Raw genomic sequence first — 101,926 nt, 5'->3', positions numbered from 1 at the left:
TTCACCTCCAAGTCACCAGCGAGGCCACCACAGCCAAGCTGGTTGCGCTTGCGCGCAACGCGCCATGCCTGGCGCACGTGCAAAAAAAACCGGCGCATTACGCGCCGGTTTCAAATTTAGAATGGATAAGGTTGGTTGGAGGGTTCAACCGTGACCCACTTGACCTCGGTAAACTCCTCGATGACTGCGCTGCCATCAAAGCGTCCATAGCCGCTCTTCTTCATTCCACCGTACGGGGCCTGCGGCTCGTTTTGCACGGTGGCGCCATTGATGTGTACGCAGCCGGCATCCAGTCGGCCAGCCAACTCCAATGCCCGTGTGACATCGCGACTGAATATGGATGACGAAAGGCCGTAGGCGGTGTCGTTGGCCACCTGCAGCGCCTGCTCGGCGCCTTTTACCCGGACGATCGTTGTCACCGGGCCAAAGGTCTCTTCGTCATAGATCGACATCTCACGGGTCACCCGATCGACCAGTGTCGGCCCCATCAAGGCATTTTCCGCCAAGCCGCCAGCCACGATATCAGCGCCTTTCCCGATGGCGTCGTCAAGCAAATGATTGATCCGTTGCACTGAACCCTGGCCGATCATTGGACCGATCACGCAGGCGGGTGTTGTCGCTGGCACGCCGACTTCCAGCGACCGTACGCGTTCCGCGAAACGGGAAACGAATTGGTCGGCAACCGCTTCATCGACTACAAAGCGCTCGGTCGACATGCAGATTTGTCCCTGGTAAAGAAATGCGCCGAAAACGGCAGCGTTGACTGCCCCGTCGATATCCGCGTCATCCAGTACGATGAAAGGGGCTTTGCCACCCAGTTCCAACAGGCACCGTTTGAGATGAGTGGCACAGGTCTGGGCAATCATGCGGCCGACCTTGGTCGAACCCGTAAAATTCACCCGACGCACCACGTCATGGGCGATCAACGCTTCAGTCACAGCAGACGCGTCCTCTGGCGCGCTGATCAGAAAGTTCAATACTCCCGCCGGCAAACCGGCATCGTAAAACGCTTCGGCCAGCAGCGCGTGCGTACGTGGGCTGCTTTCAGACCCCTTGAAGATCACCGTGTTGCCACATGCCAGAGGGTAGGCAATGGCGCGTGCGCCAAGAATGACCGGGCCATTCCAGGGCACGATGCTCAGCACTGCGCCCACCGGTTGGCGCAACGTCATCGACAGTGCGCCTGGCTTGTCAGTCGGAATGGTTTCACCTTTGATTTGCGTGGTCAGGGCCGCAGCTTCACGCAGCAGGTTCGCCGATGCGCCCACGTTGAATTGTGCCCACAGTTGCGAAGCGCCGATCTCTTCAGCCATGACCGAGCAGAACTGCGCCATTTTCGATTCAAGGGAGTCGGCTGCCGCCAGCAGAATCCGCCGACGCTCGGTTGGGCCGGTTTTGGACCACGTCCGGAAAGCGCGCTGGGAAGATTCGGCGGCGCGGATGGCATCCTCGACGCTGCAGGCTGCACCTACGCTCACAGTCGCGGAACTGAGCGGATCGACACGTTGAAAAGTCTTGCCAGTGGAGGCGGCAAGTTTTTGGTTGTCTATTACGAGTTGAACGGTCATTGCGGGTTCCTATAGAGATCGAAAAAGTCACACCGAAGCGGGGACTGGCATGCGCAGGATCGGCTTGATGGTGACACCGCGTTCGCTATCGGCCATCGCCTGGTTCACCTCATCAAACTCGTAAAACCTGCACAGCTTGTCGAAGGGGAATCGGCCCTGCAGATAGAGATCAACCAGCTTCGGGATGAAGGCATTGGCAACGACATCGCCTTGGACAATGCCCATGATCCGTTTTCCGGGAATCATCACGTCGTTGATATTAAATGCCACCTCGGTGCCAACTTTGGTAGCGCCTACGATGCCACAGGTGCCAAGCGTGGTAAGTGCGTCGATTGCCTGGCGAAGAACCTCGGAACGGCCGGAACATTCAAGGCTGTAATTGACGCCACCCTGGGTGATCGACTGAATGCGTTGAACCGGATCTTCTTCGCGGCTATTGATGACGTGGGTTGCGCCCAGTTCCAGTGCCAGTTCCAGCCGGCTCGGGGTGACGTCCACAGCGATGATGGTCGTAGCGCCGGCGACCTTCGCGGCCATTACCGCCGCCAGTCCGACTGCGCCCGCACCAAAGGCGGCGAAGCTCGATCCGGCTTCGACCTTGAGTGCATTGACAACCGATCCTGCGCCCGTCTGGATGCCACAACCCAGCGGCCCCAGCAATTCCAATGGCGCCTGTTTCGCGACCTTGACCACGTTGCGCTGATTGGCAATCGTGTAAGTGGAAAACGAGGATTGACCGAAGAAATGGTCGTGGATGGCGTGGTCGCTGCCACAGGCGCAAGCGGACGTACTGCCATCGAGTCGGCCGCCACCGAAGTTCAGCGGATGCATGTGCGTGCAATGTGCCGGGTGGCCGGTTTCGCAAGGCAGGCAGAGGCCGCAAGACATGTACGTCATGACCACGTGATCGCCCGGTTGAACCGTGGTGACAGCGGAACCGACTGCATCCACGACGCCCGCACCTTCATGACCGAGGATGATCGGCAGTGGCGTTGGGAACAGCTGATCTCGCACCACCATGTCAGTGTGGCAAACGCCTGTAGCGACTACACGGACGCGCACTTCTGTGGGCCGAGGCGCCTCGAGCAAGACATCCTCAATTTCTAATGCAGCCCCTGAGGCGCGCAGCACTGCGGCACGGACTCTCATCGATTGAGCAGCGGTCTGGGACATTGTTGTCTCCTTGGAGTAGTTCGTCGAAGTCGAGAAAACGTCGGTTTGTCAGGCAGACTGCAACGCTCGCGGGCGTTGGCTACGATGGATTGCTGCAACGCTCGCGGCCGGACGCAGGCTGAAATTGAACGTCATCTCGGCAAAGCGCCCCGTCACACCATTGGCAGCAGCCTGTTCCTCGTCGTCGACGAAAATGACTTCGCCAATCAGCCCGTCACGTGTTGCATACGCGAAGTCGTCCCACAGGTACTTGTCATTCGACAGGTTGATCTGCGTGGTCAAATGTTCGTGGCCTGGGGCGCAGATGAAGAAGTGGATATGCGCAGGTCGCTGCCCGTGACGGCCCAATTGATCCAGGCATTCCTGAGTGGGGCCGGTTGGATCTCAACCGTACCCCGAAGGCACGATGCTGCGAGCCCGGTAGCAACCATTGGCGTCCGTGAGAATCCGGCGCCGCAAGTTGAACGCCGTCTGGCTCTTATCGAAGTATGAGTAGTTGCCTTGGGTGTTGGCTTGCCACAAGTCCACAGTGGCTCCGGCGATAGGCTCACCGTTCAAGTCGGTTACGCGCCCTTCCAGAAACAACACCGTTGCTGTGCCATCCTCGCTTCCATCATCCATGCGAGTTTGGTACTCACACAGTGGCGCGCCTGCTACGTACAACGGACCTTCGATGGTCCGTGGCGTGCCTCCGGTCCGGCCCGCCTCTGCGTCCCTGGCATCCGCCAGCAGATCAAGGAAATGTTCGATGCCGAGTCCGGCGACCAGCAAACCTGCTTCGTTTTTGGCACCCAAGCGGTTGACATAGTCCACCGCCCCCCAGAATTCATCGTCGCTGATCTGCAAATCTTCAATTACTCGGGCGACTTCCTGCAGCAAACGCAAAACGATCTGCTTGCGGCGTGGATCGCCTTGGTTGTTATCCAGTCCCGAGGCTTGTCGGAAGAATTGCTGCAATTGCGGCAGTTGAGAAATTTTTACGATCATCTTGATTCACCTGATCTTATTGGTATCCACGAAGAGAGCCGCTGGACGCTCCCTCCCGTGCATTTCGGTCAAGTCGTTAAGCAGATGCTCGCCAACCTAACTGGGCACGCGCCTCTTGAAGGTCGGACTGCATATCGTGATTCCACAGCCAGTCGAAACGCTCGGCGAGGGTTTTGCCCAGCAGTTGTTCGTCATCGGCTACAACTGGATCACGCATTTCATAAAGCTCCCCGGCTTCCCATGAGGTGCGCTGCACACGGCAGGCACGTGGACGACGGATAGCGTCGTAAGCCGCCAGCACTGCTTGTGGCTGACTGTCCAGGACCTGCGGATCGGCGAGCAAGCGCGCCAGCAGCCAGGCGTCTTCCAGCCCCTGACCTGCACCAGCGCCCTGGTGGGGCAACATGGCGTGCGCAGCATCGCCTATCAGCCCCACGCGGCCATGCACGTAGCCCGGCAATTCATCGAGCTCATGCAGCGCCCAAAGAGTGGGTGCCGGAATGCATTCGAGCAGCACCTTTGCAGCGTCACCCCAATGATCGAAGGCGGACAGCATTTCTTCCTGGCTGGCATTGCGCACCCATGGCGCATCGCTTGGCCAGGTGGGATCAGGGCGACTGCGGTCGGAAATAAAGGCGACGACGTTGATCAACCGGCCTTGTTTAACGGGGAAGGTCAGAATGTGCGCGTCAAGTCCCAGGTACATCTGCGGCACGTCAATCAAATGCTCATCGACCCCCCGGGCCCGGTAGGCTGCGCGCAGCTGTTCACTGTCGATCATCCCGCGGTACGCGCAGGTACCACTGAAACGCGGCGCCACCAGGGGGTAGCCAAGACCGTTGAGCACATGATCACGAATTGAAGACTTGATACCGTCGGCAGCGATCAGCAGATCGCAGCGATGCTCAGTGCCATCGGTGAACACCACGCGAGCCTGTTCGCCATCCTGCTCTACGCTGACTGCACGTTTACCGAACTGGGCGATCCCTTCGGGCAACTGGCTGGCCAGGGCATCGAGAAAGTCAGCACGGTGTACCGATGACTGCCCTACCCCTTCGGCCAGGCTTGCGCCCAGATAACCGGCATCTTCACCGCGACGCCATTCGAACCAGATGTCCTGCCAGGGATCCTGAGTCTGGTCGGCAATCTTGCGGTAGGGTTCGGCAATACCCAGACCCGCGATGGCTCGAACGGCATTGGCGCCGAAAGAGACACCTGCTCCGACCTCGCCAAAGGCTGGTGCCGCTTCGAACAGCTGCACACTCAGGTGGGAATGACGGCACAGGTCAAGGGCCAGCCCCACGCCGGCAATACCACCGCCAACAATACCGATGTGCAATTTGGATTCAGAAGTACGCATAGCAAGTTACCCAGTAGGCTGATTGTTATTGGAGTCACCAAATCATCGCCACCTGAGCTCTATTGATAAATACCGTAAATCCCATACATGCCATCACGACTGTGAATATTACTCTTCAGGACGAGCATTAAACGATTCGCCAGCAGTTGCGAACAACCCTTCGGGCTCGCGGTGCTACCGACTCCGGTGGCGCTGCCCAACATCGAAATAAACCTGTTCTGGCACGCACGCTATTACAGGAGGCCGGCCGATCGAGAGCTTTGCCAGCTGATGTTTGAGTTGTTCTCAGAATAAGTCACCTGAGCGAGTACCGCTGAGGTGCTAAAGGAGGATTCTTCAACGCCTCGGCATGAATGTTCAATACTCAGGCCGCCTCTCACTCCATGCTCGAAGCTCAAAACAAAAAAAATAATGAGGAGATGGCAATGGCACACCCAGACATCCGAAATCTTGTAGCTTCAGACAGCCCTGCCGCGGCGCTCTACCAGCCCGGGCGGATCGGCTCACTGCAATTGCGCAACCGTTTTGTGCAGGCACCGATCTTCACTCAGTTCGCGAGCACCTTCGGTGAAGTTGACGATAAGCTCATCGAGTACCATCGGGCCCGCGCTCGTGGAGGAGTTGGTCTCATCATTACAGAGAACACCTCTATCGACTGGGAAGTCGGGCGCACAGCCGGCCACCCTATGCGAATTGACCACGACAGGTTCATTGGCGCACTCAGCAATCTGGTCGACGCTGTCCACGGTGAAGGGGCAAAAATCGCGGTACAGTTGCACCACACCGGGCGCCAGAACTCCCAAGGCAACACGGAACGTAACGAACCGCCTCTCGCGCCGACTGCAGGCATCACCAGCGCGTTCGGCACCCCGCCACGAGCCATCGAAGAACATGAAATTCCCGGGTTGATCGACAAGTACGTCCAGGGGGCCCGGCGCGCCATGGCTGCTGGCTTTGATGCCGTTGAACTGCACGGTGCACATGGCTATCTGCTCGGTCAGTTTCTCTCACCTTTTACAAATAAACGCACTGACCGCTGGGGCGGGTCCCTGGAGAACCGCGCCCGTTTTGCACTCGACGTCGTGCGCGGGATTCGCGCACAGGTCGGTGCGGATTTCCCGATCCTGTATCGCCTGAGCGTCATGGAGCCTTACGAGGGAGGCCTCTCATTGGAAGATGGCCTGGCCTTTTGCGAAATGCTCGAACCTTACGTCGACGCCCTGGATGTCAGTGCCGGGAACTACGACACGGCGATGACGTTGCTGCCTATGGTCGCGCCAGGATCGCTGGTGGATTACGCCAAGCTGGTAAAAAAGCGTGTTTCGATCCCGGTAATCGGCGTCGGTCGTCTCACCTGGCTGTTCGACGAGATGGCACAAGCGGTGTCTGACGGCGAGCTCGACTTCGTAGCCTTGGGTCGATCGGGTCTAGCGGACCCCGAAACGGTTAACAAGACACGGCGCGGGCAACCGCAGAGTGTCCGCCGCTGCCTTGCGGTGAATGAATGCATATCACGGTGGATGTTCAACGGTAAGGGTACCCAATGCGTGATAAACCCCACCCTCGGACAGGAGCGCCGGGCGAGTGATGCTCGTCGCCCTGCTCCCATACAGGAGCGGGTTCTGATCGTCGGTGGTGGGCCTGCCGGCTGTGAAGCCGCGATCCTGGCTGCCGAGCGCGGGCACAGTGTGCGCTTGGTTGAGAAATCAGATCGTATCGGCGGCCAGCTTCATGCCTGGGCCGCTGCGAGCCCGTTTCGCATGGAGGTCAGGAACATGATCCAGTTTTACGAGAGCGAACTCGAACGCGTGGCCGTCGACGTGCAACTCAATACCGATGCAACCGACATCGACTTGGCCCCATGGGACACCGTACTGCTCGCCACCGGGACCGTTGCGCAGAATCAGGGCGCGGATGTGGCCGACATGCTGGCAAACGGGGCTCTGCCCATGGCTGACGAAGTCACCGTATTTGGAGAAACAGAGACTGCAATGTTTGCCGCCCTATGGCTGGCCGAGCAAGGTAAAAAAGTCAGCCTCGTCTCCCCCGCAGATGGGGTAGGAATCGATACCAATGATATGCAGCGCGACCATCTGAGCGGGCTTCTCAACAGTCTCGACGTATCGATCAGAACGGCAGTCGCGGCGGCGGATGACGGTTACGTGGTGATGGCGACTGCGCGCAATGCCTCGACTGTCCTGGCGTCGGCCGTCGATGACATTCGCGTCCACAGCATCGGAACGAGGTTCCGTGGCGGTCGGATGTATGAGGCGACCCAGTCTGGCTTCTGGGCGGCAGCGAAAATAGGAGAGCTGTCATGAATGTTCGCGCGATCGAACACGTCGGCATTACGGTTCCCGATATGGAAGCGGCGACGCAGTTCTTCGTCGAGGCCTTCGGTGCCGAGAAACTTTACGACATGCTTGAAGCGCCCTTGGGGGGCCCTGAAGTGGAGGCGGGACTGGGGATCGCACCCGGAGCCGTGATTAGCGCAATTCGCATGCTGCGCCTTGGCAACGGTCCCAACCTGGAGCTATTTTCCTACACCGGGGTGCAGCAGTTGCAGCCAGTAGTTCCAAGCGACTTGGGTATTCAGCACATTTGCATCTACGTTGACGATATCGACGCTGCGGCCGAACAACTGGAGAAGGCCGGTGGAACTCTGCTCAGCCGTCCTGGTGAGCTCCCAGGCGGTGACGCCGGGAAAGGTAATCGTTACGTCTACACCCGCACGCCTTGGGGAAGCACGATTGAATTGGTGACTTACCCGTCGGCGCAGGCCTACGAGCGTCAGACTCATTTGCGCCGATGGCGACCGGAGTTGACCGAGCCCAGTGATCACGAAATCCAGGCGAAGTAAGAGAACGCTTGCCATTCGGTCGGGTGGAAATCCCCGATCGATGGCAAGCCAGTTTTTCGTACAAACTCTAAGGATGTGTTAGCTTTTTGAATGTCATGACACTGCGATCAACATTCTAAAACTGCCAAGTGCTGATAAAAAACTCCACTGCCATAAAAAGGGAGTTGTGATGAGTGCCATCCTCCTAACGCCAGAAACAATGCTGGACGTTATCCCCGGCGAAGTCACGATCAACGGTACCGTCGAGACTGCATCCGATAACGGCATGTCGATCCGGGGCTACCGCTTTGACAAAACCGAAGTCAGCATTCCGTGCATGCGCGATTACGAATTGGTGAGATGGAAATCGGGAACGTCCAATCTGGGTTTCCACGATGGCAAGCAATGGCAAAAATGGTCGGTTGGCGATAACGACGTGACCATTTTGACCCGAGGCGAATCGTCCAGGTGGTACTGGATGAATGATATCGAAGTCAGTCATATCTACATCTCGCAAACAATGATGGCCAAGGTTGCCAATGAAGTCTTTCAGCAGGATGTTGACCGTGTTTTTGTCGACCATTGCCCCATCGTCAACGACGCGACCCTATCCAGGCTCATGGCCTCCTATGAAATGGAATGCCTGAGTGGTGAACCCGGAAGCAGCCTCTTTGCCCAGACGCTGGAAATACAGATGTGCATTCATCTGCTGCGCCAGTATGTGCGCTGTGATCTGAGAGGCAACGATCAAGCGTCTCGCCTGACAAACCTTAAACGCGACCAGCTTCAGCAGTACATCGACTCACACCTGTCCTGCCCGATTTCGGTCAAGGACATGGCCGCAATAGTCGACCTGAGCCCGTCGTATTTTGTACGGGTGTTCGGGGCTGTGTATGGGGTGTCTCCCCATCAGTACGTTCAGTCGCGCCGCTTGAAAAAAGCTGAGCGAATCCTCTCTACGGTGCGTGATGTACCGTTGAAAGCTGTCGCCATGGATTGCGGGTTCTCGGACCAGAGCCACATGACCCGACTGTTCCAGGAAAAACTGTCCATGACGCCCAAGCAGTATCGCGATAAAAACGTTTCCAGGCTTTTTTGCTCCTCGGCCTTGCAGTAACGTGCAGCACCTTTCGGGCTGGTTGCGCGCCAAATCCTCAGGGAAGTTGTCTCCTACCCGCTTCAGCCTGCGGCACGCTTTTCCGGCCTACCGCTGAACATCTGGCTCAACTGCATTCACCGCATCCAGCTGAGCGCTCATGCGATGCAAGAAACCAATGAGCGTTTTAATTTCTTCTTTCTCAAGATTCGCCAGAAGCAGTCTCTCTCTCGAGGGCCGTCACCAGCACTTGATCATGCAGCTCCTGCTTATCACGTTCAGGAGCACGATCAGACCATCTGGATCTGGTTTGGTAGCACTGATCAACAGGAGCCCGCCAGTGAGCCTCCGGCATACGACATCCACACCAAGCCTCTCGATGATCAATCAAGAATCGTGCAGAAAAGCCACTGTTGAGCAGGTATCACATTGTCATGAACACAAACCAGCCCGGTGAACTTCGCCTACGGGCATCGAAGGACTTTATGGATCTCAGAAACCACCTGCATCGTTGCGTCTTCGATCGTTCCTTCATTACGGCATAACACCCAGCCGTGATCTGCAACCGCTCGCTCGAACGCCTGGGTACAAGCGACCTGTTCTTCCAGCTTGTGGATCACGGTACTGCTCAGCCCACGCCGGCGTGCCGCGGCCCTCGCCCATGAAACTTCAGGGGTGGTGACAACTCCGACGTGCAGGTCTGGCACTTGCACGTTTCGATCAATGTTCAACTGTAGAATTTCTGCAAACGGGACTATCCGGCGAAACGCAGCATCAGACGGGTACCAGCGATCGATCAGGATGATGCTGCCTGGTGGCTGTTTAGCCAGCACATGCCGGGAAATCCAGGTACGGCTATCAGCCAGGCGCTCACAAACTTCCAATTCCAGATCACGGGAGGGATGCCTGACGAGTTTGTTCACGAGGGCCATTGTTTCACCCCTGTAAGGATCGCTTTTTTTCTCGCAAAGCCGGATCACCATTTTGTTGTCGGCCCTGAGTGCTTTCGTAACGGCCTCCAACAATGTGGTTTTTCCGGCTCCCTTGGGCCCATCCAGAGAAACAAACAGCGGACGATTCATTCTTCAAACAACGATTGATGTACGGTTTTTTTGCCCGTTCCGTTCGCTGCAACCGCTTGGCGCGACTATGCGAATCGAGTGGAGGGTCCTTGAGAACGAACACTCTAACTTAGTTTTCGGCCGACAGAACTCAAAACCCAGGGAGACAGTTACCCACGAGCAGCGCTAAACCGAGACGTTAGATGTGTAGGCCGTTTGCCTGCAAAGAGGCTAGCTAATCACCGCCCCCGCACCCTACTGACAGAAAATCCCAGCGAGTACGAGGGGGAGGAAGACATGAGGGTACGTTCCAGCTGGAAGTCCTCTAAACCTGGCTCAGCGGCGCAGGAACCGACTCACCAGCAGCACCACTGCTGCACCTATCGCCAGTGCAGCAACCGGTTTTTCCTTAACAAACGTCGATACGTTGTCGAGCGTGTCGCCGTAGGTTTTGGTCAGTTGGCCAGCAACCTGGTGTCCAGCACCTTCAGCTTCAATCTTCGAATCACCCAACAACCTGCCGACCGCGCTCTGCGCCTTGCCCGCGAGTTTTTCTGCAACACCTTCGACCTGTTCACTCTTCATGATTCACCCAACCTTTACGTGTAAGTGGCCAGCTCAGGATCGACCCTGGCTAGAGGATATTTGCACAGCATTAGGGGGATGGGCGTAATGATAAGTTCAAAGTGGATGAGGCTCTGCAATGGCTCGCGCCTGATCAGGCCTGACTGGATGTCGGTATCGCAATACGGCTGCTGGCCTTGACCTCACGCAAAGCCAGACTGGACTGGATCGAGGCAATGCCCACCTGACGCCTGAGCACCTGCTCGATAAAGTCGCTGTAGCTATCGAGATCCTCTGCCAGCACTTGCAGCACGTAGTCGGCATCTCCGGTGATCTTGTGACAGGACAACACTTCGGGCAATTGCATGCAGGGGTGGTTCATATGGTTGGCCATTGCTTACCAGTTGACCCGCTCCTGGAAACCCAAGTCTGCGACTGCGGCGGCGAGTCAGTACAACTAGTGTCCTTGGGTCACACCCTACCGAGCGAACCAAGGACGACAAATCGTCAATCGAAACGAAACGAAACGAAACGAAACGAGGCACCATAAGCCGATGTTGGCAAATGGCTCGAACCGTCCGCCGTAAGCGCGGGCGATGACCGAGGGATCATGCACTCGGATGGGTGTGGTAAATCTTGCTGACGATCGTCCATCTGCCTTGTACCTTCAGCAGGTTGAAGAAGTCGGTGAAGCGAAAACCCGAAACGTTGTCGGTATCGACCCGGGCACTCGCGGCAGTGCCCACGATGTCGATGCGCACGATCGCGGCGTTGGCTTCAGGAGATGGGCGGAACGAGTTGTCGATGACGTCGTACAGGTTCTCAATGGCACCGCCAACAAGCTTGTCGCCGTCGACCCCAAACATGGTGGCCGACTCATTGAACGCGGGCTTCATCAAAGCGCTGTCAGCCTTGGCACCCCCTTCGTTGTATTGGTTAAGCACGTTGACGATCGCGTTGTATTCCTGGACGTAAGTTGGATTGCTCATGATGGACTCCTGATTGAAAGATTTTCCGAATGCCCATCAGGTCTGGATGGGCACAGCATCGCCACCGACCATCACCCACTCTGGTGTGTCGGCGAGATGGTCAGGTTGGAGTTGGCCGTTGGCCAATCGGTGTAGCCCTTGGCGCCTCCGCCGTAGTAGGCCTCACGCGGTGCGATAGTCAGTTCGGCACCAGTAAGCAGGCGCTCTACCAGGTCCGGATTGGCAATGAACAATCGGCCGAAGGCCACCGCGTCAATCCGCCCCTGCGCCCGGCGTTCCAGCGCCAGGTCCAGGTCATAGTTGTTATTACCAATGAATGGTCCTTCGAACTGCGCACTCAGCGCGTCCAGGTCCACACCTTCCGGAACGGTGCGGGAAGTGGCCGTTGTGCCTTCGACGAAGTGCAGATAGGCCAGGCTGAACCTGTTGAGCTGCTGGATCAGATAACCGTAGGTTGCCATGACGTTGCTGTCAGGGGGCGTGTTACCCGCATCAGGTGTCACTGGCGAAAGGCGGATACCAACCCGGTCACTGCCCCAGACCGAAACAACGGCTTGGGTGACTTCAAGCGTCAGTCGAGCCCGGTTCTCGATGGAACCGCCATAGCGGTCGGTGCGCTGGTTGGTGGAGTCGCGCAGGAACTGGTCGAGCAAATAGCTGTTGGCAGAATGAACTTCCACACCGTCAAAACCAGCGCGCTTGGCATTTTCTGCCGCATGCCGGTACTGCTCAATGATCCCGGGGATCTCAGCAGTTTCGAGCGCCCGGGGCATGGACACTTCGACCATGCCATTGTTGGTGTAGGTGGTACCTTCGGCCTTGATGGCCGAGGGCGCAACCGGCGCCTCGCCGTTTGGTTGCAACTCGACGCTGGAAAACCGGCCCACGTGCCAAAGCTGGTTGACGATTTTGCCGCCTGCTGCGTGAACCGCGTCGGTGACTTTTTTCCAGCCTGCCACCTGTTCTTCCGACCAGATACCTGGCGTCATGGCATAGCCGCGACCTTGAGCAGAAATATTGGTGGCCTCGGCGATGATCAACCCCGCGCCGGCACGCTGGGCGTAGTAAGTGGCATGCAGCTCGTTCGGCACGCCATCTTCCGCCATCCGGCTGCGTGTCACTGGGGCCATGACAATGCGGTTGGCCAGTTGCAAGGCGCCCATCCGAAGGGGCGAAAAAAGATCGGTGTTAAGTCTCATGTCAGTCAAACTCATTACCTCTAAATATTAGACCGGTCGTCTAGTAAAACAGAAAAGTACCCCTATGCCAGCAAGTTTTTCCCGGTTCCGACCTCTACTCGCTATGCTTTCTGCTCTAAAGGATTGGCTTGTGAAGGTTCAAGAGCCGCCCTCTCCCACTTGGCAATTACCAAGGGCGCGATGGCATTCCCCAACACATTTAATGTGGTCGTACCGCTATCGATGATTCTGAAAATACCCGCGATCAATGCCACCCCTTCCAGTGGAAGACCGGCAGAAGCCAATGTCGCGGACAGAATAATGATGGCGAATCCAGGTACTCCGGCAGCACCTTTGGAGGTCAGCACCATTGTGACCACCAGCAGAATCTGCTGAGAAAGCGAGAGATCGATACCATAGAGCTGGGCGACAAAAATCGTAGCCACCCCCAGGAAAATCGAGGCACCGTCCAGATTGAACGCATACCCCACCGGCACCACGAAACTGACGATGCGACGAGGGACGCCGTAGCTCTCCAGCTTGCTCATCAGCTGTGGCATAACGGCTGCCGATGCAGCACTCGAAAACGCAAGAATAAGCTCATTGCGAAAGTACTTGATCAGCTTGAAAATGTTCTCACCGACCAGATAGCAGATACCGCCAAGTACCACCAATGCAAAGACAATCAATGCCAGGTAAACCACACCAATCAGCTTGAGCAAGGGCAAGAGCGAGGCAAAACCAAAAGTCGCGACGGTAGCGCCGATCATGCCAAATACGCCTATTGGCGCGTAAGCCATGACGATTGAGACGACTTTGAACATCGCATCGGAAATACCCTGAATCACCGCAACCACGGGGGCGCTTTTATCCCTGGGCAGCGAGTTCAAGGCCATACCGAACAACACCGCGAAGAACAGTACCGACAGCAGCTTCGCTTCCGACATTGCAACGAAAACGTTGTCCGGGACAATGTTCTGCACGATGACGAGGGCTCCTTTGGCAGGCTCCATGGTTATAGCGGCAGCGCGATGGGTAATGCCCGAAATATCTGTTCCGGTACCTGGTTCGAAAATGTTCGCGAAACACAGCCCGATCACGATGGCCAGGCCCGTTATCGCAAAAAAGTACCCCAGCGATTTCATGCCCATCCGGCCAAATGACTTGTTATCTCCTCCGCCTGCGATGCCCAGGATCATGCAACAAAACACAATTGGAACAACAACCATCTTCATCATCTTGATAAAGATATCGCCAAGCGGCTTCAGAATTTCTGCGCTCACCCACGATTGATACTGCGGATGGGTATTGAAATACCAACCGACAAGCACGCCAAGCAGCAGCCCGGCAATGATTTGCCACACCAGGGGAATACGTTTCATGTCTAGCCTTCTTGTTGGAATGAAAGGACTGCGTAAATTCGCAGTTGCTAGATTCATGAGCTTCCAGCTCACTTGAGTTCAAATGGCACAACGCTGTTGTGCCAACACCTTTTCTATTTTGCGAAGAGCTGACTCATATCCTTGAACGCCTTGAATTCGAGAGCGTTACCGCAAGGGTCATACAAAAACATGGTGGCCTGCTCGCCGACCTGCCCTTTGAAACGAATGTAGGGTTCGATGACAAACTCCGTGCCAAAAGACTTCAGACGCTCGGCCAGTGCTTCCCATTCCGCCCAGCCCAAAATGATGCCGAAGTGCGGAACAGGTACGTCATGGCCGTCTACCGGGTTGCTATGGACGCTTTCCTGGGAAACAGTTTTCGGGTGTTCGTGAATCACCAGTTGGTGCCCATAAAAGTTGAAGTCGACCCATTGGTTGCTGGAACGGCCTTCTTCGAGGCCGAACACTTCGCCGTAAAATGTGCGTGCACCAGCGAGATCGTAAACCGGGATTGCGAGGTGGAAAGGCGAGAGGCTCATCAGAACTCCAATACAATTTTTGTTGGTGAAGGACAGAGCGTATGAACGCTGATCGTCGTTGTTTCGCGGCGCTTCACTGTTCGTCGTCCCCTGGGCATCGACTCGAAGGTTCAGGCAGTTGCCGGGGGATAGGCTCATCGTAGTCCGCCTGACGAAACAAAAAAATCAATATAAATTTCTCAGAAACACAATTAATATTTGTGAATGATTAAAGAACTCAAGACACTTATCGCCGTTGCTCGGGAAGGTACTTTTGCCGCTGCCGGGAATAAGATCGGCCTGACCCAGGCAGCGGTGAGCGCGCAGATTCACCGCCTGGAAGCCGAACTCGGCTTTGAGATATTCGACAGGAAGGGACGCTCGGCCCACCTCAACAGGATGGGCCACCAAATACTCCTGCAAGCGCAGGAGTTGCTGCGCCTTTACGACAATCTGGGTTCCACCACCGTCGGACTTCCTGCAAGCGTCCTGGTGAACATCGGTGCTATCGCTTCCGTGCAGCGATCCTTTTTACCGGACGCGTTAGCCGGGTTTCACCAACAGTGCCCGCAGTGCCGCACACGTGTAATCCCGGGACTATCGATGGAGTTGGTGAACCTCGTGGATGCCGGTGAGATCGACATGGCCGCAATCATTCGGCCACCCTTCTCGCTCCAGAGCGATCTGCGCTGGACAACGCTCGCTCTTGAACCTTACCGACTGATTGTCCCGCGCGATGTAACGGGAGAAGACTGGTCAGAACTACTGTCCAGCCAACCGTTCATTCGCTATGACCGATCGTCATTTGGGGGACGGCAGGTGGATCGATTCCTGCGTCAGATGCATTTCACTTTGCGGGAAGTTTGCGAACTGGATGAGCTCGAGGCGATCGTCAAGCTAGTGGAAAATGGCGTGGGTGTAGCGCTGGTGCCGCAGACGGCAAACCAACAGGAATGGCCCGCAGGTGTCCGAGCGCTCGATCTTGGACAGCTTACCTTCCACCGTGATATCGGGCTCGTGCACAGGTCTCGACAGTCTTTCACCGAACCGGTGCGGATACTGGCGCAACTGATTAGTGAGCAGGTCAAGACCGGCGTTGAATAAACTCCGAACGAAAAAAGGCTAGCCAGGGGCCTTTTTGTACTCAAACCAACGGCCGATATTCTTCCAGATATCCACGCCAGACCCAGCGATTGCGCACTCAACCAGGTCGTGAAATCCCATGCTGGCGCAGTTTGCGATACAGCGTATTGCGGCTAATCCCCAATCGGGCGGCAACACGAGCGACGTGCCAGTGTTCCGCCTCAATCAACGTCAGCAGTGTCTGCCGTTCCGACAGGCCCAGTGGGTTCTCGGCCAACACGGCAGGCGCTGCCGGCAGCAACTCCGCCACGTCTTCCAGAGTGACACGGCCCTCCAGCGCCAATGCGACCAGTGTGCGCAGGCACGTGCGCAGTTGACGGACATTGCCCGGCCAGGGATGCGTCAGCAAGCGTTCTCTCACACCTGTCTCCAGGCGAATCCTTGTACCTTTTGACTCTTCGCGCAGCAGCAGGTCGAGCAACCGGCCCTTGTCTGAACGCTCACGCAACGGCGGCAGCTGCACGGCGAAGCCGGCGACGCGATAAAACAGATCTTCGCGAAAACGCCCCTCGGCCACACAGGCTTGCAGATCCTGGTGGCTGGCACAGATGAGCCGTATGTCGAGCGCACGTGCCGTAGCGCCGCCCAGGGGCACCACCTGACGCTCCTCCAGCACACGCAGCAGCCGGGTCTGTAACGCGAGTGGCATATCGGCTATTTCATCAAGGAACAGAATGCCGCCATGGGCCTGCTCCAGCTTGCCGATCATCCCGTCCTTGCGTGCGCCGGTGAAGCTGCCACCGCGATAGCCGAACAGCTCGCTCTCGATCAGCGTTTCTGGAATGGCCGCACAATTGATCGCCACAAACGGTTGACTGGCTCTGGAACTGGCGCGATGCAGCGCTGCGGCAAAGGCTTCTTTGCCGGTACCGGTTTCGCCCTGTAGAAACACCGGTACGTCACGTTCCAGAACTCGTAATGCGCGAGCAAAGCCACGTTGCAGGCGCGGGTCTTCCAGGCACACGTGCACGTCGTTGATCGGGGCAGTTGCAGGAGTGACGAGAGGCGCATGGCGCAAGGGCTCTCGCAACTGTCCGTAGAACTGGCGTCCGTCCAGAAGGCGCATTGGCCAGCAGACACTCGGTTGCGAGCTGGCTTGACTCATCACCTGATCGATAGGCGTCTCCAGCAGCATCGTCAGCGATTGCCCCACCACCTGCTCACGGCTGAGGCCCAGCAGGTCCAGCGCAGCATGATTGACTGAACGGATACAGGCACTTTCGTCAAAGCTGAGCAGCCCTTCACCCAGCAGCCCGACGAAGCCTGCCTCAGGGTGAAAACGCAGCAAGTACCGTTGCGGATCATGCCCCAGGAAATAACAGCTCTCGATCAAGTTGGCTGTGAGGTTGGTCAACGCCACGGCTTTGAAGTGCTGCTGAAGACCCGGTTCCTCGCGCACGGATGAGAGGTTAAGAACGGCGAGCAACTCTCCGCTCGCATCGAATATGGGGCTGGCCGAACACGTCAAGCCGGCGTGCTTGCCACGGAAGTGCTGATCACGACGGATGGTGACGTGCTGTCGCTCGACCAGGCAGGTGCCGACACCGTTGGTGCCCTCGCAATCCTCGCTCCACACCGAACCAAGCCACAGTCCGGAACGCTGGAATTCGACTCGTTCGGATTCGTTGAACACGCTGTCAATCGCCACACCACGAGCATCGGTGAGTAGCACCACGTGGCCGTCACCCCCCAGTTGGTGGTGCAGGCTGGTCATCTGCCAGTGCGCTACGGAGATGATGTGTTCCAGGGGCGCGCGGTGATCCAGCAGGCGTGGGTGCTCAACTACATTCGGCGCGCGGCGGCTGGCGGGATCGAGCTGATGCTGATCCAGGCAACGACGCCATGACCGGGTAATAGCCAGGTCAGTCGTATGGCCATGGCTGGCAGGGAAGCCCTGTACAGCTTGCAGCACCTGTTGTGCATGGGCGTTGATAAAGGCCGGCTTCATTGTTCTTGTTCTCCGCTACGGTCAGGACACGGGGCTGTTGCCAGCTTATAGGAAAAGCCGACCGAGAGCGCCCCATGCACCGCGTGACACTCTGTCATCCACCATTCCCTAAATCGTGACATAGACCCGAGTCAAAGCCTGAGCCGCAGCGCTTCAGCCGCTCTGCAACGGGCCTCTCATAAAGGTGGCCCGAGCCTTGCTCCAAGGCAAGTTGTTACAAAAACAACAAAAACGGGAGAAGCCCATGAACATCGCTGTCGAAACACCCCTGCACACGCCCACTGCCCAGCTCGCGGCCTGGGTCGACACCCTCGGCGAGCGTCTCGCCCAACGCGACCTGGACGGCGCGCTGCAATTGTTTGCCGAAGAGTGTCACTGGCGTGACCTGCTGCTGTTCAGCTGGAACCTGGTGACCCTGGAAGGCAGGCCTGCCATCCGCGACATGCTCGAAACACGCCTTGATCAAACTCGGCCCGAGCAATGGACACTCGAAGGTGATGCCACGCTCAACAACGGTGTGCTCGAAGGTTGGATCAGCCTGGAGACCGCTACGGCGCGAGGTAAAGGCTATGTGCGGCTGAAGGATGGCCTGTGCTGGACGCTGCTGACCACCATGCGCGAGCTCAAAGGCTTTGAAGAACCCAGGGGCCGCCGTCGCCCGATGGGTGCCAATCATGGTCACGCCCATGCCGACAAACGCAACTGGCTGGAACGCCGTCGTGACGAAGAAGCATCACTGGGCATCACCACCCAGCCGTACTGCCTGATCGTGGGTGGCGGCCAGGGTGGGCTGGGGCTCGCCGCACGGCTCAAGCGAATGGGCGTGCCAACGCTGATCGTCGACAAGGCCGAGCGTCCTGGCGATCAGTGGCGCGGCCGTTACAAGTCGCTGTGCCTGCATGACCCGGTCTGGTACGACCATATGCCCTACCTGCCCTTCCCCGATCACTGGCCGGTCTTCACCCCAAAAGACCAGATCGGCGACTGGCTGGAGATGTACACCAAAGTCATGGAGCTCAATTATTGGCCGCGCACCGAGTGCGTGAGCGCCAGCTTTGACGAGCAAAGTGGCACCTGGACGGTGGACGTTCAACGCGATGGTGAGCGTGTGACGCTACAGCCTGCCCAGTTGATCCTCGCCACCGGCATGTCTGGCGTACCCAACGTTCCTGTTTATGCGGGTGCCGAGGTTTTCAACGGCCAGCAGCATCATTCCAGCCGCCATCCCGGCGGAGACGCCTGGCGCGGCAAGCGCGCGGTGGTCATCGGTGCCAACAATTCGGCTCACGATATCTGCGCCGACCTGGTGGAGAACGGCGCCGAGGTGACCATGGTGCAACGGTCCAGTACCCACATCGTGCGCTCCGATAGCTTGATGGATCTGGTCTTCGGTGGGCTCTACTCTGAAGACGCCCTGGAGTCAGGCCTGACCACGGACAAGGCCGACATGCTGTTCGCCTCGATCCCTTACAAGGTGATGCCAAGCTTTCATCAACCCGTATTTGCCGCGATCAAGGAGCGTGACAAAGACTTCTACGAGCGCTTGACCAACGCCGGTTTCATGCTCGATTTCGGTGACGACGAGTCTGGCCTTTTCATGAAATACGTACGCCGTGGTTCTGGTTACTACATCGACGTGGGCGCCTCGGAACTGATCGCTAACGGCACGATCAAGCTCAAGAGCGCGCCGGGCCTGGGTGTAGAACGCATCGAAGCAGATGCCGTCGTACTCAACGATGGCAGCCGACTACCGGCCGACCTGATTGTCTACGCCACGGGCTATGGCTCAATGAATGGCTGGGCGGCGAAGCTGATTTCCCAGGAAGTCGCGGACAAGGTCGGCCGCTGCTGGGGCTTGGGTTCAGGGACCACGAATGATCCTGGCCCGTATGAGGGCGAACTGCGCAACATGTGGAAGCCCACGCAGCAGCAAAACCTCTGGTTCCACGGTGGCAACCTGCATCAGTCACGGCATTATTCGCTGTACCTGGCGTTGCAGCTGAAGGCGCGTTTTGAAGGCATCGACACATCCGTCTACGGCCTGGCGAGCAGTCATCACACTGGATGAGTAAAATGGCGCCCGGCCGGGGTTGGGCGCTTCTCCATGAGCATCAGGCTGTCCGTCCTCCGGCCCATTAACGGGTCAGATTCAAACCTCCAGAAGCCGCTTCGTCATCGTCATCGACGTTTGCAAAGATTGCCCCGTGCGCTGCAGCTTGTTCAGCAAACTGGCACCCAACCAAAGTTGGTAGAGGGTTTCGGCCAGCTGACGAGCGTCGGCATCCGGAAGACTTTTATCCAGCTGGCCCTGTTCCAGGCAAGTCGTGATGCGCGCAACGATGCGCTCAGCGCCATCGCGTAGCGTGAGGCGCATCGATTCGGAAAGGTCGGCGACCTCTGCACTTAACTTCACCACCAGGCATTCGTCGCCATGGCCCTCCAGGGTGCAGCGGTTCTGCCAGCCCTGCCAGTAATCCATCAGCCGCTCGAAGGCATTGAGCCCGGGCAGTGTCAGACGTCTTTCCATGTCCGACAGGTAGCCGACAAAGTAATCCTCAAGCAGCGCCTGCCCGTAGAATTCCTTGGATTTGAAGTAGTGATAGAACGAGCCCTTGGGCACACCGGCAGTCTGCAGGATTTCGTTCAGGCCAACGCTGGTGAAGCCCTTTTCGGCCATCATTCGGTGGCCGGTATCGAGCAGGTGTTGGCGGGTATCGTCGTAGGTCGGTTTCATGGGGCGCAAAGTACCAAACAATAGACCAGTCGTATATTTCTGATGGGCAGGAGTTTGCCATAGAGTGCGGTCGGAAACACACCTGAAAGAATTTACTAGACGACTGGTCTAATTGGAAACTATGCTGTGCCCCTCACTCCTTCCCGGGTGTCGAAGGCGAACCCGTCCTCGGACACCCGACCAACACAGGGCGCCCTATGAAAATCTTGATGGTTCTGACTTCCCACGACCAACTTGGCAACACTGGCAAGAAAACCGGTTTCTGGCTCGAAGAGTTCGCGGCCCCCTACTATGCCTTCAAGGATGCAGGTGCAGAGATCACCCTGGTGTCGCCGGCAGGCGGCCAGCCACCGCTCGATCCAAAAAGCGATGAGCCCGGTGCGCAGACCGCCGAAACCGACCGGTTCCGTCAGGACCCTGCAGCGCAATTGGCACTGGCCCATACCGGGCGCCTGGCCGATGTCAGCGCTGACAATTTTGATGCCGTGTTTTACCCCGGTGGACATGGCCCGCTGTGGGATCTGGCTGAAGACAAACATTCCATCGCCTTGATCGAAGCCTTCGACCGCAGCCACAAGCCCCACGGCTTCGTCTGCCACGCGCCGGGCGTACTGCGTCACGTCCTCGCTGCTGATGGCAAGCCGTTGATTGAGGGTCGGGACGTGACCGGTTTCACCAATGCTGAAGAAGCGGCCGTGGGCCTGACGGACGTCGTGCCGTTCCTGATCGAAGACGAATTCCAGCGTCTGGGCGGGCGCTTTTCCAAGGTGGCCGACTGGCAGGTTCATGTCGTCGCTGACGGCCAGTTGGTAACGGGTCAGAACCCTGCCAGCTCGGCGGCCGTCGCCGAAAAACTGCTGAAAATGCTGGCCTGACGGATATCAACTCACTGCCCAGGCACCGTGCGCGTGTTTGCACACGGTGTTTTTTTCGTCCCATCTATAGTCGACTGGTCTAATACCCAGCGAACAGGTATCTCATGAAAAACAGCGCTTACTTCACACCCGTCACCCTCGGCCGGCATACCCTGAAGAACCGTATCGTTCTGCCCCCCCTCACCCGCCAGCGCAGCTCGCAGCCGGGCAATATCGCCAACCCGTTGATGGCCGAGTATTACCAGCAACGCGCCAGCGCCGGCCTACTGGTCACTGAGGGCACGCAGATCGAGCCTAGGGGTCAGGGATATGCCTGGACGCCCGGCATCCACACGCCTGAACAAATCGCCGGATGGCGCACGGTCACCGAGGCGGTTCATGCCAAAGACGGCGTGATCTTCGCTCAGCTCTGGCACGTCGGGCGGGTGTCTCACACCGCGTTGCAACCTGAGGGTGCGGCACCGGTGTCAGCTTCCGCGATCGCCACCGAGCGTGTCAGCGTATTTATTGAAACAGCGCCGGGTGCCGGTGCGCTTGTTGCGCCGTCCGCTCCGCGAGCGCTGAGCACGGATGAAGTCCAGGAACTGGTTCAGTTGTATATCCAGGCTGCGCGCAATGCGATGGACGCCGGCTTCGACGGCATCGAACTGCACTGTGCCAACGGCTATCTGGTAAACCAGTTCATCTCTGCTCACAGCAATGTGCGCACCGATCAGTACGGTGGCTCTCTGGGCAATCGCCTGCGTTTTCTGCGTGAAGTGGTGGCGGGCGTCGCCGAGTGCATCGGCCGGGAAAAGGTCGGCGTGCGTTTCGCGCCGCTGTTCACCACCACCGATGAAGCGCGGACCTATCTGGGGATGGTGGAGGAAGACCCGCACACGACCTACATCGAAGCGATCAAGGTGCTTGAAGATGTGGGCATTGCCTACCTGTCCATCGCCGAAGCCGACTGGGACGACGCGCCGATGATGCCGCACGCCTTTCGTCGTGCGGTGCGCGATACGTTCAGTGGCGCGATCATTTATGCCGGACGTTACAACGCCGAATCCGGCGCGCAATTGCTTGAGTCAGGCTTGGCAGACCTGGTCGCTTTCGGCCGCCCGTTCATGGCCAATCCGGATCTGCCAGCGCGGATCGTCCACGACTGGCCGCTCAACCCACTGAACCCGGCTACGGTCTACGGCGGTAATGCCGAAGGCTATGTGGATTACCCGACCTACGAGTAATCCCCTGGTTTAGCACCGCGCTCCCATTTCCCCGGGGGCGCGCATTTCCCCCTATCTCCCTTCCGTTGCCCTCCCGCGCTCTTGATCTGACGTTCTCGTTTCTACACAAAAAAATGGCTGACGCATTGTCAGGGGGTTTTTTTCAGCCTATCTTGATTAAAACCTATACAGATCAGTTACTATCGTACAACTATTAAAGAATGGACTAGGCAAGCCCGCGTTGACGATGCCTGCTCCATACGCCGCGTACGACGCTGCAGCCGGCAAGTTGCATTGCGCAAACACCGCGGCTTCATCTTTCGGCAGGTGCCAGAAACCTGTACACCACGAGGCACCTGTACAAGCATGTAAGGCAACAAAATTCACCCTCAGCACCTGCTCACCCAGGGAGAACGGCAATGACCCGACGTTTGGTTTTACTGGCTTTGGTACTCAGCATTGCGAGCTGTGGCAGCGTGGATGTCACCCACTATGCGGATCAGCAACCGGCATTAAATCTGGAGCGCTTTTTCAGCAAACCGGTCAAAGCCTGGGGGATGTTTCAGAAGCGTTCCGGTGAGGTGGCCAAGCGTTTCGAGGTCGACATCGTCAGCCGTCGTGAGGGCAACAACCTGATTCTCGATGAGCGCTTCCTGTACAGCGACGGCACCCGCCAACGCCGCGTCTGGACCCTGACGCCCGAGGGCCAGGGACGTTGGAGCGGTCGCGCCGATGACGTAGTGGGTGTCGCCAAAGGCGAAATCGCCGGCAATGCCTTGCGCTGGCGTTATCGCCTGAACCTGCCGGTTGACGGCACAACCTATGAAATGAGCATGGACGACTGGATGTACCTGATGGACGAGGACACGTTGATCAACCGCACCAGCATGTCCAAGCTGGGCGTCGAGGTTGGCCAGGTGACGTTGTTCTTCCGGCGCCAGGGTGCAGGAGAAACCCATTGAACGCGTTCACCATGAACTCCCTAGGCGACGGATATCGCGCCCTGGTGATCGGCGCGAGTGGTGCCCTGGGTACGGCTTTTTGCGAGCTGCTCGGCAAGGACCCTCGATGTGGCGGGGTTCGCCAGCTGGGGCGCAATACAGTGCCCGCACTGGATCTGGAGCAACCTGAAACCATCGCCAGCGCCGCCACTGAATTGGCAGCGCAAGCGCCCTACCAGTTGATCGTGCACGCCGCCGGCCTGCTCCATCGTGACCAGATCAAGCCGGAAAAAAGCTACAGCGCGATTGAGCATGAGGCGCTGCAGGCCGTGTTTCAAGTGAACGCGCTGGGGCCGGCGCTGGTGTTGCGGCACTTTTTGCCGTTGCTTGATGCCCGGGGCGCGATGGCGGTGCTCTCGGCGAAAGTCGGCAGCATCGGCGACAACCGTTTGGGTGGGTGGTACGCCTATCGCGCCTCCAAGGCCGCGCTGAATATGCTGATCAAGACCGCCGCCATCGAATTGGCCCGTACTCGTCCGCAGAGCCGACTGCTGAGTCTGCACCCAGGCACGGTCGTGTCGGGGTTGTCGCAACCATTTCGAGGGGCCACCAGCGCACGCCCGGCGGACGTTGCCGCAGCTGAACTCTTGAGCCTGATTGATCAGTTGACGCCGGCCGATAGCGGACATTTTTTTGCCTATAACGGAGAGCGCCTGCCCTGGTAGGCAGGGAACAAGCATGAATCTGCAGACGCTGGACTGAACAGATATGAACAAGCGCCATCGGTTGTGCCTGGTCCTGGGTGACCAGTTGTCATTTGACTTGGCTTCCTTGCAGAAACTTGATGCCCAGTGCGATACCGTGCTGCTGGTCGAGGTCATGGAAGAAGCCAGCCATGTCCCCCACCATCCGCAGAAAATCGCGCTGATTTTCAGTGCCATGCGCCATTTCGCCAAGGCCCTGCAAGAACAGGGTCTGCAAGTCGAGTACGTGACCCTGGATGACCCGCAAAACAGCGGTTCGGTGGCGAGTGAATTGCGACGCTGGCAACAGCTGTTGCAAGCAGAGGAAGTACACGTCACCGAGTGCGGGGACTGGCGGCTGGAACAGGCGCTCAAGGACTGTGGCCTGGCCATCCATTGGCACGCCGACACGCGCTTTGTGTGCAGTCGCGCTGAGTTCGGCACTTGGGCGCAAGGCAAAAAGCAGTTGCGCATGGAGTTCTTCTACCGCGAGATGCGGCGCAAGAGCGGGTTATTGCTCAATGGCGACGGCTCTCCAGTAGGCGGCGCGTGGAATTTCGATGCCGAGAACCGCAAGGCCCTGCCCAAAGGGGTGAAAGCGCCCTACCCGGTGCACTTCAGTAACGACGCCATCACCTGCGATGTGCTTGCGCTGGTCAGGGCGCGCTTCAACCATCACTACGGCGCACTCGACGACTTCGACTATCCGGTCACCCATGCCGACGCACAGGCGCTGTGGGCGCATTTTCTGGATTATGCCCTGGCAGGGTTCGGCGACTATCAGGACGCCATGGCCAGTGAGGAACCGTTTCTATTTCATGCGCGCATCAGTGCGGCACTCAATATTGGACTGCTGGACCTGCGTCAGTTGTGCAGCGACGTGGAAGCTGCATATTGGGCGCACCGGATTCCACTCAATGCCGCCGAAGGCTTCATCCGCCAGCTCATCGGCTGGCGCGAATATGTACGGGGCGTCTATTGGCTGAAAATGCCCGATTACGCCGATGGCAATCTGTTTGGCAACAGCCGGCCTCTTCCAGAGTTCTACTGGACGGGCGACACCCGAATGAACTGCATGGGACAGGCGATCGGCCAGAGCTTGAAACATGCCTATGCCCACCATATCCAGCGGCTGATGGTGACCGGCAACTTCGCACTGTTGGCCGGCATCGCGCCGAGCCAGATTTGCGAATGGTACCTGGCGATCTACATGGACGCCTTTGACTGGGTCGAACTGCCCAATACGCTGGGCATGGTCATGCACGCCGACGGCGGTTACCTGGGTTCCAAGCCTTATTGCGCCAGTGGTCAGTATATAAAGCGGATGTCTGACTACTGCCGTAACTGCGCCTACAAAGTCAGTGAGAGCACAACGGACGACGCCTGCCCTTTCAATTCACTCTACTGGCATTTCCTGATGCGTCATGGCGACCTGCTGCGCAGCAACCAGCGCATGAGCATGGTCTACAGAAACCTCGACCGCATGACCGAGCCCAAGCAGCAAGCGCTGTGGGAGCGGGGCCAGAAACTGCTCGCCAAACTGGATGCCGGGGAGTCGCTGTGAAAAAGAGTGAGCTCCCGGTCAAAGTTTGCGCGGTCTGCGGATTGCCCTTCGCCTGGCGCAAGAAATGGGCGCGATGCTGGAACGAAGTGCGTTATTGCTCGGAGCGTTGCCGGCGATTTAGGAGCTCCTGCCTTACTAACGCCGTTACGGCTCGTTCGGCATCAGCGATTCGTATCTGATTTCACAGGTTTCCGTACATCTGACATCGACCTGCATAGCTTTCCGTTGGCTTGAAGGAAATGCCAAGCAGCCTATATCCACTGAGGTATGCATGTTCAACTCGACAATCAAAAAAGAACTGGCCGTCAGCCAGCGGCGCTTGGCTGACAGTGAAGCCACCCTTGCAGCCTTAGGTGGCTCCATGGCCCTGATTGAGTTCCAGCCTGATGGCACGATCCTCAGTGCCAATCGCAACTTCCTGAAGGTAATGGGCTATAGCGTTGAAGAAATCCAATCCCGGCATCACCGCTTATTCTGTACGCCGAAATACGCCAACAGCGCTGCTTATCAAAGCTTTTGGTCACGCCTGGGTAATGGCGAGTTCATCAACGACCGCTTCCTGCGCCTGGACAAACAGGGGCGTGAGCTCTGGCTGGAGGCCAGCTATAACCCTGTTCGCGATACCACCGGACGGGTGATCAAGGTCGTCAAGATTGCGACGGATGTAACTGCCCAGGTTCAGAAGGAACAAGAGCAGGAGAGCCAGATCAAGGCGATTAACCGGTCCATGGCAACCATCGAGTTCAACCGGCAGGGAGAAGTCGTCAGCGCCAATGAAAACTTCCTTGCAGTGATGGGTTATCGCCTGGAAGAGATTGTTGGCAAGCACCACCGGCTGTTCTGTGAGCGTAGCGAAATCGAATCCCCCGATTACTGCCAGTTCTGGGAGCGCCTGAATCAGGGCGAGTTTTTCTCAGGCAGCTTCAAGCGCCTTAACAACCAGGGACGCGCAGTCTGGTTACGTGCCACTTACAATCCGGTGTTCGACGCCAACGGCGATCTTTACAAAATAGTCAAGTATGCCAGTGATATTACTGATCAGGTTCTACAGCAGGAAACCGAGTCACGAGCAGCGCGCATGGCTTATGAGACTTCACTGAAAACTGACGATACAGCCCACGAAGGAGCCCGTGTAGTGCAGGACACCGTGGATGTCATGCAAAGCCTGGCCGACGAATTGAATCACGCAGCCGAAGGTGTCAATGCCGTCAGTCAGCAGTCGGAGATAATCAGCAGTATCGTGCAGACCATCCGTGGGATTGCAGAGCAGACGAATCTTCTGGCGCTCAATGCGGCCATCGAAGCGGCTCGTGCCGGAGATCAGGGGCGAGGTTTTGCCGTGGTTGCTGACGAAGTGCGCAACTTGGCTGCACGTACTAGTCAAGCCACTGTGAAGATTGTCGAGGTGGTGCAGCACAATCGTGAGTTGGCCACGGGGGCAGTGGCCAGGATGGAGGCGAGTAAAGACAAGGCAGAACAAGGCGTCAAATTAGCCGGTGAGGCGGGTCAAGTGATTCTCGATATTCAGGACAGTGCTCGTCAGGTCGTACAGGCGATCAGCCATTTCGCCTCGACATTGGCACGCTGACACAGCCATCAGCAGAGCACTTTAATACAGCCTGAAACGCTGGGCAGCGTTGTGGCGCCCACCTCTACGACGGGGCCGCCCCCATTGATAATAACTGTCGCGACAAACAGGGGCGGAGCGTTGCCGGCGGTTCAGAGGCAACCCTCCCCTGAAACAGCCCTAACGGAAATCCAGCCAGTTTGAGACTCCCGAACTCAGCGAAAGGCAGCTCGCATAGCGCTTGCACGCCTTGACGCTGGTCGACTCCGCCGGCACCGACATCTTTACAACCAACACCAGGAGAAACACTACTAACAAAGGAAAGGTGTAGGCATTTTTTATTTTCATTTTGTATTCCCTCATTGCCTTCAAATCGGACCTGAGTCATCACCATGGACTCAAGGGTGGCTGTGTCCTTGGGAGCGGCGCCTTGGAGAGTATTCACTTGCTTCTCGAAGGCGCCCTGCTCCCTCTATCAGCGCTCGTCGACCGTTATGAACTCGCGACGCAGCGCCATTGACGCGGGCACGTCGTCCTCATTGGTGAAGAATTGCTCATACCACTCGCGCAACTGATAGACCGGCCCGTCGGTTTCTGCGAGCACCGGCTTGTCGATACGGATTTTGTGCTTCCAGATCACCACGTCCTGGTAGAACGAGTCCCGGTTTCCCTGGACATACGCCCTGGCCACTTCCTGGTTTTGCTCTTCCGTCCAGCCCGGTACGCGCTTGACCATGCAACCAAAGCGCAAGTCAAAACTGTTTGGCGTCACTGGCACATGGCTGTTGAGCAGAATGGCGTGGATCCGCGCATCGCCGAACATCGAACTGATATGGGTGAAGTGAGTGGCCGGACCGTAGTAGGCCGATGGTGCGATCAGGTCACCGCCCAGGCGCTCGGAGTCACCATGAAAAATCTGATGGCCGATATGCCCTTCGAAAATGTTGGCGAAATACTTGGTTGGCGTACCGTGCACCGGCCCGAAATGCTGGGCATCCACCAGGTTATCGACCAACTCCCGTGGGTTGGTTTCGATCAGCATGGTGTCGATGTTCCAGTTATGAATCCAGTCCGGGTCGTCCATCTCAGGGAGGTGCGGAATGATCACGCCCTCTTTGGGCGGACGGCCTTCGGGGTTGTTCCAGACGAACAACAGGTTGTTCTCCTCGCAGGTCAACCAACTGCGCGTCTTGGCCTTGGGAGGAATGCGCTTGCAGTAAGGGATCTCCACGCATTTGCCGCCGGTGTCGTACTTCCAGTGATGGAACGGGCATACCAGTCTGTCGTTCTCGATGGTGCCCTGTGACAGGTCGGCGCCCATGTGCGGACAGTAGGCATCGAGAATACTGATGACGCCCTGGCTATCGGCAAACGCCACCAGCCGAGTGCCGAAGATTTCCAGGGTATGAGGCTTGCCATCACGGTAATCGTTGGCATTGCCCAGGCAGTGCCAGCCGCGCGCGTAACGGTGGGTACGCTGGGCATTCTCGATGTTGATTTCAGCGAGTTTCGTCATTGTTATTATTCCTCAAATGCAGACTTCGGGGCAGGCGATGCCCCCAAGAAATACCGGGTAATCCCATGGCGGATATCATTGAGCAGTCGCGCAGCAAGATCATCGTGCAGTTGGACTAGATCAAATGAGAGCTACTCTCAAAGTGCGCCCCTGAAACAGCGGGCGCCCTGTTCCCTGCTTACTGGCCGAAGCGGCGAGCGGCTTCCGGGCCGAAGTCCCTGGGACTGAAACCGGGTTTGTTCAACAGGTAACCGTTGCGCTGCTCGTTGATCAGGTTGAACGCCAGGTAGCTGCCAGCATTGAGGTCGTAGTACAGGCCGACGCCCGCCTGCTGGGCCTGGCTCTCGTAGGCATAAAAGTAGTTGACCATCGAGGTGCGCCATAACTCGCCACGGTTGTCGTAGTTGTCGGCGAGCATCGGAAACCAGGTGTCTTCGTCGACATACAACTTGCGTTTGCCATACAGGTGGCGATAGCCAGGTTTGAGCGTGCCTTCCAGTTCCCAGACCCTGTGACGCTCATAACGCATGGCATCGGGATTGATGTGTCCGGGAGTCAACAGGCTGGCGTAGGTGAGCTTGGCGTCATGCAGACGATAGGTGTTGTACGGAATGTACATTTCCCGTTTGCCAACGATCTTCCAGTCGTAGCGCTGGCCGGACCCGTTGAACAGGCGCACTTCATCCACAGTGATCGAGCCGCCACTGCCGGGGAATGACATGTCGAAACCATAACCCGGCGATTGACGCACGCGCCGGGTGCCTGGATCGTAACGCCACGCCTGGCGCGGTTCGGTTTTGTCGTTCCAGAATTCGGTGCCGGTGTTGATCTCACCCTTGTCCCGTTGCGGTAGCAGAGTTTCGTTGAGATAGAACGACGAGTTGCCGTTGGTATCGCCGATCTTGCCGGGTTCCAATGATGGAGCCAGGTTGCGCGAATGCACCCTGCCCCAGTTGATATTGCCGTCCTTGAGCACGTAGGCGTTATCGGAGGTGTACTCTTCGGTCCAGGCCCGCAAGGTGAAGGTCGAGGCATTTTTCAACAGCTCCAGCCCGCTGCGCGGCACCGGGAATGGTGTGCCGCCGGTCTTGCCGACGACCCCTTCGCCGTCATCGACCAGACGCGCCACGCTGGCGTTTTCCCGAGTGGCCTGGCATACCGAGTCACTGACGCGAAAATCCCTGTGCGAGGGATACACCGGCATTTTGTAGGTGGCCGGGTACAATTTGAACAGGGCTTTTTGCCCGTCAGACAGGGAGTCACTGTATTGCGCGATGTTCTGCGCGGTGATCACAAACAACGGTTTTTCGTCCGGGTACGGATCCACGGGGTGGTGCCCCGTACCTTTGAAATCAACATGGGGCGGCGCGCCCAGCCACTTGCCACTGAACGCCGGGATACTGCCATCGGCATTGCCGGCCTGTTCCGCGCCCAGGCACGTCAAGTCTTTGCCAAGGCGCGGGATGTCCTCCGGTGCTGCGTTTGCGGTGCCGATGGCACAGCATCCAAATAACAACGTCAAGGCCCAGCCAGGGGACTTATTACTGCCGGTCATTTTTATTCTCCTTGGGTTCGACAACGGTTGCCCAGTATCGACAGGCAAGGAAACCGAGAGCATCGTCCGCACGGACTAACGCATTTTGGCCTGGCCCCAAGTCACAGCCGAGACCCGGCCGGCTGGGGCGCACCCAGCGCTACCACACTATTGAGCATGATCCGCACCAGCTCGGTCTGGCGTCGGACACCCGTCTTGGAAAATATCGAACGCAGGTGCGCGCGTGCGGTATTGCGCCGGATATTCAGAATTTCCGAGGCGTCCTCAAGCGACAGGCCGTTGGCCAATTCCAGGGCAAGCGCGGTTTCTGCCGGGGTCAGGTTGTACAGCTGCGAAGTCAGCACCGTGCTCACCAGCGATTTGCTCACCGCGTCCCGCACATACACCACCACTGTGGGTTTACCGTGGCCTTCGAGCAGTTCCCGTGAAGGAATCAGTTCCACCACTACGCCGAGGCTGACCTGTCCCGAAGGACGGGAAATCGACGTCGCCTCGGCCACCTGCACGCCCCTGGCGGCGCCTTGCCTGGCACGCTGGAAGGCGTTGCGCACCAGGCGCGCCAACTCCCGATTGTCACTGGGATAGGTAGCCTCCAGTCGACCTCCCACCACTTTAAGGCCGTCCTGACTGTCAAGGATTTCCCTGGCCACGGGGTTGAGTTGCACTACGCAGCCGTTCTCGTCGAGCACGAAGGTCGCCACTGCGAGGCGGCTGATCGTTTGCGAATACAGGCTGCCCAGAGACTCACTGCGGTCCAGCAGCGAATACATGTGCAAGGCCCGACGCAAATGGGGCAGCAACATGGCGCACAAGGCCCGCTCGGTCTCACTGAATTGCGGGTGGCCCTGTGGTCGATTGATCCGGAAACGCACGATGCCTCCATCCGGCATGCGTATATCCGCACCTAGCATGTGGTAACAATTGTAAGGTTGGCAGTACAGCAGGTAAAACGCCGAACTGGCCCATTCGGCATCGCTCATCAGCTCATCGATGGTGAATACCGTGTCGGTGGGCAAACCCTCGAACAGGGTAGATTTGGCGTAGTAGGCGTAATGGTTGATGCCGCCCTGGCCCAATTCGACATCACCGGCAACCACCATCGGTGACAGCAGCGGCTCATCCTGAACCCGCAGGATCAAGGTCACGAAATTAGCCTTGAACAGCGCGCGTATGTCGCGCAACGAGTCACTCAAGGAGGCCGTGTTCATCGACGAATCGTAGATGTTGCCAATGATCCGTTCGTACTCGGCCAACTCCAGGCCCATTTGCGCGAGGACCTGTGCATTGGGCATACAACTTTGCATATCCATTCCCCAGCAGCGGGCCCGACCTGCGGGCCCCCATGGCTTTAATCGAATGTGCGGCCGCGTCCCGCTCGCTTCACGGCAGTTCGAACAGGCCGGCGGCGCCCATTCCGCCACCGATGCACATGGCAATCACCACATAACGCGCACCGCGCCGCCGCCCTTCGAGCAAGGCATGGCCCACCATCCGCGCGCCGGACATACCGAATGGGTGACCGATGGCAATCGCCCCGCCGTTGACGTTCAGGCGCTCTGCCGGGATCTGCAGCGCGTCGCGACAATGCAACACCTGGCAGGCAAAAGCCTCGTTGATCTCCCAGAGGCCAATATCCCCCACCCCCAAGCCGAAACGCTTGAGCAGCTTGGGTATGGCGATCACCGGACCGATGCCCATTTCCTCGGGTGCGCATCCACCCACGGCAATGCCACGGTAGATGCCCAAAGGCGTCAATCCGCGACGCTTGGCCTCGGTACGACTCATCAACAGACTCGCCGCAGCACCGTCCGAGAACTGCGAGGCGTTGCCGGCGGTGACGAACGTCCCCTGCTCGATCCATTTACCGTCCTTCCACACCGGCTTCAGGTTTGCCAGGTCTTCAAGGCGCGTACTCGGTCGGTTGCACTCGTCACGCAGAACCTGCACGCGCTCATGACCATTGGGCTGGCCATCAGCGGCGAACAGCAGCTTGTCCACGCTCAGGCCGACGATTTCCTCATCAAAGAGCCCGTCCCGTTGAGCAGCAGCCGTGCGCAGCTGGCTTTGCAATGAATACTCATCCTGGGCGGCGCGACTGATGCCATAACGACGGGAGACGATCTCGGCGGTTTCAATCATCGGGATGTAGGCGCTGGGCATCACTTGCAGCACCGCTTCGGATTGGGCGCGGAAGCTGTTTTTGTGTTTGGTCTGGGTCAGCGACAAGGACTCTACGCCGCCGCCAATGGCAATGTTCATCTCGCCACTCATGATGCTCTTGGCAGCTACGCCGATACTCATCAGCCCCGAGGCGCACATGCGGTCCAGCGCCATCCCCGGCACACTGTCCGGCAAGCCACCGGTGTAGGCACAGAGCCGACCGATGTTATAGGCCTGGGTACCCTGTTGAACCGCCGCACCCATGATCACATCTTCTACGTCCCCAGGCTCAATGCCGGCACGTTCGACCACCGCGCGTACCACATGCCCACCCAGCACTGGCGCCTCGGTATCGTTGAACGATCCACGAAACGATTTGGCCAGCGCTGTACGGGCGGTGGCGACGATGACGACTTCATTCAGGTCCATGCAAACTCACTCGCAAATTGGGTTGAAGGTATAGCGGCTGATGGTGTCGATTACGCAGCCCGGGCGCGCCTGGCCTTCGACTTCCACGGTGATGCGCACCACCAGTTGCACGGCGTCGCCCACTGGCTCGGCGCGGATAATCTGGCCGCTGCCGCGCACCCGCGAGTCGACCTTGACCGGGGCCGGGAAGCGCACCCGATCGCTCCCGTAGTTGACGCCCATGGTCATGTTTGAAAGGGTCAACAACTGCGGCATGAACAGGTTGGCCAGGGACTGGGTCAGGTAGCCGTGGGCAATGCAGGTGCCGAACGGCCCGTTGGCGGCGCGTATCGGATCGACATGAATCCACTGGTGGTCCCCCGTGGCCTCGGCGAACAGATCGATGCGTTCCTGGTTGATGGTCAGCCAGGCGGTGTGGCCCAGGTCCAGGCCTTCGGCCGCAAGCAGAGCCTGGGCGCTGCTGAAAAGGTGACTCATGAGCGTGCCCTCAAGCTTGTTGTGAACTGACTGACAGCACTTCACCGACCATGTAGGAGGCGTAGTCGCTGGCCAGGAACATCATCACGTTGGCCACCTCCCATACTTCGGCGGCGCGACCGAACGCTTCGCGCCCTGCCAGGCTGGCGAGCAATTGTTCGCTGGAGGCTTTCTTGAGAAAATCGTGCAGGGCAATCGACGGCGATACCGCATTGATGCGCACGCCAAACTCAGCGGCTTCCAGGGCGCTGCAGCGGGTCAGGGCCATTACGCCGGCCTTGGCCGCAGCGTAATGGGCCTGTTCCTTTTGGGCCCGCCAACCGAGCACCGAGGCGTTATTGACGATGGCTCCTGCGCCGCGGCGCTGCATGTGCGGCAACATCGCCCGAGTCATGCGAAAGGTGCCCGTCAATGTCACGTCCAGCACCCGCAACCACTCTTCATCGCTCATCTCTACCACACGCTTCTGGCCACCCAGCCCCGCATTGTTGATCAGCACATCGACCCCGCCCAGAGCCTCTTCAGCCGCCGCCACCAAGGCCTGGACTTCGTCTTCTATCGTGACATTGCACAGCTGGCCGTAGATCGCCTGCAGGCCGGTCTCGCCCTTGAGGCGCGCTACCGCCTCTTCCAGGCGCCGCGGGTGAACGTCGGAAATCATCAGCGCCCGACAACCTTCCTCGGCACTGCGTCGGGCCGCTGAGTAACCGATACCGGCACCGGCCGCGGCGGTGATCAATACCGACTTGCCGGCCAGTAATTGATGACCGGGAACATAAGGGGGGGCTTGTTTCACAGCGTCTACCTCCGAAGAAATCAATACGCTGCAGTTTTACGGAGCGGGCCAGGCGGGCACATCGTCAAAATGGGGTATGAAGGTCGAGAACGTTGACGTAAACAAAGGGTCGGGGCTTCAGCTGCCCCAGACGTTCTGTGCCTTGGGCGCTTCAGCGAGAATCGAGTCCACGGCCGCACCAATCTCTTCGACTTGCCACAACGCGCCTTTATCGCGGGTGACGCCCGTGCGCCAGCCGTCTCCCAGGGAGATCCGCCCGCCCTGGCTTTCGAAGACCTGGCCGCTGACATGGGCCGACGCCGGGCTGCCAAGCCACACCACCAGCGGCGCGACATTTTCCGGCGCCCAGGCATCGAAGCTGTCGTCCTCAGGCTTTTTCACCACGTCGGGCATGGCACTCTCGGTCATCGAGGTACGTGCCGCCGGGGCCAACGCGTTGGCGGTGACACCGTAGCGCGCGAGCTCCGCCGCTTGCACCAGGGTCAGCGAAGCAATGCCGCCCTTGGCCGCCGAATAATTGGACTGTCCCACCGAGCCTTGCAGGCCGGCGCCGGAGCTGGTGTTGATGATCCGGGCGTCGACCGGGGTGCCGGCCTTGGCAAGGTCGCGCCAGCGCCGACCGAGAATGTTGGCCAGGCAGTAATGGCCCTTGAGGTGGACGCGCATGACCATGTCCCAGTCTTCTTCACTGAGGCTGATGAACATGCGGTCGCGCAAGACGCCAGCGTTATTGATCAGCACATGTACTTCACCAAACGCGGCCAACGCCGCATCGACGATGCGCTGCGCAGTGGCCAGCGTGGTGATGTCGTCGCTGCTGGCAATGGCCTGGCCGCCGCTCGCGCGAATTTCACCTGCCACATCTTCTGCGGCATCGGCGCGAATATCGTTGACCACGACATTGGCCCCTTGCGCGGCGAACGCCAGGGCATAGGCGCGACCGAGCCCGCCTCCGGCCCCGGTGATGATCACGGTGCGGTCTGCACAAATAGCCATGTTTAACTCCTCTGGATTTGGGTGGACACGCAGCCGAAGCGGCGGCCCACGTAAAAGAATTACAGCCGTTCGATGATGGTCACGTTGGCCTGGCCGCCGCCTTCACACATGGTTTGCAAGCCATAGCGCCCACCGCTGCATTCCAGTTCGTTGAGCAGCGTGGTCATCAGCCTTGCTCCGGTTGCGCCCAGCGGGTGCCCCAAGGCAATTGCCCCGCCATTGACATTGGTGCGTGCCGGGTCGTAATCCAGCTCTTTGGCCCAGGCCATGACCACAGAGGCAAAGGCCTCGTTGATCTCTACCCGGTCGATGTCAGCCATGCTCAGCCCGCTTTTGGCCAAAGCCCGGCGTGTCGCCGCAATCGGTGCGGTGAGATGCCAGATTGGATCGTCACCCAGCACCGTCAGGTGATGAATCCGCGCCCGTGGCGTCAAGTCGTAGCGTTTGAGCGCCGCCTCCGACACCACCAAAAGCGCAGCTGACGCGTCGCAGGTCTGGCTGGACACGGCGGCGGTGATCGATGGGTACTGAGGGTCCACCGGCTGCAGTTCAGCCATCTTTACCAGGCTGCTGTGCCGCGGGGTTTCATCCACCGCGAGGCCCTGGCAGGCGACGATTTCCCGAGCAAATCGCCCGTTGGCAATGGCCGCCAATGCGCGTTCGTGACTTTGCAGGGCAAAGGCTTCCATTTGCTCGCGACTGATCTGCCAATGATCGGCAATCCGTTGCGCGGCGTAGAACTGGTTCACCGGTTGCTGACCAAAGCGCGCACGCCAGCCAACGCTGCCAGAGAATGGATCGGCAAAGCCCAGGGGCTGGCCGGCCAGCATCGCGGAGGAAATCGGGATTTGGGTCATGGTTTGCACGCCGCCCACCGCGACCACATCCTGGGTGCCGCTCATCACCGCCTGCGCTGCAAAATGCAGCGCCTGTTGCGATGAACCGCATTGGCGATCCACGGTGGTGCCGGGGACCGTCATTGGCAGGCCTGCGGCCAGCCAGCTGGTGCGCGCTATATCGCCGGCCTGGGAGCCGATGGTGTCGACGCACCCGAATATCACGTCGTCGTAGTCTTGCCCGGGGATCACGTTACGCTCCACCAGTGCCTTGAGCACATGGGCGCCCAGGTCAATCGCGTGGATCTCGCTCAACGAGCCCTTGCGCTTGCCGGTGGGGCTGCGCAGTGCATCAACAATGTAAGCCTGTGCCATGACTCATTCCTCGAAAGTGTGTCCAGGCCCCAGGCCAGTAGTGTCGGCGAACAAGTAGTCGCTGACGCGGTTTTTGTGAAATCCGCGGTCGCCCCAGGATGCATCCAGGGCCCAGGCGCGCTTCATGAACATCTGCAAATCGACTTCCCAGGTGTATCCCATTGCGCCGTGAACCTGGATGCCTTTGCGGGCAGCGATCCAGCTCGCCTCATTCGCCGCGAGGCGGGCCTGGGAGACCCATACGCCCGCGTTGACGTCGCACCGGGCCAGGGCATGTGCGGCGCGGTACAGCACGGGTTTGGCCTGTTCGATGTAACGGGCGACATCGGCCAGGTGATGCTTGACAGCCTGGAAGCTGCCGATCGGCTTGCCGAACTGTTTACGCTGGGCCACGTAGTCCACGGACAGGTCCAGCATGCGTTGCGCCAATCCCAGCAGTTGCCCGGCCACCGACAGCGCGCCACGGTCCAGCAGACGGTCCTGCAAAGCACGCCCCTGCTCGCCACTGGCCACACAGGTCGCCGGCGTTGGGATCCACTTCACCTCACCCAGGCGGCGCGAAGCGTCGATGCTCGGATGGTTTTCTACCTCAACCTGAGAGCGAGGCACCACGTGGATCTCATCGCCATGGGTGAGCAGCAGTACTTCTGCCAATTGCGCATCGCTGACCAGCAAATTGACCGGATGACTGATCGCCATGCGCAAGCTCCCATCGGCGATCCGGGGCAGCAGTTCGGCGCGGGCCGGGTGGCCTGCGGGCAGGCCGGCAAGTAAGCCACTGGCAACATAAGCGGTGTCGGCCAATGAATCGGGAATGGCGTAGTAACCCAGTTCCTGGGTCATCAGTGCCCAGGTCACATCATCCATGCCCAGGCCGCCCTCGGCCTCGGGCACTGACAAGGCAGTCAGGCCCTGGCCGGCGATCTTGTTGCGCAGGTCCCGCGAGCGGCCGGCATCGGTTTCCCAGATTTCCCGAAGCATTTCCGGGGCGGCTTCGGTCATCAGGAAACGACTGATGGCCTCGTGAAACGCCAACTGGTCATCGTTAAAAGTGAAGTCCATGGCGGTTCCTTATTTCGGCAAGCCGAGCATGCGCTCGGCAATGATGTTGCGCTGGATTTCGTTGGTGCCGGCGTAGATCGGCCCCGACTGGGCGAACAGGAAACCCTCCAGCCAGCCGGCCGCATCGCCGGCCTGGGAGGCCTTGCCCACCAGCTCGCCGCGCCCACCGAGAATGCGCATGGCAGTCTCGTGCATCTTCAGATCCAGCTCTGACCAGATGATTTTGTTGATGCTCGACTCGGCGCCGATCTGCTCGCCTCGGCTCAGGCGGCCCACGGTGTGATAGGCCGACAGCGCGTAGGCTTCGGCGCCCATCCAGGTCTCCAGCACGGCATCGCGCAGGCTTGGGTCGCGGTCGGCGCTGGCGCGGTGTGCCTTGTACAGGGCCACGAGCTTGCGTGCCGTGGCCTGGAAGCGCGCCGGTGAACGCAGCAACAGGCCGCGCTCGAAACCGGCGGTGGCCATTGCCACGTGCCAGCCCTGCCCCTCGGTACCGATACGGTTAGCCACCGGCACCCGCACGTCATCGAAAAACACCTCGGCGAAGGCGTCCTTGCCGTTGAGCGCCTTGATCGGGCGAATGCTCACTCCCGGTGCGTCCAGCGGCACCATGATGAACGAAAGCCCGTGGTGCCGGCTCGATCCTGGCTCGCTGCGGAACAGCCCGAACAGCCAGTCGGCGTAGATCGCCCGGGTTGACCAGGTTTTCTGCCCATTGATCACGTAGTGGTCACCGTCGATCAGGGCCTTGCTGGTGATTGCCGCCATGTCGGACCCCGCGTTGGGTTCCGACCAGCCTTGCGCCCACATGTCCAGGCTGGCGGCCATACGCGGCAGGAAACGCTGCTTCTGCTCCGGCGTGCCGAATTCCATCAGGGTAGGCCCCAGCAACAGCTGGCCGTTCTGATTGACACGCATGGGGGCGCCGGCGCCGTAATACTCTTCCTCGAAGATCAGCCACTCGATCAGGTCGCTACCGCGTCCGCCCAGATTGGCTGGCCACATCACCATCGACCAGCGGCTCTCGAACAGCTTGGCCTCCCACGCGCGGTGCTGTTCAAAACCTTCGCGAGTGTCGTAGCTGGCCAGCGGCTCGCGTGGCAGGTTGGCTGCCAGCCAGGCCCGCACTTCGGCGCGGAAAGCGATTTGCTTGGGGGTGTAAGTCAGGTCCATGGCGTTTATCTCAGAACTTGGCGTCGCGTTTTTCAACGAAGGCCCGGCGCGTTTCCGCGGAGTCCGGGCTGCTATAGGCCTGCATGGTGAAGCCCTGTTCCCAGCGGTATTTGTCTTCCAGGTTGCCGTCTTCAATACCGTTCAAGGCTTCCTTGGCGATGCGGATCATGCCCGGGCTTTTTTCGGCAATTTTCGCCGCAATGCCCAGGGCGGTTTCGCGTAATTGATCCTTGCTGACAATCCGCTCGATGAAGCCGTATTGCAGCGCTTCGGGGGCGCTGATGCTGTCGCCGGTGAAAAACAGGTAACGGACTTTTTGCACCGGGAACAGGCGCTGCAGATGTGCACCGCCGCCCATGGCACCGCGGTCGACTTCCGGCAGGGCAAAGGTCGCGCAGTCGGAGGCGACAACAATGTCCGCCGCACCGGTGATACCAATGCCGCCGCCCAGGACAAAACCATGGACCGCGACAATCACCGGCACCGGGTTGCGATGCACGGCCTTGAAAGTGGCGTAGTTACCGGCATTGACCTCGACGATCCGTTCCGGGTACTTGTCCAGCTCCTTGATGTCGACTCCGGCGCAAAAGCCCCGGCCCTCTGCGCGAATCACGATCACCCGCACTTCGGGATTGGCCCCAAGGGCTTCGATCTGCTGCGCCAGGGCTTGCCACTCCTGGCTGTCGAGGGCGTTGACCGGGGGCTTGGCGATCACCAGTTCAGCGATGCCCTGATTGAGTTGTGTGGTAAATGCCTGGGTCACAGGTGTTCTCCGATACTGGCGGGACGATTCGATGGGAGGTGCTGGCTGCGTGCCAGGAGCGTATCCAGGCATTGCTGTGCCTCACCGGCGATGCCTTCGATCACCTCGCGACAACTGAGCAATTCACCAATCGCAGCGGCGACCTGGCCACTGGGCAGGATGCCCTCGTCCGGTGCGCCATCGACCATGGAGCGCTGCAACAGCACCGGCTGGTTGGCAGCCATCACCACCTGCGACAGCTGCGATGGGTCTTCGCGTAGTGCACGGACGAACACCGAGGCCATGTGCGCCAGGCTCATGCCGGTTTGCTGCTTCCACTGCCACGCACTGCCCAGGGCGATGCGCAGGCGACCGAAGGGGCCCGCTTGTTCGAGGTGATTGATGAAGCGGTTTTCGATCATTCGGTGGCGCATGCCATCGACCGCAGTGGTCACACGCACCTGCTGCGGATCCTTGACCTTCAGGTAGCGCTCAAGTGTCGCGGCCGGAGTCGGCGATTCGCGGGTCATGAGAAACCGTGTGCCCATGGCGATTCCCGCTCCACCGGCAGCCAGGACCGAAGCCAGGCCACGGCCAGTGGCGAACCCACCCGCCGCGATCACCGGCACCCTGACCGCCGCCAGTACCTGGGGCAGCAAGATCGAACTGGGTACGCCGCCGGTATGGCCGCCGCCCTCGCCGCCCTGGACAGTGATCAGGTCGGCCCCCAGTTCCACGGCCTTGAGCGCATGTTTCAGGGCGCCCACGGTGGGAATACACAGCACCTTGGCCGCCTTGAAGCGAGCGATGGTCTGTTTGTCCGGACCACGCCCGTAGCTCACGGCACGCAAGCGGTACTGAATCGCCAGGTCGACACACTGCGCAGCGTTGTCCTGGAACATATGGAAATTGAGCCCAAAATTGCTGCCGCCGGTGGCATCGATTACCTTGCGGATTTCGCCTTCCAGCTCATCAGCCGGGATGGTCGCCCCGGCCAGGAAACCGAAGCCCCCGGCCTGGGTCGTGGCGATCACCAGGTTGGCATCAGCGACCCAGCCCATGGCGGTCTGCACGATCGGGTAACGGCACCCGAGGGCTTCGGTCAGCGGTGTTTCCAACCAGCGGTTCATTGGTTTTCGTCCTCGGCCCGCTTGTTGGCGCGGGCCATCCCCTTGGCATCGAAACCGCCCAGTTTGTCGCCGGACAGCAACTCGTTATGGGCATGGGCAAAGTGGTGCCAGGCAAATACCGCATCCATCGCCGTGCGTTTACCTTGCAGGTCTTCGACGTGGTTGACCGCCTGTTTGGTCAGGGCCAGGCCCATGCGTGGCTGGCGGGCGATGCCTGCGGCCAGGGCGTAGGTCGCCTGTTCAAGCTCTTCACGCGGCACCAGGCGATTGACCATGCCCACTTGCCAGGCCCTTGTGGCGCTCATGCGGTCACCGGTGAAGAGGAATTCCTTGGCGATACGCGGATTCATTTCGTAGGGGTGAGCAAAATACTCCACCCCCGGAATGCCCATACGCACCACCGGGTCCTGGAAAAATGCGTCGTCGCTGGCAACGATCAAATCGCAGACCCAGGCCAGCATCAGCCCACCTGCTACGCACGCGCCCTGGACCATGGCGATGGTTGGCTTGGGCAGTTCGCGCCAGCGCCGGCACATGCCCAGGTACACTTCCTGCTCGCGGGCATACAGTTGCTCGCCACCGGGTTTGTTGGTGTGGTCCCACCACAGGTGCGCGCGCTCGAACGGTTTGTCGATATCCCGGCCGGGCGAGCCGATATCGTGGCCTGCGGAAAAGTGTTTGCCGTTGCCGCGCAGGACGATGACCTTGACGCTGTCGTCGTTCACCGCCTGGCGAAAGCAGGCATCCAGGGCATAAGTCATCTGCGAGTTTTGCGCGTTGTTGAAGGTCGGCCGGTTCAGCGTCAGCGTGGCGATACCCTCGGCCACGCTGTACAGCACCGGGGTGTCCGTCTCGTAGACGGCGTTGTCCTGGCGGACGATGAATTCACTGTCGCTGCTGTGCATGGTCGTGTCCTTGCCTCAGGCCGTACGGATGCCGGGCGGATTGCCCTTGATCGCCGTGGCGCGGTAATCGTGGGGGTCGAGTCGACGGATCACGGCCAACTGCTCAGGGGTGGGATGCACGGTTTCGTGCAACTGCGCCGACTTGAGCAACGGGAAGCCGGTGTTCTCCTGGACCTGATCGAAACTCACGCCGGGGTGCAGCGAGCGGACCTGCACTGCACGCTGCGGTCCATTGAAATCCAACACGCACAAGTCGCTGACTACGCAGTCAATGTCCATCAAGTCGCGACGCGCACCTTCGGGCCAGCGCTCGGCCTTGAAGCCCACGCCGGAGACCATGTCGACTTCGCCGCTGACGAACACCCGGGTGTTATGACTGGGTACGAAGAACGAATTCAGGTGGTTGATGCTGTTACCTGGCAAGCCGCGCACGCCGAGGATCGCGGTCTTGGGCTTTTGATAGTCGCCAACGCAGGACAGATTGGTCTGGCCCCAGCGGTCGATCTGGGTCGGCCCGATCATCGCGTGGCGGCGGCCACCCCACACGCATTCGAAAACCCGCTCGAACGACATGTAACCCGAGTACCGTGGCACGTAGTCACCTCGTGGGCCCAGCGGGATCGGTTCTTCTACCAGAAACGCCTCGCTGTCGGTCATCAGCAGCTCGGGGCTGTGAGTCAGTTTGGCCAGGCTCGCGCCCAGGCGCGGAATCACGCCAAGGCCAGAGGCAATCACCTCGCCATTACCGCGCCAGGCCTCGGAGGCCGCGACGATCATCAGTTCAGCGAGGGTAAAATCACAGGTTGCAGACATGGTCGCTAATCCTCAGAACACGGGAAGGGGCAAGACGCCCATGGAATCGGCACCGCCGTTCTGTGCCTGATAAGCCAGCTCGCCACCGGCAATGTAGGTCTGCACATAGTCCTGCCAGCCGTTCTCCGCCTGGCTGCTGGCGACATAACCCTTGAGGTGTTTGATGTCCCATCCGTAATCAGGTGCGCACAGCGTCGGGTGCGCACCCAGAGGTGCATGCACCACACCGCTCACCAGGTAACGTTCAAAGGTGTTAAAACGGGCTTGATCGGCGCTCAGCTCCAGGCGCTCTTCCAAGCGTTCGCACGACACGAAACACTGCTTGGCAGCGCGGGCGAACAGGTGATCGAAATACGGGTCCGGACCTGTCACCAGGCAGTTACCCAAGCGGTCGGCGACGTTGACGTGCAGGAACGCCACGTCGAGGTTGAGCGCCGGCATCGCCAGCAACACCTCGCCATCGGCATAGGGCGACTGGATCGTTTTAAGCTGCGAATTCAAGCGCGTGACATCGGTGGCCAGGCCGCAGCGGGTCGGCAGGAATGGCAAGCGCATGCCAGCGGCGCGCAGCCCCCACTGGAACATACCTTCGTCCAGCTCCATCAGTTCCAGCTCGCCAGCCTCGCGAGCTTTGCGGTAGTAGGGTTCCAGCGGAATGGCATCGAGGGTAGCGAAGCCGAACACCAGCTTCTTGACCTTGCCGGCAGCGCACAGCATGCCCACTTCCGGGCCGCCATAGGCAACCACAGTGAGATCCTTGACCGGTGAGCGCAGGATCTCGCGCACGATAGCCATCGGCTTGCGCCGCGGGCCCCAGCCACCGAAACCGATGGTCATGCCATCGCGTAATTGAGCGACCGCATCGGCCGCTGTCAGTTGTTTGTTCATCAGGATCATTCCTTACTGATGGCCGACCGAAAAGTCGTGCCCCCAAATGCTCACACGGGTGAACTCGAACGCCGAATGCTCGGCCCAGTCGACTTGCAAACCGCCAAAGCCGTACTCCAGATCAAAACCGGACGGCGTCTTCATGTAGAAACTGGTCATGCGATCGTTGAGGTGCTGACCTAGGGTCGCGGACAGGGACACGTCATGGGCGTGCAGACGATCGTGCGCCCGGCCGACCTCGGTCATCGAATCGACCTCGACCATCACATGCACGCAACCTGACGGCACCGGGTACTCGGCGAGTGCCAGGCTGTGGTGGCGGGCGTTTTGACAATGCAGAAAGTGAATGCGAACCGCCGGCACCGATGGGTCGGGACGAAAGTTGAAAATATCCGAGAGCTCAAAACCCAGCACATCCTTGGCGAACGCCAGGGTGGCGTCGAAGTTTGGTGCTGGCAGGACGGTATGACCCAGGCCCATGTCACCGGTGATGAACCGCGGCACCCCTTGGGGCGACACAAACGGCAGGCAATCGGAGCGATGACCCCAGCTCAGCTCATGACAGTTGCCCGATGGGTCGGTGACCTTGATCAGCGCCTGTACACCGCGCTGCTCGACCTCGATCGCAGAGCCCGGCTGCCATTCGATGCCGGCGGCGCTCAGGTGCTCGAGTGCAGACTTGAAGGCCGACTCGTTGGCCAACTCCCATCCGGAAGCCAGATAACGCGCCTCGCTCCCTTCGACGATCAGCATACGAAACGGACGCTCGTCCATCTTCACGTACAGGCCACCACCTGGGGCCGCCTGCACTTGCATGCCCAGCACGTCTTCGGCGTAACGCTGCCAATGACTGAGGTTTTCGATCTGCGAGACGAAATAGCTCAAACCGCGAATGTCGATCATGCCTTGGTCCTCGTTGGCTGAATGGGCTTTCGTGGTTGGCATTGTGCAAAGCGCCGCCCAAGGCTTCATCGTCCGTTGAGACTAAGCAGAGCTCGGCACAACGATGCGCAGCGGGTCAGTACTAGTCCGTTTTAGTGATTCGAACACCTCCCTCAACGCCACAGACTCGCGCATCCATTCGCATTGCAGAGACCGCCCCATGGAGTTCGCTTTTACCGAAGAACACCTGATGATTCGCGATAGCGCCGAGCGTTTCCTCGCCCAGGCCAGCGACTCGCATGCCGTGCGCGCCGCCATGAACCGGCCTGACGCTCATGATCCCGAGGTCTGGCAACGGATCGGCCAGGAACTGTACTGGCCGGCGCTGATGGTGCCGGAACGCTTTGGCGGCATGGGCCTGGGCTTTGTAGAGCTGGCCATTCTGCTGGAACAAAGCGGTCGCTATCTGCTGGGTTCGCCGCTGTTCGCCACTGCCTGCCTGGCCACCCCGGCACTGCTGCTGGGGCACAACGAACCCGTAAAGGAGCACTGGCTGGGGGCAATTGCCGCCGGTGACACACGTGCCACCGTGGCCTTCGCCAGCGTTCCAGGACTGGAGCCTGGCAGTGTGCAAGCCGTGGCCGCAACGCGCCCTGGAGGTTGGACCCTTGACGGCCACTACGCACAGGTCATCGACGGCGCCTGCGCCGACCTGCTGATCGTCGCCGCTCGCGCCCCAGGCACTCAGGGCGAACGAGGCATCAGCCTGTTCGTCTTGCCTGGCAATACGCCTGGCGTCGTACGTACCCCCCTGGCAACCCTGGACCAGACCCGTCGCCTTGCCCGCATTGAACTGCATCAAGTGCAGGTCAGCGAGTCACAACAACTGTGCGGTCCAGACCAAGGCTGGGCGGTGCTGCGTAGCACCCTGCTGATTGCCACTGCCGGCCTTGCCGCCGAACAAACCGGGGGCGCGCAGCAGGCCCTGGACCTGACCCTGGCCTACATTGCTGAACGCCGGCAATTCAAGCGCACTATCGCCAGCTTTCAGGCAATCAAGCACCGCTGTGCCGACATGATGCTGCAAGTCGAGTGCGCCCGGTCGGCAGCCTACTATGCCGCCTGCGTGGCCCAGGAATGCCTGGCCCCCCAAGGCGATGCCGCCGTGGCCCAGGAGCTTGAGCAGGCCGCCGCCACGGCAAAAATCCATGCCAGCGAGGCGTTTTTCAACTGCGCCGCCGAGTCGATCCAGCTGCATGGCGGCGTCGGGTTCACCTGGGAATACGACCCACACCTGTATTTCAAACGAGCCCGCGCCAGCGAGCACCTGCTAGGCAGCCCGGCGTTGCACCGCGAGCGCCTGGCCAAGCACCTGTTGGGAGAACAACCATGAGAATCGGATTCAGTCGTGCAGACGAAATGTTCCGTGAAGAAGTTTCCCGGTGGCTGGCCGAGCACCTGAGCGGGGAATTTGCCCCACTGCGCTTTCGCGGCGGTCCGGGGGATGAACACAGCTTTCCTGAGGAGCGCAAGGCCTGGGAGCGCCGGCTTGCCGCAGGTGCCTGGATCGGCGTCGGCTGGGCCAGGGAGCACGGCGGACGAGGATTTTCCATCAGCCAGCAGGTGATCTTCCATGAGGAGTATGCCCGCGCCGGTGGCCCCGGGCGCATGGGGCATATCGGCGAAGGCCTGGTCGGCCCGACACTCGCCGCCTTCGGTACCCCGGCGCAGCAACAGCGCTTGCTGCCCGGGATCCTCGAGGGCCGCCAATTCTGGTGCCAGGGCTATTCGGAACCCGGAGCCGGTTCGGACCTTGCCAACGTACAGACCCGGGCGAAACTGGATGCAACGGGTGAACACTGGCTGATCAGCGGGCAGAAGGTCTGGACCTCCCTGGCCCACGAAGCCGATTGGTGTTTCGTGCTGGCGCGCACCGAGGCCGGCAGCCAAGGGCATCACGGCTTGTCATTCCTGTTGGTGCCGATGGCCCAGCACAGCATCCGCGTACAACCGATCCAGCAACTGACCGGCACCAGTGAATTCAACGAGGTGTTCTTCGACCAGGCCATCACGAGTGCCGATAACCTGATCGGACAACCAGGCGATGGCTGGAAGATCGCCATGGCGCTCCTGGGTTTTGAGCGCGGCGTATCCACCCTGGGTCAGCAGATGCAGTTTCACAACGAACTCGATGAGATCATCCGCATCGCCCGCGCCAACGGCGCCGCACGCGACCCGCTGCTGCGTCAGCGCATCGCCCAGGCCTGGAGCGGGCTCAAAGTATTGCGCTACAACTCTTTGCGCATGCTCTCAGGCCCTCAAGACGGTAGCCTCAGTCGCGAAGCGATGATCTACAAACTGGCCTGGTCCACCTGGCACAGCGACCTGGGCAAACTGGCGATGGACGTACTGGGCGATGACGGGGAAATCCTCGACGGCGCGCCCTACCAGCTCAGTCGCCTGCAGTCGCTGTTCCTGTTTACCCGCTCCGACACCATCTATGGCGGCAGCAATGAGATTCAGCGCAACGTGATTGCCGAACGGGCATTGGGCATGCCACGTGAACCACGAGGCCCTCATTAACAACAGCGCCTGAAAAAATTGATGCTTGCGTGAGATGCAGACACAGCAAGGGGGAGCAAGCTCCCCCTTCTGATTTCACTGGTAACGCTCCATGCTCGGGAACGATCGGCCCTTCAGCGCACACGAATCCTGGGGTCATCGGCCCCGCGACGCAGCGCTGTGAGAAAGCCTTCCAGCGGAGCCGGCTCGGCGATCTGCGGCAAGGCGTCCTTGTCCGGGCGCTGTGTCCAGAAATCCTCCCAGGAAGGGAAAAGTTCGTGGAAGGAGCCGGCGTACGGTTCGCGCCCGGGCCAGCGCATTTTCAAACCGCCGATGGGTGGTTTGTTCAGGTCGGTCGCATACCAGTAGCATGGCAAGCGGCGACGGAAACACCAGCGCCCGTCGATTCGCTCATAGTCGTCCCAGTACAGCATCTGCATGATGACCCACTCGGGACCGGTCTCATGTTCGTTCTTCGAATACACCACGCCGGTGGCGTGATCGGCATCGCTGAACTCAATGATGTGTTGGCCCAAGTGATGTGAAGTGCCGTGAAATTGCTTGCGCATGGTTTCGTCCAGCCACACCTTCAGGTGCGCCCGGCCGCTCTTGTCGCGCCCCACGCGCACGTCCGGGGCGAAGCAGTTGGCCATGGCATCCATATCACGCATGTCCAGCGCCAGGGCATATTTGCCGGCCAGTTGGCGAATCGCGTCCAGCGACTCCAGTCGATCGATGCGCGCAAGCAATGCGCTCGAGTCCTGGCTCATCAGTCGAGCACCGTGTACAGGTCCGAACCGCGCCCGCCGTCGACCGCCAGGCTGGCGCCGGTGACGTACGAAGCCTCGTCGCTGGCCAGAAACAGAATCGCGTTGGCCAGCTCCACCGGCAGGCCGACCCGTTTCATCGGGATCACTTTTTCAGTGTTGGTACGGGTCTTGGCGTCACCCAGCATGCCGGCTGTGGCCGGGGTATCAACCACGCCCGGGATGATCACGTTGCAGCGAATGTTGTGCGGTGCGCCTTCGCTGGCCGCCGCACGGCTGAAGTTGATGACCGCCGCCTTGGCCGCGGAGTAGCCGGCCATCCAGGCGGTGCCGAACAGGCCGCAGATAGACGCGATATTGACGATCGAACCACCGCCCTGCTCTTTCATCAACTGCATCGCGGTACGGGTGCCCCAGAAGGTGCCGTCCACGGTGGTCGCAAAGTTGGCGTGCCAGTCTGCGGTGGTCATTGTGTCGATACCACCCCACGTGTAAGCCATGGCGTTGTTGACCAGAATGTCCAGACGCCCGTGCCGTTGTGCAGTCGCTTGAAGCGCGTCGACGTAGGCCTGCTCATTGCTGACATCGGCCACGGCGATGTCGGCCTGCCCACCCTGGGCCAGGATTTTCTCCTGCACACCTTGCAACGGTTCGATGCGACGACCGCACAACACCACAGTGGCGCCTTCTTCGGCGAATCGCAGCGCGGTGGCTTCGCCAATGCCGGAACCGGCGCCGGTAACGAAGGCGATTTTTCCTTGTAAACGCTTGCTCATGAGTGTCTCCCTAATTAGATAAAGGCCATGCCACCGTTGACGGCGATGTTCTGCCCGGTCATGAAGCTGGCGTCTTCGCTGGCCAGGAACACCGCGACCCTGGCGATCTCGTCGGTTTCGCACATGCGGCCCAAGGGCACGTTTTTCAGCAGCGCCTGCATGTAGTCATCGGGGATGCCCGCCATCATTGGGGTGTTGGTGGGGCCCGGCACCAGGGTGTTGACGCGTATGCCACTGGCTGCCAGTTCACGGGCAATTGAGCGGGTCAGGCCCATCACGCCGGCTTTCGAGGCACAGTAGTGGCTTGGGCCATCACCGGTCAGCGCGGCAGTGCTGGAGAGGTTGATGATTGCGCCCTTGCGGCCACCCTTGACCATCAGCTTGGCGCCTTCACGGCAGCACAGGAAGGTTCCACCCAGGTTGACCCCGATCACCCGCGCCCAGCTCTCGTCCGGGGTATCGAGGAAGCTGTCCAGCGCGCCCACGCCGGCGTTATTGACCAGGATGTCGAGGCCGCCAAAGTGCTGCTCCGCCTGGCCCATGGCGTCCGCCACGGACGCACCGTCACCGACGTTACAGGCCAGGGCCAGTACCTGGTCACCCAGATCCGCCAGGCTCTCGGCCAGGGCCGCCTGATTGAGGTCCACAGCCACCACCTTGGCGCCTTCGGCGACAAAACCACGCACGATGGCCTGGCCCATGCCCTGGGCGGCACCGGTCACGAACGCCACTTTGTTGAGTAACTTCATAGCAATCTCCGAATGTGCAAATACGCTGCGGCCCGCTGCCCTTGCAATGGAACCGTCCCCTGCATGATTAGCGGTAAGCGCCTGGGCACACATCGTCCGATGGGACTAGCGCCTGAGTGGTCTGAACGGACGATGTGTGCAGCGCTGTCAGCCCCCAGCATTAGCATTGCGCGCACCACGTCAGTCTTCGCGTCCCCCTTCAACTCGCTGCATTCAATCGGCTGCAGTGCCTGGCATGGCTGCGCGTCATGAATCCGCAGACAATGGAGAACCCCATGAACCAATCCGTAGACTTGCCCCTGCCCGTCGGCCATTACGCAAACCTGCCAAACGGCCTGTGTCTGCACTATCTGGATGAGGGAGCAGGCCCCGTGGTGCTGTGGCTGCACGGCAGCGGACCGGGCGCCAGTGGCTTCAGCAACTTCAAAGGCAACTACCCGCAATTGGCAGCCGCGGGCTATCGCAACATCGTGCTTGACCTCCCGGGTTTCGGCCGATCGGACAAGCCCGAGGACGTCCAGTACAACCTCGATTTTTTCGTCGACTGCGTGGCCGCGTTCCTGGAGTGCATCGGCGTGCGGCGTTGCACGCTGCTGGGTAATTCGTTGGGGGGCGCGATCGCCCTGGGCCTGGCCCTGCGCCTGCCGCAACTGCCACAGAGCCTGATCCTGCTGGCTCCGGGCGGTGTCGAAGAACGGGAGACCTACTTCAAGATGGAAGGCATCGTACGCATGGTCAGCCTGTTCAGCGCTGGCCCCATCGGAATGGAAGAGATGCGCAGCATGATGCGCCTGCAGCTGTTCGACGATTCGATTCTGCCGGAAAGCCTGCTACAGGAACGCGTAGCGGTGGCAGCGACCCAGCCCAAAAACCTGTTCAGCACCATGATGGTTCAGAACATGCAGGCGCGCCTGGGTGAGATCCAATGCCCGATCCTGGGCTTCTGGGGTACCAACGATCACTTCAACCCTGTCATTGGTGCCCAGCGCATCATTGACGGTGCGGCCAATGCCCGGTTTATCGTGCTCAACCGTTGCGGGCATTGGGTCCAGGTGGAACACCGGGAATTGTTCAACCGCAGCTGCATCGACTTCCTGCAACACGGCTGATCCGGGCGGCGCGGTGTACGTGTTGCACCGCGTTATCTCTCTTCGCCGGCAAGCCTCGTTCCCCCGGAGCCGGGCCTTGACGTATATCCGTTACCCCGCTGCTGGCTGACGGTTCAACTCGGCGTCGCCGGGCTTGCCCAGTACGCAGGACGTGCCGCCGGGGGTGTACATCATTGCCACGCAGCGGTTGCAGGCCGTGCAAATCGAATCGCGACTGACGCCGCTGGCGAGTTTATTGACGTAGTCTTGCTCGGCCAGCAACACCCGCCCCATGGCGACCAGGTCAAAGCCCTCGGCCATGACCTGTTCAATGCTCGACAGGCTCTTGGCTCCGCCCAGGTAAGCCAGGGGCATCTTGACCGCCGCGCGTACTTTGCGCGCGTGTTCCAACAGATACAGCTCGCGGAACTCTACCGTCGGCTCTTTACGGCGCTGAATGGCCATGGCCAGGGCGATGATCTTGTTTTTCTGCTGCACGCGGTTTTCCTTGGGAAAGGAAGAACCGAACATGGTGGTGATCGATTCCGCGTTCATCCCGGCGCTGAGCACCAGCAAGTGCGCGCCTTCATCCTCCAGCATGCGGGCGATCTGGGCTCCGTCTTCGGCACTGTTACCGGCGCGCACGCCTTCGGTGATGCTGTATTTGCAGATCACCGCCATCTCCTGGCCGACCGCATCGAGCACCGCGCGCAGCACCCGTCGCGGAAAGCGCAGGCGGTTTTCCAGACTGCCGCCGTACTGGTCGCGGCGCTTGTTGTACATCGGCGAAATGAACTGGCTCAACAAGTAGCCATGACCCATGTGGATTTCCACTGCGTCAAAACCTGCCTGGCGCGCCAGCCGCGCGCCTTGGACGAAATCGTGCACCACTTGCTGCATATCGGCTTCGTTCATCGCCTGCTTGAGAAACATGCCACTCATCAGGCCTATCTTGTTGAAGCCTCCGCTGGCTGAAAGCGGACGTTTGGTTGAGCGCTCGCGAATAAAGGTGAAGCAGCCACCATGGGTGATCTGCGCGCTGGCCAGGCCACCGGACTCGTGCACGGCGTCGGTCAAGGCCTTGAAGTGCGGCACGCTGGATTGAGCGAGGATCAACTGGTTGGGCAAGGTGCGGCCATCAGTGCTCACTGCGCAGTAAGCCACGGTGGTCAGGGCGATTCCGCCAGCGGCGAGGGACGAGTGCAGCTTGACCAGTTGTTTGGAAGGCACACCCTGGGCGCTCATGCCCTCATTGGTGGCGGCCTTGATAAAGCGGTTCTTCAGGATCAGCGGTCCGATCTTGACGGGGCTGAACGCAGATGGGATTGAACGAGGGTTCATGGCAGGCCTCTTTATTTTTATCAGGCTAAAAACGAAGCGCTGCATCGCCACGTCGCGACGCAGCGATAATCTTCAGAAGGTGTATTTGGCGTTCAACGACAGGTAATCCCGGTCAGCCAGGAACCGCCCCTGGGCGACATCCGGAGAACTCAAGTAGGCGATATAGGTCATGCCGACCTGAAAGTTACCCAGATACTTGAAGTCTCCCCCCACAGTCAGGCGCTTCTCTTCGCGCCCCAGGCCCTGGTAGGCGCTACCGTCGAGGTTCTGTGTCCATACCACCTTGGTGCTCAGGTCCAGGCCGTTGGCGATGGACGGGTAGTCCATGTAGACGCCCACACCCAGCAGGGTCGAGCCACGGGTCTGGGTCTGCGACTCGAACTGGTCAAAGGTGCCGTCAACGCCAGCTCCGCCGCCGGTGATGGTCAGGCTGTCCACCCCGTCGATGTGTTGATGCACCACTTCGCCCACCACGGTGGTCTGTTGGGCCAGCATGCTTGGGCCGAGGATGTACGAGGCGTTGAGGTTGCCTTGCCAGATCTGCCCGGTAGTCGGCGCACCGTTGTTGAGGTAGACCGAGGCGCCATCACGGTAGCTCAGGTCACCGGCGTACTGCACCGAGTCGCCGACCTTGGAGCTGAAGCTGATCCCGGTCAGTTCTACGTCTTCGAAGTAACCCAGGCGATAGGTCGGTGCGCTGGAATCATGACCGATGCCCTTGAGCGATGAGTATTGGGTGTTACCCGTAAAGTCGAAGAATAATGAGCCCACCCGCTCGTGATAGCGGTAGTGGAACAGCCCCACTTCGGTGTTTTCGGTGATTCGGTAGCGTACCCCCACCCCCCATTGGCCGCTGTCTCTGGCGTCTTTTTCACCGGCATAACCGACCGCCAGGCCGTTTGGCAGGCTGTCGACTACCCCAGCGCCCAGACGATAGAACTCGGCACCGGGTCCGAAGGTGTCGCTGCCGAAATAATCGCCCACAGGGTTGAGCTGGGTTTTTTCCCATTCGTACTGGTAATAGCCGACCAGCGCCAGGTCTTCGTTCAGCGACCACGACCCGGACACCTGCCCCACCGGCAGGTACGAGTCCTTGGCCTCGGTACCCGGCACATTGAATTTGGTGGCATCCACCGGGGCCTGCCCCTGGCTGATGTTGGCCCAGAACAGGCTCTCGCCCCATGCCACCAGGTGCCGCCCGGCCTTGAGCGACAGATACTGGGTCTCGCCGACGTCGAAGTTGCCATACACATAGGCATCGAGCAGCCGCGCGGTGCTGCCGCTCAGCCGGCGGGTTTCGTCACTGAAGCCGTCGTTGTGTCCGGTCTTGTTCACCGTCTGCGCCGAGTCGTTGGCGTTTTTCTGGTTGTAGACATCGTCATAGAACTGACTCCCGCGCACTACCGCACCGAGGTTGTCATGTTTGAGTTGCAGTTCGCCGAACAGACTCAGGCGGTTATTGATCAATGAGCCGCGCTTGAAATTTCGCGTGCCGTCGTCGTTGTTCGGGTCATTGAGGTATTGACTGGCCTGCTTGGCGGTACGCATGGAGGCGGTGTAGTTGACCGTCAGCGACGAATCCAGGGTGGTGTTCTCCCCCAATTCGACGGTCGGCGCGGCGCTGGCCGTGGCACTGGCCACCGTGATGGCTGTCGCCAACAGGCAGCGTCCATCGATCGTTCTCCCCGGACGGCGCGCAACAAGGTTTCGGGTAAACATGCTCATCTCCTTTTTTGTTGTTCTGGCTTGTGTCCTCACAGCATGAAAAAAACCACTTCCGCGCACATCGTCCGTTTGGTGAGATGAGCGTTTGTTACGCCAGCACGCCATTGGCCACCATCGCGCGCAGTTCGCTCTTCACAACCTTGCTCGACGGATTGAGCGGCAAGGCGCGGAAAAAACGCACCTGGCGCGGCACCTTGTAATTGGCCATTTGCTCACGACTCCAGGCAATCAGTTGTGCCTCGTCGAGCTCTGCGCCCTCGCGCAGCACAACGCAGGCACAGCCAACTTCGCCCATGCGCTCATCGGCAATGCCAACCACCGCCACCTGGGCAATCGCCGGATGCCGGATCAATGCCGCTTCGATTTCCGCCGGGTAGCAGTTGAAGCCACCGACGATGAACATGTCCTTGAGTCGGTCGGTGATGATCAGGTTGCCCGCTTTATCCAGGCGCCCGACATCGCCGGTGTGGAGCCAGCCATCGGCGTCGATGACTTCGCGGGTCGCTTCGGGGTCCTGGAAATAGCCCTGCATGATGTGAAAGCCACGCAGGCAGATCTCACCGGTTTGCCCTGGATCCAGCGCCTGGTTATGCGGATCGCGGATACTTGCTTCAGTGCCGGCAATAGGCCGTCCGCTGGTGCCGGCGATCACCTGCGCCGAGTCTTGTGGGTCGCAGATAGTCGCAAGCCCCCCGCATTCGGTCAGGCCGTAGGCAGTGGTCACCACGGCAAACCCCAACTCGTTGCGCATGCGTTCTATCAGGCTCGGCGGAATACTCGCTGAACCGGTCACCGCGATGCGCAAGCTCGACAGGTCGGTCTGCTTGAGCTGCGGATGCGCAAGCAGCGAGAGGTACAGGGTCGGCGCGCCGGGCAAGACGCTGATGCGCTCGCGGGCGATGCGCTGGAACACTTGTTCGGCGTCGAACACCGCGTGGGGCAGGATGGTCGCTCCGCCAATCAGGCAAGTCAGCCAGCCGGCTTTATAGCCGAAGGCATGAAAGAACGGGTTTACGATCAGGTAACGGTCACCCGGCACCAGGCCGATGACCTTGACGTATTCGGTAAAAGCCCGCAGGTTCTGGCCATGCCCGCTCATCACACCTTTGGGTTTGCCGGTGGTGCCGGACGTGAACAACAGGTCGCACATGGCTTGGGGGTCGACCGCTAATGCGCGTTGCCTGGCGCTGTCGGCATCGACGGTTACCGCACCACACAGAAACTGTTGAAGCGTCAGGTCCGCAGGCGATTCGGGCGTATCGCCATCGAGTATCACCAGATGCTGGAGGCTGGCCGGTCGATGGGGTGCGAGGAGCGCCGGGTAATCCACATCGAGAAATCGCTGCTGGACAAACAACAGCCGGCAGCCGCTGCGTTCCAGCACATCGGCGGCCTCAAGCCCCTTCATGCGCGTGTTAATCGGCACCAGCACCGCACCTGCACACTGAATGCCCAGCGCGGCGAGGATCCAGTCACCGCTGTTCGGGGCCCAGATACCGACCCTGTCACCGGGCTGGATACCCACAGCCATCAGGCCCCGGGCAAAGCTCATGACGCGCTCGGGCAGTTGGGCGTAGTCGATGCAGTGGCCGTTGTCCTCAATGGCAGTGCGACCGGCGTGACGTTCGGCGCTGCTGAAGACCAACTGGGCAAAGTTGACGGGGGCGGCGCTCAGGGGCGCGGCAAGATTCAGGCTCTGATTCATCGTGGGCTCGGGCTTGGCATCATTGGGGGCTTCACTCTGGAAAGCGGATACGCAATTGCGCGCTGGTGGGCACTGCCTGACAGGCAAGAATCCAGCCTTCGGCCAGGTCACCCGCATCCAGGGCATCGTTGTGCAGCAGCTCGACATCGCCGCTTACCAGCGTGCACATGCACGAAGCGCAGCCACCCACGCGGCAGGCGCTGGGAGGCTTGAGACCGGCACGTTCCATCGCAGCCAGCAAGGTCTCGCCGGTGTCGCAGGCCAAGTGGTGGTCCTCGCCATCCAGGCGCACGGCGAGTTGGGCGGCCACCGCAGCCTCGATGCTTGCCACCTGTGGCAGCTCGCCTTCGCCGGGCAGCGACACGAACCGTTCGACATGCACTCGGCGCTCCGGCATGCCCAGGTCCTTTAACGCATTGACGGCGGCGTCCATGAACGGGCCCGGTCCACAAATGAACGCCTGCGCATCGATAAACGGCCGCGCCAGTTCGGCCAGCTGTCCGACGCTTGGGATGCCCTGTACCGAATCGAGCCAGTGGACGATTTGCAAGCGTTGCGGGTGGGCGCTGGCCAGGTGCCGGAGTTCATCGCGGAAAATCACTGAGGATTCATCGCGGTTGGCGTAGATCAGCAGGACCCGGCCGGTTCCGGCGAGCAACGCCGAACGCAGGATCGACAGCACCGGGGTCACGCCACTGCCGCCGCCGAACAGCAGTAAATCGCCGTCGAGGCTACGCGGCACAAATACCCCGGCAGGTGGCAGTACCTCCAGGGTCTGGCCGGCCTGCAACTCGCTGCACAGCCAGTTCGAAGCGCGGCCCTCGTGCACACGTTTGACCGTTACCCGCAAGGGCTCATCCAGCAATGGCGTGCTCGACAATGAGTAGCAACGGGGCAACCAACCGTCCTCGAAGGGCACTCGCAAGGTCAGGAACTGGCCGGGTTGATAGTGGAAGCGTTCACCCAGATGCTCCGGCACGTCGAAAACCAGGGAGCGCGCATCGGCGGTTTCCTCGATCACTCGTGCCACACGCAGGGCAAGATAATTGTTCATAGATCAGCTACTCATGACCACCTGCCCGTGTATTACGGGCGGGTGTAGACCCAAGGAGTCAAAACGGGCGCCATGGCTTCAGACGTAAGGGTCCGGATTGGGCAAACCCAGCATCACCGCGCCGTAACTGCGCCCGTAAGCCATGTAATTGTTGGCAATGTGTCCACGTGCCTGGTGCAGGTCGCGGAACAGTCGCGCCACCGGGTTGGTGTTGTACAAGCCTGAAGCGGCCATGCTGCGCAGCAGGTCGTTGGCCCGTTCGGCGCAAATATTGGTCACGTAGGCCGACTGGTAGCGATACAACAGCCGGGTTTCGGTATCCGGGTATTCGCCGGCGCGGGCCAGGCTCATGAGGTGCTCGTAGTTGCGTTCCAGCACCAGGCGCAGGCTGTCGACGGTGATCATCGCTTCGGCAATGGCGGTTTGCGCCACAGGATCGTCTGCGGTACGGGCACCGTGCTTGCCGATATGTTTGGCGGCATTGTCACGGAACTCGTTGATCGCACCCTGCAGGGCGCCAATGGCCGATGTGGAGACGGCGCGGGAGAACACTTGGGCAAACGGAATCGCGTAGATCGGGTTGGTGTTGACCTGGCGCCCGGGCGTTGCATCGAGCGTCCAGTTATTGGTGCGCTGCACGCGATGGGCGGGGACGAATACATCCTCAACCGTGATGTCATGGCTTCCGGTGCCGCGCAGGCCCATGACGTCCCAATTGCGTTCAATCTGGTAGTCCTTGCGCGGCAACAGGAAGGTGCCGTGCTCGGCGGCCTGTTCGCCATCGGGCGGCAGTATTCCTCCCAGAAGCACCCATTGGCAGTGCTCACTGCCGCTGGAGAACCCCCAGCGCCCGCTGATGCGGTAACCGCCCTCCACCACCGTGACCCTGGCCGCCGGCATGTAGGTCGAGCAGATCAATGCGTTGTGGTCATGCGCCCAGACTTCGCGCTGGGTTTCGATCGGGTAGCGGGCCAGTTGCCAGGGGTGAACCCCCATCACGCCGTATATCCAGGCAGTGGACATGCAACCTTCGGCAAGGATGGTCTGGATTTCGAAGAAGGTACGCGGGTCCACTTCATATCCACCAAACGCCCTGGGCTGCATGGCCCGTAGCAGCCCGGTGGACTGCAACTCGAGCACGGTCTCCACCGGTATCTTCAAGTCCTTGTCGGCCTGCGCCGTGCGCGCCTTGAGGGCGGGCACCATGCTGCGCGCACGCTCAATCAGATCACGTTCGTCCTGGGTCTTTTCTCGCATGCTGTGCATCACTCAACTCTCCCGATCTCACTGCGCCACTGCGCCAGTTGTGATCAATCATCGGATCGAGCGCGCGATCATTCATCGTCAAAGCGGACTAGGGGGAGTACCGCTTGCGCCGGTTGCGAGAGCCGGGTTCTTCCTGGGTAGGCGCTGCCGCAGGCTGCGATCTTTTGATCCTGCTTCTAAAGAACCGGATCAAAAGATCGCAGCCTGCGGCAGCACCTACGGGGTATGTGCCCTGTTTGATAGTCCATTGAGACGATGCTGGCTACGGTCGTTGCGACGATAGTCAACCCATCAACCATCGACCCCACGGAGCAAGGGCCATGAGTATTTTGCAGCGTTTCCAGATGCACGGCAGCGTCGCCATCGTCACCGGCAGCGGCCGGGGAATCGGTCGGGCGATTGCCTTGGCGTACGCCGAAGCCGGCGCAGATGTGGTGTGCTCGGCGCGGTCACTGGACGAAGTTCAGGCCGTGGCCGAAGAAGTTCGCGGCCTTGGACGACGCGCCCTGGCGGTCGCGTGTGACGTCAACGACGCCGAGCAACGCCATGCGCTGGTGCGTCAGAGCGTGGAGCAAATGGGTCGTATCACTCACCTGGTGAACAATGTCGGCGGTGGCGGTCCGAATGATCCGCTGGCGATGTCACCCGAGCAGTTCGCTCAGGTGCTGAACTTCAACGTCGCCACCAGCTACGCCTTCTGCCAGTTGTGTGTGCCGCTGATGCGCGAGGCAGGCGGCGGCAACATCATCAATATCAGCTCGGTAGCGGCACGCTATGCACAGCGCCATTTCAGTGCCTACGGCACCGCCAAGGCTGCCCTCAGCCATCTGACCCGCCTGCTGGCCCAGGACTTCGCACCGCAGGTCCGGGTCAACGCTGTCGCACCCGGCCCTACCCTCACTGAAGCGCTCAATGGCGTGATGCCGAGTGCCATGCGCCAAGTCATGGAAAGCAACACTCCACTCAAGTGCCTGGGTACCCCGCAAGATATTGCTGCCGCCGCGCTGTATCTGGCCAGCCCGGCCTCGGCCTGGGTGACTGGCAAGGTTATCGACGTCGATGGCGGCGCTGACTCGTCGGTCTGGCCCGGCTAAGCAGCTGTTTTTGGCCCGCCCCTGATGACGCCGGGGCGGGTTTTTTTTCCACATGACTGGAGCCCTGCCATGGACGCTCATTTGATCAACACGCTGGGCGACGAATTGTTCAACGCCTTGCGCAGCCGTCAGACCCTGGCGCCCCTGACCCGGCGCTACCCTCAGATCACCCTGGAACAGGCCTACCGGATTTCCTTGCACTTCCTGCAACGTCGCGAGGCACTTGGCGAGCAGGTGATTGGCAAGAAAATCGGGGTGACCAGCCGCGCCGTACAGGAAATGCTGGACGTGCACCAGCCAGACTTCGGTTTCCTCACCAATGCCATGCAGGTCGAGGATGGCTGCGAAGTCAGCCTCGCCCGTTACAACCTGATCCAGCCGAGGGCCGAGGGCGAGATCGCCTTTATTCTCGGCGAAGATTTACAAGGCCCCGGCATCAGCGCCGAGGACGTACTCGCTGCCAGTCAATGGGTCGTCCCCTGTTTCGAGATTGTCGACTCAAGAATCGATGACTGGCAGATCCGTATCCAGGACACCGTGGCCGACAACGCTTCCTGCGGCGTGTTTGCCCTTGGCGCCCAGCGCACCGACCCGCGCTCGCTGGACCTTGCCGCGGTGCACATGCAAATGCTTAAAAACGGCCAGCCGGCAGGCTCGGGACTGGGCTCGGCGGTACAAGGCCACCCCTGCGCAGCCGTGGCCTGGCTGGCCAATACCCTGGGCGAGCTGGGCATTCCGTTCCGCCGCGGCGAGATCATTCTCTCCGGTGCCCTGGCGCCGCTGGTGCCCGTAGTCGCCGGTGACCAGATCAGTCTGTCCATGAGTGGCCTGGGCGAAGCCAGCCTGCGCTTTGTCCCTTGATCACCCTGCACGCCCTTCCCTTTCTCCCTTCCTGGAGCCAAAGACCATGAACAAAAAGATCAAATGCGCGCTGATCGGGCCGGGCAACATCGGAACCGACCTGTTGTACAAATTGATGCGCAGTGACGTGCTGGAACCGGTGTGGATGGTGGGCATCGACGCCACCTCCGAAGGCCTCGCCCGGGCTCGCGAGCTGGGCCTGAAGACCACGGCCGAGGGTGTCGACGGATTGCTGCCTCATGTGCTGGAAGACCAGATCCAGATTGCCTTCGATGCCACTTCGGCCTACGTGCACGCGCAAAATTCGCGCAAACTCAATGCCTTGGGCGTGTTGATGATCGACCTCACGCCAGCAGCCATCGGCCCGTATTGCGTACCGCCGGTCAACCTCAAGGCTCAACTGGGCCTGGGCGTCATGAACGTCAACATGGTCACTTGCGGCGGCCAGGCCACCATTCCGCTGGTGGCAGCGGTGTCCAGCGTACAGCCGGTGGAATATGCCGAAATCATCGCCACCGCCGCTTCGAAATCAGTCGGGCCCGGCACCCGAAAAAACATCGACGAATTCACCCGTACCACCTCCAGGGCAGTGGAAAAAGTCGGCGGCGCGAAGAAAGGCAAGGCAATCATCATCATCAACCCCGCAGAGCCGCCGCTGATCATGCGCGATACCGTGCATTGCCTGACAGTCACTGAGCCCGACCAGCCGGCGATCACGGCCGCTATCGAGGCCATGATCGAGCAAGTGCAGCGCTATGTGCCCGGCTACAAGCTGGTTAATGGCCCGGTGTTCGACGGCAATCGGGTGTCGATTTTCATGGAGGTCGAAGGCCTGGGCGACTACCTGCCCAAGTACGCCGGCAACCTCGACATCATGACGGCTGCGGCGGCACGCACGGCCGAGATGTTCGCCGAGGAAATCCTCAAGGGCGAACTGGTTCTGCAAGCCACCGGCTTAACCGCCAACGCATAAGGAAAAGACCATGGATCTTCGCGGCAAAAGCATTACCGTCCACGACATGTGCCTGCGCGATGGCATGCACCCCAAGCGTCACCAGATCAGCCTGCAACAGATGAAGGACATCGCCTGCGGCCTTGACGCGGCCGGCGTGCCGCTGATCGAAGTCACCCACGGTGACGGGCTCGGCGGCAGTTCGGTGAACTACGGCTTCCCGGCCCACACCGACGAAGAATACCTGTCGGCGGTAATTCCGCTGATGAAAAAGGCCAAGGTTTCTGCGCTGCTGCTACCGGGCATCGGTACAGTCGATCATCTGAAAATGGCCCATGAACTGGGCGTCAACACCATCCGGGTGGCCACCCATTGCACCGAGGCCGATGTCAGCGAGCAGCACATCTCCCACGCCCGCGGCCTGGGCATGGACACCGTCGGTTTCCTGATGATGGCTCACATGAACAGCCCCGAGGGCCTGGTCAAGCAAGGTTTGCTCATGGAAAGCTACGGCGCCAACTGCATCTACCTGACCGACTCGGCGGGCTACCTGCTGCCCCATGAAGTCAGTGCACGTGTGGCGGCGATGCGGGCAGCCCTCAAGCCAGGGACCGAGATCGGTTTTCATGGCCATCACAATCTGTCGATGGGTGTGTCCAACTCCATTGCCGCGATTGCCGCCGGGGCCAACCGCATCGACGCCGCCTGCGCGGGCCTCGGTGCTGGCGCAGGTAACACGCCGATGGAGGTGCTGGTGGCAGTGTGTGATCGCATGGGGATCGAAACGGGTGTCAGCGTATTCGGGATCCAGGACGTGGCCGAAGACCTGGTGGTGCCGATCATGGACTTCCCGATCCGCAGCGACCGTGATGCCCTGACCATGGGCTACGCCGGGGTCTATGGTTCCTTCCTGTTGTTCGCCAAGCGCGCCGAGAAAAAATATGGCGTGTCGGCCCGGGAAATCCTGGTCGAAATGGGTCGCCGCGGCATGGTCGGCGGCCAGGAAGACATGATCGAAGACACCGCCATGACCCTCGCCCGCCAGCGGCGGCAGGCGTAAAGATCCCACAGCCCGCTCCGACGCTTTCGCGGGCAAGCCCGCTCCCACAGGTTAAGTGATGTACGCAGGTTTTGTGTACGACACCGCAACTGTGGGAGCGGGCTTGCCCGCGATGAGGCCATGCCCGTCGCCCTCTATGCCAACTGGCCCACCGCTTTCACAAGCAGTTTCTGTCAACGCCAATCGGCGACGATGCCGTGCTCCAGCGCAAACGGCTGCGCAGCAATGGTCCGCCGTTGAAACCCGGATGCCTGTTCCGCCGTGGCCAGCCACAGCATCACCGCCGCCGGCACGTGGGGTGGAGCGCTGCCCGCACGCAGGGCGATCAGGCCTTTCTCGCCGATGGTCGCCTTGAGTGCCTCTGTGGTGACTACGCCAGGATTGAGCGTATAGGCGCGCACGCCAGCCTCCCCCAGTTCAGTGGTCAACACCCCGGACAATCGCGACACTGCCGCCTTGCCGGCGCCGTACGCATAACCCCAGCCGCCCTTGCCCGCAGCTACCGGTGGGTCGCTTTCGCCGGCACCGGAAGTGACGTTGATCACCACCCCGCCCCCGCGCGCCACCATGTGCTCGGCAACCGCCTTGGTCAGCAGGAACGGGGTGAGAATGTAGCCCTGGAACATCCGTTCCAGGGTCCGGGCCTGCAGGTCCATGAATCCGGCATTAAGGTCACTGCCCTGGTAGATCGCGTTATTGATCAGCACGTCGATGCGCCCGTACTCGGCCAGCACCGCCTGGCAGGCGGCCAGGGCCGAGGCGCTGTCGAGCAAATCCATCGGCACGACGAGCACCCGGCACCCCAGATCACGCAAGGCCTGCGCAGTACCATTGAGGCTGCCGGCCAGGGGCGCCCCGGCGGCGTCGCGCAGGGCATGCTCATGTTGTTCCCCCTCGTTGAGGGTACGGGCGCTGATCGCCAGGTCGAAGCCGGCGCGGGCGAATGCCAGCGCCGCCTCACGGCCGATGCCCCGGCTGGCGCCGGTGATGAATGCCACTTTGTTCATGCAAGTTCCTTTTTAGAAGCGCGTGGCGCGGACCATGGCGTCCATGCCGCCATCGACGAACACGACACTGCCATGAATAAACGAAGCCTGGGGCGATTGCAGGAAGGCAACTACTGCGGCAATTTCCGCAGGTTGTCCGGCACGACCCAGAGGTGCGACAAATTCGCGGGTAGCCTGGCCAAAACGCGAATCGTCCAGCGAGGCCTGGTGCAATGGCGTTTCAACCGCACCCGGCGCGACTACGTTCAAACGCATGCCCTGCTTGCCCCAGCTCACCGCCAGGCTACGGGCATGCTGGCTGATGGCACATTTGGAAGCAGCATAGGCGACGTGCGGTTGACCGAGGTCGTTGGCCAACTCAAGCGCCCGGGCCTCTTCACCGGCGATCATCGCGTTGGTCATCGGCTGGCCATCGGGCCCGGAATGAGTCGCCGCCACCGAGCCGATCACCAGCGCAGCCGGCTGTTGGCCCTTGGCCAACGCTCCCTGCAAGCCGTCGAGCAACTGGCTGACGCCGAAGTAATTCACCGCAAGGATCAAACCGCAGTTGGATGCCGTGACACCGACCCCGGCGCAACAGATCAGCCCATCGAGGACCCCACCGCTGAGTTCAAGCACTTGCCCGATGGCGGCCTCACGCCCTTGCGCAGTGGACAGGTCGGCGATCACTTCGGCGTTACTGCGATCGATCCCGATGACCTGATGCCCGGCGGCGCGCATGGCCGCAGATACGGCCGCCCCGATTCCCGAGGCGCTGCCGGTGATGGCTGTAATTGGCATGGTGATTCTCCGTGATTGGTCCGCCCAGTATCGACAGGGCGATCACGGGACGGCATCGTCTGTGCGGACTAAAAATGTGCTGCGTGAATGTTAGCTACGCCGGGCGGCGAATGGCCCGGCGAAGGGTGGGCAGGATCAGGCCTGACGGTAGATCGGCACGGCCAGCCGCAGCGGCGGCACCTTGATTTTTTCGGCCACCTTCAACGCGAGTTGCGGCTTGCCCAAGGCAACCACGCTGTTGAGCATGATGCGCACCAGTTCCGTCTGGCGTCGCACTCCGGTCTTGGAGAAGATGGAGCGCAAGTGTGCCCGCGCGGTGTTGCGCCGGATATTGAGCACTTCGGCAGCTTCCTCCAGGGACAAGCCGTTGGCGAGTTCCATGGCCAGGGCGGTTTCGGCCTTGGTCAGGTTGAACAGCTGCTTGGTCACCACTTCACTGGCCAGGGATTTGCTCGACGCATCGCGGATATACACCAACGCCGCCGGTTGCCCCTTCTCCTCTGCCCAGTCCAGTGATGGAATCGATTCGACGACCACGCCGAGGTTGACCAGGCCGGATGGACGCGTCACCGACATGGCCTCGGCGCTTTTTGGGGCATCGGGACAGAACGCGCCACGAATCAGGCGTTGCAACTCACGGTTATCGCTGGGATACGTCGCCTCAAGGCGTCCGCCCACCAGTTTCAAGCCATCGGAACGGGAAAGGATTTCCTGGGCCACGGGATTGATCTGCAACACACTGCCGCTCTCGTCGAGCACCAGGGTCGCCACCGATAACCGGCTGATGGCCTGGGAGTACAACTCGCTCAGCGATTCACTGCGGTCTCGCAAGTTATGCAGTTGGGAGGCACGTCGCAGGTGAGGCAGGAAGCTGGCGCACACTGCGCGGTCGTTGGCAGAGAAGTTGGGAGCCCGTTTGGGGCGAGTCATGCGCAAGCGCAGTTTGCCGCCGTCCGGTGTGGAAATATCGGCACACATTAAGTGGTACACGTCATAGGGTTCGCAGAACATTTTGTAGTAGCCGTTCTGCTCCCATTGCGTTGCGCTCATGAGGTCGTCCACGGTGAACACATGGTCCAGCGGCTGGTTGGAGAACGGCGAATCGATTTGCGGGTAGGTCATGTAGCAGATATCACCGGCGCCTTCGATGTCACCGACGATGATCATCACGCCGGTTTCGGGTTGCTCCGGCACCCGCAGGATCAAGGTGACGTAGTTGGCACCGTAGAGTTTGAGAAAGCTTCGAAGGGCGTGGGCCATCAGCTTTGGATCCAGGGCGCCTTCGTAGATTTCGCCCACCAACTGGTTGTAGTGCGTGAGATCGAGGCCAAGACTGGCCAGGGCCTGGTGCGTCAAGTCAGCGTTTTGCATAGTCTTATCTCGCTCGGGTAAGGACTGCGCCCTTCCCTTGTTATTTTTATAATTTCGGCTGGGGGAACCCGGGTTCCCCCTCATTCGACTGCAACTTCTCAGCCAGTTTCCCTAGTGTGTGCGGACTCCACAATAGGTCGGACAGGTTTATTTTTCGCCTCCTCGATCACGCTCGGCCGGGCTGTTTTTCAGACGAAACTGCCCTTGTAACGGCACCGGCTGGCGCATTCTGTCGGCGACCAACGGCCGCCCACGATTGAACCAGGCGGCCAGCGCCGGAAGGAGGAAAATTGCCCCCAGCACGTTGACCAGAAACATGAACGACAGCAACACACCCATGTCAGCCTGAAACTTCAGCGGTGCGAACGCCCAGGTGCACACGCCAATGGACATGGTCACGGCCGTGAATACCGCCGCCGTGCCGCGTTGGCACATGGCCTGGTAGAACGCCTCGCGCAGATTGGCTCCGCGCAGCATTTCGTGCTGAATACGTTCGTACAGGTAAATGCCGTAGTCCACGCCCACTCCGACACCCAGCGCCATGACAGGCAAGGTGGAGACCTTCAGGCCGATACCGAGCATGGTCATCAGTGCGTTACACAGAATAGCGACAATCGCCAGCGGCACCAGAATGCACAACACCGCGCGGATGGATAAGAAAGTCAGCCAGCAAAACAGTGCCACTGATCCAAACAACGCCCCGAGCATGATCACTTCCGCACGCTTGACCGCCTCGTTGGAGGCCGCCATAACCCCCACGTTGCCACCCGCCAGGAGGAACTCGACTTGCGGCGAGCTGACTTCGGCAATGATCCGCCTCGCTTCAGTGATCGCATGGCTGACCGTGCTGCCTTCGTGGTCGGTGAGGAACACCAGGATCTGCATCTGCTGGCAACCGTCGGTGACCAGGCCATCATCCGGCATATAGGCCCGAGCGCCCTGACTCAGGCCGCGGGGTGATCCCGGTATCGCCGCCCAGCGCGGATTGCCTTCGTTGTTGCCAGCAATCACCCGTTTGCCCATGTCCGCCACGCTTTGAATCGACTGCACACCCGAGACGGTACGCATGCGGAAATCGAAGGCTTCCACCGCGCGCATCACGGTAGGCGACAAGCAGCCCTCTTCGACACCCTTGACCTGGACGAACACTGACATCACATCCAGCCCGATGGAGTAGCTGCTGATGATCCTGGCGTTGTCCTGGTTGTAGCGCGAATCAGCGCGCAGTTCCGGCGCGCCCGCGCCGATATCACCCACTGCCAGGTCGCGAGCCTTGTAGGCCCCGGCCGCCAGCAGCAACAGACTGACAACAAATACCCCAAGGGCAGGCCCAGGCTCGGCCAGTGCCGACAAGCGCCACCACAGGGGGTGCCTGCCCGCCGGCCGCGATTGCGCCCGACGCAACAGCGCAGGTTCCAGCCGCAGGTAGGAAATGATCACCGGCAGCATCAGTTTGTTGGTGATGATCATCAACATGACGCCGATGCAGGCCGTCACGCCCAATTCGTGAACGATCGGAATGTCGATCATCATGATCACTGCGAAGCCCAGGGCATTCATCAGCAAGGCCAGCGAGCCCGGGATAAAGATCTTGCAGAACGCCGAGCGCGCCGCTTCCTTCGACGTACTGCCGGCCAGCACGTCTTGTTTCCAGGCGTTGGTCATCTGCACCGCATGGGACACGCCGATGGAGAAAATCAGGAATGGCACCAGGATCGACATCGGATCGATCCCCAGGCCCAGCAGCGGCAGCACACCCAGCAACCAGACCACCGGCAGCAACGCGACCAGCAACGCCACTACTGTCAGGCGCAGGGACCGCGAATACAGCCACAGCAGCAACCCGGTGATGACGAAGGCCACCACAAAGAAACCGATCACCGTGTTCAACCCTTCAACCACATCCCCCACCAGTTTGGCGAAGCCGACAATGTTGATCTCGATATTGGGGCTGTTGTACTTGCTGCGGACCTCTTCCAGACGCTTGGCGATCTCGACATAGGACACCGGCTGGCCAGTCTTGGGATCGACGTCCTGCAAGTCGGCGCGGACCATGGCCGACTTGAGGTCGTTGGCCACCAGACGACCGACCTGCCCGGAGGCCGCCGTGTTGCTGCGCACCTGCGCCAGGTCTTCTGGAGTACCGCTGAAACGCGGAGGCACTACCACATCACCGAAGAACCCTTCTTCGGTGATTTCGATATAGCGCACATTCGCGGTAAACAGCGACGTCACGCTGGGGCGACTGACCCCGGAAATGAAAAACACGTCGTCGGTGACCTTGCGCAGGGTCTCCAGGTACTCGTTGTTGTAGATGTCGCCTTCGCCTTTCCAGCGCACGCTGACCAGGAAACGGTTGGCACCCGTGAAGTAGCGGCTGAACTGGAGAAAATTGATCATGTACTCGTGACGCACCGGGATCTGTTTGTTGAAACCCGGATCCAGTTGCGTATGGGTGGCGCTGTAGCCAAGGCCCAGCGTCACCAGGACGAACAACACCAGCAGCCCCTTGCGCCAGGCCATCAGGTGGTCGGCGCACGTTTCGACGCAGCGCGTCACCCAGTGTTTAGCTTGATTCATTGACCGCCTCTCATTTACTGGGTGGCCTGTGTGGCCACTAGGGCAGCGACGCTGCCACCTGAGCCCTGCAACACGCCGCGCTCGCCACCTACCAGCAGTCGCGAGCCCACCATCGTCGCCGAGGTCAACGTGCCAAGACCGGCCAGGCGTCCGACGCCGACGAGCGCGCCCTGTGCATCCAGGCGTACCACCGAACTGCCGGCCCCGACGATCACCAGGCCGGAGTGATCGGGCAGTAACACATGGCCGTACAACGGCAGTTGGTTACCGAGCTTGATCTGGGTCCAGCTGTCGCCGAAGTCGTGGCTGACGAACACATGCCCGCGCATGCCGTAGGTCACCCAGTTGTTCGCACTCAAACGCACAATGCCGAACAGCGAACCGCTGTAGAACGCCGGCAGGGGCTGCCAGTGCTGGCCGCTGTCGGTAGTACGCAGCACCAGGCCCTGCTCGCCCACCAGCATGCGTCGGCCATCGTTGCCACCTGCCATGCTGTTCAGGTGCGCGCTGTCGATGTCCAGCTGCCGCGGTGCCCAGGTTTGTCCGCCATCCAGAGATTGATAGAACTTGCCGAAGCTACCGAACGCCATGACGCTGTCGCCACCGCCGGTCCAGATGCCAAGCAGCGGCTCGCCCAGATCGCTGTCGTAACGTATTTCCTGCCAGCTGCTGCCGGCATCCTCGGAACGCAGGATCCAGCCATCATGTCCCACGGTCAGCAAACGCTTGGCGTCAAGCGCCACCACTGCAGTCAGTGTGGCATTGCGCTGCGTTGCGACGCTGGCTGGCTGCCAACTGACGCCCTGATCATCGCTGAGCAAAATGCTGCCACGTTCGCCCACGGCCACCACTCGGGCGCCAAGATTGAGCAGGCCGTTGATCTGCACCCGGTCCGGGCGCGTGGCCAACAGTTCTGCTTGCGGAGGGGATTTGGGGGAAAAGGTGTAGCCAATGGTCAAGGCGACCACCAGGCAGACCGCGTAGCCGATCACCGAGCGCATGAGCAACGCTCCTGTTCGGGGACGGCGTGGATAAGGCAAGTCATAGGGACAATCCTCTTGTTTTTGTCACGCACCAAGGCATGCGAGGCAATCGAGATGGGCGTTGCCTCTGGATCAATAGTCGGTGCAAGGAATGGGTGGCACATCGTCCAAATGGCTTATGCAACTGTGGGAGCGAGCCTGCTCGCGATGGTGGTAGACCCGTGGGCATTGATGCCGACAGGTATGGCCTCTTCGCGAGCAGGCTCGCTCCCACAGGAGATCACCGCTCATTGGATTGGGTGGCGATCAAGCCATGTACAGGATCACCAGGTCGTTGATCACCGACGGCCGGTCCTGGCCCACCACATGAATGTTGAGTTCCAGGGTGAGCTGGGTGCCACGGGCCAGGATTTCGACTTTTTTCACCCGGGCCCGCGAATGGATGCGCGAGCCGGCTGGTACAGGCGCAGGGAAGCGCAGGCGATCGGAGCCATAATTGATCTGAGTGGTGAAGCCGCTGATTTCGAAGCCCAACGCCAATTTCATCCGCGACTGCAGCACTTGCACCAGCGCACCATGGGCAATGGTGCCGCCGAATGGACTTTGCAGCCGCGCCCGCTGCGGATCGGTATGAATCCAGTAATCGTCCCCCGACAACCGCGCAAAGTCGTCGATCAGCGCCTGGTCGACCATCACCACATTGCTCCAGTCGCTGTATTGCTCACTGACCAGCGCCTGCAAGGCCGGCCCGTCGTTGAGGTCGACCTGTCGCGCGGGAGGTTGTGCCGCCGTTGAAGGCGCCGGCTCGCTGCCCATTGCGGGCAGCGGCTCAAGGCTCGCCGCATCCTTGTCAGTGCCGGTGAAGCGCAGCAGACGATTGCCCTTGGCGTCGACTTCGGCGAACACCGGCTGCAAGGCCATACCGATCTCGATTTCGTTTTCCTCAAGGCCGACCAGGTTGGTGTTGATGCGCACCCCTTCGGCCAGCTCGACCACCGCCAGTTTCTGCGGCATCTCATCCATGAAATCGGGCAAGGTCGCGATGCGCGTCACGGTATAGCTGTACAGCGTTGCTGCGCCGTCGACTTCGCGCCAGGCCAGGTCGTGTTCCAGGCACACAGGGCAATGTCGGCGCGGGTAGAAGTTCCAGTGTGCACAGGCATTGCACTGCTGGATCAAGAGTCGGCGAGCCTTCAGACCCTCCCAGAAGGGCGCGGAGATCTGTGTCGCCACGGGCATCGGTTTGTTGTTGGACATGTGCTTATGCTCCCTGAAGTATCAATGCGCCCTGCTCACTCATTACGCCACCGGTGCCCGAGACGTAGACGCTGTCGCAGCGACCCAGTTGCCGTTCACCGGCAGTGCCAGCGATTTGCGTCACCGCCTCGATCACCTGGCTCATGCCACCGGCCGAGGCCGACTGGCCGAAACTCAGTTGTCCGCCATGGGTATTCATCGGAAAATCACCACGCCAGGTCAGGTCGTGTTCACGCACAAACGCCATGCCCTCACCCTTGGCGCAGAAACCGGCATCCTCAAGGGTCAGCAAGGTGGTAATGGTGTAGCAGTCGTAGATCTGCGCGGCATCGACGTCTTGTGGCTTGAGCCCAGCCATGGCAAAGGCTCGCTGGGAAGCCGGACCAATTGGCGTGTGCAGCATGTCCTCGGCATAGGACGGCGACTTGAATGCCAGGTGTTCGCCAAACCCGGTGATGAAGGCCGGACGCTTGCGGGCCCGCGCGGCCACTTCCTTGTTGGTGATAATCATCGCGGCGCCGCCGGCCACCGGCATGACGATTTCCAGGACGTGCAAGGGGTCGGCCACCATCTTGCTGGCCAGCACCTGCTCGATGGTCAACGGCTGGCCATAGAACATTGCTTGCGGATTGGCCAGGGCGTTAGTGCGCTGGTCCACGGCAATTTTGGCCATGGCCCGCTGGTCGTAGTCGTAGTGCGCGGCATAACGCTGGGCGATCATCGCGTAGCCGGTGTTCTGACCCATGTGCCCGTAAGGCAGATCGAATTCAGCCTCGGGCGCGCCGAATGCCGTGCTATGCCCGCCAAAGCGCATGGACCGGGCCATCCAGCCAGGATCCTCATCGGGCCCCAATGGCGCCATGCGTGCAGGGATCACGCATAGCACGGCCTGGCATAGCCCCAATTCGATTGCGGCGGCGGCGCGCCAGACCATACCGACCGAGGTGCAGCCCCCCAGGTCCACCACTTCGGCAAAGTTCAGTCGCAAGCCCAGGTACTCGGCAGCCATCGCCGGTACAAACACCGAGGCCTCATGAAAATGTGGACCGTTGATCACCAACCCGTCGAGGTCCGAGGCCTTGAGGCCGGCATCGCGCAGGGCCTGCGCTGCCAGGTCGGCCACCTGCTCGAGGTGAAACATCTTGGGTGCGGTCGAATACTTCTCCGGTTTGTACTGTGCGGTGCCAACAATGGCCGCATGCCCTTTGAGCCCCATTAGTGCCTCCATGCCGAAGCGTTACGCTGCGGCTTTTTCCAGTGTGTTGAGGTCCGGGCGCAGCAAGGCGGCCGCGGACCTTTGTGGTCGATCAGAAGGTGTATTTCATCGAGAATGTGGCGTAGTCGCGGTCAGCGAACGGACGGTCGATCGGGTCCGCCTCGCCCAGATAGGCGATGTATTTCAAGCCGACTTCCAGGTTGCTCAAGTATTTGAACGTGGTGCCCATGCTCAGGCGTCGGTCGCCCTGCACCCCGGAGATGCTTCCGGACATGGGCGTGGAGCCGCTGAAGACATTGGAGAAACTGAAGGGGACTTCCAGATCCCAGCCTTGGAAAACCCCCGGATAACTGAACGATGCGCCCACGGTGTAGGCGCTGGAAGATTTGGTGCGGTAGCCTGCACCGGTGCTGTAGGTGTAGTCATCGGAAGCCGCCACGAGAGATGCCACGGAAGGAAGGAGGTTTACACCCTGCAGGTTCGGCGCGGCCGAAGCGGCTTCGACGCTGTCGACCTGCACCCGGATGACTTCGGCGGTCAGCGTCGTCTGGCTGGCCCAGGGACGGTCCCCCAGGATTCGCAACGCTGACAATTGCATTTGCTGGCCCTTGCCCCTGGCCGGGACAGCCCCAAGACCTGTGTTGACCATCACCGGCGCACCGTCGCGATACGACCATTCGGCGCCGATCTGGGTATCGCCGAGCTTGGTCGAGGCACTGATGCCGGTCAGCTTGATGTCTTCGAAGTACTTGATTCGATAACCATTGATGGCGAAGGCGTTGAGGCCTCCGCCCACTGGCCGCGGGTCGTAGCCGACCAGGGCGGTGGCCGGATTCTTGTCGTGGTAATTGACGTGGAACAGCGACAGTTCGATGGCCTGTACCGGGCGGTAGCGAACCTGAACGCCCCACTGGCCGCTATCGCGGGGTTCGTCGGTGCCGCGGTAGGCGATCTTCTGGCCGTTGGCATAGATGAATTCACGCCCGGGCCCGACCACATCGCTGCTCGACAAGTAGCTGCCCACCGGCGGCAATTCAGTACCCTTCCATTCGTACTGCACGTAAGCGCCGAGGGTGATGTTGGGGTTGAGGCGGAAAGAGCCGGAGAACTGGCCCACCGGCAACAGAATCTCCTTCACTTCAACACCCGGCTGGGATGCTTTGACCGCGTCGGAAGGGTTCTGAACGCCGTTCACACCGGGGTAGAACAAACTCTCGCCCCAGGATTCGATGTGCCGACCGGCCTTGACGTCAAGCATGGTGTTGTTGTCAAAGCGCCAGCCGCTGAACACGTAGGCATCCAGCAGTTTGCTGCGACCGCCACTGTAGTAACGGGTGTCACTGGTGAACTCGTCGTTGCTGCCGTTCTTGTTCACGGTGGCGGGCGAGTCGTTATCATTTTTGCGATGGTAGACATCGTCATAGAAGGTACTGCCCCGCACCACCGCGCCGTAGTTGTCCTTGCGCAGGATCATTTCACCCAGCGCCCCTACGCGGTTGGTGGTCAGGCTGCCACTGTCGAAGTTGCGGTTGGCATCGTCGGCGTTGACCGTCAGCAAGCGATCGCTCTGGCTGCCAGTACGCACACCGAGGCCGTAGCTGGTGGTCACTGACCAGTCGATGGTCGCGCCGTTGTCGAACTCGATGGTTTCACCGGCCCATACCGGTGTCGACACCAGCGCAATGGCCGCCGCCAGGCTGGTGACCTGAAACGCGCTTGAACCGATGACCGTAGAGTTATTGTTGTTTTTGTTGATCACACTGACTCTCCTGAAGGGCAACCGGTTGGCTGCCTGGAATGTTCAACACTGCTGCCGTGCCGTCCGCTCAAAACACCTTGAGCGATGTCACCGCGCACGCTCCCCTTACAGCACGCCGGTAGCGATATAGCCCCCGGTCCTCTTCCCGCTCCAGCGACCCTTCGGCCACCAGGTAGTTGGCATGGGCCAACGTTTCGCCAAGCGCCATCAGTTCGTCGAAACGACCCGACAGTTTGGGAAACAGCAAAGCCATCAGTTCGAGCACGGTGCGCGGCTCGTCACAGTTGGCCAGCATCAGTGCCAGATGCCCGCGGTGATGGTCCTCCAGCTGATCCAGGCGCTGATGCAAATTGAAGAACGGCCGCTCGTGTGCAGGTAGCACCAGCACACTGTCGGGCAGACTGCGCAGGTGTTCGATGGAGTCGAGCCATTCGCGCAGTGGGTTGGCCAACGGCTCTGTGGCATGCACACCGACGGTGGAGGTGATGCGCGGCAACACCTGGTCGCCAGAGATCAGCAAGTCGTCATCGGCGGCGTACAGGCACGCATGCTCCGGCGAGTGACCGCGACCGATGACCACCTGCCAGGTACGACCGCCGATGTGCAGGCAGCTGCCCTCGCGCAAACGGCGGAAATGGTTCAGCGCAGCTGGCAGGAAATGCGCGTTGCTCATCACCGCGAACATCTCGGCACTCTGCTCGTCGCTGACGCCGGCCTTGCGGTAGAAATCGAGAAGGTCCCAGCCCGGTGGTTGCTCGGCGGGAAACCTGACGTGCAGTGACTGGAATTCGCTGGCGGTCATATACACCGGGCAGTGGAAACGCTCCGACAGCCATGCGGCCACACCGGCATGGTCAGAGTGGAAGTGGGTACACACCACCGCCAGCAGAGGCAGCCCGCCACACACGTCGCCGAGCACCCGGTCCCAGACTTCTCGGGTTTGCGCGGTGTTCATGCCGGTGTCCACCACTACCCAGCCGTCGGTGTGACGCAGCAGATAGAGGTTGATGTGATCCAGGCGAAACGGCAGCGGCATGCGCAACCACCACACACCCGGCGCCACTTCAAGCACCTGTCCGGAATCCGGCGGCTGTGGCCAGGGATAGCGCAAGCCGCTGCGCAGTTCGTGACCGTTGGCGTCGAGATCAGCCATGGTCGGCCACCGCGAAGGGCGCCAGGCCAGCCCGCTCCAGAGCTGCTTGCGAGTAAGGCACATAGGTGCGGACCTGTTCGTCGCGGATGAACAATGGGTCGCCGCAACGCTTCGGGCAGTAGCCCTGGCGCTGTAGGTCAACCTTGCGCAGCTTGAAGCTCGCCGTCAGGTCGGCCGTTTGGGTAACCCGCACGAACACCGGAGCCGCGTAGCGCGGCAGGCGCGCTTCAGTCACGGCATACAGTGCGGCCGGATCAAACACCTGGCCCGCCTGCATCTGGACCGCGGCCATGCCAGCGCGGCCTTCATGGCCCGGCACCTGCACCCCATAGATATTCACCAGTTCCAGGCCCTTGAGATCTCCCAGGGCGTCCGCCACTTCCTGGGTCGAAACGTTCTCGCTCTTCCAGCGATAGGTATCGCCGATGCGGTCGACGAAGTAGCAATAGCCCTCAGCGTCCTCGCGCAACAAGTCGCCGGAACTCCACCAGGCATCGCCTTCGCGCAACACATTGCGGCGGATCTTGCTCTCGGTTGCCTCGCTTGAGGTGTAGCCCTCGAAACGCCCGCCACCAATGTCCGGGTGGTCGACGATAAAGCCCATGGCCTCACCGATCTCCCCCACTTTGCAGACTTGATAGAAACCGTTTTCGTCCCGCGGATGGCAGTCGTTTTCGATGTCGTAACGCACCAGCCGCAAATTGGTCTTGTTCCAGTCCGGCACGCGTCCGCAAGAACCGAAATAGTTGTCGACGTTGATCACCGCCGCATTGGCTTCGGTGGCGCCCCAGCCCTCGAACACCTGGATCGGACCGAAGCGCTCCAGCCAGCGCTGCCAGGAATCCGGCGACAGCCCGGCGCCGAGCATGCAGCGCAAGCTGTGCTCGCGCTCACCGGCGCGCACCGGCTGATTGAGCAGATAGCGGCAGATTTCACCGATGTACTGGAAGATGCTGATCCGATGACGGGCCACGTCCTTCCAGAACTCACGCACGCTGAACTTGCGGCGCACTACGATGGCTGCACCGGCGCGCAGCGCGGTAGAGGTGACCGAGGTGGCTGCGGCGCCGTGGTACAGCGGCAGGCAGCAATAGAACACATCCTCGCAAGTGGCTTGCAGGGTGACTTCCATCACATCGCCCGAGGACATCCAGCGCATGTGGCTGTAGCGCGCCGCCTTGGGCAAGCCGGTAGTGCCCGAGGTAAAAATAAGCAGGGTCGGCGCCTGCGCTTCGATGTGCGCGCGAATATCGCGTGGAAACGGCGTGCGCGGCGCTTTTTCCAGGCGTGCATCGAAATGCCCGTCGATCACCTTGGGCAGCGGTCCGCTCCAGGGGTTTTCCGCGTCGCGTATCAGCCAGCATGGCAAGTCCGGAAAGCTTTCGGTGGCCTGTATATTGGCCAGGCATTCTTCACCGATCACCAACGCCTTGGCGTCGGTGGTGTGCAATGCATGCAGCAACGCACGGCCGTTTACCTGGGTATTGATGAAGGCCACCACCACTCCCAGCTTCACCAGGCCGAACCAGGTGCAGAAGAACGCCGGGCGGTTTTCCATGGCCAGGGCACAGACATCACCGGCGCGCAGGCCGTTGGCGTAAAAAGTGTGGGCCATCTGATTGGCCCGGGCATCGACTTCCTGGTAGCTCAGCGCCTGCTCGCCGTAGATCAGAAATGTGCGTTCACCCTGCTCGCGCGCCTGTTGCTCCAGGCGGTCCGCCAGGGTATGCCGATCACTCGGCTTGATCAGCCCGGCCGCCGCCGAGCGCCGGTCAAGCAGTGCCTGGGTCTGCTCCCGTGGTACCGCGCGGGTCGGCAGGAGGTGGCTGACGTCATTCAGGTTCATCGCGCCACCTCCTGCGCATTCGCTTGATAAGTGGGGTAATCGGAGTACCCGGCCCGACCCGGCGTATACAGGGTCTTGCGGTTGAAGCCACTCAGAGGCAGGCCATGCTTCAAGCGCTCCACCAGATCAGGGTTGGCAATAAAGTGACGGCCAAACGACACGGCAGCCCCCTCGCCCGACGCGAGAGCGGCACTGGCCGAGTGGCCGTCGAAACCATCATTGAGAATCAAGGCATGGGGACTGTGGCGACGCGCCAGGGCGAAGGCATCGAGGTCGGCCAGAGGCGAGCGCATGATGTGCAGGTATGCCAGCCCTAACGGCGCCACAGCTTCACACAAGGCGGCCGCCGTCCCTGCGGGATCGCGGTCGTCAATGTCGTTGTAGGGATTACCGGGGCACAGGCGAAAACCGACACGGCCAGCGCCGATCGCACTGGCCATGGCCTCGATGACTTCCTTGGCGAAACGCACCCGTCCGGTCACGTCGCTGCCGTAGGCATCGCTGCGCTGGTTGCTGCCTGAGGCCATGAACTGCATCGGCAGGTAACCGCTGGTGCAGTGCAGTTCGACACCGTCGAAGCCCGCCAGGCGCGCATTCAGTGCGGCCTGACGGTAGTCTTCGATGACCTCGCCAATGCCTTGGAGGCTCAGCGCCAGCGGCTCGTCAGTGTCCACCAGGCCGGCGGCGTCGCTGAACACCTGTGTGCGCGCACGCAATGCCGACGGCGCCACCGTGGCCGCCCCGACTGGCTTGTTGTGCCGGCTGGCGGCACGACCGACATGCATCAGCTGCAGGACGATGCGCCCGCCCTCGGCATGCACCGCCTCGGTGACACGCCGCCAGCCGACGATCTGCTCATCGTTATAGATGGCCGGGGTGCGACAATAGCCCAGACCGCTCGCGGAAGGCGCGGTGCCCTCGGCCACGATCAACCCGGCGCCGGCCCGCTGGCGGTAGTACTCGACCATATCGCTGCCGGGTACTGCATCGGCTAGGGCGCGGCTGCGCGTCATGGGGGCCATGACGATGCGATTGGCCAGTTGCAGTTCGCCCAGGGCGACCGGCTCGAACAAGACGCTCATTGCAATTCCTCAGCTTCTTATTGTTTTCAGGCTTTTCCAGGGCCTGCCACAGCGTGGGCAAACCCTGACAGGCCAGCGAATATGGGCTGAATGATTGACCGTGAGCACATGCGAAACATCGTCCGACAAGACTAGGTCGGCGATCCTGCAGAACAGGACGGTGCGCAGAGCAAAAATGGTCTGAATGGACGATGAGAAAAACCCGTGACACGCCGAGCATCGCGTCAACTAGAACAAAACCGGGAGCACCCGCAGTGAATCAATCCACCCCCGTGACATGGCGAACGCACTACGCGCTGTTCGTGCTCGCCAGCATCTATGTGTTCAACTACATCGACCGCCAACTGATGGCGATATTGATCGAACCGGTAAAGCTCGAATTCGGCATTTCCGATACCGGCATCGGCCTGCTTTCGGGGGTGACCTTCGCGGTGTTCTATACCGTGTTCGGCTTTCCGCTGGGGCGCCTGTCGGACCGCATCGGGCGCAAGCCGGTGATCGCCTTCAGCTGCATTGCCTGGAGCCTGATGACCATGCTCTGCGGCATGGCCGGCAACTTCCTGACCCTGGTGCTGGCGCGGATCGGTGTGGCAGTCGGCGAGGCCGGAGGCACGGCGCCGTCGGTGGCCATGGTCTCGGATTTGTACCCGGCGAACCGCCGATCTACTGCACTGTCGGTGTTAATGCTCGGTTCCAGCCTGGGCGCGATTGTCGGCCTGGGCCTCGGCGGCTGGATAGCCCAACACCACGGCTGGCGTTACGCTTTCCTGCTGATCGGCGCCCCCGGGATCTTCCTGGGTCTGCTTCTGCTGCTGACCGTGCGTGCGCCCAAGCGCGTTGTGCCGCTGGGTCAGGTCGTGGCGCAACAGGAAGGCTGGCTCAAGACGCTAGTGGAACTGTTTCGCATGCCCTCGTTCCTGTGTCTGGTACTCACCGGCGGCGCGGCGGCGATTGCTGGCTACGCCATCGGCACCTGGAGCCCGAGCTTCCTGATCCGTTCCCACGGGCTCAACCTGCAAGAGGCCGGTTTCCTGGTAGGCGTGGTGGGTGGCACCGGTGCGACTGTCGGCACCCTGGCCTGCGGCATCCTTACCGACCGCATGGCGCGGCGCGATGTCGGCTGGCAAATCGGTGTGCCATTGGCAGGTACGCTGATCAGCATTCCCTTTGCTCTTTCGTACTTTCTCTGGCCCCAAGGCACGGCCTTCTACATCGGCAGCATCGCCGTTCCACAGGCGTTTGTGTTCTACAGCGCGTTCTCTTTTTTTGGTGTCTGGTGGGCAACACCGTGCCTGAGCGCCATCACCCACCTGTTCCCGGCCACACGGCTGGCACAGGCCACGGCCATTTTTGTGATGGCCATGACCCTGCTGGGCGTCGGTATCGGGCCGCTGTTTGTAGGCATGCTCAGCGATTTCTTCGTGCCGACCCTGGGCAGTGAATCCCTGCGCTATGCCCTGGCTTCGTCGGTGTCGATGCTGGTGCTGGCCTGCGTGTTCCTGACCCTGGCATTGCCGCGCTATCGACAACAGATGAAGGACCCTGCGGCGCATCTCACAGCGGTACGGCCCGTGGCGGCCTGACCACCTCCGCGCACCACCACGCCGCTGCAACCTTGCCAGGTTCCAGCGGCATTTTTTTTTGAATTACCCTGTCAGTAAGTTCCCCCTTAAAACCAAAAAGGGCCTGCTTCCCTTGCCCGGAAGCAGGCCCTTGCGCCAGCGTGTAGAGCCTGCAGGCCGTCAGCGTAGAAATGCGGGCGAGCGCAACGGCAGCGCTACCTACGAGGGTCACTGCGTCAAGCTGCAAGGCGAGCGGCGCATTCTTCGTACCGGTTACAAACGGCTACTGGAGATGAGCGGGTCACTTGATCCGCAATGGTCTATCACCTCTGCGCCGATCAACTGACGTTCCCCTTTGCAGGGGCTAGCCTGCTCGCGCTGGTCGTGGACGATATCGCGTTAAACCAGATGGCCCGCAGCGCCCTCGGGTTTTTCGCGAGCAAGCTCGCTCCTACAGGGAGCGATCAAGAACCAAAAAAAAGCCCTATCGAAATCCGATAGGGCTTTTTTCATTGCCGCGACCTAGGTGTTACCGCCCGATCGCCCGTGCCGCATCCGCAGTGTACTGGTCCGGCGTGAATTTGCCTTCGTTGAGGATCGGACCTTTCTTCGCCTCGTTGGTCATGCCGTAGCCGGTATATTGGCCGGAGTTCAAGTCCATGAAGAACTGCGAACCAGCCTGCCAGCCACTCATGTCAGGATGGTAGTAATAGTTGACCATGGCGTGTTTCCAAAGCTGCCCACGGGCATCGTAGTTGTCGGCCATCACCGAGTTCCAGGTGTCTTCGTCGATGAACAGCACACGTTTGCCATAGACATGACGGAAGCCTTCCTTCAAGTCGGCTTCCACCACCCACACGCGGCGCAACTCGTAACGCATGAAGTCAGGGTTGGGATGATTGGGTGTCAGGAGGTCGGCATACTTGACCGTCCCGGTATTAGGCTTGAACGCGTTGGCCGGGGTATAGATCTCGCGCTTGCCGATCAGTTTCCAGGAGAAACGCTCCGGTGAACCGTTGAACAAACGGTCCTCGTCGACGGTCATGGTGCCGTTGGTGCCGATCATCGGCTGATCGTAACCATAACCCGGCAGTTGCCGCACGCGCCTCGTCGATGGGCTGTAGGACCAGGCCTGACGCGCATCGGTGCCATAGTTGTAGGGTTCATGGGCAATGCTGAGGGTGCCGTTGTCCCGGGCCGGTTTCAGGGTCATGTTGTTACTCATGGCCGAGAGTTTGTCTTCGGTGCGGGAATCGGTGGTGGGTGAGTTGGCCAACGACAGGTTGCGCGCGTAGGCACGCCCCCAGCCAATGCTGCCGTTGGGCAGGACCGAGGCCAGGTCGGAGGTTTTTTCCTCCGTGTAGGCTCGGGCCGGCAGTTGGTGGTTCCATAACACTTCCACGCCGCTTTTGGGGATCGGGAACGGGACCTGGCCAACCCCGGTGAAACCGTCGCCGTCGTTGACCAGCTTGGCGTGCAACGCGTTGTCCATCGCTCGGCGGCAGACGTAATCGGGATAACGAAAATCCCGATGGCCTGGGTAAATGTTCATCTTGTAGGTGGTCGGGTACTTCTTCAGCAGCGCCTTCTGGCCTTCGGTCAGGTGCGCCTCGTACTGGCTCATGTTCTGCGCGGTGATCACCAGGATCGGCTTCTCCGCCGCATAAGGATCAACTGGCTGGTCCCCGGAAAATTTCACATGGTTCCAGCCCGGTACTTCGCCCAGGTACTTGCCGGTGTAGGGTGGAATCGTGCCCTCGGCGTTGCCGGCTTGCTCGGCGCCGACACAGGTCAGCTCCTTGCCCAGCTTGGCCGCTTCCTGAGGTGACACTGCGGCGTGCGCATAAACCATCAGCCCGCTATTGGCTGTGACTGCGACCGCGAGCATGAGACCGGTTCTTGTTATTTTCATGTAATGCCTCCTACGCTGATAAGGCTGTGTGAGATGGACCCATTGTTCGTGTTCTGGCGGCCCCGACATCGTCCGGAAAGACTAAGGTGCAATCAGACGCCTAACTTTTCTTGCAGCTGTGCCTTGAGCACCTTGCCGGTGGCATTGCGTGGTAATGGTTCAAGTACCCGATAGACCTGGGCCGGGACTTTGTAGGCGGCCAGGCGCTCGGCAATGAATGCGCAGACTTGTGCCTCCTGGGGCAGCGTCGAAGCCTGGCCGTGGACGGCCAACCCCACCGTCTCCCCCAGCAGCGGGTCGGCAATGGCAAATGCCGCCGCTTCGAGAACCCCGGGCAAATCGAGGACACACGTCTCGATTTCCGCGGCGGAAATTTTCTCGCCACCACGGTTGATCAAATCCTTCACCCGGCCGGTGATGTAGAGAAACCCTTCCTCATCGAGGTAACCGATATCGCCGGTGTCGAGCCAACCGTCGTGCAGGCTTTGCGCAGTGGCTTCGGGCAGGTTCCAGTAGGCGCTCATCAAGGTTGGGGAGCGCAACCAGATCACCCCACGAGTCCCGGCCACCTGGGGCTGGCCAGGGCTTTCGCCGATATGAATATCGACTATCGGCAGCGGCCAGCCAGCGGTCTGCGGCTTGTACACGAACGGATCACCACCGATGGCAGCGCCGATCCCGTTGCTTTCGGTCAGGCCGTACCCGGCACCGCCAATCACGTCGGGCTTGAGCTTGAGCATGTTGTCCAGCACCCCGGCGGACGAAGCTGCACCTCCCAGTCCAAGACCGAAGAGGCTGGCGGTGTGCTCGCCGCCAAAACGTGGCGAAGCAAGCAGTTGCTGCATCATCACCGGTGCCCCGTTGAACTGGGTGCAACGCTCATCGCGAATGAGGTCGATGGCTTGTTCGACATCCCACTTGTACATCAGCATCAAGCGCCGGCCGCCGCGCAGTGCCGACAGGAACTGCGCATGCAAGCCGCTGACATGGAACAGCGGTACTGCCGCCAATGTGGTAGGTGCATAGCCACTGTTGATCACCACGCCGATACGCTCGGGTGAGCTCATGGCGCAAAACGCACCCTGGAAATCCAGGGCATACAGTGCCTGGCAGATTGCCCGGTGACTGGACACGGCGCCCTTGGCGCGGCTGGTGGTGCCCGAGGTGTAGAGGATCAGTGCTGGCGCGTCAGGATCGATTTCCAGCGTGGGTGCCGGCAATATCGGGGCGTTGATCAAGTCTTCGAATCGCAGGCAGTACTCGGGCGACGAAGCTTCCTGCGCCCCGACGACTATCGTGCCTCGCTGCTCACGGGCCAAATCTTCATGCAGGGTATTTAACCGTGCTTCATCACACACCAGCAGGCGCGAATCGCTGTCTTGCAGCGCGTACTGCAGTTCGTCGCGCAGCCCCCAACTGTTTAGCGGCACACACACCGCACCACAGCGCACGATCGCGGCGAACGCCACGAGCCACGCTGGCTGGTTACGCATTGCTATGGCCACGCGCTCGCCGGGCTGCAGTCCGAAACGAGCCACCATTTGCCCGGCCAGTCGATCAACCTGATCGAAGAACTGGTTGAAGGTCAGGCGTTGCGCTTGCCAGACCAGGAATTCACGGTCACCGTGGACCCGACCGGCGTCGAAAACCTGCGTCAAATCGCGCGCGGCGTGCCGGAAGTAACGTGGAGCGCCGTCATCGGACGTCACCACCTCAAACGGCGCACCGGGGGCGATCAGTTGTCGCCACGCGGTTTGCCAGCGTTCAATGCTCATTTGTGTATCTCCAGAACAACCGAGAGACCTGTGGGAGCGGGCTTGCCCGCGAAGAGGCTGGCACATTCAACATCCTCATTGCCTGACACTCCACGTTCGCGGGCAAGCCCGCTCCCACAGGGGTTCAGGCGTGGGCGCAGTAGCGTTCGCAATGGAAATCCCGATCCCCCAGGCAGCTCTGCGCCACACGAACGCGCTTGAGGTACAGGCCGACATCGAGCTCGTCGGTAACGCCTATGCCGCCGTGCATCTGCACGGCTTCATTGGCGACTTTGAGCGCGGTGTCGCCGGCTTTCCATTTCGCCAGGCTGACCAGTCGAGCACGTGCCCGAGCGTCATGACCGGCGTCATCCAGGGTCGCCAAAGCGGCCATCAGGGCGCTGCGGCTCAGCGCAAGATCGATGTACATTTGCGCAGCGCGGTGTTGCAGCGACTGGAAAGTGCCAATCGGCGTATCGAACTGCACCCGGGTCTTGAGGTACTCCAGGGTGGTTTCGAACAGTTGCTCGGCCATCCCCAACAGCTCCGCCGCGAGGCAGGTGCGGCCGCGATCCAGTGCGGTTTCCAGCACGGACCAACCCTCATCCAGGTTGCCCAGCAAGGCATCGCTGCCCACGCGCACCTCGTCCAGTCGCAGGCGGGCGCTGTTGCGCGAATCGATCAACCCCAAGGCGCTGATGGTCACCCCCGGGCTATCGGCCGGCACCAGGAACAGACTGATACCTTGAGTGTCGCCTGGCTGGCCGCTGGTGCGGGCCGCCACTACATAGGCATCGGCGCCCAGCCCGTCGATCACCCAGAATTTGTCGCCGTGCAGGCAATAGCCCTGTCCATCGGCCTTGGCCGCCAGGGCGATGTGGCTCGGGTTGTGGCGAGAACGTTCGTCCACGGCCAGGGCCAGGCGCTGCTCACCACCGATCACAGCTTGCAGCCAACGTGTCTGTTGCGCCGAGTTGCCCGCCAGAAGAACCAATGACCCACCGAGTACCACACTGGACAACAGCGGCGTGGCGGACAGATTGCGCCCTATGGATTCGAAGATTGGACCGAGCCCCTTGCAACCGAAATCCAGACCGCCAAAGTCTTCCGGAAAAGGAATCGCGCTCCAACCCAACTCCACGGCTTCACGCCACAGCTGCGGTTCGAAGCCGAAAGCTACGGCCTCATCGCGCAATCGGCGCTGGGCACTGACCGGGCTGCGGGCGGCGAGAAAGTCCCGGGCGCTGTCGGCCAGCAAACGCTGTTCATCGCTATAACGCAGGCTCATGCAGCAACTCCTTTTTTGGCGTCCGGCAAGCCCAGCACGCGCTTGGCGATAACGTTCAACTGGACCTCCGAGGACCCGCCGGAAATGGTCAGCGCATAACTGTTCAACCAGGAGCGGGTCACCGCCAGTTGCTGCTCGCTGAACGCACCACTCTCCCAACCAAAGGCGTGCCCGGCCATGGCATCGAGCAGCACTTCGAACTTGTCGCGCTCCTGCTCGGTGTGCACCAGTTTCATGATCGACATCAGGCCGCCGATGTCGTCGCCGGCCCGCGCCTCCTCACCCATGCGCTGCACGGTCAGGTTGTAGGCCTGTTCATTCATCGCACAGGCCGTGGCCCGGGCCTGCAGGGCATGCTCGCCCTGGGTCTGTGGCGCCGGCACGTACTCGCGCATCAGCGCCAGGAGGTCGAAGTGCGACGGCAGGCTGAACTCACCGAACTTCGACATCGCCTTACGTTCGTGCTGCAGCAGGTATTTGGCCAGAGTCCAGCCGCCGTTCAACGGCCCGATCAACTGGCTCTTGGGGACTTTCACCGCGTCGAAGAACACCTGGCAAAATGCCGACTTGCCGCTGATCAAATCGATCGGCTGCGGCTTGACGCCCGGGCTGCGCATGTCCAGTACGATCAGGCTGATGCCTTCGTGTTTCGGTGCACTGAAATCGGTGCGTACCAGGGCATACATCCAGTCGGATTTGTCGCCGTAGGAGGTCCAGATCTTGCTGCCGTCGACGATGAAGTGATCGCCTGCATCGCGAGCGGCCATTTTCAGGCTGGCCAGGTCGGAACCGGCGTTTGGTTCGGAGAACCCCTGGCACCAGCGCACTTCACCACGGGCAATGGGAGGCAGCAGATCGCGTTTCTGTTGCTCACTGCCAAACGCCAGCAGCACCGGCCCGAGCATCCAGATACCAAGGTTGATCTGTGGCGGCCGGCACTTGATGCGGCGCATCTCGCTTTCCAGCACCGCCAGTTGCTCGTCACTCAGGCCCGCGCCGCCGTATTCTTCAGGCCACTCGGGACAGAACCAGCGCTTGTCGCGCATGCGTTCAAACCACAGTCGTGCGTCTTCGCACGGAAACTGCGGGTTCTGGCTGCCCCACACGACATCGCCTTCAGCCATACCGGTGCGCATTGACAGCGGGCAGTTAGCCTCCAGCCAGGCACGAGTGTCGTGCCGAAATTGCTCGATAGTGCTCATGAAAGTCCCCTTCGACCCGCGCCGGAACCGGGCCGAGTACGTTTTTGTTGTTGATGGACCAGCGTCAGCGTTGGGTGCGCGGCATGCCGAGGCCAAACTGGGCGATCAGCTCACGCTGGATTTCATTGGTGCCGCCGCCAAAGGTCAGGGTCGGTGAGCTGCGCAACTCGAATTCCAGCTCTCCCTGCAGCAGGGTCGCTGCCGAGCCACTGCGCATTGAGCCGTTGGCGCCGAGGATCCCCGCCAGCTTGCGCAGGATCTCGATGGCCGACTCCGAGCCGAACACCTTGGTGGTCGAGCTCAGCGCCACGTCCATCCGATCGCGGTCCAGGTCGGCAGCAATACGCATATTGATCAGGCGCATCGCTTCCAGGCGCGCGTAACACTCGGCCAGCGAGCTGCGCACCCAGGCCTTGTCCATCGCTCGACGGCCCTGTTCGTCACAGGCCCGCGCCCACAGATAGACCCGGCGAAACAGCGCCACGACCTTGTCCGACCAGGTGCCAAGGCCGAGGCGTTCATGGTTCAGTTGCGAGGTGATCAACTTCCAGCCGCCGTGCAACTGGCCCACCAGCATTTCGTTGGGCACCCGTACGTTGTCGTAGTAGGTGGCCGTGGTCGGAATGCTCGTGGTGGGGATCAGGGTATGAGAGAAACCCGGCGTCGTAGTGTCGACGATCAACAGCGATATGCCTTTATGCCTCGCCTGAGTCGAATCGGTCCGGGCCGCCAGCCAAACGAAATCGGCCGATTCGGCACCTGAGGTCCACAGCTTGTTGCCATTGACCAGGAAGCCTTCGTCGTCCTGGCGGGCACTGGTTTTGAGCACGGCCAGATCGCTGCCAGCGTCGGGTTCGGAGTAACCAATGGCAAACATGATTTCACCGGCCGCAATGCCAGGCAGAAAACGTTCCTTCTGCAGCTCGCTGCCATGGGCCATCAAGGAAGGGCCGACGGTGCTGATAGTGACGAACGGCAGTGGCGCGCCGGCGATGTTGGCTTCTTCAAAGAAGATCAACTGTTCGGTGGCCGCGTAACCCTGGCCGCCGTGGGCCTTTGGCCAACCGACCGCGAGCCAGCCGTCGCGGCCCATCTGGCGGATGGTCTGGCGAAATAGATCACCGCCTTCCTTGCCCCGCAACTGGTCGCGCATGTCCGGGGTCATCAAGGCCTGGAAATAGTCCCGCACCTTATGGCGCAGGGCATGTTGTTCGGGAGTGAGGTCAACGAACATCTGCTGCTCCTTAGGCTGCGCCGAGAATCAGGCCGCTGGTGGGTACGCCGGTGCCGGCGGTGACTAGTACGTTTTGCACATCCGCCACCTGGTTGACTGCCGTCCCACGCACCTGGCGGACCGCTTCGGCGATCCCGTTCATGCCGTGGATGTAGGCCTCACCCAGTTGCCCGCCGTGGGTGTTGATGGGTAGCTTGCCGCCACGGGCGTGATGCCCGGCGCGGATGAATTCCTTGGCTTCACCCCGTTTGACGAAGCCGAACTCCTCCAGCTGTGGCAGCACGAACGGAGTGAAATGGTCGTAGATTACCGCCGTCTGGAAAGACTCCGGGCCGAGGCCTGACTGGCGATACAACTCGCGGGCCACCACGCCCATTTCCGGCAGCCCGGTGATGTCGTCGCGGTAGAACGAGGTCATGCTCTGCTGGCCGTGGCTGATGCCTTGGGAGCCAGCCTTGATGGTCACCGGTTTCTGCCGAAGGTCACGGGCGCGCTCGGCGGAGGTAATCACCATCGCCACGGCGCCGTCGGACTCCTGGCAGCAATCGAGCAAGTGCAGCGGCTCGCAGATCCAGCGCGAGGCCTGGTGTTCTTCCAGGGTGATCGGCTTACCGTGGAAAAACGCCTGGGGATTGGTCGCCGCAAAATCCCGCGCGGCCACAGCGATCCGGCCAAAGTCTTCGCTGGTGGCCCCATAAGTGTGCATGTAACGCTGGGCGAACATCCCGACCCAGGCTGCCGGCGTATGGAAGCCGTGGGGCATGTACCAGCCGTAGTTGACGTTGTCGAATATCGGCGAAGCTGCAAAGCCGTAGTTGCCGGTACCAAAGCGGTACCAGGAACGCTCGTTCATGGCCCGGTACACCACCACCACTTTCGCCACACCGGTGGCTACCGCCATCGCCGCGTGCATGACCGGCCCACAGGCAGCGCCGCCGCCATGGGGCACCTGAGAGAAGAATTTGACGTCCTTGCACCCCAGCAGACGGGCAATTTCGTACTCGGGGACCTTGTCCACCGAGTAGGAGCTGAAGCCGTCTACCTCCGACGGATCGATGCCGGCATCCTTGAGCGCACTCAAGGTGGCCTCCATGGCCAGGCGCAATTCGGTGCGTCCGGAGTTCTTGGAAAATTCGGTCGCGCCCAGACCAACGATCGCGGCACGCCCGGAAATCGATGAATCAGTCATCTGTGTCTCTCCGGCTGTCAGGGCAGGACCAGCGCGACCGTGCCGGTCACGTGGTTGCCCATGGAATTTTTGCCGCTCAAAGTGATTTCCACCGAGCGGGTGTCCGCATCGACTGCGCTGACGCTGCCACTGAACGTCATGCAGTCGCCGGGATAATTCGGTGCGCCGAGTTTGATTTTCAGTGCGCTGAATTGCGCCAGCGGCCCGGCCCACTGTTCGATGAATCGCTGCACCAGGCCATTGGTGGTGAGGATGTTCATGAACACGTGGGGCGAACCCAGGGCTCGGGCCGCCTCCGCGTCGTGGTGACCGGGAAAGTAGTCACGGGTGGCAATCGCACCACCGTTGATCAGGGTCACCGTGATCGGCACCGCAAGCTGCGGCAGTACTTCGCCGGGGCGCACGTCTTCAAAGCGCTTGGTGTTCTTCGAGGTCATATTTCCATCCCAGCTTGTCGTTATCGTTGAGCCAGTCGCCCAGGCGTTCCAGGTTTGCCGCCGAGCCACCCAAGGCAAGGGACAAGCCGCGACTCCAGTAGAGAAAACGGTGGATCGGGTACGTCAGATCGACGCCGATGCCGCCATGTACGTGCTGCGCGGTGTGACCAATGCGGTGCCCCGCTTCACAGGCCAGCCAGGCAGTGGCCAGCGCTTCACTGGGCGCTGGCATATCGGCATCGATGCGATAGACCAGTTGCCACAAGGTCGTACGCAAGGCTTCGACGGCGATATGGGTATCGGCCATGCTCATCTGCACCGCCTGGAAGCTGCCGATTACCCGTTCGAACTGCCGACGCTCGCTGACGTAGGCCACGGTGCGGCGGATCTGCTCTTCGCTGACACCCAGCTGCAAGGACGCCAATGCCGCTGTGCAGCGAAGTTCAAGCCAGGCGACAGCTTCAGCCGGTAACAGCGAGGTGGCGCTCACGGTCAAACCCTGGATGTGTAAGTCGGCCACCGCTTCGCCGTGGGTCAGCACCGCCGACACCCGTCGTATCTCGGGCGCCGAAAGGTCGAGCAGCAGCAAGCGCGGCTGGTTTTCGGTTTCTACCAACACCAGCGCCGCCTGGGACTGATCACCCAACGCCAAGGCTGCAACCCGGCCGTCGATCAACCAGCCGTCGGCGCAAGCACGGGCTCGCAGTTCGATGCCGAGCGCACTGCTCAAACCATCGACAGACAGACTCAGCAGCACCTCGCCGGATGCCGCCCTGGCAACCCACCCTCCATTGTCGACGGCGTCAAACCGGGCCAGGGTCGCAGCGGCCAGTTGATGACGCCACAAGGGCACCTGGGCCAGGGCCTTACCCTGGGCTTGCAGCACCAGCATCAACTCAGTCATGCCCAGGCCGCTGCCACCGTGCTCTTCGGGGATTGCCAAGGCATGCAGGCCGGTCTCGACACACAACGTCCACAACGGCGCCATCATCGCTTCGCCGCTGGTGTCCCACTGGCGCATGTAGTCATCATGGCAATGGTCGACAAACAGGCCATCGGCCATTTGCGCAATGGCGCGCTGGTCTTCGCTCAATTCGAAATCCATGGTGGCTCCTATGCCTCTACCGGCCGGAATAACGGCAGGGTCTGTTGGTCATCGAAGGACTGGAACTCGACCTGCAAACGCTGGCCGATCTGCAGTTGCTCGCGCTCGATGCCGACCAGCCCGGCGATCAGGCGCACACCCTCCTCCAGTTCGATCAGGCCAATCGGGTTGGGGTAATCGAACGGCGGCACTTCGGGGTAGTGCATCACCACGAATGAATACAAAGTGGCGCGACCGCTGGCCTGCAGGGTGTCCCAGTCGAAGCTGTGGCACTGGATGCAAACGGGTGCCGGTGGATGCCGCAGGGTCTGGCAGGCCGTGCAGCGCTGGATCAACAACTGCCCCTTCTCGCAGCCTTCCCAGAAGAACCGCGTGTCGTCGCTGATTCCCGGCAACGGGCGCTTGGCCTTGACCGGTGCCGCTTCCACCTTGGCTGGAGCCTGGGCGTTCGCCGCACGGAACTTGAATACGCGAAACAGCAACTCGCCCACCGGCTCGTCGCCGCCGGCTTTTTCCACGAAGTGGCTCATTATCAGAGTGACGAAGAAGCCGGTGCCCAGGGCGGTGGTTTTCTCATCGCCAACTGAATCCAGGCGCGTGGTGTAGTAGAGTTTTTCCCCCAGGCGCAGCGGGCGGGTGAAGCTCAGCTCGGAGTTCACCGCCACTGTGGAGGCATAGCCGTAGGCTTCCATTTCCTTGAGCACCTCGTAAGGGTTCTCAGTGGTGGAGCCGGGCGGATAGTTATTGGCGTGCAGGCCTTCCATGGTCCAAACCTGCAACATCGCAGGCGGCGCGATCAGGCCCTCATGTTCGGTACCCAAGGCAAAGCCCGGGTTGGTGTACAGCGGGTTGTCCACGCCCATGACTTCGCACCACTGGCGAATCATCGGGGCATTGACCTCGTCCCAGGCATACACCCGGCCGTACTGGCGCCCTACCAGGGCGCGCACATTGGATAGCAGTTGTGGATCAGCCAAAGTCGTCTCCTTCACATTGAAGGCGGCTACCGAACCCGGTTGCCGCATTAGGTCGATCAGGTGGGCAGAACTTGCGCAGCACCGAGAAACGCCGGGCGTTCACCACCGCCATGCAGCAACAGGTTGCAACCGCTGGCGTAACTGGCCAGCGGTGATGCGATATAGAGGCATGCGTTGGCAATGTCCTCGGCCACCGCCATGCGTGCAGCCGGGATGCCGGCAGAGACAGCATCGATACCGGCCTGCGTGCCGTAGTGCAGATGCGCCTGCTCGGTCAGCACCAGCCCCGGGCTGACTGTAACCACCCGCACCTTGGGGCCCCACTCCACCGCCAACGATTGCACCAACGCCAGCACGCCGGCCTTCGCCGCGCCATAAGCGGCCGTACCTGGCGAGGAACGCAGCGCACTGATGCTGCCGATAAAAATGATGCAGCCACCCTGCACCTGTGCCTGCATCAGGCGATTGGCGTGCTGGGCGACATTGAGTGGCGCGATGAGATTCAGCCCGATAATGCTTTCATGAAATCTGGGCGAGGCCGTGGCGGCGTCGGCGGCAGGACTGCCTCCGGCGTTGTTGACCACCACATCGAGGCGTCCGAAATCTCGCTCGATGGTGGCGAATAGTCGTTGCAGGGAATCCTGGTCACGTACATCGGCGGCAATGAAGGTCGCATGCTTGCCTCCCGCTGTCGGCACCTGCTCAGGTTCGCGCCGGGCACAGACAATCACCCGTGCGTTCGCGGCCAGAAATCCCAGCGCGATACCAGCGCCGATGCCCTTGGTGCCACCGGTGATCAGCACCACCTTGCCGCTGTAATCAAGACCCGAATGCAGCTCCATCATGTGCTCCTTTTCTACTGACAAGAGCCACTCTAGGGACGAACCGCAGGCCAAACTACGTCTGAACGGACGATGAAAATTCAGCGCCGTGAACCGGACACTGGCGCCATTGATACCCTCTCTGGTCTTCGAGAATGCCCATGTCCGACTCATCTGCTGCACCGGTTCTGCTCGAACGCCCGCTGCCCGGCGTCGCCCTGCTGCGGCTCAACCGCCCCCAGGCGACCAACGCCTTGAGCCTGGAATTGCAGGCGCTGCTGTCGCGCTATTTCAGCCAGCTGGCAATTGATCCCGAGGTGCGGTGCATCGTCCTTACGGGCGGTGACAAGGTGTTTGCTGCCGGTGGCGACATCACCAGCATGGCCGGGGTCGGCCCCATCGATATCTACAAGCGCCACACCGAGCGGGTCTGGGGGCCGATCCAGCACTGTCCGAAACCAGTGATTGCGGCCGTCTGCGGCTACGCCTACGGCGGTGGTTGCGAACTGGCGATGCACGCCGACCTGATCGTTGCCGGACGCAGCGCGCGCTTCTGCCAACCGGAAATTCGTATTGGCATCATGCCCGGCATCGGTGGCACCCAACGGCTGGTGCGGGCGGTAGGCAAGGTCAAGGCGATGCGCATGGCACTCACCGGGCAACCGATCAGTGCCGAGGAAGCCTGGGTAGCCGGGCTGGTCAGCGACCTGGTGGACGATGACCAGGTCCAGGCCCACGCACTGGAACTGGCACGCGTCATCGCGGCGATGCCGGCGTTGGCCGCCGAGCAGATCAAGGAGGTGATCCTGGCGGGCATGGACGCCCCGCTGGAAGCCGGCCTGGCGCTGGAGCGCAAGGCCAATGCGCTGCTGTTTGCGTCACGGGATCAGAAGGAAGGCATGCAGGCATTTATCGACAAGCGTCCGGCCCGGTTCGAGGGGTACTAGACGCTCGTCTGTCGGCCTCATTTCTGCAGCTCTTGCGATCCCCCGTAGGAGCTGCCGAAGGCTGCGATCTTTTGATCTTCCATTCGGCCTGATCAATCCGATCCAGCGCCTGGTTCTCTGTCAGCTCGAAGAACAAAAAATCAAAAGATCGCAGCCTGCGGCAGCTCCTACGGAGTGAACATCAGAAGTGGGTTTCAGGAGGCGCTAGATACTCATCACCATCTGCCCACTATCAACGCGCAACTCTACCCCATTGATCGCCCGGGCTTCGTCGCTTGCCAGGAACAACACGCTGGCTGCCACGTCTTCCGGGCGGCACATGCGGTTCATCGGGTCGCTGTCGATGGTGAGGCGGTTGGGATCGATGCCTTCCGGGAAGCCGCCGCGGGTCATATCGGTGAGTACCCCATCGGGGTGCAGGGTGTTGCAACGGATGCGGTACTTGCGCCGTCGGCACATCACCGCCACCGAGCGCGACAGCGCCGCCACCGCCCCCTTCGAAGCGCTGTAGGCCAGGTAATCGTCGCGCCCGGCCAGGGCCGCGATGGACGACAGGTTGATGATCGAGCCACCGCTGTCCTTCATCAACGCGATGCCTTCGCGACAGCCCAGGAACACGCTGTCGGCGTTCACGCGCATGACTTTGTGCCAGTCAGCCAGACTGGTTTCTTCGATCGATCCGGCGATCAGGATACCGGCGTTGTTGACCAGGATATCCAGGCGTCCGTAGCGCTTGCGCACATGTTCGATGACCTGGCGCCACTGGTCTTCGTTGCTGACGTCGTGGCGGATAAAGGCGGTCGTCGGCCCGATTTCCGCTGCCAAAGCCTGGCCGGCCTCGACGTCCAGGTCGCTGATCAGTACCTGGGCACCTTCGGCTGCCAGCAGGCGCGCGCTGGCAGCGCCGATGCCCTTGGCGCCGCCGGTGACCAGCGCCACCTTGCCGTGAACCCGTCCATTCTTGCTCGTTTGCTCGAGGGGCATCATGGGGTCTCCTGTGCGTGGGTGTTTTGCGGTTGCTGGCTGTGTGCGCGGACGACGGCGGCACCGGCTCGACGGCCGGAGAACACGCAGTCCGCCAGGGACAGGCCACTGATGTACAGGTGCGACGGTATGCCCAGGGCGCTGCGTCCGGCGGCGTACAAGCCGCTGATTGCCTGGCCTTGCTCGTCCAGCACCGCGCCGCTGCGCTCATCCACGCGCAATCCACCCAGGGTCAGGGCGCCCAGGGGAAATACCGGATTGGTCACGGAGATATCGCAGGCATAGAACGGCCCTTGTTCAAGTACCTGGCGCCCACCCTCGGACTTGCCGAACGGCTCCGGCGCCTCGCCACGGGCGGCGGCGTTGGCGGCCAGCACAGAGTCGCGCAGCACGTTGGGGTCCATGGACGTCGCACTGGCCAGCTCAGTCAGGCTCTTGCCCTTGCGCACCTTGAACAGCATCAGGGCCAGGGCCGGAAAACTCTGGAACCACCAGTAGCCGCCGAACAGCGCTTCGCGGATGGCTTTCTTGCGCAACGGCGCATCCAGCACCAGCCACGCCTTGCCCCCCTGCTCTTCCATCAAGGGCTGGCCGAGGGTGGCGCCGTAGACTTCTTCGTTGCAAAAGCGCAGCCCCTCGCGGTTGACCACGATGCCTTTGTGCCAACTGTACGGCGGGTTGATGAAGCGCCACGCCGATACTCGCTCAAGCCCAGCCCCCTGACCACCGACACTGGCACCCAGGCGCAAGCCGCTGCCATCGCAGCCGGTGGCGCCGACCTTGAAATTGCGCCGGAACTTCGGCGCGTACTGTTCGAGCAATTGGCGGTTGAAGATGAAGCCACCAGTGCTCAGGATCACCCCGCGGAGCGCCCGCACCCGGCGAGGCTTGGCGAAATCCCGTTCCAGTTGGCAGACCTTCTTGCGCAGTTTGTTGCAATAGCCAGGGACGAAGTTCTGCAGACGTTCGGCGCGGGCGGACAGTCGGGCATGCAAGTGGGCTTGCTTGCTGCCTTTGGGCATGCACCAAAACTCGGCACCCAGTACCTGCCCCTGGGCATCGGTGACCAGTCGTCGCGCCGCCGCCTGCAACAGCGTTCTCGCTCCGGCCTTCAGGCACGCTGCTTTCAGGTGGGAAAAAAGTACCGCCCCGCCCTGCCCCTTGCCCACGGTGCGATGCCCTCGTGGCGCAGGCGGCAAGGGGCCGCCGTGATCAGGCACCAATTCGTTACCCGAGTAATAGAGGAAGTAGCCGTCGGGCGGATAAGAAGTCTTTCCCCCGCCCGGTGGCATCTGGTGGGCGTAGGGCGCGCCGTGGCTTTCCAGCCACTGGAGGTTGCTCACGCTGTCGGCGCAGAAGCGCCGCAGCGTGTCATCGCTGACTACGGAGCGGGTTTCGTGCTTGAGGTAGTCGAACATGGCTTGGGGACTGTCGTTGAAGCCCGCCGCCTGTTGATGGCGCGTGCCGCCCCCGGCATAGACCACCCCGCCGCTTTTGGCGCTGGCACCGCCGCCGGTGAAGCGGTCGGCGATCAGCACGTCGGCACCCTCGGCCCGAGCTTCAAGCGCCGCGCAGGCACCGGCAGCACCCCAGCCGACGACCAGTACATCGCATTGTTCGTCCCAGGTTACGCTGTTGCCATTGGCCACCTGCAAGGGTGGCATTACGTCGGTGCTGGGGACGTTATCCGTCATTGACATCACGCCTCCTGCAGCTGACGGGCCAAGTGGTTGGCGGCGACATAACCAAAGGTCATCGCCGGCCCCAGGGTGCCACCGGCTCCCGGGTAGCTGGTGCCCATCACCGAGGCAGAGCAGTTGCCAATGGCGTACAAGCCGGCGATGGTCGAACCGTCATCGCGTACCACCTGGGCATGTTCGTTGGTCAACAGACCGCCCTTGGTGCCGATGTCACCGGCGTCCAGGCGCATGGCGTAGTAAGGCCCTTTGCGCAGCGGCGCCAGGCAAGGGTTGGGCTTGATGTTGCAGTCGCCGTAATAGCGGTCGAAGACATTGCCGCCACGGGCAAAGTCGATGTCCACACCGCTTTCTGCGTAGCCGTTGACCTTGGCCACGGTGGCTTCCAGGCCAGCACCGTCGACGCCGATCTGCCGGGCCAGGCCGCTCAGGGTGTCGGCTTTCCAGTACAGGTTGTTGAGCCACTCTTTGCGCAGGCGGCTATCGGGCATGACCTGACCAGGCATCAATGGCCCCATGGCGTAGTTGAAACGGAAGTGCGCGTCGAAGATCACCCAGGCCGGCACCGATCTCCCGTCGGTACTCTGGTTGTCCCGATGCATGGCGTCGACGAACTCCAGATACGGTGCCGCTTCGTTGACAAAGCGCTGCCCCAGACCGTTGACCACGATAGCGCCGGGGAACGCACGCTCGGCGAAGATCCCCCGGGGCTTGTCCTCTCCCGGCACGGCAATGGTCGGCGCCCACCAGGCCCAATCCATCAACGCGGTGGCGGCGCCTTGCGCCATGCCGGCTTCGAGGGCGGCCCCAGTGTTGTTACCAGGCGGTGTCGCGCTCCAGGCCTTACGGGTGGGCTTGGGCAAGTACTGGTCGCGCAGCGCCTGGTTCTGTTCAAAGCCACCCGAGGCAAGGATCACCCCCAGGCGGGCCTGCAATTGCAGCTCGGCACCGTCACGCATCACTGTGACACCGCTGACCCGGCCGCTTTCGGTGACCAGGCCACAGAAATCGGTGTTGAGCCAAAGCGGTACGTTGCGGTCCATCAGCGAGCGGCGCAGGGAGGCCACCAGCGAACTTCCCAGGGATGCACGGCGGTCCATCTTGCTTTTGCGTCGCCATTTGAAGTCCAGCTTGTAGCGCAACATCAGCTTCATGATCAGCAAGCGCCAGCCGAAACTGCGGGCCATGGCTTTGTGTGCATCGCGCGCAGTCCAGGCGATGCGCCCCATCAGCAGGGTTGAAGGCGACGGTTTGCGCAGGTTCGCGAGTTCCTCGCCCAACAGGCTGGTATCGAAAAACTCCGGGTCCAGTGTTCGTCCACCGGCCAATGCCCCGGGCAGGTGTGGATAGTAATCAGGGTATTTCGCCGCCACCGCGTAGCGCACCCGGCTTATACGGGTGAGCTGTTCGATCATCTTCGGCGCGTTGTCCAGGTATGCGCGCAAGCGCGTTTCGTCGACATGCTCGCCCGCCGCCGCTTGCAGATAGGTCAGGGCCGTTGCGTAGCTGTCATTGCCGTTCATGCGAGCGAAATAGTGGTTGTTCGGAATCCAGATACCGCCGCCGGAAATCGCCGACGTGCCGCCGTACTGGTCGCTTTTCTCCACTACCAGCACCCGCATACCCTGGTCGGCGAGAAACACCGCCGAAGTCATCGCACCTGCGCCCGAACCGACGACGATCACGTCATAGTGGGTCTGAGACTGAACTTGAGCCGTCATTGTTGTTATGCCATTAGCTGAGGTCAGAAAGAAACCGCCGACCACGCAGGGTGCGCTGGCGGAGTGCAGCCCATGATTAGGGCTGCGGGGGGATTGGCTCATCGTCAAATTGGACTAGGGGTTGCCTGTGGAGGCGAGTCAGCTCGCGTTAGCGGTGGATCAGTCAACAGGATGTTGAACTTCAGCGCCCATCGCCAGCAGACTGGCTCCCACAAAGGTGCGGAACTGCAAGGGCGTGGAACTAAAAGGTGGCACGCCTGGCGACCCACGGATGGGCTTGTTCCAGCTGGCTGGACAGGCGCAGCAGCACGTCTTCGCCACCCAGGCGCGCAGTGAACATCATGCCCACCGGCAGGCCGTCGTCACTCTGGCCAAGCGGCAGAGAGATCGCCGGCTGGCCGCTTACGTTGGCGAGTACCGTGAAGCCGGCGCTGCCCATAGCGTTGTGGGCGTAACTGTCCCAGGGCTGGTCCAGGGACAACAGCCCCAGCTTCGGCGTCAGGCTACCGGTGACCGGCGACAGGATCACGTCGTAGCGTTCGAAATGGTGCTCCATGGTCGCGCCGATACTCTCGAACGATTGCCGGGCGCGGTACAGATCCTCGCCACTGGTACCCTTGGAACGTTCCAGATTCACCAGGGTGATTTTCTCCAGGTCCTGCGCCGTGGCAGCGCGTCCGAGCACCTGCTCACGGTCGTGGATCAAGGTTCGCACGGCCGTCCCGATCACCATGCCATGGGCGCCGAACAACTGACGGGGATCGACCCTCAGCTCCAGCTCGTCGATCTCATGCCCCAGCGCCAGCAGTTGCTTGATGGTCTGTTCCAGCGTCGCGGCAATCGCCGGTTCAAGCGGCGCGCCGGTCAACGATTGGCGCACGACAGCCACGCGCAACTTGCCCGGTTCGCGTTGCAACTCTTCTACGTAGGGTCGGACCAAGGGCGGGCACCAATACGCACTGCCGGCCTCATGGCCCTGCCCGACATCAAGGAACAGTGCGGTATCGCGCACCGTGCGTGAGACGACGTTGGCCACACTGGCGCCAAACCAGCCCTCGAAATGCAGCGGCCCGCTGGGGGTTCGATACCGGCTGGGCTTGAGTCCGACCAGGCCGCAGTACGAAGCAGGAATGCGGATCGAACCGCCGCCATCGGTGGCATGGGCCACGGGCACGATCCCCGCCGCCACCGCTGACGCCGCGCCTCCGGAAGAACCGCCGGCGCTCATGGCCAGGTTCCAGGGGTTACGGGTCTGGCCCCAGGCCAGGGATTCGGTGGTGGTGGTCAAGCCGAACTCAGGGCATGTGGTCTTGCCGAATGGCACCGCACCGGCCTGCTCATAACGGGAGATCAGGACACTGGTGCGGCTGGCCGGTGGTGAGTCCTTGAACATCCGGCAACCGTTGCTGGTGATGGTGCCCTGCAAGGAAGTGTTGAGGTCCTTGAGCAGCAGCGGCACTCCGGCCAGGGCGCCCCGATTTTCAGTGCCCGCCGCGCGACGCTGGGCCAGCAAGGTGCGAGCGTAACCCTCATGCAGCATGTTCACTGCATTGACCTTGGGGTTGGCTTCGTTGTAGCGAGCCAGCGCCGCCGCCATCAGGTCCTCGGCACTCAGTTCGCCGCTGCGGATCGCCTGGCTCATCGCCCAGGCGTCCAGGCCCTGGTAGTCGCTGGCCGAAATCCCCGCCGCGCGGACGTTTGCATAGCGCCCCAGAAGCCCGACGCCAACAGCCACGGCACCGGCCTTGAGTACGCTGCGACGGGGCCAGCCGGCTTCAGGGGTTGTCGAAGGATTGAGCGGTGAGTGTTCGTGATTAGCCATGATAGTGATGACGCCCTGATTGATCATTATTAGTCGGATGTAACACCGGCCAGCATGGCCGCCAGGTAGTGCTCACCGTAGGGCGGCAACAGGCCCCACTCGCGGCGCGGGTCGTGGGCCGAAGCCTTGAACACCGTGCGCATGTGGCTGAATTCAAGAAATCCTTCGCGACCATGGTAATGGCCCATGCCCGACGCGCCGACACCGCCAAATGGCGCATCGTGCAGGGCGGCGTGCATCATCACGTCGTTGAGGGTGACCCCGCCGGACAGGGTGTGTTCCAGCACGTGGCGCTGCTCCTGCGCATCTTCGCCGAAGTAGTAAAGCGCCAGCGGACGTGGCCCTGCATTGATTTGCGCGATGACCTGATCGAGGTCGTCATACCCCAGCACGACCATGGCCGGACCAAAGATTTCCTCTTGCATGATCGAGCTCTCCGGGGCCGGATCAACCACCACCCGCAGCGGGCGACGGCGGTCCTGGGTGTCCACGGCCAGGGGTTCGGGCAGGCATTCGACGCGCGCACCGCGTGCCTGCGCGTCCTCGACCAGGCTCTCGACCCGCTGCAGATGTCGCTGATTGACCACTGCTACCACATCCGGGTTGCCCGCTACGGTTGGGTTGAGATCCCGATAGGCGCTGCGCAAGGCTTCAAGGAAGGATTCGAGGCGGGCCTTGGGTACGTGCACCAGGTCCGGATTGATGCAGATTTGTCCACCATTACTGGCCTTACCCGCGGCGATGCTGAAAGCGGCCTTGTTCAAGTCGGCGCTGGCAGAGACGATTACCGGCGACTTGCCACCCAGTTCCAGGGTCACCGGCACCAGGTTTTTCGCAGCATTGCCCATTACCTGCCGGCCAATCGCCGTGCTGCCGGTGAACACCAGGTGGTCGAAGGGCTGGCTGCTGAAGGCCTCGCCCAGCTCCGGCCCGCCGTTGAGCACTGCAACGACCAATGGATCAAGGTGTTCAGCGCACAGATCCGCCAACAGTCGAGCGGTGCGTGGCACCACCTCCGAGGGCTTAAGGATGGCCCGATTGCCGGCCGCCAGAGCCGATGCCAACGGGCTGAGCAAGGTATACAGCGGAGCATTCCACGTACCGAGGATGCCTACCGTGCCCTTGGGTTGGTACATGACCCAGGCGGTGGCGCCGAGCTGGTCATAAGGGCTGAACATCTGACGGGGTTCGTCCGGCATCCAGTCCTGCAGATGATCGCGGGCATGTTTAAGCGAGGCCAGTGCGCCCAGCACATCATTCATCAATGAGAAACCGGCAGGCCTCCCGCCGAAATCCTGGTCAATGGCCTGAGTCAATGCGGCGTGGTTATGGACCAGCAGGTCGATGACCTGCTGCAGGCGCTGGCGTCGGGTTTCGCCGCTGACTCTCCCGGCACTGGCGAAAGCACTCTTCTGTCGCGCCAGCAGGCTGGAAAGGTCTTCGACGCAAGACGTGGCTGAACTCATTGTTATCCCCTTGCAGGTCGGCTCATTGGTCGTTAAGCGCCCCATGCGCCTGGCGCCACCCTAGCCTTGCGGACATCTGCGCCGCCTCGTCCAATCGGACGAGCCCCTGAAATAGTGTTAGTCCGTTGAGACGATGTTGGGCATTTGCAAACGCCCAATACTGGCCATACGAAAACTCCACTCCATGAGGCCAGTCATGGCAATGCAAAGCATCAGCTTCGATCCCCAGGCATTCCGCGCCGCGCTCGGCACGTTCACCACCGGGGTCACAATCATCACTACCCAGACCGAAGACGGCTCTCCGGTTGGCATCACCGCCAACAGTTTCAACTCGGTGTCGCTTAACCCGCCGTTGGTACTCTGGAGCCTCTCCAAGCAGGCACGCAGTCTGCCGATCTTCAGCAGCGGCAAGCATTGGAATGTGCACGTGCTGTCCACGGAGCAGGAGACACTGTCGGGACGCTTTGCCACTCAGGGCGAGGACAAATTCGCCGAGATCGAACTCGACAATGGCATCAGCGAGGCACCGCTATTGCAAGATTGCACGGCGCGTTTCCAATGCCGCACGGCGTTCCAGTACGAAGGCGGTGACCATGTGATCTTTGTGGGTGAGGTACTCGCCTTCGATCACAGCGACCGGGCGCCGCTGGCGTTCCAAAGCGGCCAGTACGCCCTGGCAACGCGTAAGCCACGCAGCGAACTGCGACTGGCGACCACCCCGCCACCGCCCGAGTGCAGCTATACCGAGGACTTGCTCGGTTACCTGTTGGGACGTGGGCACTATCAAGTGCTGAACGTCTTGCGCAAGCTATTGAACAGTCAGCAGCTGGACGAACAGACGTTTTTTGTTCTTTCCATTCTGTGTATCCGCGACAACCTCACCCTTGAGGAAATCAACACCTTTGTGAACTACACAGGCCGCGAAGTCACCCTGGCCAGCATGCGTTTTCTCGAACGCCAGCGCCTGGTGGCGTTCGAGGGCTCGGCAGAGTCCTTGCGGTTTGTCCTCACGGCCCAGGGCCGCGAAGTTTCGCTGCATCAAGTCGCTTTGGCCAAGGCCGTGGAAGAAGACCTTGCCGTCAAGCTCGGCGCGGCCGACGCTCAAGCCTTGAAGGTGTTGCTCAAGCGCCTGATCGTCGTAAGCGACCCCGGCCTGCCGGATCTGTGGGCACCACGTTGACTGCCCGCGCAGGTTTGTTGCCACGGGCCAGGGTCGGCTGGGGCAGCCATGGCTTGCTGTTGCTGCTGGCGATGGTATTTGCCGACAATTTCGTCGGTCGACAAATACTGGCGGTCATGGTCGAACCGATCAAATCCGAATTTGCCGTCAGCGACACCGCCATCGGGTTGATCTCGGGATTGGCGTTCGCGGCAGTCTATGCACTGATGGGCCTGCCAGCGGGTCGCCTGGTGGACCGCATGCCACGTATACGGCTGCTGGCAATGTCCTGCTTGCTCTGGGCCTTGGCGACCATGGCTTGCGGCCTGGCCGGCAGCTTCCTGGCGCTGGCCTTCGCGCGCATGCTGGTTGCAGTCAGCGAGTCGCCGACAACTTCGGCCTCGCTGTCGTTGATCGCAGACCTGTACCCACCACAACGGCGTTCATTTGCCATCAGTTGCTTTACCGCCGCACCGACCTTCTCCTCGATCATCGGGTTAAGCATCGGTGCCTGGGTGGTGGAGCACTATGGCTGGCGCAGTGCGTTCATTGCCCTTGGGGTGCCGGCGCTGGCGTTCAGCGCTATCCTCGCGTTTTTCGTACGCGACCCTCAACGCGGTCGTTGGGATGTTACACAGTCCCACACCCCCCCCGCCCTGCTGGGCATGGGCGCTGAAGCGCGCAAGCTGTGGGCGCTGCCAGCGTATCGTTGCCTGATCCTCGCAGGTGGACTGACCACACTCAGTTCCTATGCCATTGGCATGTGGAACACCAGCTTCCTGGTGCGCTCACACGGCCTGTCCCTGCAACACGCTGGATTGCTGGCAGGAGTGATCTGCGGAATTTCGGCGGGAATCGGTGGTTTGTTCAGCGGCTGGTTGAGTGACCGCCTGTGCCGGCGCAATCCACACTGGCAAGTTTCGATCCCGATTTTCGGCCACTTGGCGGCCATCTGTGCGCTGGTTCCCTATTTGCTCTGGTCCGACTCCCTGCTGGTGCGCCTGGGTGATGTGCCGATTCCAACCGCCATGCTCTGGTGCGCGCTTTACGCATTCTTTGCCGTCTGGTGGGTCGCCCCGTCCTACAACCTTGTCACCCAACTGGTGCCACCCGGTCGACGGGGTAGCGCCATGGCTTTACAAACCATCGTCAGCACTTTGCTCGGCGTCGGTATCGGGCCACTGGCAACCGGCTTGATCAGCGACATGCTGCTTCCTCTGTTTGGCCACGAGTCATTGCGATATGCGCTGCTGTTGGTGAATCTGCCGGTCATCTGCTCGGTGGTATTGCTGATGCGGACCGCGAGCCATGCGTCAAGCACGGGTTATGGCCACGGGGGTTAAGCTGAGCTGTGCGAGCAATTCGTCCGAAGGCCCAGCAGAGGGCCTTGCCTGTCCTCACATCTCCACCTGAGTCCCCAGTTCGATCACCCTGTTGAGTGGCAATTTGAAGTACTTCAGATTGCTATTGGCGTTCTTCAGCAGAAACGCGAACAGACCCTCTCGCCAGCGTGCCATGCCCATGCGCTTCGTTGGGACCACCGTCTCACGGCTGAGGAAATAGGTCGTGCGCATCGGGCTGAAATCCAGCTCATTCAAATGACAAAGACTTAAGGCTGTAGGCACGTCCGGCTCTTCCATGAAGCCGAAGTGGAGGCTGACCCGGAAGAACCCGTCGCCATAGGCTTCAACTTCAAACCGCCGATCTGCACTCACTCGAGGACTGTCCTCGGACACTACGGTGAGCAATACCACTTGCTCGTGCAGCACCTGGTTATGCAGCAGATTGTGCAAGAGTGCATGGGGAACCGCATCGGCCCTGGCCGTCAGGAAAACCGCAGTCCCCTGCACACGATGCGGCGGCTGTGAACGGATACTGCTGATGAACAGCGGCAAAGGCAGCGCGGTCTCATCCAGCCGCTCGACGATGATTTTCCGCCCGCGCTTCCAAGTCGTCATCAAGATAAACAGACCAATACCGGCGATCACCGGGAACGCGCCGCCCTGGAAAATCTTGGGCGCGTTGGCAGCGAAGTACAGGCTGTCGACCAGCAGAAACCCGATCAGCATGGGTATCGCCAGCCACCGAGGCGTTTTCCAAAGGAGCAGCACGACAGCCGAGGACAAGATGGTGGTGATCAACATGGTGCCCGTCACCGCGACCCCATAGGCAGCGGCCAAGGCGCTGGACGACTCGAAACCGATCACCAACAGCACGACACCGACCATCAGCGCCCAGTTGACCGTGCCGATGTAAATCTGCCCCTGCTCTTGGCTGGAGGTGTGCTGAATGAACATGCGAGGGACATACCCTAACTGGATAGCCTGGCGCGTCAGGGAGAAAGCGCCGGAGATCACGGCTTGCGACGCAATGATGGTTGCCAGGGTGGAGAGCGCGACCATCGGCAACAGCGCCCAGCTTGGCGCGAGCAGATAGAACGGATTG

The 101,926-nt window shown here is 60.8% G+C and carries 87 protein-coding genes and 4 pseudogenes (1 of these 91 running past the window's edge); 27 read left to right on the top strand and 64 right to left on the bottom strand.

Going from position 1 to position 101,926, the window contains the following annotated elements:
* Window positions 1-116: 116 nt before the first annotated feature.
* The 4 genes and pseudogenes from AAEZ09_RS01640 to salA all read right to left on the bottom strand — a co-directional run bounded on the left by AAEZ09_RS01640 (window position 117) and on the right by salA (window position 5,088).
* Window positions 117-1,568, bottom strand: coding sequence for an aldehyde dehydrogenase (locus tag AAEZ09_RS01640; RefSeq protein ID WP_350597811.1), 1,452 nt, complete (start codon window positions 1,566-1,568; stop codon window positions 117-119).
* A 27-nt stretch (window positions 1,569-1,595) separates the two neighbouring features.
* Complete coding sequence (locus tag AAEZ09_RS01635) at window positions 1,596-2,741, bottom strand: NAD(P)-dependent alcohol dehydrogenase (RefSeq protein ID WP_350597810.1); 1,146 nt, start codon at window positions 2,739-2,741, stop codon at window positions 1,596-1,598.
* 48 nt (window positions 2,742-2,789) lie between these two features.
* A pseudogene (catA, locus tag AAEZ09_RS01630) lies at window positions 2,790-3,728 on the bottom strand (catechol 1,2-dioxygenase).
* A 76-nt stretch (window positions 3,729-3,804) separates the two neighbouring features.
* Complete coding sequence (salA, locus tag AAEZ09_RS01625) at window positions 3,805-5,088, bottom strand: salicylate 1-monooxygenase (protein WP_045058476.1); 1,284 nt, start codon at window positions 5,086-5,088, stop codon at window positions 3,805-3,807.
* Between the two features lie 126 nt (window positions 5,089-5,214).
* Here salA and AAEZ09_RS01620 point away from each other — a divergent pair.
* From AAEZ09_RS01620 to AAEZ09_RS01600, 5 genes and pseudogenes are all read left to right on the top strand, one after another.
* A pseudogene (locus tag AAEZ09_RS01620) lies at window positions 5,215-5,382 on the top strand (LysR family transcriptional regulator); the annotation flags it as partial.
* A gap of 59 nt (window positions 5,383-5,441) precedes the next feature.
* Complete coding sequence (locus AAEZ09_RS01615) at window positions 5,442-7,409, top strand: oxidoreductase (RefSeq protein ID WP_350597809.1); 1,968 nt, start codon at window positions 5,442-5,444, stop codon at window positions 7,407-7,409.
* On the top strand, window positions 7,406-7,948 hold the full coding sequence (locus AAEZ09_RS01610; protein WP_350597806.1) for a VOC family protein: 543 nt from the start codon (window positions 7,406-7,408) through the stop codon (window positions 7,946-7,948). The genes AAEZ09_RS01615 and AAEZ09_RS01610 overlap by 4 nt, the downstream gene beginning before the upstream one ends.
* Before the next feature lie 169 nt (window positions 7,949-8,117).
* Window positions 8,118-9,044 (top strand): helix-turn-helix domain-containing protein, encoded by a 927-nt coding sequence (locus AAEZ09_RS01605; protein WP_350597805.1) that lies wholly within the window; start codon window positions 8,118-8,120, stop codon window positions 9,042-9,044.
* Window positions 9,045-9,188: 144 nt separating this feature from the next.
* Entirely contained in the window at window positions 9,189-9,440 is a 252-nt protein-coding gene (locus AAEZ09_RS01600) for a hypothetical protein (RefSeq protein ID WP_350597803.1), read from the top strand.
* A gap of 47 nt (window positions 9,441-9,487) precedes the next feature.
* On the opposite strand, the gene AAEZ09_RS01595 is transcribed toward AAEZ09_RS01600, so the two are convergent.
* From AAEZ09_RS01595 to AAEZ09_RS01565, 7 genes and pseudogenes are all read right to left on the bottom strand, one after another.
* On the bottom strand, window positions 9,488-10,105 hold the full coding sequence (locus AAEZ09_RS01595; protein WP_350597802.1) for a dTMP kinase: 618 nt from the start codon (window positions 10,103-10,105) through the stop codon (window positions 9,488-9,490).
* A 315-nt stretch (window positions 10,106-10,420) separates the two neighbouring features.
* Window positions 10,421-10,669 (bottom strand): CsbD family protein, encoded by a 249-nt coding sequence (locus AAEZ09_RS01590; protein ID WP_045058493.1) that lies wholly within the window; start codon window positions 10,667-10,669, stop codon window positions 10,421-10,423.
* Between the two features lie 133 nt (window positions 10,670-10,802).
* Window positions 10,803-11,012: pseudogene (locus tag AAEZ09_RS01585) on the bottom strand (Lrp/AsnC ligand binding domain-containing protein); the annotation flags it as partial.
* Between the two features lie 244 nt (window positions 11,013-11,256).
* Window positions 11,257-11,637: a nuclear transport factor 2 family protein gene (locus AAEZ09_RS01580; RefSeq protein ID WP_205893638.1), complete on the bottom strand. Its 381-nt coding sequence runs from the start codon at window positions 11,635-11,637 to the stop codon at window positions 11,257-11,259.
* A gap of 71 nt (window positions 11,638-11,708) precedes the next feature.
* Window positions 11,709-12,836: an alkene reductase gene (locus tag AAEZ09_RS01575; RefSeq protein WP_502947557.1), complete on the bottom strand. Its 1,128-nt coding sequence runs from the start codon at window positions 12,834-12,836 to the stop codon at window positions 11,709-11,711.
* Window positions 12,837-12,937: 101 nt separating this feature from the next.
* Window positions 12,938-14,197: a cation:dicarboxylate symporter family transporter gene (locus AAEZ09_RS01570; RefSeq protein WP_350597798.1), complete on the bottom strand. Its 1,260-nt coding sequence runs from the start codon at window positions 14,195-14,197 to the stop codon at window positions 12,938-12,940.
* A gap of 113 nt (window positions 14,198-14,310) precedes the next feature.
* Complete coding sequence (locus AAEZ09_RS01565; RefSeq protein WP_350597827.1) at window positions 14,311-14,736, bottom strand: VOC family protein; 426 nt, start codon at window positions 14,734-14,736, stop codon at window positions 14,311-14,313.
* Window positions 14,737-14,940: 204 nt separating this feature from the next.
* On the opposite strand from AAEZ09_RS01565, the gene AAEZ09_RS01560 reads away from it, so the two are divergent.
* The gene (locus AAEZ09_RS01560; RefSeq protein ID WP_350597796.1) at window positions 14,941-15,819 is read left to right on the top strand and encodes a LysR family transcriptional regulator; all 879 of its coding nucleotides are present in this window, start codon (window positions 14,941-14,943) and stop codon (window positions 15,817-15,819) included.
* Window positions 15,820-15,916: 97 nt separating this feature from the next.
* On the opposite strand, the gene AAEZ09_RS01555 is transcribed toward AAEZ09_RS01560, so the two are convergent.
* Window positions 15,917-17,806: a sigma-54-dependent Fis family transcriptional regulator gene (locus tag AAEZ09_RS01555; protein ID WP_350597793.1), complete on the bottom strand. Its 1,890-nt coding sequence runs from the start codon at window positions 17,804-17,806 to the stop codon at window positions 15,917-15,919.
* A 244-nt stretch (window positions 17,807-18,050) separates the two neighbouring features.
* Between AAEZ09_RS01555 and AAEZ09_RS01550 the strand changes: the two genes are divergently transcribed.
* Window positions 18,051-19,874 carry an NAD(P)/FAD-dependent oxidoreductase gene (locus AAEZ09_RS01550; protein ID WP_350597791.1) on the top strand — a complete coding sequence of 608 codons (1,824 nt, stop codon included), beginning with the start codon at window positions 18,051-18,053 and terminating at the stop codon, window positions 19,872-19,874.
* Window positions 19,875-19,955: 81 nt separating this feature from the next.
* Here AAEZ09_RS01550 and curR read toward each other — a convergent pair whose 3' ends face one another.
* On the bottom strand, window positions 19,956-20,540 hold the full coding sequence (gene curR / locus AAEZ09_RS01545) for a TetR family transcriptional repressor CurR (protein ID WP_045058497.1): 585 nt from the start codon (window positions 20,538-20,540) through the stop codon (window positions 19,956-19,958).
* A 197-nt stretch (window positions 20,541-20,737) separates the two neighbouring features.
* On the opposite strand from curR, the gene AAEZ09_RS01540 reads away from it, so the two are divergent.
* The 8 genes and pseudogenes from AAEZ09_RS01540 to AAEZ09_RS29340 all read left to right on the top strand — a co-directional run bounded on the left by AAEZ09_RS01540 (window position 20,738) and on the right by AAEZ09_RS29340 (window position 27,456).
* Window positions 20,738-21,415: a type 1 glutamine amidotransferase domain-containing protein gene (locus AAEZ09_RS01540; RefSeq protein WP_205893632.1), complete on the top strand. Its 678-nt coding sequence runs from the start codon at window positions 20,738-20,740 to the stop codon at window positions 21,413-21,415.
* A 104-nt stretch (window positions 21,416-21,519) separates the two neighbouring features.
* Window positions 21,520-22,641 (top strand): alkene reductase, encoded by a 1,122-nt coding sequence (locus AAEZ09_RS01535; protein WP_350597789.1) that lies wholly within the window; start codon window positions 21,520-21,522, stop codon window positions 22,639-22,641.
* 398 nt (window positions 22,642-23,039) lie between these two features.
* Window positions 23,040-23,582: a DUF3833 domain-containing protein gene (locus tag AAEZ09_RS01530; RefSeq protein ID WP_350597786.1), complete on the top strand. Its 543-nt coding sequence runs from the start codon at window positions 23,040-23,042 to the stop codon at window positions 23,580-23,582.
* Between the two features lie 11 nt (window positions 23,583-23,593).
* The gene (locus AAEZ09_RS01525) at window positions 23,594-24,286 is read left to right on the top strand and encodes an SDR family NAD(P)-dependent oxidoreductase (protein ID WP_502947558.1); all 693 of its coding nucleotides are present in this window, start codon (window positions 23,594-23,596) and stop codon (window positions 24,284-24,286) included.
* A 43-nt stretch (window positions 24,287-24,329) separates the two neighbouring features.
* Window positions 24,330-25,868, top strand: coding sequence for a cryptochrome/photolyase family protein (locus tag AAEZ09_RS01520; RefSeq protein WP_350597782.1), 1,539 nt, complete (start codon window positions 24,330-24,332; stop codon window positions 25,866-25,868).
* Entirely contained in the window at window positions 25,865-26,047 is a 183-nt protein-coding gene (locus AAEZ09_RS01515) for a DUF2256 domain-containing protein (protein ID WP_082069139.1), read from the top strand. The genes AAEZ09_RS01520 and AAEZ09_RS01515 overlap by 4 nt, the downstream gene beginning before the upstream one ends.
* A 92-nt stretch (window positions 26,048-26,139) precedes the next feature.
* Window positions 26,140-26,913 (top strand): annotated as a pseudogene (locus AAEZ09_RS29345) (PAS domain-containing protein); the annotation flags it as partial.
* Between the two features lie 33 nt (window positions 26,914-26,946).
* Complete coding sequence (locus AAEZ09_RS29340; RefSeq protein WP_236695845.1) at window positions 26,947-27,456, top strand: methyl-accepting chemotaxis protein; 510 nt, start codon at window positions 26,947-26,949, stop codon at window positions 27,454-27,456.
* Between the two features lie 454 nt (window positions 27,457-27,910).
* Here AAEZ09_RS29340 and AAEZ09_RS01505 read toward each other — a convergent pair whose 3' ends face one another.
* The 16 genes from AAEZ09_RS01505 to AAEZ09_RS01430 all read right to left on the bottom strand — a co-directional run bounded on the left by AAEZ09_RS01505 (window position 27,911) and on the right by AAEZ09_RS01430 (window position 44,191).
* Window positions 27,911-28,951 (bottom strand): 3-ketosteroid-9-alpha-monooxygenase, oxygenase component, encoded by a 1,041-nt coding sequence (locus AAEZ09_RS01505; protein ID WP_045058503.1) that lies wholly within the window; start codon window positions 28,949-28,951, stop codon window positions 27,911-27,913.
* Between the two features lie 178 nt (window positions 28,952-29,129).
* Window positions 29,130-30,506 carry a DUF1329 domain-containing protein gene (locus AAEZ09_RS01500; RefSeq protein ID WP_350597779.1) on the bottom strand — a complete coding sequence of 459 codons (1,377 nt, stop codon included), beginning with the start codon at window positions 30,504-30,506 and terminating at the stop codon, window positions 29,130-29,132.
* Between the two features lie 101 nt (window positions 30,507-30,607).
* Complete coding sequence (locus tag AAEZ09_RS01495) at window positions 30,608-31,810, bottom strand: helix-turn-helix transcriptional regulator (RefSeq protein WP_350597777.1); 1,203 nt, start codon at window positions 31,808-31,810, stop codon at window positions 30,608-30,610.
* A 76-nt stretch (window positions 31,811-31,886) separates the two neighbouring features.
* A complete protein-coding gene (locus AAEZ09_RS01490) occupies window positions 31,887-33,095 on the bottom strand; it encodes an acetyl-CoA C-acyltransferase (protein WP_350597775.1) in 1,209 nt (402 codons plus the stop codon).
* A 6-nt stretch (window positions 33,096-33,101) separates the two neighbouring features.
* Window positions 33,102-33,572 carry a MaoC family dehydratase gene (locus tag AAEZ09_RS01485; protein ID WP_122839851.1) on the bottom strand — a complete coding sequence of 157 codons (471 nt, stop codon included), beginning with the start codon at window positions 33,570-33,572 and terminating at the stop codon, window positions 33,102-33,104.
* Window positions 33,573-33,582: 10 nt separating this feature from the next.
* The gene (locus AAEZ09_RS01480) at window positions 33,583-34,368 is read right to left on the bottom strand and encodes an SDR family oxidoreductase (RefSeq protein ID WP_152644248.1); all 786 of its coding nucleotides are present in this window, start codon (window positions 34,366-34,368) and stop codon (window positions 33,583-33,585) included.
* Window positions 34,369-34,485: 117 nt separating this feature from the next.
* Window positions 34,486-35,364 carry an SDR family oxidoreductase gene (locus AAEZ09_RS01475; protein ID WP_350597773.1) on the bottom strand — a complete coding sequence of 293 codons (879 nt, stop codon included), beginning with the start codon at window positions 35,362-35,364 and terminating at the stop codon, window positions 34,486-34,488.
* 59 nt (window positions 35,365-35,423) lie between these two features.
* Window positions 35,424-36,575, bottom strand: coding sequence for an acetyl-CoA C-acetyltransferase (locus AAEZ09_RS01470; RefSeq protein WP_350597771.1), 1,152 nt, complete (start codon window positions 36,573-36,575; stop codon window positions 35,424-35,426).
* Window positions 36,576-36,578: 3 nt separating this feature from the next.
* Window positions 36,579-37,637 carry an acyl-CoA dehydrogenase family protein gene (locus AAEZ09_RS01465; protein ID WP_045058509.1) on the bottom strand — a complete coding sequence of 353 codons (1,059 nt, stop codon included), beginning with the start codon at window positions 37,635-37,637 and terminating at the stop codon, window positions 36,579-36,581.
* Window positions 37,638-37,646: 9 nt separating this feature from the next.
* Entirely contained in the window at window positions 37,647-38,810 is a 1,164-nt protein-coding gene (locus tag AAEZ09_RS01460; protein ID WP_350597769.1) for an acyl-CoA dehydrogenase family protein, read from the bottom strand.
* A 10-nt stretch (window positions 38,811-38,820) separates the two neighbouring features.
* Entirely contained in the window at window positions 38,821-39,573 is a 753-nt protein-coding gene (locus AAEZ09_RS01455; RefSeq protein WP_350597767.1) for an enoyl-CoA hydratase family protein, read from the bottom strand.
* Window positions 39,570-40,682, bottom strand: coding sequence for an NAD(P)H-dependent flavin oxidoreductase (locus tag AAEZ09_RS01450; RefSeq protein ID WP_350597766.1), 1,113 nt, complete (start codon window positions 40,680-40,682; stop codon window positions 39,570-39,572). Before AAEZ09_RS01450 ends, AAEZ09_RS01455 begins: the two co-directional genes overlap by 4 nt.
* Window positions 40,679-41,587 carry an enoyl-CoA hydratase gene (locus AAEZ09_RS01445; protein WP_350597764.1) on the bottom strand — a complete coding sequence of 303 codons (909 nt, stop codon included), beginning with the start codon at window positions 41,585-41,587 and terminating at the stop codon, window positions 40,679-40,681. Before AAEZ09_RS01445 ends, AAEZ09_RS01450 begins: the two co-directional genes overlap by 4 nt.
* 15 nt (window positions 41,588-41,602) lie before the next feature.
* Window positions 41,603-42,400 (bottom strand): CoA-transferase subunit beta, encoded by a 798-nt coding sequence (locus tag AAEZ09_RS01440; protein ID WP_045058514.1) that lies wholly within the window; start codon window positions 42,398-42,400, stop codon window positions 41,603-41,605.
* Window positions 42,401-42,412: 12 nt separating this feature from the next.
* Window positions 42,413-43,288, bottom strand: a complete 876-nt coding sequence (locus tag AAEZ09_RS01435) for a CoA transferase subunit A (RefSeq protein ID WP_045058515.1) — start codon at window positions 43,286-43,288, stop codon at window positions 42,413-42,415.
* A gap of 12 nt (window positions 43,289-43,300) precedes the next feature.
* Window positions 43,301-44,191 (bottom strand): VOC family protein, encoded by an 891-nt coding sequence (locus AAEZ09_RS01430; RefSeq protein ID WP_122839841.1) that lies wholly within the window; start codon window positions 44,189-44,191, stop codon window positions 43,301-43,303.
* A gap of 199 nt (window positions 44,192-44,390) precedes the next feature.
* Between AAEZ09_RS01430 and AAEZ09_RS01425 the strand changes: the two genes are divergently transcribed.
* Both AAEZ09_RS01425 and AAEZ09_RS01420 read left to right on the top strand, forming a co-directional pair.
* Entirely contained in the window at window positions 44,391-45,563 is a 1,173-nt protein-coding gene (locus AAEZ09_RS01425; RefSeq protein ID WP_350597762.1) for an acyl-CoA dehydrogenase family protein, read from the top strand.
* On the top strand, window positions 45,560-46,753 hold the full coding sequence (locus AAEZ09_RS01420) for an acyl-CoA dehydrogenase family protein (RefSeq protein ID WP_350597760.1): 1,194 nt from the start codon (window positions 45,560-45,562) through the stop codon (window positions 46,751-46,753). Before AAEZ09_RS01425 ends, AAEZ09_RS01420 begins: the two co-directional genes overlap by 4 nt.
* 113 nt (window positions 46,754-46,866) lie before the next feature.
* On the opposite strand, the gene AAEZ09_RS01415 is transcribed toward AAEZ09_RS01420, so the two are convergent.
* Genes AAEZ09_RS01415 through AAEZ09_RS01405 form a run of 3 tightly spaced genes read right to left on the bottom strand, consistent with a single transcriptional unit; the run spans window position 46,867 to window position 49,024 of the window.
* Window positions 46,867-47,502, bottom strand: a complete 636-nt coding sequence (locus AAEZ09_RS01415) for a nuclear transport factor 2 family protein (RefSeq protein WP_350597758.1) — start codon at window positions 47,500-47,502, stop codon at window positions 46,867-46,869.
* Window positions 47,502-48,275: an SDR family NAD(P)-dependent oxidoreductase gene (locus AAEZ09_RS01410; protein WP_045058520.1), complete on the bottom strand. Its 774-nt coding sequence runs from the start codon at window positions 48,273-48,275 to the stop codon at window positions 47,502-47,504. Before AAEZ09_RS01410 ends, AAEZ09_RS01415 begins: the two co-directional genes overlap by 1 nt.
* A 14-nt stretch (window positions 48,276-48,289) precedes the next feature.
* On the bottom strand, window positions 48,290-49,024 hold the full coding sequence (locus AAEZ09_RS01405; RefSeq protein ID WP_350597756.1) for an SDR family NAD(P)-dependent oxidoreductase: 735 nt from the start codon (window positions 49,022-49,024) through the stop codon (window positions 48,290-48,292).
* A gap of 275 nt (window positions 49,025-49,299) precedes the next feature.
* Between AAEZ09_RS01405 and AAEZ09_RS01400 the strand changes: the two genes are divergently transcribed.
* Entirely contained in the window at window positions 49,300-50,133 is an 834-nt protein-coding gene (locus AAEZ09_RS01400) for an alpha/beta fold hydrolase (protein ID WP_350597754.1), read from the top strand.
* 90 nt (window positions 50,134-50,223) lie between these two features.
* Here AAEZ09_RS01400 and AAEZ09_RS01395 read toward each other — a convergent pair whose 3' ends face one another.
* From AAEZ09_RS01395 to AAEZ09_RS01375, 5 genes are all read right to left on the bottom strand, one after another.
* A complete protein-coding gene (locus tag AAEZ09_RS01395) occupies window positions 50,224-51,453 on the bottom strand; it encodes an NADH:flavin oxidoreductase (protein WP_205893619.1) in 1,230 nt (409 codons plus the stop codon).
* Window positions 51,454-51,525: 72 nt separating this feature from the next.
* Window positions 51,526-53,172: a DUF1302 domain-containing protein gene (locus tag AAEZ09_RS01390; protein WP_350597753.1), complete on the bottom strand. Its 1,647-nt coding sequence runs from the start codon at window positions 53,170-53,172 to the stop codon at window positions 51,526-51,528.
* A 94-nt stretch (window positions 53,173-53,266) separates the two neighbouring features.
* Window positions 53,267-54,883, bottom strand: coding sequence for a FadD3 family acyl-CoA ligase (locus AAEZ09_RS01385; protein WP_350597751.1), 1,617 nt, complete (start codon window positions 54,881-54,883; stop codon window positions 53,267-53,269).
* 31 nt (window positions 54,884-54,914) lie between these two features.
* Complete coding sequence (locus tag AAEZ09_RS01380) at window positions 54,915-55,937, bottom strand: ferredoxin--NADP reductase (protein ID WP_045058525.1); 1,023 nt, start codon at window positions 55,935-55,937, stop codon at window positions 54,915-54,917.
* A gap of 78 nt (window positions 55,938-56,015) precedes the next feature.
* Complete coding sequence (locus tag AAEZ09_RS01375; RefSeq protein ID WP_045058526.1) at window positions 56,016-57,203, bottom strand: acyl-CoA dehydrogenase family protein; 1,188 nt, start codon at window positions 57,201-57,203, stop codon at window positions 56,016-56,018.
* A gap of 320 nt (window positions 57,204-57,523) precedes the next feature.
* Between AAEZ09_RS01375 and AAEZ09_RS01370 the strand changes: the two genes are divergently transcribed.
* The 4 genes from AAEZ09_RS01370 (at window position 57,524) to dmpG (ending at window position 61,170) form a co-directional block, all read left to right on the top strand.
* Complete coding sequence (locus AAEZ09_RS01370) at window positions 57,524-58,297, top strand: glucose 1-dehydrogenase (RefSeq protein WP_045058527.1); 774 nt, start codon at window positions 57,524-57,526, stop codon at window positions 58,295-58,297.
* A gap of 69 nt (window positions 58,298-58,366) precedes the next feature.
* A complete protein-coding gene (locus AAEZ09_RS01365; RefSeq protein WP_205893613.1) occupies window positions 58,367-59,158 on the top strand; it encodes a fumarylacetoacetate hydrolase family protein in 792 nt (263 codons plus the stop codon).
* Window positions 59,159-59,204: 46 nt separating this feature from the next.
* On the top strand, window positions 59,205-60,131 hold the full coding sequence (locus tag AAEZ09_RS01360) for an acetaldehyde dehydrogenase (acetylating) (protein ID WP_122839829.1): 927 nt from the start codon (window positions 59,205-59,207) through the stop codon (window positions 60,129-60,131).
* A gap of 10 nt (window positions 60,132-60,141) precedes the next feature.
* Window positions 60,142-61,170, top strand: a complete 1,029-nt coding sequence (gene dmpG, locus AAEZ09_RS01355) for a 4-hydroxy-2-oxovalerate aldolase (protein ID WP_350597748.1) — start codon at window positions 60,142-60,144, stop codon at window positions 61,168-61,170.
* Between the two features lie 173 nt (window positions 61,171-61,343).
* Here dmpG and AAEZ09_RS01350 read toward each other — a convergent pair whose 3' ends face one another.
* The 11 genes from AAEZ09_RS01350 to AAEZ09_RS01300 all read right to left on the bottom strand — a co-directional run bounded on the left by AAEZ09_RS01350 (window position 61,344) and on the right by AAEZ09_RS01300 (window position 76,204).
* Window positions 61,344-62,177 (bottom strand): SDR family NAD(P)-dependent oxidoreductase, encoded by an 834-nt coding sequence (locus AAEZ09_RS01350; RefSeq protein WP_350597747.1) that lies wholly within the window; start codon window positions 62,175-62,177, stop codon window positions 61,344-61,346.
* Between the two features lie 12 nt (window positions 62,178-62,189).
* On the bottom strand, window positions 62,190-62,957 hold the full coding sequence (locus AAEZ09_RS01345) for an SDR family oxidoreductase (protein WP_350597745.1): 768 nt from the start codon (window positions 62,955-62,957) through the stop codon (window positions 62,190-62,192).
* Between the two features lie 135 nt (window positions 62,958-63,092).
* Window positions 63,093-64,328, bottom strand: a complete 1,236-nt coding sequence (locus AAEZ09_RS01340) for a LuxR C-terminal-related transcriptional regulator (protein WP_350597743.1) — start codon at window positions 64,326-64,328, stop codon at window positions 63,093-63,095.
* A gap of 147 nt (window positions 64,329-64,475) precedes the next feature.
* A complete protein-coding gene (locus tag AAEZ09_RS01335) occupies window positions 64,476-66,908 on the bottom strand; it encodes an efflux RND transporter permease subunit (RefSeq protein ID WP_350597741.1) in 2,433 nt (810 codons plus the stop codon).
* 14 nt (window positions 66,909-66,922) lie between these two features.
* Window positions 66,923-67,909, bottom strand: a complete 987-nt coding sequence (locus AAEZ09_RS01330; protein WP_045058535.1) for a WD40/YVTN/BNR-like repeat-containing protein — start codon at window positions 67,907-67,909, stop codon at window positions 66,923-66,925.
* A 288-nt stretch (window positions 67,910-68,197) separates the two neighbouring features.
* Complete coding sequence (locus AAEZ09_RS01325) at window positions 68,198-69,148, bottom strand: bifunctional OB-fold nucleic acid binding domain-containing protein/MaoC family dehydratase (protein ID WP_045058536.1); 951 nt, start codon at window positions 69,146-69,148, stop codon at window positions 68,198-68,200.
* 4 nt (window positions 69,149-69,152) lie between these two features.
* On the bottom strand, window positions 69,153-70,364 hold the full coding sequence (locus AAEZ09_RS01320; protein ID WP_045058537.1) for a thiolase family protein: 1,212 nt from the start codon (window positions 70,362-70,364) through the stop codon (window positions 69,153-69,155).
* 91 nt (window positions 70,365-70,455) lie between these two features.
* The gene (locus tag AAEZ09_RS01315) at window positions 70,456-72,123 is read right to left on the bottom strand and encodes a DUF1302 domain-containing protein (RefSeq protein WP_350597739.1); all 1,668 of its coding nucleotides are present in this window, start codon (window positions 72,121-72,123) and stop codon (window positions 70,456-70,458) included.
* Between the two features lie 67 nt (window positions 72,124-72,190).
* On the bottom strand, window positions 72,191-73,276 hold the full coding sequence (locus AAEZ09_RS01310; RefSeq protein ID WP_045058539.1) for an MBL fold metallo-hydrolase: 1,086 nt from the start codon (window positions 73,274-73,276) through the stop codon (window positions 72,191-72,193).
* Window positions 73,269-75,122: a long-chain-acyl-CoA synthetase gene (locus tag AAEZ09_RS01305; RefSeq protein ID WP_350597737.1), complete on the bottom strand. Its 1,854-nt coding sequence runs from the start codon at window positions 75,120-75,122 to the stop codon at window positions 73,269-73,271. The genes AAEZ09_RS01310 and AAEZ09_RS01305 overlap by 8 nt, the downstream gene beginning before the upstream one ends.
* The gene (locus AAEZ09_RS01300; protein ID WP_350597736.1) at window positions 75,119-76,204 is read right to left on the bottom strand and encodes an alkene reductase; all 1,086 of its coding nucleotides are present in this window, start codon (window positions 76,202-76,204) and stop codon (window positions 75,119-75,121) included. Before AAEZ09_RS01300 ends, AAEZ09_RS01305 begins: the two co-directional genes overlap by 4 nt.
* Window positions 76,205-76,458: 254 nt before the next feature.
* Here AAEZ09_RS01300 and AAEZ09_RS01295 point away from each other — a divergent pair, with 254 nt between their 5' ends.
* Window positions 76,459-77,787, top strand: coding sequence for a spinster family MFS transporter (locus AAEZ09_RS01295; RefSeq protein ID WP_122839818.1), 1,329 nt, complete (start codon window positions 76,459-76,461; stop codon window positions 77,785-77,787).
* A 130-nt stretch (window positions 77,788-77,917) separates the two neighbouring features.
* A complete protein-coding gene (locus AAEZ09_RS01290) occupies window positions 77,918-78,112 on the top strand; it encodes a hypothetical protein (RefSeq protein ID WP_350597734.1) in 195 nt (64 codons plus the stop codon).
* 183 nt (window positions 78,113-78,295) lie between these two features.
* Here the strand turns inward: AAEZ09_RS01290 and AAEZ09_RS01285 are convergent, their stop codons facing one another.
* From AAEZ09_RS01285 to AAEZ09_RS01240, 10 genes are all read right to left on the bottom strand, one after another.
* Window positions 78,296-79,678, bottom strand: coding sequence for a DUF1329 domain-containing protein (locus AAEZ09_RS01285; protein WP_350597732.1), 1,383 nt, complete (start codon window positions 79,676-79,678; stop codon window positions 78,296-78,298).
* A 92-nt stretch (window positions 79,679-79,770) separates the two neighbouring features.
* Window positions 79,771-81,453: a class I adenylate-forming enzyme family protein gene (locus AAEZ09_RS01280; protein ID WP_350597731.1), complete on the bottom strand. Its 1,683-nt coding sequence runs from the start codon at window positions 81,451-81,453 to the stop codon at window positions 79,771-79,773.
* Window positions 81,454-81,577: 124 nt separating this feature from the next.
* Complete coding sequence (locus tag AAEZ09_RS01275) at window positions 81,578-82,720, bottom strand: acyl-CoA dehydrogenase family protein (protein WP_350597730.1); 1,143 nt, start codon at window positions 82,718-82,720, stop codon at window positions 81,578-81,580.
* Window positions 82,717-83,922: an acyl-CoA dehydrogenase family protein gene (locus tag AAEZ09_RS01270; RefSeq protein ID WP_045058547.1), complete on the bottom strand. Its 1,206-nt coding sequence runs from the start codon at window positions 83,920-83,922 to the stop codon at window positions 82,717-82,719. The genes AAEZ09_RS01275 and AAEZ09_RS01270 overlap by 4 nt, the downstream gene beginning before the upstream one ends.
* A gap of 64 nt (window positions 83,923-83,986) precedes the next feature.
* Window positions 83,987-85,156, bottom strand: a complete 1,170-nt coding sequence (locus AAEZ09_RS01265; RefSeq protein WP_205892367.1) for an acyl-CoA dehydrogenase family protein — start codon at window positions 85,154-85,156, stop codon at window positions 83,987-83,989.
* Window positions 85,157-85,166: 10 nt separating this feature from the next.
* Window positions 85,167-86,345, bottom strand: coding sequence for a lipid-transfer protein (locus AAEZ09_RS01260; protein ID WP_122839811.1), 1,179 nt, complete (start codon window positions 86,343-86,345; stop codon window positions 85,167-85,169).
* A gap of 17 nt (window positions 86,346-86,362) precedes the next feature.
* Window positions 86,363-86,782 (bottom strand): MaoC family dehydratase, encoded by a 420-nt coding sequence (locus AAEZ09_RS01255; protein ID WP_045058550.1) that lies wholly within the window; start codon window positions 86,780-86,782, stop codon window positions 86,363-86,365.
* A complete protein-coding gene (locus AAEZ09_RS01250; RefSeq protein ID WP_350597727.1) occupies window positions 86,754-87,887 on the bottom strand; it encodes an acyl-CoA dehydrogenase family protein in 1,134 nt (377 codons plus the stop codon). Before AAEZ09_RS01250 ends, AAEZ09_RS01255 begins: the two co-directional genes overlap by 29 nt.
* Before the next feature lie 8 nt (window positions 87,888-87,895).
* On the bottom strand, window positions 87,896-88,864 hold the full coding sequence (locus AAEZ09_RS01245; protein ID WP_350597725.1) for a bifunctional MaoC family dehydratase N-terminal/OB-fold nucleic acid binding domain-containing protein: 969 nt from the start codon (window positions 88,862-88,864) through the stop codon (window positions 87,896-87,898).
* Between the two features lie 56 nt (window positions 88,865-88,920).
* Window positions 88,921-89,706 (bottom strand): SDR family oxidoreductase, encoded by a 786-nt coding sequence (locus AAEZ09_RS01240; protein WP_350597724.1) that lies wholly within the window; start codon window positions 89,704-89,706, stop codon window positions 88,921-88,923.
* Window positions 89,707-89,846: 140 nt separating this feature from the next.
* Here AAEZ09_RS01240 and AAEZ09_RS01235 point away from each other — a divergent pair, with 140 nt between their 5' ends.
* Complete coding sequence (locus AAEZ09_RS01235; RefSeq protein ID WP_045058554.1) at window positions 89,847-90,632, top strand: enoyl-CoA hydratase; 786 nt, start codon at window positions 89,847-89,849, stop codon at window positions 90,630-90,632.
* Between the two features lie 204 nt (window positions 90,633-90,836).
* Here the strand turns inward: AAEZ09_RS01235 and AAEZ09_RS01230 are convergent, their stop codons facing one another.
* From AAEZ09_RS01230 to AAEZ09_RS01210, 5 genes are all read right to left on the bottom strand, one after another.
* The gene (locus AAEZ09_RS01230) at window positions 90,837-91,619 is read right to left on the bottom strand and encodes an SDR family oxidoreductase (RefSeq protein ID WP_350597723.1); all 783 of its coding nucleotides are present in this window, start codon (window positions 91,617-91,619) and stop codon (window positions 90,837-90,839) included.
* Entirely contained in the window at window positions 91,616-93,316 is a 1,701-nt protein-coding gene (locus AAEZ09_RS01225; protein ID WP_350597721.1) for an FAD-binding protein, read from the bottom strand. The genes AAEZ09_RS01230 and AAEZ09_RS01225 overlap by 4 nt, the downstream gene beginning before the upstream one ends.
* Complete coding sequence (locus AAEZ09_RS01220) at window positions 93,316-95,034, bottom strand: FAD-binding protein (protein ID WP_045058557.1); 1,719 nt, start codon at window positions 95,032-95,034, stop codon at window positions 93,316-93,318. The genes AAEZ09_RS01225 and AAEZ09_RS01220 overlap by 1 nt, the downstream gene beginning before the upstream one ends.
* A gap of 241 nt (window positions 95,035-95,275) precedes the next feature.
* The gene (locus tag AAEZ09_RS01215) at window positions 95,276-96,856 is read right to left on the bottom strand and encodes an amidase (RefSeq protein WP_350597719.1); all 1,581 of its coding nucleotides are present in this window, start codon (window positions 96,854-96,856) and stop codon (window positions 95,276-95,278) included.
* A gap of 29 nt (window positions 96,857-96,885) precedes the next feature.
* On the bottom strand, window positions 96,886-98,367 hold the full coding sequence (locus AAEZ09_RS01210; RefSeq protein WP_350597717.1) for a coniferyl aldehyde dehydrogenase: 1,482 nt from the start codon (window positions 98,365-98,367) through the stop codon (window positions 96,886-96,888).
* 151 nt (window positions 98,368-98,518) lie between these two features.
* Here AAEZ09_RS01210 and AAEZ09_RS01205 point away from each other — a divergent pair, with 151 nt between their 5' ends.
* Both AAEZ09_RS01205 and AAEZ09_RS01200 read left to right on the top strand, forming a co-directional pair.
* On the top strand, window positions 98,519-99,502 hold the full coding sequence (locus tag AAEZ09_RS01205) for a flavin reductase family protein (protein WP_045058559.1): 984 nt from the start codon (window positions 98,519-98,521) through the stop codon (window positions 99,500-99,502).
* A complete protein-coding gene (locus AAEZ09_RS01200; RefSeq protein WP_350597715.1) occupies window positions 99,499-100,824 on the top strand; it encodes a spinster family MFS transporter in 1,326 nt (441 codons plus the stop codon). The genes AAEZ09_RS01205 and AAEZ09_RS01200 overlap by 4 nt, the downstream gene beginning before the upstream one ends.
* A gap of 54 nt (window positions 100,825-100,878) precedes the next feature.
* Here AAEZ09_RS01200 and AAEZ09_RS01195 read toward each other — a convergent pair whose 3' ends face one another.
* A protein-coding gene (locus tag AAEZ09_RS01195; RefSeq protein ID WP_350597713.1) for a potassium transporter Kup crosses the window boundary here: on the bottom strand, window positions 100,879-101,926 show its 3' portion. It continues 794 nt past the right edge of the window; 1,048 of the gene's 1,842 nt are visible here — the last part of the coding sequence; the start codon falls outside the window, past its right edge; the stop codon is at window positions 100,879-100,881.

The sequence above is a fragment of the Pseudomonas sp. 65/3-MNA-CIBAN-0223 genome, from assembly GCF_040310425.1.
Taxonomy (GTDB): Bacteria; Pseudomonadota; Gammaproteobacteria; order Pseudomonadales; family Pseudomonadaceae; genus Aquipseudomonas; species Aquipseudomonas gregormendelii.
Note: the sequence above shows the minus strand (reverse complement) of the source record. Positions and strands in the feature narration are given on the sequence as shown.

What these genes read in the sequence shown, in the direction of transcription:
- AAEZ09_RS01375 (WP_045058526.1), bottom strand. Translation starts at nt 57,203, where the DNA reads ATGCACAGCATGCGAGAAAAGACCCAGGACGAACGTGATCTGATTGAG.
- AAEZ09_RS01365 (WP_205893613.1), top strand. Translation starts at nt 58,367, where the DNA reads ATGGACGCTCATTTGATCAACACGCTGGGCGACGAATTGTTCAACGCC.
- AAEZ09_RS01360 (WP_122839829.1), top strand. Translation starts at nt 59,205, where the DNA reads ATGAACAAAAAGATCAAATGCGCGCTGATCGGGCCGGGCAACATCGGA.
- AAEZ09_RS01225 (WP_350597721.1), bottom strand. Translation starts at nt 93,316, where the DNA reads ATGTCAATGACGGATAACGTCCCCAGCACCGACGTAATGCCACCCTTG.
- AAEZ09_RS01220 (WP_045058557.1), bottom strand. Translation starts at nt 95,034, where the DNA reads ATGACGGCTCAAGTTCAGTCTCAGACCCACTATGACGTGATCGTCGTC.
- AAEZ09_RS01250 (WP_350597727.1), bottom strand. Translation starts at nt 87,887, where the DNA reads ATGGATTTCGAATTGAGCGAAGACCAGCGCGCCATTGCGCAAATGGCC.
- AAEZ09_RS01520 (WP_350597782.1), top strand. Translation starts at nt 24,330, where the DNA reads ATGAACAAGCGCCATCGGTTGTGCCTGGTCCTGGGTGACCAGTTGTCA.
- AAEZ09_RS01450 (WP_350597766.1), bottom strand. Translation starts at nt 40,682, where the DNA reads ATGAACCGCTGGTTGGAAACACCGCTGACCGAAGCCCTCGGGTGCCGT.
- AAEZ09_RS01475 (WP_350597773.1), bottom strand. Translation starts at nt 35,364, where the DNA reads ATGGCTATTTGTGCAGACCGCACCGTGATCATCACCGGGGCCGGAGGC.
- AAEZ09_RS01565 (WP_350597827.1), bottom strand. Translation starts at nt 14,736, where the DNA reads ATGAGCCTCTCGCCTTTCCACCTCGCAATCCCGGTTTACGATCTCGCT.
- AAEZ09_RS01345 (WP_350597745.1), bottom strand. Translation starts at nt 62,957, where the DNA reads ATGCCAATTACAGCCATCACCGGCAGCGCCTCGGGAATCGGGGCGGCC.
- AAEZ09_RS01255 (WP_045058550.1), bottom strand. Translation starts at nt 86,782, where the DNA reads ATGACCTCGAAGAACACCAAGCGCTTTGAAGACGTGCGCCCCGGCGAA.
- salA (WP_045058476.1), bottom strand. Translation starts at nt 5,088, where the DNA reads ATGCGTACTTCTGAATCCAAATTGCACATCGGTATTGTTGGCGGTGGT.
- AAEZ09_RS01505 (WP_045058503.1), bottom strand. Translation starts at nt 28,951, where the DNA reads ATGACGAAACTCGCTGAAATCAACATCGAGAATGCCCAGCGTACCCAC.
- AAEZ09_RS01240 (WP_350597724.1), bottom strand. Translation starts at nt 89,706, where the DNA reads ATGGAGCTGCATTCGGGTCTTGATTACAGCGGCAAGGTGGTGCTGATC.
- AAEZ09_RS01275 (WP_350597730.1), bottom strand. Translation starts at nt 82,720, where the DNA reads ATGAGCCTGCGTTATAGCGATGAACAGCGTTTGCTGGCCGACAGCGCC.
- AAEZ09_RS01550 (WP_350597791.1), top strand. Translation starts at nt 18,051, where the DNA reads ATGAACATCGCTGTCGAAACACCCCTGCACACGCCCACTGCCCAGCTC.
- AAEZ09_RS01215 (WP_350597719.1), bottom strand. Translation starts at nt 96,856, where the DNA reads ATGGCTAATCACGAACACTCACCGCTCAATCCTTCGACAACCCCTGAA.
- AAEZ09_RS01600 (WP_350597803.1), top strand. Translation starts at nt 9,189, where the DNA reads ATGCAAGAAACCAATGAGCGTTTTAATTTCTTCTTTCTCAAGATTCGC.
- AAEZ09_RS01610 (WP_350597806.1), top strand. Translation starts at nt 7,406, where the DNA reads ATGAATGTTCGCGCGATCGAACACGTCGGCATTACGGTTCCCGATATG.
- AAEZ09_RS01330 (WP_045058535.1), bottom strand. Translation starts at nt 67,909, where the DNA reads ATGCGCTCGGTGATCGGCTACGCGGTCTGCCTGGTGGTCGCCTTGACC.
- AAEZ09_RS01320 (WP_045058537.1), bottom strand. Translation starts at nt 70,364, where the DNA reads ATGGGGCTCAAAGGGCATGCGGCCATTGTTGGCACCGCACAGTACAAA.
- AAEZ09_RS01560 (WP_350597796.1), top strand. Translation starts at nt 14,941, where the DNA reads ATGATTAAAGAACTCAAGACACTTATCGCCGTTGCTCGGGAAGGTACT.
- AAEZ09_RS01595 (WP_350597802.1), bottom strand. Translation starts at nt 10,105, where the DNA reads ATGAATCGTCCGCTGTTTGTTTCTCTGGATGGGCCCAAGGGAGCCGGA.
- AAEZ09_RS01490 (WP_350597775.1), bottom strand. Translation starts at nt 33,095, where the DNA reads ATGGACCTGAATGAAGTCGTCATCGTCGCCACCGCCCGTACAGCGCTG.
- AAEZ09_RS01370 (WP_045058527.1), top strand. Translation starts at nt 57,524, where the DNA reads ATGAGTATTTTGCAGCGTTTCCAGATGCACGGCAGCGTCGCCATCGTC.
- AAEZ09_RS01335 (WP_350597741.1), bottom strand. Translation starts at nt 66,908, where the DNA reads ATGAATCAAGCTAAACACTGGGTGACGCGCTGCGTCGAAACGTGCGCC.
- AAEZ09_RS01635 (WP_350597810.1), bottom strand. Translation starts at nt 2,741, where the DNA reads ATGTCCCAGACCGCTGCTCAATCGATGAGAGTCCGTGCCGCAGTGCTG.
- AAEZ09_RS01555 (WP_350597793.1), bottom strand. Translation starts at nt 17,806, where the DNA reads ATGAAGCCGGCCTTTATCAACGCCCATGCACAACAGGTGCTGCAAGCT.
- AAEZ09_RS01605 (WP_350597805.1), top strand. Translation starts at nt 8,118, where the DNA reads ATGAGTGCCATCCTCCTAACGCCAGAAACAATGCTGGACGTTATCCCC.
- AAEZ09_RS01435 (WP_045058515.1), bottom strand. Translation starts at nt 43,288, where the DNA reads ATGAACAAACAACTGACAGCGGCCGATGCGGTCGCTCAATTACGCGAT.
- AAEZ09_RS01395 (WP_205893619.1), bottom strand. Translation starts at nt 51,453, where the DNA reads ATGAACCCTCGTTCAATCCCATCTGCGTTCAGCCCCGTCAAGATCGGA.
- AAEZ09_RS01465 (WP_045058509.1), bottom strand. Translation starts at nt 37,637, where the DNA reads ATGGACTTCACTTTTAACGATGACCAGTTGGCGTTTCACGAGGCCATC.
- AAEZ09_RS01460 (WP_350597769.1), bottom strand. Translation starts at nt 38,810, where the DNA reads ATGGACCTGACTTACACCCCCAAGCAAATCGCTTTCCGCGCCGAAGTG.
- AAEZ09_RS01470 (WP_350597771.1), bottom strand. Translation starts at nt 36,575, where the DNA reads ATGGCACAGGCTTACATTGTTGATGCACTGCGCAGCCCCACCGGCAAG.
- AAEZ09_RS01445 (WP_350597764.1), bottom strand. Translation starts at nt 41,587, where the DNA reads ATGCACAGCAGCGACAGTGAATTCATCGTCCGCCAGGACAACGCCGTC.
- AAEZ09_RS01270 (WP_045058547.1), bottom strand. Translation starts at nt 83,922, where the DNA reads ATGAGCACTATCGAGCAATTTCGGCACGACACTCGTGCCTGGCTGGAG.
- AAEZ09_RS01260 (WP_122839811.1), bottom strand. Translation starts at nt 86,345, where the DNA reads ATGACTGATTCATCGATTTCCGGGCGTGCCGCGATCGTTGGTCTGGGC.
- curR (WP_045058497.1), bottom strand. Translation starts at nt 20,540, where the DNA reads ATGAAACCGACCTACGACGATACCCGCCAACACCTGCTCGATACCGGC.
- AAEZ09_RS01530 (WP_350597786.1), top strand. Translation starts at nt 23,040, where the DNA reads ATGACCCGACGTTTGGTTTTACTGGCTTTGGTACTCAGCATTGCGAGC.
- AAEZ09_RS29340 (WP_236695845.1), top strand. Translation starts at nt 26,947, where the DNA reads ATGGCTTATGAGACTTCACTGAAAACTGACGATACAGCCCACGAAGGA.
- AAEZ09_RS01415 (WP_350597758.1), bottom strand. Translation starts at nt 47,502, where the DNA reads ATGAGCCAGGACTCGAGCGCATTGCTTGCGCGCATCGATCGACTGGAG.
- AAEZ09_RS01495 (WP_350597777.1), bottom strand. Translation starts at nt 31,810, where the DNA reads ATGCAAAGTTGTATGCCCAATGCACAGGTCCTCGCGCAAATGGGCCTG.
- AAEZ09_RS01300 (WP_350597736.1), bottom strand. Translation starts at nt 76,204, where the DNA reads ATGAGCGTCTTGTTCGAGCCGGTCGCCCTGGGCGAACTGCAACTGGCC.
- AAEZ09_RS01405 (WP_350597756.1), bottom strand. Translation starts at nt 49,024, where the DNA reads ATGAAGTTACTCAACAAAGTGGCGTTCGTGACCGGTGCCGCCCAGGGC.
- AAEZ09_RS01310 (WP_045058539.1), bottom strand. Translation starts at nt 73,276, where the DNA reads ATGGCTGATCTCGACGCCAACGGTCACGAACTGCGCAGCGGCTTGCGC.
- AAEZ09_RS01340 (WP_350597743.1), bottom strand. Translation starts at nt 64,328, where the DNA reads ATGCAAAACGCTGACTTGACGCACCAGGCCCTGGCCAGTCTTGGCCTC.
- AAEZ09_RS01305 (WP_350597737.1), bottom strand. Translation starts at nt 75,122, where the DNA reads ATGAACCTGAATGACGTCAGCCACCTCCTGCCGACCCGCGCGGTACCA.
- AAEZ09_RS01575 (WP_502947557.1), bottom strand. Translation starts at nt 12,836, where the DNA reads ATGAGACTTAACACCGATCTTTTTTCGCCCCTTCGGATGGGCGCCTTG.
- AAEZ09_RS01285 (WP_350597732.1), bottom strand. Translation starts at nt 79,678, where the DNA reads ATGAAAATAACAAGAACCGGTCTCATGCTCGCGGTCGCAGTCACAGCC.
- AAEZ09_RS01235 (WP_045058554.1), top strand. Translation starts at nt 89,847, where the DNA reads ATGTCCGACTCATCTGCTGCACCGGTTCTGCTCGAACGCCCGCTGCCC.
- AAEZ09_RS01280 (WP_350597731.1), bottom strand. Translation starts at nt 81,453, where the DNA reads ATGAGCATTGAACGCTGGCAAACCGCGTGGCGACAACTGATCGCCCCC.
- AAEZ09_RS01580 (WP_205893638.1), bottom strand. Translation starts at nt 11,637, where the DNA reads ATGAGCAATCCAACTTACGTCCAGGAATACAACGCGATCGTCAACGTG.
- AAEZ09_RS01570 (WP_350597798.1), bottom strand. Translation starts at nt 14,197, where the DNA reads ATGAAACGTATTCCCCTGGTGTGGCAAATCATTGCCGGGCTGCTGCTT.
- AAEZ09_RS01230 (WP_350597723.1), bottom strand. Translation starts at nt 91,619, where the DNA reads ATGATGCCCCTCGAGCAAACGAGCAAGAATGGACGGGTTCACGGCAAG.
- AAEZ09_RS01500 (WP_350597779.1), bottom strand. Translation starts at nt 30,506, where the DNA reads ATGACCGGCAGTAATAAGTCCCCTGGCTGGGCCTTGACGTTGTTATTT.
- AAEZ09_RS01525 (WP_502947558.1), top strand. Translation starts at nt 23,594, where the DNA reads ATGAACTCCCTAGGCGACGGATATCGCGCCCTGGTGATCGGCGCGAGT.
- AAEZ09_RS01410 (WP_045058520.1), bottom strand. Translation starts at nt 48,275, where the DNA reads ATGAGCAAGCGTTTACAAGGAAAAATCGCCTTCGTTACCGGCGCCGGT.
- AAEZ09_RS01590 (WP_045058493.1), bottom strand. Translation starts at nt 10,669, where the DNA reads ATGAAGAGTGAACAGGTCGAAGGTGTTGCAGAAAAACTCGCGGGCAAG.
- AAEZ09_RS01540 (WP_205893632.1), top strand. Translation starts at nt 20,738, where the DNA reads ATGAAAATCTTGATGGTTCTGACTTCCCACGACCAACTTGGCAACACT.
- AAEZ09_RS01265 (WP_205892367.1), bottom strand. Translation starts at nt 85,156, where the DNA reads ATGTTCGTTGACCTCACTCCCGAACAACATGCCCTGCGCCATAAGGTG.
- AAEZ09_RS01425 (WP_350597762.1), top strand. Translation starts at nt 44,391, where the DNA reads ATGGAGTTCGCTTTTACCGAAGAACACCTGATGATTCGCGATAGCGCC.
- AAEZ09_RS01325 (WP_045058536.1), bottom strand. Translation starts at nt 69,148, where the DNA reads ATGTCCAACAACAAACCGATGCCCGTGGCGACACAGATCTCCGCGCCC.
- AAEZ09_RS01400 (WP_350597754.1), top strand. Translation starts at nt 49,300, where the DNA reads ATGAACCAATCCGTAGACTTGCCCCTGCCCGTCGGCCATTACGCAAAC.
- AAEZ09_RS01640 (WP_350597811.1), bottom strand. Translation starts at nt 1,568, where the DNA reads ATGACCGTTCAACTCGTAATAGACAACCAAAAACTTGCCGCCTCCACT.
- AAEZ09_RS01535 (WP_350597789.1), top strand. Translation starts at nt 21,520, where the DNA reads ATGAAAAACAGCGCTTACTTCACACCCGTCACCCTCGGCCGGCATACC.
- AAEZ09_RS01350 (WP_350597747.1), bottom strand. Translation starts at nt 62,177, where the DNA reads ATGAACAAAGTGGCATTCATCACCGGCGCCAGCCGGGGCATCGGCCGT.
- AAEZ09_RS01430 (WP_122839841.1), bottom strand. Translation starts at nt 44,191, where the DNA reads ATGATCGACATTCGCGGTTTGAGCTATTTCGTCTCGCAGATCGAAAAC.
- AAEZ09_RS01210 (WP_350597717.1), bottom strand. Translation starts at nt 98,367, where the DNA reads ATGGGGCGCTTAACGACCAATGAGCCGACCTGCAAGGGGATAACAATG.
- AAEZ09_RS01420 (WP_350597760.1), top strand. Translation starts at nt 45,560, where the DNA reads ATGAGAATCGGATTCAGTCGTGCAGACGAAATGTTCCGTGAAGAAGTT.
- AAEZ09_RS01390 (WP_350597753.1), bottom strand. Translation starts at nt 53,172, where the DNA reads ATGTTTACCCGAAACCTTGTTGCGCGCCGTCCGGGGAGAACGATCGAT.
- AAEZ09_RS01440 (WP_045058514.1), bottom strand. Translation starts at nt 42,400, where the DNA reads ATGTCTGCAACCTGTGATTTTACCCTCGCTGAACTGATGATCGTCGCG.
- AAEZ09_RS01385 (WP_350597751.1), bottom strand. Translation starts at nt 54,883, where the DNA reads ATGAATCAGAGCCTGAATCTTGCCGCGCCCCTGAGCGCCGCCCCCGTC.
- dmpG (WP_350597748.1), top strand. Translation starts at nt 60,142, where the DNA reads ATGGATCTTCGCGGCAAAAGCATTACCGTCCACGACATGTGCCTGCGC.
- AAEZ09_RS01615 (WP_350597809.1), top strand. Translation starts at nt 5,442, where the DNA reads ATGTTCAATACTCAGGCCGCCTCTCACTCCATGCTCGAAGCTCAAAAC.
- AAEZ09_RS01205 (WP_045058559.1), top strand. Translation starts at nt 98,519, where the DNA reads ATGGCAATGCAAAGCATCAGCTTCGATCCCCAGGCATTCCGCGCCGCG.
- AAEZ09_RS01485 (WP_122839851.1), bottom strand. Translation starts at nt 33,572, where the DNA reads ATGAGTCACCTTTTCAGCAGCGCCCAGGCTCTGCTTGCGGCCGAAGGC.
- AAEZ09_RS01380 (WP_045058525.1), bottom strand. Translation starts at nt 55,937, where the DNA reads ATGAACAATTATCTTGCCCTGCGTGTGGCACGAGTGATCGAGGAAACC.